Origin of the sequence: Clostridium sp. CMCC3677 (assembly GCF_023845585.1) — a bacterium.
Classification (GTDB): Bacteria; Bacillota; Clostridia; order Clostridiales; family Clostridiaceae; genus Clostridium; species Clostridium aquiflavi.
In genome coordinates, this window is sequence record NZ_JAMQHS010000009.1 from 114,480 (window position 1) to 216,045 (window position 101,566).

Consider the following 101,566-nt stretch of genomic DNA (forward strand, 5'->3'; position numbering starts at 1 on the left):
GTGGTGGAAAAACTGTTAGGTTAGATAAGATCTGTGATGTTGATTATGGATTTGCTGAGAAACAAGCTATATATAGGTATAATGGTCAAAATAGTTTAGTAATAGATATACAGAAACAGCAAGATGCAAATACTGTACAAGTTATGAAGGATGTTCATAAAACAGTAGAAAAACTTAATTCAGAAAATCCTGAATATAAAATTGAAGTAGTTAATGACTCTAGTGAATATATAAATGATTCAATTAAAAGTGTAATGCAAAATCTTGCTATAAGTGCTGTTATTGCGTTTTTAGTAATTTTTCTTTTCTTAAAAAATATGAGGGCATCATTAGTTGTTGCTATTGCAATTCCTACATCAATAATAGGTGCTATTGCATTACTTTATTTTACAGGTGAAACTCTTAATATGGTAACACTAGGTTCACTTGTAATAGCCGTAGGTATGGTTGTTGATAATGCAACGGTTATTATAGAAAATATATTTCAATATAGGAGAGACACTGTATTGGATATTGATGATTGTTCTATAAAAGGTGCTCAAACTGTAACAAATGCAATTGTAGCATCAACATTAACAACAGTAGCTATATTTTTACCAATTTTATTTACTGAAGGATTTACTAAGATAATGTTTGGTGCTTTAGCGAAGACACTTATATATGCATTGTCATTATCTTTAATAGTAGCAATAACATTGGTTCCTAGTATTTTTGCCAAATTAAGTAAAGGTGAAAATGCTAAAAAACTTGTTGAAAAACAATCACCTATTTTTGATAAAATTAGTAAAAGATATAGAAGTATATTGAAAATCTCTTTAAATCATAAAAAGATAGTTGTATTTATAAGTATTTTATTATTTATTGGGTCTATATTTGGAGCAGCATTTATAGGTGTTGATTTTATGGCATCAACAGATGAAGGAAAATTAAGTATATCTATAAGTTTGCCAGAAGGTCTTGAATTAAATGCTAGTGACTATTATGTATCTATGGCAGAAAATAAAATTGCAGATATTCAGGAAATAAAAACTACTATGACAACTTTGTCTTCAGGATCAAAATCTAGTAGTGGTACAAGTGCTAATATAGCTGTAGAGTTAGTTCCTGAAAAGGAAAGAAAGAAATCTACAGAGGATATAGAAAAAGAAATTGTTGAAAGAATGGCCACTGTGCCTGATTGCGAAGTAAAAGTTAATATGAGTAGTAGTATGGTTGGTGGTTCAGATGGAGTTTCACTTGAACTAAAAGGACCAGATATAGATGTTTTAGAAGAAATAGCAAAACAAGCAGAAGTAAAATTAAATTCATTAAGTGGATTTAGAAATGTAACAACGTCTTTAGCTGATACAACAAAAGAAGCACAATTTAAAATAGATAAGGATAAAGCTCAACAATACGGTATAAATACATCAGGAATAGCTGGTTTGTTACGTACAGCAATAAATGGGGATTCTGTGACAACAGCTACAATAGATGATTATAAAGTTGATGTTAATTTAAAATTTCAAGAATCAAGTATTGATAGTTTAGATGATATAAAACAAATTAAAATTTTATCTCAAAGTGGTCAAGAAGTTCCAATTGGAGTATTTGCAGAGATAACTATGGAAGATAGTTTGAAATCTATTTCTAAAAGTGATGGAGATTATACTATAACTATTTCAGCAACAGTAGATGATTTAGATATAGGTACTGCATCAAAACAAGCTATGAATGCTATAAACGAATTAGATTTACCAAGAGATTATAGTATTTCTTTTGGTGGAGCAACAGAAATGATGAATGAATCAATGAGTGGATTGATATTTGCTATGGTTATAGCAATAATACTTGTTTATATGGTAATGGTTGCTCAATTTGAGTCATTTAGCAAACCATTTATTATAATGTTTTGTATACCATTTGCATTTGTTGGAGTTGTTTTTGCATTAGTAATAACAAGGGCAAATCTTAATGTTGTAGGAATGCTCGGTTCTATATTATTAGTCGGTATAGTTGTTAATAATGGTATAATTTTAATAGATTATATTGAACAACTTAGAAAGGCTAAACCAAATGATAATTTAACAGATGTAGTTGCTATTGGATCGGCAACTAGACTTAGACCAGTTCTTATGACTACAATGACAACTGTTGTAGGAATGATACCAACTGCATTATCTTTTGGTAGTGGTGGAGAAACAATGCAACCTCTTGCAGTAGTAATAATAGGAGGACTTTCAGTATCTACATTAGTAACACTTATATTAATACCTACTATTTATATGATATTTGATAAATTAGAAAAGAAATTCTTTAATAAATTTAATAAATTAAAAGATAAAATAACTAAAAAAGTAAATAATTTATCTTTTAGAAATAAAGAAAAAATAGATACTAATAATGAAGAGGCAAACTATGATATAAATTTAAAACAAATAGAAGAAAAAACTGAAGAAATACTAAATAATAACGATGAAAATAAATAATAAGCTTTTAGAGAGGAGATTATATAATGAATAATAGTTTAAAAAGATTAGTTGCATTAACTATTGCTGGTTTAATAACTTCAGCCTCGCTAATTCAAATGCCAGTAAATGCAAATACCTCTAAGCCAATATTAAGTTTAGAGAAGGCTATAGATTCGGCAATAGATAATAGCTATCAGATAGTATTGAATGAAGAAAAACAGGATATGCTTGAGGAAAAAGATGATTTTTATGAAGATGTTGATATGGATGATAATGGATATAATGATATACAAATGAGTCAAAATGAACAAAAAAGAAAATTTTTAGAAGATCAGATATCTGTAGATGTAACTAGTAAATATAATTCAATAGTAATACTTGAAAAAGAATTAGAAAACATAGGGATAGATATAGACATTAAAACTAAAGAATATGAAAACATGGAGCTAAAGAAAAAAATAGGATTAGTTAGTACAATTGAAATGCAAAATGCTAAAGCTGAATTAGAAAAACTTAAAGCTGATAGAAAATCAAAAAAACAGGAACTAAAGAATAGTAAAAAAGTTTTTGAAATAATAACAGATATAGATGTTGAAGATTATGATTTAGAGGACGATGTTAAATTCAAACAATTAAAATTAGATGAATCTTTAGATTCTTACCTTGATGAGAGAATCGATACTTATTTTAGATATAATAAAAAATTAGCTGATTGGGTTGAAGATAACTATTCAAGTACAGCAGGCTCTAAACCAGTACCTCCAAATGAAAATGATTATAAGGATGAAGAGGGAAATACTAAACCTGAATATAAAGATGCGTTAAAGAATTGGTCAACTAATTATTATAATTGGATATCGGCTTCTTTAAAAGATATAGAAAGTGAATATAATGCAAATACAGCAATGAATTCGGTAAGTGATGCAAAGAGAACAATGAAACAAACATTGCTTACTACTTATACAAAACTTGTGACATTAGAAGGTAATATAGTTTCAATGAAATCACAGCTTGATGTATTGTATAACAAAACTAAGATAACTAAGCTTCAATATGATCTTGGACTAGCTACAAAGCAAGATTATTATAAGCAACTTTTGACTACTGAACAATTAGAAGTTAGTTATAATTCTTTAATTAACAGTTACAATGATTTAAAAGAAAAAATAGATAAGCCTTGGACACTTTCTTCAGGAATGTAACATAAATTTAGCTATGTTTTAGCTTTGTATTTATATATGCATAAGTAAAGTGGACAGAGTAATTGAACTTATAAATACTATACTCTTTTAGTGTTTATAAGTTCAATTTCATATTACCTCCTGTATTGATAAATAGATATGTATAATTTGGAATTTTCATTAAGTTGAAATATATAGTATAATTACTAATAAATTATGAATACATCTTAGTAATACACTCTATTTTAATAATGTTTTGATATTATAGTAAAAATTCGTGGATATAGGAGTGTATTTTAAGAATTTAAAAATACAATATAACAATTAATTAATTTATATTAATTAAGTAAAATATTTAGGGGGAGTAGAATGAACCGATTAAAAAACACATTAAAAGTAATATTAATAGGAATAATTATAATAGCTTCTACAAACATAAATGTTTATGCATCAGAAACGTTTTATGATTCTAATAAATTAAAAAATGAAATTTATGATAATTTAAAAGATTGGGAAACAGAATTTACTCTTAATTATTTTGGTGATAATATTCAATCTGTATTAGATAGTGCAATAGATAGTGAGGATTACTTAGAAAGATCAGTGTCTTCATATAATATTAAAATTAATGGAGCAAAAAATAAATTTACAATACAATATAGAACAACTAAATCTCAAGAAGATTTTATAGATAGCGAATTAAAAAGAATAGTAAATAATTTAATAGATCCTAATATGAGCACAATAGATAAAGTTATAGCTATAAATAATTATTTGGTTAAGATATACAAATATGATTATAGTATAAAGTCTGATAATGTATATTCTGCATTAACAACAAAAGAAACTATTTGCCAAGGTTATGCTATGACAGCATATAAAATGTTTAAGATATTAGGAATAGAATCTAGAATAGTTAGTGGTACTATGAATGGGACAGGACATGCTTGGAATTTAGTTAATATCAATGGAAATTGGTACAATTTAGATATAACTAATAATGATAATATAATTAGAGATAAATATTTACTTGTCAGTGATGATTTTTTGATAAACAATGGATTTTATTGGAATAAGTCTAAGTATCCAACTGCATATTATAACTATTATAATATTCCAAAGACTTTTACAGATTACAATAATGATAATGAGAAGGATGTATCGAGTTATTATAATGGTGGATATTGGTACAGTGAAAAAGGCTATTGGCACTATTTTAGATTTAGTGGAAGAGATGCAAGAGGATGGCTTAAAAACGATGGGAATTGGTATTACTTTGATAATGATGGAAAAATGAAAGTTGGTTGGATATTAGATAATGGAACATGGTATTATTGTTATTCAAATGGACAAATGGCTTATAATACAATGATAGGAAAATATAAATTAGATGGTAGTGGAGCTTTAGTAAATTGATATTTCAGAAAATGAGTCTAATTTGGTGTAATTTGTATTAAATTATCAATAAAAAAATTAAATATATAGTAAAAACTTAATATACATTTAAAAAACACTTATATTTTTATGCAAGAAAAAAATATAAGTGTTTTTTTTGAATAAAAGTATTAAATTTTGTAGAATTTTATGCCAAAAGATATATATTATATTGTAGACAAACTCAAATTATATGATAAAATAAATCCATAGGCATGAAATCAGTTGATTGGAGGGATAATTTAGTTAGTAATATAGATTAAAGCGCCAGGACTTAAAATAATTTTTTGTTATTGTTTATTATTAAGAATAATTAATAGTAAATATCAAATAACTAAAATGAAATTAATTTTAAGTTGACGAGGTTGGGGAGTATCGAAACTTCGGCGGGTGCCCCACGGTATTTGCACTACCGTTAACAACTGGCAAAGCTATAAAGCAATTTATAGTACAAATCCAGTTAGGTGTTAAAACCTTCTTAATTTAGATTTTGTATTTATGAGTATTATTATGCCTATTTTTAAATTTATAATTAGAGGAATCTAAAAGAGGTTGTAATTTTAATATTATGAATTAAGAAAGGAAGATTAATATGTGCGGAATAGTTGGATATTTAGGAAGTGGGAAAGCTACTTCATTTTTAATTAATGGATTATCAAAGTTAGAATACAGAGGTTACGACTCAGCAGGAGTAGCTGTTGTTAATAATGGAGAAATTGAAGTAAGAAAATTCAAAGGAAGATTAGCTAATTTAGCAGATAATATAAAGGAAAATCCTGTTGAAGGAAACATGGGAATAGGACATACAAGATGGGCAACACATGGAGCTCCATCAGATGTTAATTCACATCCACATTTAAATAGTAAAGAAACAATTGCTGTAGTTCAAAATGGAATAATTGAAAATTACTTAACATTAAGAACATGGCTTAAAGGAGAAGGATATACTTTTAAATCAGAAACAGATACAGAAGTAATTCCTAATTTAATTGATTATTATTATGAAGGAAATTTATTTGAAGCTATAATTAAAACACTTAAGAGACTTGAAGGAAGTTATGCTTTAGGTGTTGTTTGTAAAGACGAGCCAGATAAATTAATAGCAGTAAGAAAAGAATGTCCTTTAATTGTAGGATTAGGAAAAGATGAATCATTCATCGCATCAGATATTCCAGCTGTATTAAGCTATACAAGAGATGTATATCTTTTAGAAGATCATGAAATAGCTGTTCTTTCAAATGATGGAGTTAAGCTTTATTCAACAGATGGAAAAGAAATACAAAAGGATATCTACCATGTTACATGGAGTGAAGATGCTGCTGAAAAAGGTGGATTTGAAGATTTCATGTTAAAAGAAATTCATGAACAACCAAGAGCTATAAGAGATACTATGGCTGGAAGAATTTCAATGGAAAAGAGTATGCTTTTAGATGATTTAAAAATAACTAAAGAAGATTTAGAAAATACAGATAGAGTATTTATAGTAGCTTGTGGTACTGCATATCATGCTGGACTTGTAGGTAAAAACTTAATTGAATCATTTGCAAAAATCCCAGTAGAAGTTGATATAGCATCTGAATTCAGATATAGAAATCCATTAGTAACTGATAAATCTTTAGTTATTGTTATAAGTCAATCTGGAGAAACAGCAGATACATTAGCAGCTTTAAGAAATAGTAAAAATATTGGAGCTACTATAATAGCATTAACTAATGTAGTTGGAAGTTCAGTATCAAGAGAAGCTGATCATGTATTATATACATTAGCAGGACCTGAAATTTCAGTTGCATCTACTAAGGCTTATACAACTCAAATAATCGGAATGTATATGATGGCTATGACATTTGCCAAAATATTAGGAAGATTAAAGAGTGATAGATTAGAAAAATTAAAAGAAGAGTTATTAGATTTACCAGAAAAGGTAGAACTAGTTTTAGAAGATAGAGAAAAAATAAAAGCAATAGCTGAAAAAATGTATGAAGAAAAAGATGTATTTTATTTAGGTAGAGGTCTTGATTATGCAGTTGCATTAGAAGGATCACTTAAACTTAAAGAAATATCATATATTCATGCTGAAGCATATGCTGGTGGAGAATTAAAACATGGTCCTATAGCTTTAATTGAAGAGGGAACAAATGTAATTGCTTTATTAACTCAAGAAGCTTTAAAAGAAAAAATGGTAAGTAATATTGTAGAAATTAAAGCAAGAGGAGCAAAAGTCATTGGAGTTTGTTATCAAGGAACTAAAGGATTAGAAGAAGTTCTAGATGAAGTAATTTACATTCCAAGAACTATGGATATGTTTGCACCGGTATTGAGTGTTGCTGCACTTCAATTATTATCATATTATGTAGCTAAAGCTAAAGGTTGCGATATAGATAAACCAAGAAATTTAGCTAAATCTGTTACTGTAGAATAATAATTAAAATTTATAAAAGTTATATAAGGCTAGTCATTTTAATAGAATTAAAATGACTAGTCTTATATTTATGTAAAGGGGGATGAGTTTATGTATACTCCACGATATTATTTCAGTAATAATTTTAAAAAATATGAAGAATTATTTCGTACCAAGGAACATGAAGTAAAATATTACAAAAAGGGAGAATATCTATGTGATATAGATGATAGTATGAATACAATATTTTATATTGTATCTGGCACAGTGAAATTATCTATGTTACATCCAAGTGGTAATGAAAAGAATTTTTCTTTTCATGGTAAGGGAACCATACAACCTTTTTATTATCCATCTGATTGTAGCCTTGAGCATTCAGTATTACTTTTAGCAATATGTGATGTAGAGGTTTTAGCTTTCAAGAAAGATAACTTTGCAAATATTATTAAAGACAATCCTGAGCTATATGAAACTATGTTAGAAGGCTTTGTAAAAATGGTTAATTTATTAATGTATGATACTACAAATATTCTTTTTAATGATGGACTAGTTAAGATATGTAATTTTTTATATTCGTGTTTAATGTCATCAGAATTTAAAGATGGTGTAATTAGAATATCTCAAAAGGATTTATCTGCAATTATTGGTATGAATAGAACTAACACAGCTAAATATTTAAAACTTCTTCGTGAAAAAAATATTATTAAAACATCTATAAATAATATAACTATATTAGATGAAAAAAATCTTTTGAAGCAATGCTCCAATGAATTATATAAAATATAATTCTTGTGTATTTAAAAGTACATAACTTTTATATTAAATGTGTTATCATCAACAGGACGTAAAGTTAAGTATCCTGTATAAATTAAATGATGTTAAAAAATAGTATGTTGGATACATTAGTTTGTACCAAGGTACTTTTTTTATAAAGAAAATTATCTAAGAGGGTGTTTTATGGTTAGTTAGCTAAAGGATAAAACTCAAAAAGATATTTGAGGTCTTAAGTAATATTATTAAAAAGTTAGGATGGTAAAAATGGCAAGAAGTTTTAATTTAGTAAAGGATAGCGAAAGTAAATTATACTTAAAGTACTTAGCACCAAGTATATTTGGTATGATTATGCTATCAGGATATGTATTTGTAGATGCATTGTGTGTTGGTAGAGCATTAGGTGGCATTGGACTAGCTGCTTTGAATGTAAGTACTCCAACGATATCATTGATGTATGCAACAGGATTTCTTTTTGCAACAGGTTCTGCAACTATATATTCTATTTTTAAGGGTAAAAACGAAGATGAAAATGCTAGGAAGATGTATACTTTTGGATTTATCAGTGCATTAATTATGGGAATTATTTATTGTATTTTAGGTATTGTATTTATTGATAAAATAGCATATTTCCTTGGTGCAACTGACAATACAATTAAAATGACTAAACAGTATATGTTAACAATTTTGAGTTTTGCTCCATTTTTTGTTTTAGATATTTTTATGAATGTTTTTGCAAGAAATGATAAAGCACCTCATATATCAATGTTAGCAACTATTGCTTGTTGTTCACTTAATATTGTATTAGATGTATTATTTGTTTTTGGATTCCACTTAGGTATGTTTGGAGCAGCAATAGCTACAGCTATTTCAACAGTAGTGAGTTTTACAATAACATTTTCTTATTCATTAAGTAAAAAATCAGGACTTAAGTTAAAAAGATTTATACCAAGATTAAATGATTTTTTAAGAATAGTAACCAATGGAGTAAGCAGTTTTATTAGCGAAATGTCAGTAGGGGTAGTTACTATTGCTTTTAACAGAGTAATTTTAAGCCAGATAGGTGAAATTGGAGTATCAGCTTATGGAATTATAGCTAATATAAATCTAATATTTTTCTCAATTTTTATGGGAAATGCTCAAGCAATGCAACCTTTAGTTAGTATTAACTATGGAGCTAATGAATATAAAAGAACTTTTAACTTTTTCAAACTAGGAGTTACGTTTGCTATGGGAGTTGGAGTAATATTTACTTTTGCATCGATATTTTTCTCTTATCAATTAAGCTCTTTATTTGTAACTGATCCAAAAATTATAAAAGTGACTGCATCAGCAATTAAAATATATGGACTAGCATATCTTATAATGGGAATAAATTTATTATTTGATGCATTCTTTTATTCAGTTGAAAAACCTAAATTCGCAGTTAGTATATCTTTATCAAGAGCATTAATTATTGTTTTAAGCATGTTATTTATTCTTTCACATGTTTTTGGAAGCGTAGGAATATGGATGACAGTTCCAGTTACAGAAGTTTGTACGTTATTCATTGGAATTACTTTATTTATAAAATATAAACACAATCAGTTATCATTAAGTATAGAAAGTTAATAATTTTTATTTTAAAATTTTGTTTAATATTTGGCTATGTTTTAGTAGTGTGTTGATATATACATAAGTAAAATGGACTGAGTAATTGAACTTAGGAATGCTAAAATGAGTATAGTCCCATTTTAGCTTGCTCCCAATGTAAAATTGAGACAAGCAGTAAATGTGACAATACTCATTAAGAATTCTCAAAGTCCAATTACAATGCCATTTCACCTATTTTATATATCAACACATATTTAAAACAGAGCCTAAAATTTATATTAATTAATATATAGTCTTTATTTTTTTATGTAAAAATGATATAATTTACAAATTGAATATATTTACATAAGTTTGATAGAAGATAAATTTAATGATTACTTTAGTGATTGAGAGAAAGTATGAAATAATTTAAGTATTATTTTGTGCTTTTTTTTTATACATAGAACTAATTATTACTTAATAAAAACGCTATAATATTCAAACAAATAAAAGTAAAATAAGTATAAAAATGGTTTTATTATGATATTATATTATCATAATAGAATAAGAAATTACTCAACATGATAATTAGTTTATTTAAATTATAATAAATTATTAAATAGGGGGATGGGTATGAACAATAACTGTTTGCATGACTTACAAAATGGAAGTGACATTAGAGGAATTGTATTAACTAATGAAGATCAAGTTATAAATTTAACTAATAAAGAAATTAAAATTATAACAATAGCATTTCATGAATGGTTAAAAAATAAAAATAAGCTTAATAATTTAAAAATTTCAGTGGGGATAGATTCTAGAATAACGGGAAATGAATTTAAACACACTATAATCAACACATTAGTCGCGTGTAAAGTCACAGTATATGATTGCAAATTATCAACTACACCATCAATGTATATGACAACTATTATGGATGATTATAAATGTGATGGAGCTATAATGATAACTGCAAGTCATCTTCCTTATTATTATAATGGCATAAAACTATTTACTAAAAATGGATGTTTAGATAAAGAAGAAATTAAAGAGGTATTAAATATAGCATCAAAATATGAAGACAATAAAGAAAATGTTTTTGTAAGTGAAATGGAAGCTAGAAGAATGACTATTTTTAAGCCACTTATTAATGATTATTCTAAACTCTTAGTAGAAAAAATAAGAAAAGAAATTAATTCTTCAGAAAATTACAATAAGCCTTTAACAGGAATGAAAATTATATTAGATGCAGGAAATGGTTCAGGAGGATTTTTCAAAGAAAAAGTATTAGAAGAATTAGGTGCTGACACAACAGGAAGTCAATTTATAGAGCCTGATGGTACATTTCCTAATCACATTCCAAATCCAGAAACAGATATTTCTATGAATTTAATAAGTAATGCAGTTATAGATAACAATGCTGATTTAGGAATTATTTTTGATACAGATGTAGACAGAGCTGCTTTGGTTGGAAGAGAAGGTAGATTTATAAATAGAAACTCTTTAATTGCACTTATTTCTGCAATTGTATTAAAAGAACACAAAGGATCTACTATAGTTACTGATTCAGTGACATCCGATGGAGTAAGCAAATTTATAAAAAAATTAGGTGGTAAACATCATAAGGTTAAAAAGGGATATAAAAATATTATAAATGAGGCTATGAAACTAAATAATAAAAGGGAAGAATGTTATGTAGCTATTGAAACATCAGGTCATGTTGTATTAAAAGAAAATTATTTTTTAGATGATGCAGCTTATTTTGCATCAAAAATACTTATTGTTATGGCTAAATTAAAAAATGAAAATAAATTTATTGAGGATTTAATAAGTGATTTAGAATTACCAAATGAGGAAAGAGAAATAAAATTAGCAATTAATGAAAAGGATTTTAATAATTATGCTAATAAAATATTATATGATTTTGTTAAAGTGATTGCTGATAATGATAATATGCAAATTGATGAAGATAATTGTGATGGAATAAAAGTTATATTCAATGAAAAATTTGGAGAAGGTTGGTTTACATTAAGACTTTCTTTACATGAGCCTAAAATAGTAATTAACGCTGAATCTAATAAAACATCAGGATGTGAAAAAATACTAGAATTTATTAAAAACTTTATTAATAATTATAACGTAAGTTATTTAAACTAATTTAAAAATATAGAATTACATTTAAAGCTATATATCATTTTTAATCATGATATATGGCTTTATTTTATTGTAATCTTAAAAATATTTATATATAATTTTGCATAAATATAGCTATTAAAGGATAATTCTAATATTAAATATAAATCTTATTATACATTAATAATGTTTTAATAATATTTTAGATTGTACCTATTAGTACATAAATGCTATACTATATATAATGAGATTGTTTATATAAAATAGAAAATAAAGTATATTTAATCAATTATATAATAATTTTATCCTTATATAATTGATTGATTTTTAAAATATTATATATTTTATTAAAAAATTTGTAAAATTAATATAACAATCATTTATATTAAATTGAAAGGAAGTGGTGTAAGTATATGACAATACCATTAATTTTAGCCTCTTTAGTATTAATAATTTGTGTATTTTCTAGTAAAGTTTTATATCGATTTGGAGTACCCTCATTATTAATATTTCTGGTGTTAGGAATGATATTTGGAAGCGAAGGAATTGTTGGAATAAGATTTGATAATTATAAAATAGCTGAAGAAATTGGATCATTTGGATTAGTTTTTATAATGTTTTATGGAGGTTTTTGTACTAATTGGAAATTAGCAAAACCAGTTGTTACTAAAGCCACATTAATGTCAACAATAGGAGTTATTATAACAGCAGGTCTTACTGGAATATTTTGTACGTGGGTTCTTAAATCCTCTTTATTAGAAGGTTTTCTACTTGGAGCAGTAGTAGCATCAACAGATGCAGCATCTGTATTTTCAATTTTAAGATCTCAAAATTTAAATTTAAAAGATGGCTTAGCATCTTTGTTAGAAATTGAAAGTGGTAGTAATGATCCAGTAGCATATATGCTTACTGTAATAATATTAAGCTTTATGTCTGGAGCACAACAATCAATTTTTAAACTTTTATTATTTCAAGTATTATTTGGAATAATAATTGGAGTTGTTTTAGCTAAAATAAGTACATGGATTTTAAAAAATGTTGTTTTTGAAATAGAAGGACTTTATCCTGTTTTTGTAATGGCCATTGCTATTTTGGCATATTCTTTAAGTATATGGCTTGGTGGAAATGGTTATTTAAGTGTTTACATAGCAGGAATAATAATTGGTAATAGTAAAATACAAAATAAAAAAAGTTTGGTTAAATTTTTTGATGGAATATCTTGGTTAATGCAGATAATGTTATTCTTTATATTAGGATTATTATCTTTTCCATCACAAATACATTTAGCGTTTTTACCAGGATTTTTAATTTCTATATTTTTAATTTTTATAGCAAGACCAATATCAACTTTTGCAATATTAAGCTGGTTTAAAGTGCCTATAAAACAACAAATTTTTGTTTCATGGGTAGGACTTAGAGGGGCAGCGTCAATAGTTTTTGCTATATTAGCAGTAACGAATGATGCATTGATAAATTTTGATATATTTCATATAGTATTTTTCATAGCATTATTTTCTGTATCATTACAAGGAACTTTAATATCTCCTATAGCTAAAAAACTAGATCTTGTTGATAATGATGCTGTAGTATTAAAGACTTTTAATGATTATCAAGAAGAAATGAACACTAAATTGGTAGAACTTGAAATAAAACCAGAAAGTAAATTAGTTAATAAAAATATTATAGATGCTAATATACCAGAAGATATATTAGTTGTTATGATAAAACGTAATGGAAAAATACTACATCCGAAAGGAAAAACTATTATTTATAGTGGTGATATTTTAGTCTTAACAGGAGAAAATTTTGATAATATAGACTTTTAAAAATAACTTTTCTTATGTATATAGTAATGCTTTAGCAAAGTATATTAAAAATAAATAGATATGTTGTAGGATTATATTAAGGATAAAACTTAATATAATCCTTAATTTTTATGTCTAAAGTATATTTAAGGGATATTTAGAATACAAAGTTTGATTATATATTAACAAATTACCAGGTCTATGGTTATTATTATCATAAAAACATAAAAAATACAAATTATAAGCAATATATGAATTTAATAGATGATTTGATTTTAAGTAAAAAAGTATGACTTAAATAATAATATAACAAAAAATATATGGAAAAATAAATAAACTAATAAAATATAATTTTATGCATTGAAGAAATAAAATAATTAACATATAATTAAGTTGTTAATAATTTAACAAATATTTAAAGTTATTGACTACACCTATTAATATATACCAATCCTCTTAATAAGAAGTTTAGATATTTAATATAGTAGATACAATATTTGAACTTTTTATTAGAAAACGTTTAGTAAATTTCATAAGATTAATAATTTTTTATTTTAGCTATGATATAGATATGAAAATAATAATTAATTTATATAAATAAAATACATTAAATTGTAAAGGGGAAAAAGATATGTATATTAGTGATGTTGAAATTATCTCAAAGTCGGCAAGAAATAAATACGAATTATCTAAAAATGCACCGACAAAATATATAACTAGAGCAATTGTAGCAGGATTTTATTTAGTAGTAGCAATAATTTTATCATATACAATAGGTGCTATTTTGAATCCTAATTACCCAGAACTAGCTAGAATAATGGTAGCAGCTACATTCTCAATAGCGTTAGCACTCATTGTTTTTTTAGGTGGTGAGTTATTTACAGGTAATAATATGGTTATGGCAGTAGGGGCTTATACTAAAACATGTACTTTAAAGATGGCATTAAAAGTATGGTGTTTAAGCTACTTAGGAAATCTTTTAGGAGCAATAGTTATATCATTTTTATTTGTCAAAAGTGGAGCATCACTTTCTTTAATACAAGAGTATATAAGAGGTATAGTAACTACGAAATTTACTCTTTCAGCATTTGAATTGCTCATAAGAGGAATTCTATGCAACTTTATTGTGTGTCTAGGTGTATTATCTACTATTAGATTAAAATCTGAAAGTGGTAAATCTATAATGATGTTTTGGTGTGTATTTGCATTTGTTATTGCTGGATTTGAGCATAGCATAGCTAATATGGGTATTTTTTCAGTTGGGTATTTTGCATTAGGTGGATTATCAATGACCTTAATAATAAAAAATTTATTTTGGGTAACATTAGGTAATATAATTGGTGGTGGAGTATTATTAGCATTGCCATTAACATATATGAGTGTTGAAGAATAAAATTATAAAAAGGTGTTTTAGCTAATTTAAGATTATCTAAAACACTTTTTTTATTTTGAATTAGTTTAAATAAATGTTAAATTCTTAGACAGTAGATATTCTCCGTGATAAAATAAAGTTATAGAATAATATTTTTCTTAAATTAAGGCTATGTTTTAAGTAAATTCATCTGTCCATGAGTTTTATACTACAATATCAACACTGTTTTAAAATATAGCCAAATAATTAAGTTTTATACATTATAGATAGATGGTGATTAAGTGGTTATAGTAAAGTTAGAAAAGAATAAGAAAAGACAAATTATTTTTAAAATTAAATTTACAGATGGTGAAGAAAATAAATTATTTTTTAAAAGAGCTATTATAGAGGGTAAAAAAATAAAAGGAAACTTTGATTATCAAGTACCTTTAAGATTTTTTATTCCAATAGTAAAAAATATAAATAAAAAAGATATATTGTTAGATAAAGATAGTTTGTTATGTTATTTAGAATTTTCGGATATGTATGATCAAAATTATTATAATGAAACACAAGCTACTCCTAACTATATGAAAAGATGGAGAGAAGAGGGATGTCCTGAAATTTATAAAGTAACTATTGATAAGGATAATTGCAATATAGAAAAGGAAATTATTTTTAATAAACCTAAAGTTTATTTTGAATAACTAGTGGTTTAATATAAAAATAAAAAATTAGAAATAACTTTTTATATAGATATTTCTAATTTTGTAGTATTAAAATTAAAATAAGAATATATTTATTTAAATATCGCCATTTACAATAATATCGATCTTTCCTGTATCTGGGCTGATAATTAATCCATGAACTCTTATGTTCTTAGGAATTAAAGGATGATTTTTTATCATTTTTACGCTTTCTTTTATAGAATTTTCAACAGATTCAAATCCATGAAGCCATGATTCAATATTTATTCCAGAATTATTTAGAATAGATAAAGTATCATTACTTATTCCTCTATCAACCATCTTACTTATAAGAGTTTTGGTATTTAAATTACTCATACCGCAACCGTGATGCCCTACTACAAATATATCTTCAGCTCCAAATTCATATATTGCAACTAATATACTTCTTATTACGCTACCAAATGGATGAATTACAGTTGCACCAGCGTCTTTTATTATTTTTGCATCTCCATTCTTTATATTCATAGCCTTAGGTAATAATTCTGTTAATCTAGTGTCCATACATGATAATATAACCATTTTCTTTTTAGGAGTTTTGGTTGTAATAAACTCTTCAAATTTTTTACTTTCTACAAAGTCGTTATTATATTTCATTATTTCTTCTAATTTACTCATTTGTTGCCCCACCTTTATTATTTTATATTAAATAGATTATACAATTAAAGTTTTATTTATTAAATACTATTTTAATAAATGATTTATATTAAAAATTAACATAAACTATTAATTTTATAAAAATAGTTAAAGTTTAAGTTGTTTATAAATTAAATTTTAGCTATACTTGTTCATAATAAAATATAGTATTAATATTATGGGGAAGTTTTATTCATAATAATTAAAAATGTTGTAAGGGGCGAAATAGTAATGAATATCTCAGAGGAAAAGAAAGAATTAAGAAAAAAAATACTAAAAATAAGAAAAGAAATGGATATTAATAAGAAAAGAAATTTTGATAATATAATTCACAATAAATTTTTAAAAAGTAAGTTTTATTCACAGTGTAGAAATATTTTTGTGTATATTTCTTATGATTCTGAAATTGACACTAAAACTATAATAAGAAAAGCATTAGAAGATGGAAAAAATATTTATGTTCCTAGAACAAACTATAATACAAAATTGATGGAGGCTGTTAAAATATCATCATTAGAAAATCTTATAAAAGACAAACATGGAATTTTACAACCTACTGAAAGTGGATTAGCAGTTGAATTAGAAGAAATTGATTTGATAATTATGCCAGGTGTAGCTTTTGATAATAATGGGGGCAGAATGGGATATGGCGGAGGATTTTATGATAGATATATGAGTAAATGCTCAAAAAATATACAGAAGATTTCTTTAGCATATGATTTTCAAATATTAGATAATGTTCCAATGGACAGCCATGATACAAGGGTTAATTCTATTATTACAGAGAATAAAGAAATTGTATGTAATATTTAAAATAATAACAATATAATAAAATATTTTTAAATTATGGTTGCAAATGTTAAAAAATGATATATAATATAAACATATTAAAAATAAATCTGTTATTAAGAATGGTGGAGGGACTGGCCCTATGAAGCCTAGCAACAGCTAACTTTAATGCGAAAGTTAGAATTGTGCTAAATCCTGCAGGAAATTTCCTGAAAGATAAGAGATGCATAGAAGTTATATATAAATTTGTTTTTATTAACTATTTCTCTATCTTTAAACAGGAGAAATAGTTTTTTTTAATGTATTAAAATATGTTTTAATAAATAAGCAATAAATTTTAGGGGGTAATAAAATATGAAAATTGAAACAAAATGTCTACATGAAGGATATAAACCAAAGAATGGAGAACCAGTAGCATTACCGATTTATCAAAGTACTACATATAGATATGATAGTACAGAAGCAATAGGAAAATTATTTGATTTAACAGCTGAAGGTCATATGTATTCACGTATATCAAATCCAACAGTTGGAGCTGTAGAAGATAAAATAGCTTCATTAGAAGGTGGAATAGGAGCTCTTTGTACTAGTTCAGGTCAAGCAGCATCTTTAATAAGTATATTAAACATTTTAAAAGCTGGGGATCATATCATTAGTGCTGCAACAATTTATGGGGGAACAATTAATTTGTTTGCAGTAACACTTAAAAGATTTGGAATAGATTGTACATTTGTTGATCCTGATGCTTCAGAGGAAGAAATACAAAAAGAATTTAGAGAAAATACTAAAGTTGTTTTTGGAGAAACTATTGCAAATCCAGCTATAGCTGTATTTGATATAGAAAAGTTTGCTAAAATAGCACATAAGAATAATGTACCTCTTATAATAGATAATACTTTTGCAACACCTATACTTTGTAGACCGATAGAATTTGGAGCAGATATAGTTATTCATTCTACTACTAAATATATGGATGGACATGCAGTTCAAGTTGGAGGAGTTATTGTTGATAGCGGTAATTTTGATTGGACAAATGGTAAATTCTCAGAATTTACAGAGCCAGATGAATCATATCATGGTGTAATTTATTCAAAAGATTTTGGAAAGTCAGCATATATAACAAAAGCTAGAGTACAACTTATGAGAGATTTAGGAGCATATATACCAGCTAATGCTGCATTTCTTCTGAATTTAGGTCTTGAAACACTTTCAGTTAGAATAGAAAAACATTGTAGAAATGCTGAAAAAGTTGCAGAGTTTTTAAGTAATAACGAAAAAGTTGAATTTGTAAATTACCCAACAGTAAAAGGAAATAAGTATGAAGATTTAGCAAGAAAATACTTACCTAATGGATGTAGTGGAGTAGTATCATTTTCAATTAAGGGAAGTAGAGAAAATGCAATTAGATTTATGGATAATTTAAAACTTGCAGAAAATGTAGTTCATGTAGCAGATATTCGTACATGCGTACTTCATCCAGCAAGTTCAACACATCGTCAACTTACAGATGATCAACTTGTAGCAGCTGGAATAACACCAGGACTTGTTAGATTATCAGTTGGACTAGAAAACATAGATGATATATTAGAAGATGTTAAACAAGCATTAGATCAAGTTTAACAAGAATTTTCTTTAAGAAAATGTTGATATATGCATAAATAAAGGTGGACTAAGCAATTAAACTTAGGAATACTAAAATGAGTATAGTCCAATTTTAGCTTGTTCCCAATATGAAATTGTGACAAGCAGTAAATTTGACAATATTCATTAAGAATTCTCAAAGTCCAATTACAATGCCACTTTACCTATTGCATATATCAACATATTTTAAAAATAAAAATTAAGATAAAGAAATAGGAAGTTAATTAAAATGTATCTAGATAGATATTTTAATTAATTTCCTATTTTAATATTATTATTTAAATTTACAAGTTTGATTTATGAATGTTTATGATTTAGTATAGGAGCGTAATGGCATTGGAATTTACTTTTTAGAATTCTTAATAAAGATTTGTTGAATTAATTGCTTGTCACAATGTTTCATTGGGAGCATGCATTAATTAGACTAAGCTTTATTTTAGTATTCTTAAAGCAAATTCCTCAGTCCATAAGCTTTATACTAAATCATAAACTATTTCAATGAATCAAAAGAAATTATCTTTCTTTTGTAGCTATTTCATTTAATAGTCTTTCAGTAAAGGCATCTAATTTTATAGCACCTTCATCATCATTCTTTCTGCTTCTTACAGAAACTTCGTTGTTAGCAGCTTCTTTTTCTCCAACAACTAAGATATAAGGAGTTCTTTCAAGTCTAGCTTCTCTGATTTTATAACCGATTTTTTCAGCTCTATAATCAGCTTCAATTCTAACACCTTTATTTCTTAATGATTTAACTACTGATTCAGCATAATCATTGTATTTATCTGATATTGGTAACACTTTTACTTGAACTGGAGAAAGCCAAGTAGGGAATGCACCAGCATATTTTTCTATAAGCATTGCTAAAGTTCTTTCATAACATCCAATTGATGATCTATGAATTATATATGGACGTTTCTTTTCTCCATTTTTATCAATATAGCTCATATCAAATCTTTCAGCTAAAGCAAAGTCGATTTGAACTGTGAATAATGTATCTTCTTTACCATGAACATTTCTACATTGTAAGTCAAGTTTTGGACCATAGAATGCAGCTTCATCATCAGCTTCAACATAATTAATTTTTAAATGATCTAAGATAGTTCTCATTGTATCTTGAGTTTTATTCCAAGCTTCAGGATCATTTATATATTTTTCAGTATTATTTGGATCCCATTTAGAGAATCTATAGCTTATATCTTCGTCAATTCCTAAAGTTTTCATTAGATATTGAATTAATTCAAGTACACCTTTAAATTCTTCTTCTAATTGTTCTGGAGTTACAATTAAGTGACCATCAGCTAAAGTGAATTGTCTAACTCTTATAAGTCCATGCATTTCTCCTGAAGATTCATTTCTAAATAGAGTAGAAGTTTCACCGTATCTTATAGGAAGATCTCTATAACTGTGTTGTTCTGCATTATATATAGTATATTGGAACGGACAAGTCATAGGTCTTAAAGCAAACACTTCTTCATCCTTTTCTTCATCTCCTAATACAAACATTCCATCTTTATAGTGATCCCAGTGACCAGAGATTTTATAAAGGTCGCTCTTAGCCATAAGTGGAGTTTTAGTTAATACATAACCTCTTTTTTCTTCTTCATCCTCAACCCATCTTTGAAGAGTTTGAACAATCTTAGCTCCTTTTGGCATTAATAAAGGAAGACCTTGACCTACATTTTCATCAGTAGTAAATAATTTAAGTTCTCTACCTAATTTATTATGATCTCTCTTTTTAGCTTCTTCAACAGCTTCTAAATATTCGTCAAGTTCTGATTTCTTTAAGAAAGCAGTACCGTATATTCTAGTAAGCATTTTATTTTTTTCGTCACCTTTCCAATAAGCACCAGCACTTCTAATAAGTTTAATTGCTTTAATTGGTTTTAAAGACATAACGTGAGGTCCAGCACATAAATCAGTAAATTCACCAATTTTATAGAATGAGATTATTTCATCTTCACCTAAATCGTTGATTAATTCTACTTTATATGGTTCATCCTTCATTAATTCTAAAGCTTCATTTCTTGGAAGTTCAAATTTTTCAATTGAAGGATTTTCTTTGATTATTTTTTTCATTTCTGCTTCAAGTTTTTCCAAATCTTGAGCTGAAAATGCAACATCCTTATCAAAATCGTAGTAGAAACCAGTAGCAATAGAAGGTCCTATAGCTAATTTTGTTTCAGGAAATAATCTTTTAACAGCATAAGCTAAAACATGAGATATACTATGTCTTACAGCATCTTTACCCTCTTGAGAATCAAAAGTGCATATGCTTAAAGAAATATCTTCATTAATTTCTTTTCTAAGGTCACAAATTTTATTATTAACAACACCACAACAAGCGTTTCTAGCTAAACCTTCACTAATTGATTTCGCTATTTCGTATATAGATAATCCAGCTTCAAATTCCTTAACTGAACCATCTTTTAAAGTTACTTTTATCATTATAAAAAACTCCTTTCAAAACTGTAAAATAAAATTTAGTACAAAATAAAAAAACTCCGTCTCTAGATATATAGAGACGAAGTAATATCCGTGGTTCCACTCTAATTATCTAATACATCTATTTAAATTAAAAATATACTTATTTTAATTTAAAAAGTAGAGTACTAGATCACTTGAAATTACCGTAACGTGGCAATAAACGGACTGTATTAAGGTCACTCAGAGGTGGTTTTCAACTAAAGATATTTAAGAATAATTCCACCAACATATTCTCTCTCTGAAAATAAGGTTTTAGTTTACTGTCCTCATCAACGTATTATCATATATTATTTTTTATTATAATCATTGCATTTTTTTATGTCAATAAAATAAGAAAAATATTTGTTATAAAATTAAGGTTCTTTATCTATATTGTCGATTAATTTATTTAGAGTTAAATTTTCAATCATTTCTTCAGCATATAGTTTTCCACCCATAATTTTAACTATTATATCTAATTTTTTAAATCCTTCTTTATATACTTTTAAATCTTTAACGATTCTTTTTAGTTGATTTTTAGATACTTCAAGTATTAACATTAATTCTTTAAATTTATAATAATCATTTTGAAGTAGATAAAATAAATTATTTTGAAGTTCTAACTTGTACAAAATATCGGTTTCTTCACAATGATGAGGACCTGGTTTACCTCTATGATGATATGGACACAAATACTTGTAATTTAATTTTATATCCAATCCACCTTCACTTCTGTGAACAATATGATGAATATCAGCCTGTTTTTGGCATATTTCACACAAATACAACTGCATTCCTCCTTAAAAGCTTGTATATATATTATAAAATAATCAGAATAAAATATCAATTTACTTAGCTTCTATTATAGGTAAGTATTAGAAGCTTTTATGATATAAATCCTAAATATATACATATTTACCTATAATAAATAGTATTTAAAAAAAATCACAAGTGTTACATTTTTGAAACAATTAAGATTAAGTTTTGAAAAGATTAATTGTTATTATATAAACATAGTAAACGTTTCAAAGAGGGGGAAGCTTAATGAGTACAGTAGAGTTATTAGAACAGAACCCTATTATAGCATCTGTAAAAAATGAAGATGAATTAGCATTAGCGCTAGAATCTTCAGTACAGATTATATTTGTGTTATTTGGCAGTATTATGAATATAAAAGAGATAGGCGATTTAATAGAGGAAAAAGGGAAGATAGGAATAATTCATTTAGATTTAGTTGATGGTTTTGTTTCAACTAAAGAAGTAGTAATTAGTTATTTAAAAGAAAATACTAGTTTCAAAGGAATTATAAGCACAAAACCACACATCCTTAAAATTGCTAAAAATTATGGGTTACTAGCAATTCAAAGATTTTTTATATTTGATACATTGTCATTTACCAATTCTAAGAATCATTTAGTATCAGGAGCCGATGCAATAGAAATATTACCTGGAATTTTACCTAAGGTTATAGAAAATATGTCTAAAAATACATTAAAACCAATAATTACAGGTGGATTAATTGAGAATAAACAAGAAATTATTTCAGCATTACAATCTGGTGCAACATGTATATCTACAACTAAGCAAGAACTTTGGAGTGTTTAGTTATTAATTTAAGCATATTTTAAATATTTCTTTTAATTTATTACAGGAATTATTTATAGTATAAAACAAATAAAGTTTTACAGACTAAAAGATTAATTTTGTGGAGGGATTTTTATGTTTAACTTTTTAAAACCGGCACCTCATATTGAGAGAATGCCAGCAGAAAAGATACCATCAAGCTACAAGAGATATCGTATACAAGTATTTCTAAGTATATACATGGGATATCTTATTTATTACTTTGTAAGAAGTAATTTCTCATTAGCTAAGGTATATCTTATAGACCAAGGATTTACAAAAACTCAAGTAGGTTTTGTTGCCTCAGCTTTAGGATTAGCTTATGGTGTAAGTAAGTTCGTAATGGGTAATATGTCCGATAGGTCAAATCCAAGATTTTTCCTAGCAATAGGTCTTATATTATCAGGTGCAACAAACTTATTCTTACCTAATGCAACTAATATAGGTATGATGTTTATATTAATGTTACTTAATGGATGGTTCCAAGGTATGGGATGGCCTCCATGTGGTAGAATAATGACACATTGGTTCTCAGATAGTGAACGTGGAGTTAAAATGTCAATATGGAATACAGCACATAATGTAGGTGGCGGATTTATCGCTACAGTTGTATTACTTGGTGTATCTATATTTGGAAGTTGGAAAGGTTCATTCTATTTACCAGCAATAATTGCTATCGTTGGTGGTATCGTTTATATGATCTTTGCAAAGGATACTCCTCAATCAGTTGGTTTACCACCAATAGAAGAATATATGGATGATTATCCAGAAGTTGCAGAACAAGTTGAAGATGCAGAAGCAGAACTTACTGCAAAAGAAATATTATTTAAATATGTATTTAATAACAAATTATTATGGTGTATTGCTATAGCCAATGTATTTGTTTACATGGTTAGATATGGTGTTATAAACTGGGTTCCAACATACTTACAAGAAGTAAGACATTTTAACCCAAAAGATTCTTCAGTAGCATTTGCTTTATTTGAATATGCAGCTATTCCAGGAACTATCATAGTTGGATGGATTAGTGACCACATATTCCATGGAAGACGTGCTCCGATAGGAATAATTTGTATGGTTGGTGTTGCAGTTGCAACATATGTTTATTGGAAGAGTACAAGCCCAATGGCAATTAATTGTGCTTTAGCATCAATCGGTGCTTTAATCTACGGACCTGTTATGCTTATAGGTGTTAGTGCATTAGACCTTGTACCTAAGAAAGCTGCAGGAACAGCTGCTGGTTTCACTGGACTATTTGGATATATGGGTGGACAAGTTGCAGCAGAAGTTGCAATGGGTGCTGTTGTTGATAAGTTTAGCTGGGACGGTGGATTCATATTATTAATGATTTCATGTGTTTTAGCAATATTCTTCTTATCATTCACATGGAATTCTCATAATATTGCAGCGAAAAAAGCTAACTAAAAAAGCTAAATAAATAAATTAAATAAATAAATAAAAATTAAAAAACAATTTACCAATCCCCAATTTTATAAATTATTATATTAATGAAAAAGTGTACTTTCAGACTAAAAGTTTGAAAGTACACTTTTTTATTTTTCTTTAATTTAATGACTATAATCATATAAAAACTAATAGAATATTTATAGAAATAAATAACAATAATAGTAATATAATTTAAAAAATCTATATTAATGATAAAAACACAAAAAAATATGGTATAAATAATTTGTTAAGACAGTATTATATACTATATAATATAGGTATATAGATGAAATATAAAATAAAATGGTTTAAATAAATGAAAGAATGGTGGTTAAATTGAAAGAAAAATATAATTCATTTAGATATTGGGACGATATAACTAGCAAAAATAAAACAATTAGAGGACATATGTTTATGGAAGAACTTCCGACAGAAAAAAGTCTTTATTTTCATACAATTATTTTTAATAAGAATGCAGGGGTGAGCAGTATTTGGGGATATATGCCTAATCCAAAAACTTTACTCGGGTATTTTCAGCATTCATTTTTACAAGAAGCTTTTTATAAATGGATATATGGAAAAGAAAAATTAGTTACTAAAATTCCACCCTTACCTGTTGAAGTTATTATTAAAGAAGGGGAGAAATTAAAAAAAATTAATAAAGAGATAGCGAATAAGATGAAGCATGACTATGATAAATTGAATAGTATTTGGGATGCGCCTATAAGTAAACTTGATTTAGAAGTAAGAAAATTTATAAAAGATTTCAATGCTAAGTGGAGTGTAGATAATAATCAATTTATATATTTAAAAATATTTAAAGATGCTAAAGAATTAGGTGATTTTGTAATATCATCTAGTTTAATAACTAACACAGAAAAAGAGTTGGAAAAAAAGATAGGTGTATCTTTAGAAGAATGGAAAGATATTTGTGATAATGTAGCTAAAGATAAAGGAAAGGGAGAAAAATTTAGAAAAATATTATTAAAGAAGTTGACAGAAGTATTTTAAAATAAGGTAATGTTTTATCAAAGTGCTTATATATGCATAAGCAAAGTGGATGGAGTAATTCAATTTAGGAATACTAAAAAAGAATATAATTTCATTTTAGCTTGCTCCAAATATAAAATTGAGACAAGCAGTAAATATGAATTAAAAAAAGTAAAATTAATTAGGGTTACCAGAAAAGATTTTTAAATAATTTCTAGTAACCCTTAAAATATTATTTTTTAATAACAGATGATATACTTTGTGATGATATTCCAAGCATACTTCCTGTAAATCCTAGACCTTCTTCTGTAGTAGCTTTAACATTAATTTGATTAATATCTATATTAAGTGCATTAGCTATATTTTTTCTCATATTTTCTATATAAGGGAATAATTTAGGTTTTTGAGCAATAACAACAGAATCAATATTATTTATAATATATCCATTTTTTATGATTAATTTATTTACTTCTTCTAAAAGTTTTATACTAGAGATCCCTTTGAATTTACTATCAGTGTCAGGAAAGTGACTACCAATGTCTCCTAAAGCACAAGCTCCTAATAATGAATCCATTATTGCATGTAATAAAACATCAGCATCAGAATGACCTAATAATCCTTTTTCATAAGGAATTTCAACTCCACCTAAAATTAATTTTCTATTTTCAACTAGCTTATGAACATCATATCCAAGTCCCACTCTCATATAACAAAGTTCCTTTCAAGTTAAAATAAATTTTAATAATTATATTTTAATTTTATCATTTAAATCTATAGTAATCAATTTTAGTATTATTATCAATTAGATAATTATTATTAAGGTACTTTGAAGAGAATTTGACATGTATATAAGAAATTAGCCGATTGAAAATAAAAGTAAGAAAATTTATTTTACGCTTTTTTATAAAATCTACATATATAACTTTTTTTCTCATATTAATCTCCATAAATATATTAATTTTTTAAGTACTATATTCATATTTTTAGAATTATGATAATTGGAGATTAGAAAAAATTGTTTAGGCTGGAGTTGAATGTGGATAGCAGTAAAATAAATTTCTATGATATAATAACATCATATGAAACATTAGTTAATTTTGATATTTATAATATTAATTAAATGAAATATTATAATTTGGGGGAAAATTAAAATGGACAAGCTAAGAATTAAATATGTCTTTTCATCAACACCAAACATGTTATTAATAGGTGGAAAAACAGATATAAATAGAAACAAACAAATAGAATTATTTTTAAAAAAATTGTCTTTATACAATATTTTACTTAAGGACTTAATTAATTATCCTCCTAAAGAAAAACAGCGTAATATAATTTTAAATATTTCTTATTATATACTGGAAGATGATAATTTAAGAGATTCTGTTGAAAGAAAAAAAGATTTACCTATACGAAATGTTTGCAAAAAGCTTGATATTAGTGATGAATTTTTAAGAAAATGGAAAGAATATATTTTATTTTATTATATTATTTTTTCCAATGTAGATTATAAGCTTATTCAAGAATATTTAAAAATAGAAGAAAAATCAAATAATGTGGTAAATTTAAATAATGTAAAGAAAACAGAATTTTTTAGAGGAATAGTATTAAAAAGTTTAAATAGTAGTGCATATATTTTAACATCAAGTGGTGAAATAATTAAAATAAAGTGTGATAAAAATACTAAAATTGGACAAGAAATTAGTGGACAACAGAAAAAATCTTTTAGGAATTATAAAATATATTTTTGTATATTAATAGTTTTAATAATTATAATAGGAATGTCTTTATATTCACATTATTATAATTCTCAAAGTACAATAATAGTAAATACAACCTCTGCTATAAAATTAGAATGTAATTTCCTAGACAAGGTTATATATTCATATTCTGAAACTGAAAAGGGAAATAAGCTTATAATTTCAACTGATGTTTTACATAAGGACATCGATGAGTCTATAAAAGAGATTTTAGATTATGCAATTAACAATGAAATGATACCCACTGATAATAAAATATTAATAACTGTAAATGGAGAAGCTTTAAAATACGGTGCACTAAAAGAGACTAGTAAATTTTTAAATGAAATAAATGAAAAGAATAAAAGTGAGAACAAGAGTCAAATTTCTGTGTTAATAAATAATGGTGGAAATCAACATAAATTAACAACGAGTTTATATGAATAGATAAAAAGATAGATATGTTTAAGCAGTATATTGATATATTTTAAAAATAATCTTTTATTTTTAGCTCTGTTTTAAATGTGTGTTGATATATGCAATAGGTAAAGTGGCATTCCTAAGTTCAATTACTCCGCCAACTTTGCTTATGCATATATCAAAACTCTGCTAAAACAGAGCCTTATTTTTTTGTGTTTTCTAATAACTGTTTGAATGTATCCATATCATAATTAGAACTTATATAAATTCTGTTAAGCAATAGAGGATTGTCATCCCTATCAGAAAGACCCAAATCTGTAGTAAATCCTAATTTAAAACCAGCATCTTTAGCAGCTTTTACACTGTTATCATCATAATTTCCATAAGGATAAGCAATACTAGTGACTGGCTTCTCAGTAATTGCTTCTAATGTTTCTTTAGATTCTAAAAATTCTTTTAATTGTTCATCATATGTCATTTTAGTAAGATCAGGATGTCCAGCAGTATGGCTTTGAATATCTATTCCGTAATCAGACATTTTCTTTATAGCTGATTCTGAAAGATAATATTCTCCATCTAACTCAAAAGTAATACAAAATATAGTAGCTTTCATATCTAAATCTTTTAATATAGGAAATGCATTAGTATAGTTATCCATATATCCATCATCAAAAGTGATTACAATACTTTTTTCTGGAATAGGAGTATTGTTTAATAGATAATCTTCTAACTCTTTAAGAGTTAGAGTAGTATATCCAGAATCTTTTATATATCTAAGTTGATTTCTAAGTTTTTGAGGAGCTATAATAACCTCGTTATTTTCAGAATTTTTAACTGAATGATAGTATAAAACTGGAACCCCAATATTCTCATTAGTTAATTTTAAATCATTATTTGTGTTAATTTCCTTTTCATCTTCAACATCAGAGATTTCTTTATCCGTATCATTAAATTCTGGATTATTATCATCAATAGCCTCAGTAGTAGTAGAATTATTTGAATTTTTATCAACAGTATCTTTTAAGAATAAGTTATTATACATAAAATATGAAATAATTACACAAATTAAAACACAAGTCAATATAATGATATTTTTTTTTGTAAAAAAATTATTTAAATTTTTCAATGATAGTATCCTCCTAGTTATTTTAAGTCTTTATTTATAATATAAACACAATAAGCATATTTTAACATAATATTTTTTTTATAACAAAAAACAAAAAAGAAAAAAATTACAACTTATCAACATTATCCACAATTGCCTGTGGATAACCTGTTATAAAATCAATTTAATATAAAAAAACTATCTGTGTATTTTGTTAATATTTTTTAAAAGGTATGTTTTTATGGAAGGAGAAAAAATAAGATAATGCATTTAATTTCAAATATTGTATCGGTATTTTTGATTCCCTTAATGTTATCACAAAGTTATCCACAGTACATGTTTATAAATAATAGAATAAAAAACGACAATAATCTAAAAATTGTGGAAAAGTCTATAAATAAAAATTTAAGTTATTTAATAGAAGATGTTAGAATTTTGCAAATAGAAGGTGGAAAAGATAAAAACAAAATTAATAATATAAATTCAAAGATAAATGGTGATGTTATGAATCCTATAATGGAAGCAGAAAAAACTTCAGCAGAGTATTTTAAGGATAATAATATTATTCCTAATTTTCCTTATCAAATAGTATCTAAATATTTTGTTAGTAGAAATGATAATAATATTTTAAGTTTTTATAATGATTATTATGAATTTTTAGGTGGAGCACATGGAATGACTATTAGAACTTCATATACAATAGATAAAAATAAAGAAGAAATTTTAAAACTAAATGATTTATTTAAATTAGGATATGATTATTCAAATATAATAAATAAAGAAATTGAAAAGCAAATAGGAAATAATCCTGATAATTATTTTGATTCAGGAAAAATATTTAAAGGTATAAATGAAAATCAGGATTTCTATTTAGATAAAGATAATATTATTATATATTATCAATTATATGAGATAGCACCATATGTATACGGTATTCCAGAATTCAAAATTCCAATAGAATTGTTTGGAGATAATTTTATTTATAGTTAGGGTTTTAATATACGTTAGTTACATGGTAATATTTATTTTAGATATAAACGATTTAAAGGAGATTAAAATGAAGAAGTTATTAAAAGAATATACTATAATAACTATAGGAATTATAATAGTTGCCATTGGTCTTGAAATGTTTTTCTATTCTAATAATATAGCATCTGGAGGAGTTTCTGGATTAGCATTAGTTTTAAATAAAGTTTTAGGAATTGAACCTGGAATAGTAATGATTGTATGTAATATTGTATTATTTATTGCAGCTTTTATATTTATTGGTGGTAGTTTTGGAGTAAAAAGTATGTATGCTGCATTTGGTTTATCTTTCATATTATCAGCTGTTGAAAAATTTCATAAGCCAATAGCAATAACTAATAATTTAGTTTTAGCAACTATATTTGGAAGTACATTAGTAGCTATGGGAACAGCAATTATGTATACTAAAAATGCTACTACAGGAGGTACTAGTATTACAGCTAAAATATTAAGTAAGTATTGTCATATGGACTTTGGAAAGGGATTGTTAATATCAGATTCGGTAGTAATATTATTAGCAATTTATACATTTGGCGTAGAACTGGGATTGTTTGGATTATTAAGTGTGTATTTAACTGGTATTTTAATAGATAAATTTATAGATGGATTTAACTTATCTAAACAAGTTATGATTTTTACTGATAAAGAAGAGCTTGTGGCAAATTACATAATGAAAGATGTTGAGAGAGGATGTACTGTTTTTTATGGCAAAGGTGGATATACTAAAAAACAAAACTGTGTTATCTTAACCATATTAAGTAGAACTCAATTTATTAAGTTAAAGCAATTTATTATGAAGAATGATCCTAAGGCATTTATAACAGTAAATGAAATAACAGAAGTATTAGGTCAAGGATTTAAAAATATATTAGATAATTAAAAATTGATATTTTAGTATAAAACTCATGGACAGAGAAATTTACTTTAAGAGTTCTAAAAAGTAAATTCCAATGCCACTTTGCTTTTATACTAAAACATCAACATTGTCTTAAAACAGAAAACTTTATAAAGTTAATCAATTATTTAGTGTGAGAATTTTTATTTTGATTTCCTCTAAAGCCATATCCATCAGAAACCTCTCTGTTAATTGAGGTTATTTTTCCTGTTATACATCCTCTACAATGAGATGGTGTATCTCCTGTACAAATCTTACCAGGATATAATGCATATAGCTTTCTATATTCACCTTCAGTTACATTTGGCATAACTACATTAGCACCGCTTTGAAGTGCTAAGATACGTCCATTTTTATGTAATGATTCCATTGCAGTAGTAGCAGGAATATTTATATCAGGAAGTAGTAATCTAGTTATAGCCATTACTTTTAAAGCTAAATTTAAATTCCCACCTTCAGAGTTTTTTAGTGGGGTATCTTCATTAGGAATAAAAGGACCAATACCAATCATATCAGCATTTAATTTTTTGAAAAATAAAATGTCATCTGCTAAAGAATCTAATGTTTGATTTGGTAATCCAACTAATACACCTGTTCCAACTTCATAATCTAGATCACCCAAATTTTCTAGACAGTTTAATCTTTCATCATAACTCATCATAGGATCCATTTCTTCATAAAGTTTTTTGTCAGTTGTTTCAATACGAAGTAAATATCTATCAGCACCAGCTTCTTTAAAAGCTTTATATTCTTCATAAGTTTTTTCACCTAAACTTAATGTTAATGCCACATTTAAACTTTTAATTTCTTTTATTATTTCCACCATTTTTTCTTTAGTAAAAAAGTCATCTTCTCCGCCTTGAAGAACTATAGTTTTATAACCATAAGATACAGCTTTCTTTGCAAAATCTATAATTTCATCTTTACTTAATCTATATCTTTTTATATTTTTATTATCTCTTCTTAATCCACAATATAAGCAATTTCTTTTGCATATGTTAGTAAATTCTATGAGTCCTCTTAAATGAACAATATTACCTAAAGATTTTTCTCTTACTTTGTCAGCAGCTTTAAATAAATCATCATTTATATCATCAGATGATAATAATTGTAATATTTCATCTTTACTTAATTCATGTGTAACACTTGCTTTTTCAATTAAATTTTTCATTTATCCTCCATAAGTTTAATTTATCGTAATACTTTAAACTTAGTATACTATATAAAAAATAAGAGTTAAAGGACAAGACTTTGCCATTTAACTCTTAGTATTTTTACTTTAAGCTATATTTTAGATATATATAAACATATATTAAAAATACAGTAAATTTATAATTTTATTTTAAGCTACTTGCTTTTTTTCTTTAACTTTACCACCCTTATTTTCAGAACTTATATAATCATCTTTTTCTGAATCATATCTAATCATTTTATATATTTGAATTATTAATGTTGGAAGGAATGCAAATAAATATATAAATCCTAAATTTGATCCACTTAATGGTATAACTTCAAACAATGATTGTAATGGAGGAACTAATAATACTGCATTTAGTAGTACTAAGCCAATTCCAAAAGCCATCCAGCTAAATTTATTATCAAATAAACCTAATGCAAATATAGATTTTCTCCCTCTACAATTAAAACCATGGAACAATCTACCTAAACATAAAGTGGCAAATGCCATTGTACTAGAAGTTCCTACAGGGCCACTAGATAATCCAATATGGTAAGCTGAAACAGTAGCAATTGCAATTAATAATCCTTCAACAAGTATACTTTTTACAAAACTTTTATTTAATATAGATTCTTTACTATCTCTAGGTTTTTCATTTAAAACATCTCTTGTTGATTTTTCCATACCTATTGCAATAGCAGGTAAACTATCAGTAAGTAAATTTATAAATAATAAATGAACTGCAGCAAATGGTACTGGCAAAGCTCTTAATGATGCATATAATACAGCTAATATTCCAGAAGTGTTTCCAGAAAGTAAAAATCTAATTGAATTTTTTATGTTAGCATAAATATTTCTACCATTACCTATAGATTTAACTATTGTTGCAAAGTTATCATCAGTTAATATCATAGAAGCAGCATCTTTTGAAACTTCTGTACCTGTTATACCCATCGCAATACCAATATCAGCTTGTTTTAAGGCAGGAGCATCATTTACACCATCACCAGTCATAGCAACTATCTTATCTTTACTTTGCCATGCCTTAACTATTCTAATTTTGTGTTCAGGAGATACTCTAGCATAAACAGAAATATGTTCTAATTTATCTAATAAATCTTTATCAGACATCTTATCTAATTCAATACCATCAACTGATATATCAGTATCTTGTAATATACCTATTTCTTTAGCAATAGCAGAAGCCGTAATCTTATGATCACCTGTAATCATTACTGGTTTAATTGATGCTTTAATACAATCTCTAACAGCTGCTTTTGATTCTTCTCTAGGTGGATCTATCATTGAAATTAATCCAACAAATATAAAATCTTTTTCATCATCTAATACAAGATCTTTTTTAGTATCTAATTTTTTATAACCAAATGATAAAACTCTTAATCCATTAGAAGATAATTGATGGTTAATTTTATTTATGTCATTAATATCTTTTTCAGTAATTTTTCTTATACCATCAGATGTTTTTATTAAGGTTGTTCTCTTTAACAATACATCAATAGCACCTTTTGTAATCATTAAATACTTATCATCTATATTATGAAGAGTACTCATTAATTTTCTATCAGAATCAAAAGGAATTTCACTCAATCTAGGATGCTGTTTTCTATAATCAATCTCATTTATATCAAAGTTATGACCTAAATTAATTAAAGCCACTTCAGTTGGATCACCAAGTTCTTTACCATCAACAGATGTAGAATCATTGCAAAGTATAGAGCTATCTACTAAGAATTTGGCAAGTGGATTATTTAAATTAATTTCTTCAGAAGTTATTAACTTATCATCTACAAAGATACTTTTAACAGTCATTTTATTTTGAGTTAAAGTACCTGTTTTATCTGAACAAATTACAGATACACAACCTAAACCTTCAACAGCTCTAAGATTTTTAATGATTGCATGTTCCTTAGACATCTTTTGAGTACCTATAGAAAGAACTATAGTAACTATTGAACTAAGAGCTTCTGGAATAGCAGCAACAGCAAGAGCTACAGCAAACATTAATGAATCTAAAATTGTATTTCCTCTATAGACATTTAAAGCAAGAACTATTGCACAAATAATAATTACACCAATAGCTAATTTTTTAGAAAAATCATCTAAAGATACTTGAAGAGGAGTCTTTTTTTCTTGAGTTTCTTCCATCAAAGTTGCTATTTTACCTAATTCAGTATTCATACCAGTACTTGTAACAAGTACTGTACCTCTTCCGTAAGTTACAAGTGAGCTTGAAAATACCATGTTTTTTTGATCCCCTAAAGCTACTTCAGTTTTATCGATTTTTTCGGAAATTTTATCTACACTTTCTGATTCACCAGTTAGAGAGCTTTCATTAACTTGTAATGAAAAACTTTCAATTATTCTTCCATCTGCGACTACTAAATCACCAGCTTCTAATATTAATATATCACCTGGTACTACATCTTTAGACGGAATTTCAATTTTATTGGAATTTCTAATAACTTTAGCAGTAGGAGAGGAGAGTGCCTTTAAACTGCTTAATGATTGCTCCGCTTTAACATATTGAACTGTACCTAAAATAGCGTTTATAGTTATAACTACTAAAATAACGATAGTACTTTCAATATTACCAGTTGCTATTGATATAATAGCGGCAGCTATTAAAATAATAACTAGCAGGTCTTTAAATTGTTCTAAGAATATAGAAACAATACTCTTTTTCTTTTTTTCGGTTAATGCATTTTCTCCATATTTGTTTAACTGTTCTTTAATTTGTTCTTCGGTAAGACCGTTTAAGGTTACATTAAAATCTTTTAAAGTATCCTCAGAACTTTTACAAAAATATTTTTCCATATCATTCAATCTCCTTCTTATATTAGTTATCATATATATAAAATAATAAGCAATATTATTATATAGTTTGCTCATTATTTTATTTGAAATGCTCAATGAACAAAAAAAGACTTTTAATATAATTTCAGAATTCTGAAATCATATTAAAAGTCTCGTCACCACAAAGGTCATAACACCAGGTAAATAAATAACCGAGCATGTTGATGTTATATTATAACTACTCCCTCTTAATTCAATATTAAATTTAATCTTCTTTAGACTAATATATTCTAATTTTAAAATTTTGTCAATTAAATTTTACTATAACTAGTAATTAATATTAATTTTTAGTTATAATATAATTAACAATGTTATTGAAGAGGAGATTAATTATTATGTTCACGCCTATTAAGACACCAAAAGTATACGATCAAGTCATAGAACAGATAAAATTTAAAATAAAAAGTGGTGAACTCAAAAAAGGTGATAAGCTTCCATCTGAAAGAGAGATGGCAGAATCTCTTTGTGTTTCCCGTACTTCAGTAAGGGAAGCTATAAAGGCTTTAGAAGTTATAGGACTTATAGAGAGCAGGCAAGGCGCAGGAAATTATATAAAAACTAATTTTGACAATTCACTTTTTGAACCATTGTCAGTTATGTTTATGCTTCAAGAAAGTTCTCTTAAAGAAATGTATGATTTAAGAAAAACATTAGAGCTAGAGTGTGGAAGATTAGCATCAAAGAATATAACAGATAATGAGTTAGATCATTTAAGCGCTATATTAGATAGAATGTATGAAGCAGGAACAGAAGAGGAGAGTTTAGAATTAGATATTAAATTTCATTATGTTCTTGCAAAAGCAGCAAGAAATGTTTTGCTCATTAATATACTTGAAGTAATATCTCAGCTTATGGATGAATTTATAAAATCATCTAGAATGCAAATTTTACATACTGGTAATAGTAGAGAAATATTATTATCAATACATGAAAATTTAGTGAGAGCATTAAAATTTAGAAATGAAAAAGAAGTATTTAATGCAATGCTAGAACATTTTGATTTAATATGGAAGGCATATGGATACGAAGAATAGTAAATTATTCTTAAGTAAAGTATTGTTAATAAAATATCAAACAAGAAGTTTCTATAAAAATAAAAGCAAAATTTTTATTTTTATAGAAACTTTTTTTTATAGAAAATTATAAATTTTATTATGTTAAAGAGGAGAAAAAATACAACTCTAGCTATAAAAAGTTGTAAGCGTTGTTATAAATTCTATGTAAATGTTTTCTGTTAATTTAATAACAATTATTTACATGGCAAAGTTTTAAATATATAATAATAATTGTAAGTGGTAGTACCAATCGTAAATTGGTATGATATGTTACCAAAATGGAGGGATAACCGTGTACATTTTATTTGTTTTAGCTTGTATTCCTATTATTTGGCTTATGATTTCATTAGGAAAGCTTAAGATTGCAGGCCATAAGGCATGCCCTATAGCTCTCTTAATAACAGGAAGCGATACTTCAGCAAATGTTTTATTTGGAGAATTACAAGTACAAGCTGCAAATTCCATTGGAGCAAATCCATATTGGATTGCAGGAGGAAATGTAATGGGAGCAACAGCAGGAAAAATGATTTCACCACAAAGTATAGCAGTTGCAACAGCAGCTACCAATCTTGTTGGTAGTGAAGGTAAAATATTAAATTCAACATTAAAAGTTTGTTCATTCTATATTGTGTTTTCAGGATTATTAATATATTTCTGTGGACCACTATTTGGATTTTAAAATATAGTTTTTTAGGAGGTATTTACATGAATATTTTAGTTTGTATTAAACAAGTACCAGGAACTTCAAAAGTAGAGGTTGATCCAGTTACTGGAGTATTAAAAAGAGATGGTATAGATTCAAAAATGAATCCATATGATTTATATGCATTAGAAACTGCATTAAGAATAAAAGAAAATGAAGGTGGAAATGTAAAAGTTTTAAGTATGGGACCTAATCAAGCGCTTAGCGTAATTAGAGAAGCGTATAGTATGGGTGCTGATGAGGGAGCATTATTATCAGATAGAAAATTTGGTGGTGCTGATGTTTTAGCTACATCATATACAATATCTCAAGGCGTAAGAAAAATGGGAGATTTTGAGTTAATAATTTGCGGAAAGCAAACTACTGATGGAGATACAGCTCAAGTAGGACCAGAAATGGCAGAATACTTAGACATACCTCATGTAGCAAATGTTGAGAGAATCATAGAGATTAAGGAAAAATCAATTATAGTTGAAATGGATATGCCTGAAACTTTAGAAGTAGTTGAAATTTCATATCCTTGCTTAATAACTGTAGATAAAGGAATTTTTGAACCAAGACTTCCATCTTACAGAAAGAAAATTGCAACTAAAGACAAAGAAATTTCAATTATGAGTTTAAATGATTTTGAAGATAGAAATGAAAAGAAATATGGACTAAATGGTTCACCAACTCAAGTTGAAAGAATATTCCCACCAGAAGTTAATGATGATAGAGAAATGTGGACAGGCAATTCAAATGAGTTATCTGAAAAAATGGAACATAAATTAAAAGAGTTTAAGTTTATTTAATTATAAATTAGTTTTTAGTGAGTTTAAGGATTTTAATAAATAATATTAAAAAGGATTATTAAGGATATATAAATAAAAACATTAATCAAGGAGGAATGATTTATGGCAAAATTAGTTGTTAATCAAGAAAAAATAACTAATAAGGAAGAGTTAATAAAAATATGTCCATTTGGTGCTCTTGAAATAAATGATGGAAAAGTTGAGATAAATGGAGCTTGTAAAATGTGTAAGCTTTGTGTAAAGAAAGGACCAAAGGGAGCAATTGAATATATTGAAGAAGAAGTTAAGTCAATAGATAAGGATTTGTGGAAAGGAATATCTGTTTACGTAGATCATGTTAATGGGAAAATTCATCCAGTAACTTATGAATTGATTGGTAAAGCTAGAGAATTAGCAGCTAAAATAAATCACCCTGTTTACTGTGTATTCATTGGTCATAAAGTTTCAGAGGAAGCAAAAGAGTTATTGCATTACGGAGTAAATAAAGTATTTGTATATGATGATGAAGAACTAAAAGATTTTAGAATAGAACCTTATGCAGCAGCATTTGAAGATTTTATTAAAAATGTAAAACCATCATCAATATTAGTTGGAGCTACAACAATAGGAAGATCATTAGCACCTAGAATGGCTGCTAGATTTAGAACAGGTCTTACAGCTGATTGTACTATCCTTGATATAAAAGAAGATACGGACTTAGTACAAATTAGACCAGCATTTGGTGGTAATATAATGGCACAAATAGTTACACCTAATTCAAGACCACAACTTGCAACAGTAAGATATAAAGTAATGACAGCACCAGAAAGAACAGATGATATTAATGGTGAAATAATTAAATGTGACATTAAAAAGGATAAGCTTAAATCTGGTATTAATGTTCTTGAAATTAAAGAAAAAAATACAGAGGTAGGAATAAGTGATGCTGAAGTAATAGTAGCAGCTGGTAGAGGTGTTAAGTCAGAAAAAGATTTAAATATGATAAAAGAATTTGCAGAGTTATTAGGTGCAGAATTTGCATGTACTAGACCTTTAATTGAAGCAGGATGGGTTGATGCTAAAAGACAAATTGGATTAAGTGGTAGAACAGTAAGACCAAGACTTATAATAACTTGTGGAATTTCAGGTGCAGTTCAATTCTCAGCTGGAATGAATAATTCAGAACATATATTTGCTATAAATAATGACGATAAAGCTCCTATATTTAAAGTTGCTCATTATGGAGTAGTAGGTAATATATATGAAATTATTCCACAACTTATAGAAAAAATAAAAATGAGCAAGGAGGCATAAGGCTATGACTTATAAAAATATTGATGTTAAAGACTATGAATATATACTATCTATTGCTGAAAATGATAAAGAGAGAGTTTTCTTTGGAGATGAAATAAACGAAGATTATAGCCATGATGAATTAGGTGGAATAAAGAAAATGCCTGATATAGTAGTACAAGCTATAAGTACAGAAGAAGTATCAAAGATAATGAAATATGCTTATGAAAATTCTATTCCAGTAACTCCAAGAGGCTCAGGTACAGGTCTTGTAGGTGCAGCTGTTCCGATTAAAGGTGGAATAGTTATAGATCTTTGTAGAATGAATAAGATATTAGAAATAGATGAAGAAAATCTTACTCTTACATTAGAACCAGGGGTATTACTTATGGAAATAGGCAAATATGTTGAAGAATTTGATTTGTTTTATCCACCAGATCCAGGTGAAAAATCAGCAACTATTGGCGGTAACATAAGTACAAATGCAGGTGGAATGAGAGCAGTAAAATATGGTGTTACTAGAGATTATGTAAGAGGACTAGAAGTAGTGATGCCAAATGGAGAAGTAGTACAGTTAGGCGGAAAGGTAGTTAAAAATAGTTCTGGTTACTCATTAAAAGATCTATTAATAGGATCAGAAGGAACTTTAGGTATAGTAACTAAAGCTATACTAAAATTATTACCACTTCCTAAAAAATCATTAAGTTTACTTATACCATTCCCAACATTAGAGAATGCTATAGATACAGTACCTAAAATAATTAAATCAAAAACAATACCAACAGCTATTGAGTTTATGCAAAGAGAAGCTATATTAGCAGCTGAAGAATTTTTAGGAAAGAGTTTCCCAGATAAATCATCAGATGCATATCTTCTATTAACTTTTGATGGAAATTCAACAGAAGAAATTGAAAAAGCATATGAAAATGTAGCTAATATATGTTTAGATGCAGATGCAATAGATGTATTTATATCTGATACAGAAGAAAGACAAGAATCAATTTGGTCAGCTAGAGGATGTTTCCTTGAAGCGATAAAGGCATTAACTACAGAAATGGATGAAGTTGACGTAGTTGTTCCAAGAAATAAAATAGGTGAATTTGTTAAATTTACTCATGAACTTGAAAGTAAATTTAATATTAGAATAAAGAGCTTTGGACATGCTGGAGATGGAAACTTGCATATTTATATTTTAAAAGATCAATTAGACGAAAATACATGGCATGAAAAACTTGAATTAGTTATGAAAGATATGTATGATAAGTCAAAAGAATTAAAAGGACAAGTTTCAGGAGAGCATGGAATAGGTTTTGCTAAGAAACCATATTTAAAGGAATCACTTTCAAATGATGTACTTTCAGTAATGGAAGGAATTAAATTAGCATTTGATCCTAAAAATATATTAAATCCAGGAAAAATATTTAAATAAATTACCTCTCAATTTAAATAAATTTTCTTCTAAAGAGTGTATCAAATTTTGATACACTCTTGTTTTTTCTGGTGCAGAAATTAAACTCTTTTTAAATTACCAAAAGTTTATTAAAAATAGGGAAAAGCAAATATTGTTTAAAAGTTAGAAGTAAGAGAAGAAATTATATAAATATTAAATAATTGATAAAATTTAAGTTTAAGAGGTTTAGATTATAGAAAAAAAATGAAAATTGTCTTATAATTTCTATATTGGTAGTAACATAATATAGAATAATAAGGCTCTGTTTTAAATGTGTGTTGATATATGCAATAGGTAAAGTCCAATTACTCCGCCCACTTTGCTTATGCATATATCAAAACCCTGCTAAAACAGAGCCAATAATAAAAAGGAGACAAATAGTTTATGATAGGTCTTGTTTTAGAAGGTGGAGCATTTAGAGGGCTTTTTACTGCAGGGGTTTTAGATGCTTTGATAGATATAAATATTGATATGAAATATATAGTAGGTGTATCAGCGGGGATTACTAATGGTTACTCATTTGTTTCAAAACAAAGAGGAAGAAATTTAGAAGTTATGGAAAGATTCATAAATCATAAAAGATATGTTGGGTATAATAATTTATTAAAATGTAGATCAATAATGGACATGGATTTTGTTTTTGATGAAATTCCTAATGAATATTGTCCTTTTGATTATGAAGCTTTTAATAAATTTGAGGGGAAAGTTTTAGCAGGAAGTGTTAATGTAAATACTGGTGAAGTAGAGTACTTTGATAAAGATTATTTAGAAAAAAAGAATACAATACTTAGAGCTACATGTTCAATTCCACTTTTATTTCAATTTGTAAAAATAAAAGATCAGCTTTATGCTGATGGAGGATTAGTAGATGCTATACCTATAAAAAAATCTATTTCTGATGGTAATAATAAAAATATAATAGTTTTGACAAGAAACGAAGGTTATAGAAAGTATGAATCAAGGGGAAATAAGTTTGCATATAAGTTATATAAGAAAAAGTATCCTAAGCTAGCCAATGCTTTAAGAAACAGACATATTTCATATAATGCTCAATTAGATTATTGTAAAGAATTGGAGAATAAAAATGAAGCTATAGTTATTAGACCAACAATAAGGATGGATGTAGGAAGGTTTGAACGAAATAAGGATAAACTAAAAGCAATTTATAATAATGGATATAATGAAACTATGAAGATTAAAGATGAGTTAATAAAATTTATTGATTAAAAATAATATGGTATTGAATTTATTTAAAACCATATTCAATTAGGTAGTTGCAATAAAAGTATAAGTAAATAAGTAAATGGATTTTTATTTATTTACATATAATGTTTAGATAAAATTTAATTTATATAATAAAATGTATACTTAACAGATAAAAACTAGATAAAAAGGAGAAATAGTTACTTGGTTAATAAAGAATGTTCTAATAAAGATACAAATAACGAATTTATTGAAAATAAAGAAACTGATGAATCAGCAGAATTATATGATAATATGATGGATGATTTATTTGAGAAATATGAAAATAAAATGAATAAAATGTTTGTAAAAGGAGTATATTCTTTTGAAGTATCGGATCAATTAAAATCATTATCTAAGGAAGCTGTATATAATATAGCTAGAAATTTAGGTATGAGTAAAATTTCAACATTAAATAAAGATGCTTTAATTGAAAAAGTTCTTAATGAATATACTCAAATAATTGCAAAACAATTTATATATTTTGAAGAAGAAAGATTTAATATTCTAAAGAGTTATCTTAATAATGATGGAGTAAAAATCTTTGATGATATTGATGCTTATGAACTTAGTAGAACAGCATATTTTATGCAACAAGGAATTATATTTCCGTCAACAAAAGAAGAAAAAGCAGTATTTTTAATGCCAAAAATAGTTCAAGATATAATAATGGAAAAAGATACTACTGAATATATAGAGAGATTAAAAAGAAATAAAGAAGTGCTAGATGTATATAGAGGATTAAATAAAACATATGGTATCGTAAATACTAAGGATGTTATAGCGCTATTACAAAGATATGATATAGAAGATTCAAATGAATGTAATATTAATGAAATAATAAAAGAAGCTCAATATTATTACAGAGAATATAGAGAAGAAAAAGGAATTTTTATAAATAATAATATAGAAAATTGGTCAGATTTATTAAAGGATATAGAAAAAGATAATAAAAATTTAGAATATTATAATATAGATAAAAATGAATTATTGGATATGCTTGATTCAAAATTCATATATAAGAGTAAATTTGGAAAGTCATTCTTTAAAGAGTTTACTAGTATATTTGAAATAGAAAAAGAAATGGTATATCAAATAATGGATGATTTATCATTTGATATTCAAGATAATGATATAGATGATACAATAAATAGTTTGCTAGAATTAATAAATGCAAATAACTTAGAACTTAGAACTTATGTAAAAGGTGTAGCAACTAAATTTTTAAGTAATATAAGACTTTGGAAATATAAAGGTGCTACAATTAATGAAATAAGTGGGAAAGTTATAGAAGTAAAATCGAAAGTAACTATTGGTAGAAATGATCCATGCATTTGTGGTAGTGGAAAAAAATATAAAAAATGTTGTGGAAAAAATTAAATAATAATTTATTAATAAATTATTTTTAAAGTCATAGAAAGTAATATTTTTATGGCTTTTATTTGTAAATAAATTGTTTTTCACAAATGTTAATATTTAAACATATATTAAATTAGTATCATTACATGGAGTTGAAAATTCGTGATATACGGGCTGATATTAGCTGGCGGTAAAGGAAGTAGATTATATCCATTATCAAGAAATAATCAACCAAAACAATTTTTGAAAATTATTAACGAAAAGAGCTTTTTAGTTAATACAGTAGAAAGAATAAAGCCATTAATAAATAGAGAAAATATTTATGTTGTAACTAATAAAGATTATGAAGATAAAATAAAAGAAGAGGTTAAAGATATTAAAGAAGAAAATATTTTTATAGAACCTGCAAATAAAGAAACTGCTACATGCATAGGGCTCTCTGCAGTTAAGCTTTTAAAACAAGATGCAGATGCAGTTATGGTAGTGTTACCATCAGATCACTATATCCAAGGTGAGAAAGAATATTTAGATACCCTATCACAAGCAGTAGAAATGGCTAATAGAAGAAGGTGCATAGTAACTTTAGGTATAGAGCCTACACGCCCAGAAACAGGATATGGATATATAGAAATGGGAGATAGATCAACAGGTAATATATCTACTTATAGAATTGCTAGATTTACAGAAAAGCCAAATTTAGAAGTTGCTAAGGACTTTTTATTAAAGGGAACTTATTTATGGAACTCCGGTATGTTTGTTTTTAGAGCAGATGTTATTTTAAGAGAAATAGAAAAATATATTCCTAAAATGCACAGATCATTAATGGAAATATATAAGCATATAGGAGAAGAGGATGAAGAACAAATAATTAAAGAAGAATACGATATTATTGATGGAATATCAATAGATTTTGGAGTTATGCAAAAAACACGAAAAGCCTTTGTAATAAAGTGCGATTTTAATTGGGATGATATAGGAAGTTTTAATGCTCTGAGTAGATTCTTAGGTAAATATAGAAGTAATAGCATATCTAAAAATGTTTATATGGAAGACTGTGAAAGTTGCTCCGTATTTGGAGAAAAAAATTTAATAATAGGTTTTGGAATAAAAGATTTGGTAATAGTGGATGCTGGAGATGTTATTTTAGTTATGGATAAAAACAAAGATCAAGAGATAAAGCATCTGCTAAATAAATTGAGTGATGAAAATAAATATAATGAATTTTTATAATTTTAAAAAATAAAGAATTTGAAGAAGAAAATATAAAAAGGAGAATTCATTAATTTGAATTCTCCTTTTTGATCATAATATTAATATGAAAAAACTATATTATAATAGAAAATAATTCAATATCAATATTTGTAATATAATGTTAATAAATAAAATTTAAAAAAATAATATAAAAGTTTCAAATTATTAATAAAATTACAATTAAACAAAAAATTGAACCTCTTGTATTTACATGATAAAATGGGAATATAATAGGAAAAATAGAAGATTTAATAATTATAAGAAATATTTACTTATTAAAATAAGGAGGAAAATAAATGAATAAAAATGCTAAAAAATAATTAGTTTATTAATTTTTTATGATAAATTCTGTAAAGAAGTAAATGATTAAAAGCTTCGTTTAGTAAATGAACATATAAAAAATAATTCCTTTAGAATGAGAGAAGTTTTCTAATATATTATTAAAATTATAGAAGGAGAGTGTTATGAGTAAATTAAAATTGATAGGTTTGTTAACTGCAGTAGTTATTTCTGTATCATTATATGGTTGTGGAGATACTCATGTTGTAGTAAACAATGAACAGCCTAACAATCAGAAAACTAATACTAATATAGAAGAGTTTATAATATCTGATGGTTGGCATGTTATAGACAGTAAAACTTATTATTATAGAAATAATAATAAACTAATAGGATGGTTTAAGGATGATAATGGTGCTGAACATTATACAGATAGTAATGGAGTTCTAGTTACGGATACAGCAGTTGATGGAAAACATTTGGATAAAAACGGTTTTGTAAAGAAATTGTCATCTAGTTTCAATACACAAAGTAATAATGATTTTACATATAAAACGTACAGAAATAAAAAGTATGGATTTTCTATAGATTATCCTTCTTTCTATAAAATTTGTACATCAAATGATGCTGAAGATGGAGTTATGCTAAGTTCAGATGAAGGGAATAGCACAGAATTTACTGTTTATGGAATAGATAATACACGATTTAAAACAGTTGAAGAAAGTTATAACAATAGTTGTTCATGGATAGGATCTAATATGCAAAATGTTTATAAACAACTATTTTCTGATGGTTTTGTTATATCGTATGATTATTACGATGATTTTACTGATAGAAAACTTGTTTATTATCAATGTACCATGTTCAATAATGGTAAGGAAAATATTTTTACTATCATTTATCCTAAAGCTGAAGAAAATTTCTATGATAATATTGTTACTCATATTTATCATTCATTTAATACACCTGGATTAGGGGTTAGTCATCCATAGAATCAAAAAAATTTAGATAGACTTTAAAGTACTTTTTTTATATATCTATAATAGTGAATTTTTACTTTAATAATTTTATAGTTAAAAAATTATTGAAGCACTTTTGCATTACTATAATATTATAATTAATGTGGTATATAATTCTAAAAATAACATAAAAAATACTTATAAAAGCATTGTAAATTGAATTATATAATATTATTATAAGAATAGATTAACTATTTATTATTAATAAAAAATGTTTTTAATAATAATAATAAGTGAGAGGGTGTGTATAGAATTGATGATCAATACTCATAAAGTTATTGCAGAGAGTATTTTAAATTACACAAATAGTAAGAGTATTTATTTAATCAATGATTATAGATTTATATGGGGTAATATAAAACCAGATTGTGTGCTTAAATATAAAATGATAAAACATTATTTTATTGAGAGTATAGATATTATTATTAAAAAAATTGAAAAGTTATGTTCTCTATCTTTACAAGATGTTTATTATAAAATGTCTGTTAATAAATTTAGTGAAGAACTTGGTGTTATTTGTCACTTTATGTGCGATTTTTTTTGTGCTCCTCATTATTATAGATGGGAATTTAAGAGTACAAGTCAAGTTAAAAATCATGTTATCTATGAAAAAGATTTAGCTAAAATTGCCAAAGAATTCAATTCAAAGGGAATTATAACTTCCAATGTAGATGTAGATAATATTAAAAAATTTATTTACGATTTACAAAATCAATATGACGGCTCTTTAGATTTTAAGAATGATTTAACATATGCCTATTATGTTTGTAATAGTATAGTGAATATGGTTTTAAATAAAGTATTTTTAAATGAGTGCAATTTATCAAAAGTAGTATAATTAGATTGTGATTAAGAAACTTATTTTTATAAGTTTCTTTTTTTAGTTGCATAAATGGAAATATAGGAATATAATATAAAAAAACATATGAATGATTAAACATATGAACAAGTGAACGGAGGAATCGATTATGAATAACGAAAGTAATTTTGTAGAAAGCTGTAAATGTAATATTATACATGAAGATACAGTAATGAAGGTAAAAGACTCATTACCACAAGAAGAAACATTATATGATTTAGCGGAATTCTTTAAGGTTTTTGGAGATTCTACAAGAATTAAAATAATATGTGCATTATTTGAATCGGAATTGTGTGTTTGTGATATGGCAGCTCTTTTAGGAATGACTCAATCAGCCATATCTCATCAATTAAGAACATTAAAATCAGCTAGATTAGTTAAATTTAGAAGAGAAGGAAAAGTAATTTATTATTCATTAGATGATGAACATATAAAACATATATTTGACGAAGGATTTAAACATATTACTGAATAAGGGGGATTAGATTAATTATGGAAAATGAACTTAAACTTTTACTTAAAGGTTTGGATTGTGCTAATTGTGCTAACAAAATTGAAAGAAAAGTCAATGATATAGAAGAGGTTATTGAAGCTAATATGAATTTTTCTTTAGGAAAATTAACTGTTAAATTGCATGAAAATAAGGATAAAGATAAAGTTTTTAATGTTATTAAAGATATAATTAATAAATTAGAACCAGATGTAATTGTAATTCATCAAAAAAATAATTTTAATAATAATTTAAATATAAAAAAATTAGATTATGGTAAAAAATGTAATAAATCTTGTTGTAGTCATGATCATTATTCAGCTCATAATCATATTGCTAAGCAAATACATTCTCATGATAATGAGCATAATCATATTGAAAATATCTCACATAGTCACGAATTAAATGAGAAGACAGGCTTCTTTAATAAAAAGAATTTTTTTTATGAAAATCAAATATTTATAATAGGATTAATTTTATATTTAATTGCTATTTTGTTTAAAGAAAATAGTTATTTAGACATTTCTATATTTGTTCTTAGTTATATTTTAATTGGTGGTGATGTATTAAAAACTGCTTTTAAAAATATTTTAAGAGGTGAAATTTTTGATGAAAATTTCTTGATGACTATAGCAACAGTAGGGGCATTAGCAATAGGTGAATATCCAGAAGCTGTTGGAGTTATGATGTTTTATAAGATAGGGGAATTATTTCAAGGATATGCAGTCAATAAATCAAGAAAATCTATAACATCACTTATGAATATACGTCCAGAGTATGCAAATATAATTACTGAACATGGAGAAAAAAGGGTATCTCCAGAGGAAGTTAAAATTAATGATTTTATAGTTATAAAACCTGGAGAAAGGATACCTCTTGATGGTATAGTAACAGACGGAAAAGGAAGTATAGATACATCAGCATTAACAGGGGAATCACTTCCTAGAGAAGTCAATATAGGTGATGAATTATTATCAGGAAGCATAAACTTAAGTTCAGTTATAAAATTAAAAGTCACTAAAATTTTTAGTGAATCAACAGTGTCTAAAATATTAAACTTAGTAGAAAATTCAAGTAGTAAAAAAGCTAAGACAGAGAAGTTTATTACTAAATTTTCAAGACTATATACTCCAATAGTAGTGTTTTTAGCAATAGCTGTTGCGATAATTCCTCCAATTATAATTCCAGGGCAAGTATTTTCAGATTGGATATATAGAGCATTAATCTTTTTAGTAATATCATGTCCATGTGCACTAGTAATTTCTGTTCCATTAGGACTTTTTGCAGGAATTGGAGGGGCATCTAAAAAGGGGATTTTAATAAAGGGTGGAAACTATATTGAAGTTTTAAAAAATGTTGAAACTATTGTATTTGATAAAACAGGAACTTTAACAAAAGGAGTATTTAAAGTTACAGAAATTAATTCAATAGACATGAATAAAGAAGACTTTTTAAGAATTGTGGCTTTAGGTGAAAGTTTTTCTAATCATCCAATTGCTCAATCAATAGTAAAAGAATTTAAAGGTAAATTAGAAAAGAAACAGGTAGAAAATTATCAAGAATTATCTGGACACGGAGTAAAAGCTACAATTGAAGGGAAAAATGTTATATTAGGTAATTATAAGTTACTTGAAGATAATCATATTAATATAGAAAAAGTAGAAAAAACAGGAACTGTAGTATATGTTGTAATAAATAATAAATATAGTGGGAATATAGTAATAGCAGATCAAATAAAGGAAGATTCAATTGAAGCAATCAAAAAATTAAAAATGATTGGAATAAAGAAAACGGTAATGCTTACAGGTGATAATAAGAGTGTAGCAAACAGTGTTGCAAAAAATATAGGTGTAGATCAAGTGAAGAGTGAGCTTTTACCAGGGGATAAAGTATTAGAGATTGAAAAGTTAATATCTAGTAGCACTTCAAAAGGTAAAGTAATGTTTGTTGGTGATGGAATAAATGATGCACCGGTTCTTGCAAGAGCCGATATAGGTATCGCAATGGGGGGTATAGGATCTGATGCAGCAATAGAAGCAGCAGATGTTGTTCTTATGAAAGATAACCCCTTAGCATTAGTTGATGCAATAAAAATAGCAAAGAAAACTAATTCTATATTATGGCAAAATATAATTTTTGCTCTTGGGGTAAAGATATTTGTATTACTATTAGGTGCATTAGGAATTGCAAATATGTGGGAAGCAGTATTTGCGGATGTAGGTGTTACTTTAATTGCTATATTAAATTCTATGAGGAGTTTAAAAAACTAATTAAATTAAAGGCTCTGTTTTAAATGTGACAATACTCATTTTAGCATTCCTAAGTTCAATTACTCCGCTTACTTTGCTTATGCATATATCAACACTCTGATAAAACAGAGACAAATTAAAAAAAGAGTTATATTTTATAATAAATCATAAAATAATAATAAGAGCAGCTTTTAATGTAGCTGCTCTTAAATTTTTTGAATTTTAATTTAATACTACTATGTAAACATTTTTAATTTTTATAAAAAATAATTATTAAAGATAAGCCTAGAAAAAAATAAAATTTTATATTATGATAAAATATAGGTGATTTTTATATCAACTTATAATTTTGTTTAGATGATAATGATTTACAGGTGTTTTAAGTATGTTGTATATGTGTTTTTAGTAAGTTATTAAAATAACATTTGTGTTATTAACTAGTATGTTAAAATAATATTTTTCTAATACTTTAAAGTTTAGATTTTAAGATTTATTAGAATAAATAGCAATAAATTGGACTTTTAGAGAAAAGATTAAGTATAAATAAAAAATAAGGAGTAATGATATGGATAAAAATAAGAATATATCTATGGCAGTTATAAAGAGATTGCCTAAATATCATAGGTATCTTAATGAACTTATGAAAAATGATGTAGATAGAATATCGTCAAAGGAACTTGGAGAAAAAATAGGGTTTACAGCATCTCAAATCAGACAAGATTTGAATTGTTTTGGCGATTTTGGTCAGCAAGGATATGGGTATAACGTTAAGGAATTATATACGCAAATTAACTCAATATTAGGATTAGATAAGGAATATAATGCTGTTTTAATTGGGGCAGGTAATATAGGGCAGGCAATAGCTAATTATACTAGATTTGATAAATTAGGAATTATGATAACAGCTATTTTTGATGCAAATCCTAAACTTATAGGCATAAAAATTAGAGATATTGAAATTAGGGATATTGATGAATTAGGAAGCTTTCTTAAGTCAGATTCAATAGATATTGGAGTTATATGTGTGCCTAAAAAAAGTGCACAAAAGGTTAGTGATGAATTGATAAATGGAGGAATAAGAGGTATTTGGAATTTTGCACCTATAGATTTGGTTGTGCCAGAAGATGTAAAAGTTGAAAATGTTCATTTAAGTGAGAGTGTATCGACATTGATTTATCAATTACATCAGCAAAGATAGAGTGAGAATTTGAGGGGTTATATAAAAAATATGCTAATAATACAATATTTTATTGCAAATAATAATTATAAGTATTATAATTTAAGAAAAGAAAGATATTGGTTGCATATTTTTTTGCAAGCAATTGTTAATATTATAACAATTGGCGACAATTGTTGACATTATAAGACTATTACAAGCCTTTTATTTTTAAATTTAATTGTTAATATTATAACAATTTTAATTTAAAAATAAATTGTTAAGAATTGTTTAGAATTAATTTTTACCATATCTAAAACCTAAAAATACAAATTTATTTAAGTAAAAAACATAAATTTAAATATATAAGTTTAAGGGAGGATTATAAAGATGGAATTAAAAAATGTAATTCTTGAAAAAGAGGATCATTTAGCAATTGTTACAATTAATAGACCAAAAGCTTTAAATGCATTAAACTCAGAAACATTAAAAGATTTAGACTCAGTTTTAGAAAATTTAGAAAACGATAGCAATATATATGCAGTTATTTTAACTGGTGCAGGAGAAAAATCTTTTGTTGCTGGAGCAGATATATCAGAAATGAAAGACCTTAATGAAGAACAAGGTAGAGAATTTGGAGAATTGGGAAATAAAGTATTCCTAAGATTAGAAAATTTAGACAAACCTGTAATTGCAGCTATTTCAGGATTTGCTTTAGGTGGCGGATGTGAATTATCTATGTCATGTGATATAAGAATAGCTTCAGAAAAAGCAAAATTTGGTCAACCAGAAGCAGGTCTTGGAATAACACCTGGATTTGGTGGAACTCAAAGATTAGCTAGAATAGTAGGACTAGGAAAAGCTAAGGAAATGATTTATACATGCGATATAATCAAAGCAGAAGAAGCTTATAGAATAGGATTAGTTAATAAAGTAGTTTCATTAGAAAGTTTAATGGATGAAGCAAAAGCTATGGCTAATAAAATAATAGCAAACGCTCCAATAGCTGTTAAACTTTGTAAAGATGCAATCAATAGAGGCATGCAAGTTTCTATAGATAAAGCAGTCTTAATTGAAGCTGAAGATTTTGGAAAATGTTTTGCTTCTGAAGATCAAACAGAAGGAATGACTGCATTCTTAGAAAGAAGAGAAAAGAACTTCAAAAATAAATAATATTTATAAAATAAGTTAAAAATCTATTGCAGATTTATATATATTCATCATCAATAGAGTGTAATCAATAAGGAGGGTAATTTAATGAATTTCCAATTAACTAGAGAACAAGAATTAGTACAACAAATGGTTAGAGAATTCGCTGAAAACGAAGTAAAACCAATTGCTGCTGAAGTGGATGAAACTGAAAGATTCCCAATGGAAAACGTTGAAAAAATGGGTAAAATAGGCATGATGGGTATACCATTTGCTAAAGAATTTGGAGGAGCAGGTGGAGATGTTCTTTCATATATAATGACAGTTGAAGAATTGTCAAAAGTGTGTGCAACAACAGGAGTTATAGTTTCAGCTCATACTTCATTATGTGCATCAGTAATAAACGAACATGGTACTCCAGACCAAAAAGCAAAATACTTACCAGATCTTTGTCAAGGTAAGAAAATAGGTGCTTTCGGTTTAACTGAACCAGGTGCTGGAACAGATGCTGCTGGACAACAAACAACAGCTGTATTAGATGGAGATCACTATGTATTAAATGGATCAAAAATCTTCATAACTAATGGTGGAGTTGCTGAAACTTTCATAATCTTCGCTATGACTGATAAGAGCCAAGGAACTAAAGGAATTTCAGCTTTCATAGTTGAAAAATCTTTCCCAGGATTCTCAATCGGTAAATTAGAAGATAAAATGGGAATCAGAGGATCTTCTACTACTGAACTTGTAATGGAAGATTGTATAGTACCAAAAGAAAACTTAATCGGTAAAGAAGGTAAAGGTTTTGGTATAGCAATGAAGACTCTTGATGGAGGAAGAATTGGTATAGCTGCTCAAGCTTTAGGTATCGCAGAAGGTGCTTTTGAAGAAGCTGTTAACTACATGAAAGAAAGAAAACAATTCAGAAGACCATTATCAGCTCAACAAGGTTTACAATGGTATATTGCTGAAATGGACGTTAAGATAGAAGCTGCAAGACATTTAGTATATAAAGCTGCTTGCAAGAAACAAAATGGACAACCATACTCAGTAGATGCTGCAAGAGCTAAGTTATTTGCTGCAGAAGTTGCAATGGATGTTACAACTAAAGCAGTTCAAATCTTTGGTGGATATGGTTACACTAAAGATTATCCAGTAGAAAGAATGATGAGAGATGCTAAGATAACTGAAATTTATGAAGGAACTTCAGAAGTTCAAAAAATGGTTATCGCAGGAAGCATTTTAAGATAATAGAGGGAGGACTTTTATAATGAATATAGTAGTTTGTGTAAAACAAGTTCCAGATACTACAGCTGTAAAGATTGATCCTAAGACTGGTACATTAATAAGAGATGGTGTTCCATCAATTATGAATCCAGAAGATAAGCACGCATTAGAAGGTGCATTACAATTAAAAGAGACTTTAGGTGCAAAGGTAACTGTTATAAGCATGGGTCTTCCAATGGCTAAGGCTACATTAAGAGAAGCACTATGCATGGGAGCTGACGAAGCTATCCTATTAACAGACAGAGCATTAGGAGGAGCAGATACTTTAGCTACTTCAAAAGCATTAGCAGGAGTTATAGCTAAATTAGATTATGATCTAGTATTTGCAGGAAGACAAGCTATCGATGGAGATACTGCTCAAGTTGGACCAGAAATAGCTGAACATTTAAACATACCTCAAGTTACTTATGTTCAAGGCGTTGAAGCTAAGAATGAAGGAACTTTATTAGTAAACAGAGCATTAGAAGATGGATATGAAAAAATTGAAATAAAGACTCCATGTCTATTAACTGCAATTGAAGAATTAAATGAAGCAAGATATATGAATGTTGCAAACATATTCTCAACTAACGATGATCAAATCAAAGTTATGAGTGCAGATGATATAGATGTAGATAAGGCTGAATTAGGACTTAAGGGTTCACCTACAAAGGTTAAAAAGTCAATGACTAAAGAAGTTAAGGGAGCAGGCGAAGTTGTTAACAAGCCAGCTAAAGAAGCAGTAACTTACGTTTTAGGCAAATTACAAGAAAAACACTACATCTAGGATAATAGGAGGGTAATTTATTATGAATATAGCAGATTACAGAGGCGTTTGGGTCTTTGCAGAACAAAGAGAAGGCGAATTACAAAAAGTATCTTTAGAATTACTTGGCGAAGGTAGAAAAATTGCTGATAAGCTAGGAGTTAAGTTAACAGCATTATTATTAGGTAATAATATTGAAAACTTATCTAAAACATTAGCAGAACATGGTGCAGATGAAGTTTTAGTTGCAGATGACAAAAACTTAGAACACTACACTACTGATGCTTATACAAAAGTTATTTGTGATTTAGCAAATGAAAGAAAACCAGGAATATTATTTATAGGAGCTACTTTCATCGGAAGAGATTTAGGTCCTAGAGTTGCAGCTAGATTATCAACTGGATTAACTGCTGACTGTACATCATTAGATGTTGAAGTTGAAGATGGAGCTTTATTAGCTACTAGACCAGCATTCGGTGGTAACTTAATGGCTACAATCGCTTGTCCAGAACATAGACCACAAATGGCTACAGTAAGACCAGGAGTTTTCGGTAAAGTAAATACTGATGGAAGCAAATGTACTGTAGAAAAAGTAGAAGTTAAACTTGCTGATAGTGATGTTAGAACTAAAGTTGTAGAAATCATTAAAGCACACAAAGATGTTGTAGATATATCAGAAGCTAAAATACTTGTTGCTGGTGGTAGAGGAATGGGTTCAAAAGAAAACTTTACTTTATTACAAGAATTAGCAGAAGTTTTAGACGGAACTGTAGCTGGATCAAGAGCTGCTGTTGATAATGGTTGGTTAGAAAGAGATTACCAAGTTGGACAAACTGGTAAGACTGTAAGACCATCAATCTACATTGCTTGTGGTATTTCAGGAGCAATTCAACACGTTGCTGGTATGCAAGAATCAGATATGATTATAGCTATCAACAAAGATGAAACTGCACCAATAATGCAAGTTGCAGATTATGCTATAGTTGGAGATGTTAAGAAGGTTTTACCTGAATTAATAGCTCAAGCTAAAGCTGTAAAGAGTGCTGAATAATTAAAATATTATAGTGTAAAATTATTATAGATTTTAATCCTTCATTAAAAGATATTTCTTTTAATGAAGGATATTTATAAAACATTTAAGGGGGATTTATCAATGAAAAAAGTTTTTGTACTTGGTGCTGGAACAATGGGTGCTGGAATAGTTCAAGCATTCGCACAACATGGTTATGAAGTAATCGTAAGAGATATAAAAGATGAATTTGTTGAAAGAGGAATAGCTGGAATCAACAAAGGTTTAACTAAGCAAGTTGCTAAAGGAAGAATGACTGAAGAAGTTAAAGAAGAAATTCTTTCAAGAATTTCAGGAACTACTGATATGAAATTAGCTGCTGACTGCGATTTAGTAGTAGAAGCTGCTATTGAAAACATGAAAATAAAGAAAGAAATATTTGCTGAATTAGATGGAATCTGTAAGCCAGAAACAATCTTAGCATCTAACACTTCTTCTTTATCAATAACTGAAGTTGCTTCAGCAACTAAGAGAGCTGATAAAGTTATCGGAATGCATTTCTTCAACCCAGCTCCAGTAATGAAGCTTGTTGAAATTATCAGAGGAATGGCTACTTCACAAGAAACTTTCGATGCTATAAAAGAATTAACAGTAGCAATTGAAAAGAATCCAGTAGAAGTTGCAGAAGCTCCAGGATTTGTTGTAAATAGAATATTAATTCCAATGATCAACGAAGGAATTGGAATATTAGCAGAAGGTATAGCTTCAGTTGAAGATATAGATACAGCTATGAAATATGGCGCAAATCATCCAATGGGACCTTTAGCATTAGGAGATCTTATCGGATTAGACGTATGTTTAGCTATCATGGATGTTTTATATAATGAAACAGGAGATACTAAATACAGAGCTCATAGCTTATTAAGAAAATATGTAAGAGCTGGATGGTTAGGAAGAAAGACTGGAAAAGGTTTCTACGACTATTCAAGATAATATTACATTTTTGGACTCAAGCATTATGCTTGGGTCTTTTTTTATTGTTTAGGAATTTATATTTAATTTTACTTTTGTGTGAATTTTTGTCTTTAAGTAATATATTAAAGTGATATAATGTATTAAGAAAGAATTATTTTCTACAAGGAGCGTTTTAAATGTTAAAAGAAACAGCAATAAAATATTGGGATGATAAATACGATTTAAATTGTGCAGAGTGCTTAATATATGCATCAAATGAAGAATATGATTTGAATTTATCTGACGATGCACTGAAGACAATGGCGGCTTTTGGTGGAGGAATGGCTATAGGGGATGTATGTGGAGTTATTTCTGGAGCTATAGCTGTAATTGGAATTATGTTTACAGATGTAAGTGGACATAGGAGTCCAGTTGTTAAAGAGATGACTACAGACTTTATAAATAAATTTAAAAATAAGCTTGGAAGTAATAATTGTATTGAATTAAGGAAAGAATATAGAAAGTCTAAAAAAGAAGGAACTTGTATAGTTATGGTTGAAACTGCAGCAGATATTCTTGAAGGTATTGTAAATATATATGCTGATTTTAGATTAAATTCTAAGAGGCGCTAATTTAAAAATAAGACTCTGTTTTAGAAAAATGTTGATATATGCAATAGGTAAAGTGGCATTGTAATTGTACTTTTAGAACTCTTAATGAGTATTATCATATTTACTGCTTGTCTCAATTCTATATTGAGAGCAAGCTAAAATTGGACTATATTCATTTTAGTCTTCTTAAGTTCAATTACTCCGTCCATTTTACTTATGCATATATCAACACATATTAAAAACAGAGTTGTACTGTAAATAGAGAGGAGAATCTTATTTAATGGATTATAAAAGTATAGAGACTAGCAAAAATGGTGTAATTATAAGAGGGGTTAAAAATTTTAAGCTAAAACATATTTTTGAATGTGGTCAAGTTTTTAGATTTGAAGAAATTGAAGAGGATAATTTTATAGTCATTGCATTTGGTAAATTAATTGAATTAGTTCAAAAAAATGATAATGTATTTATATATAATACAACGGAAGAAGAGTTTAAAGAAATATGGTTAAATTATTTTGATTTAGATAGGGATTATTCTCTTATAAAAGAAGAATTATCTAAAGATGAATTATTAAAACAAAGCATAGAATTTGGAAGTGGTGTTAGAGTTTTAAATCAAGATCCATTTGAAATGCTTATTAGCTTTATAATTTCAGCTAGGAATAGTATTCCATCTATAAGAAAGACAGTAAATAAAATATCAGAACAATGGGGAAGCAAAATTGAATACAAAGGAAAAGTATATTATGCATTTCCTACAATAGAACAAATAAAAGATGCTAAATTAGATGAGATAAAAGAAACAGGGGCATCATTTAGAAGTAAGTATTTATTAGATACAATTGAAAATATATATAAGTCTATTAATAATGACCCAAAATCATCAGATGATGAAAGAAATATATTAAATAAATATGATTTAAATTATATAAGAAGTTTAAGTGATGATGACTGCCATACAGCTCTTCAAGAATTTAAAGGAGTTGGTGCAAAGGTAGCTGATTGTATAATGTTGTTTTCAATGGGAAAAACATCAGCTTTTCCAGTAGATGTTTGGGTTAAACGTGCAATGATGCATTTTTATAATGCAGAAGAAGGCTCATTAAATAAAATTAGAGTATTTGCAAGAAATAAATTTGGAAAGTTATCAGGATTTGCCCAACAATACTTATTTTATTATGCAAGAGAAAATAATATAAAGGTATAGAAATTAATAGTTAAGGGTTATTTATATAATAACTTTAATTTGGTAAGTTTTATAGCAAATTCAGAAAAATTTGAATAATATGATTATGACATGAATCTAATTAGTACTATGGTATAATTATCCTATCATTACATTAATATAATAATTTGCTGGGAGAGTGTGTGCGTAATATGTTCAAATTTGAAAATCAACTTATAAAGTTAAAACATGAAGTATTAAGTAATATTGTAAGATTAGCTAAAGAAGATAAAATAACTAAAGAAAATCTAGATAGAATACCTTACGATATGTTACCAGGGGATGAACCTCAATACAGAGAAAGTGTAATACATGAAAGAGAAGTATTATTAGAAAGATTGAAACTAGCAGCTGGATTTATTCCAAATGGAAAAGGTACAGATGAATTAATTAACATAGAAGATGAAAAACAAATATTATATGTTATAAAGAATGCATGTGATATGTGTCCAACTAAAAAGTTTGAAGTAACTGATGCGTGTAGAAATTGTATAGCACATAAATGTCAAAGTGTTTGTAATTTTGGAGCTATTACTTATGTAGATGGTAAAGCTTATATAGATCCTGATAAATGTAAAGAATGCGGAATGTGTAAAAAAGCATGTCCTTATGATGCTATTGCAGAAGATATGAGACCTTGTAAAAGATCTTGCCCAACTGGAGCATTAGATATTAATAGTGATAAGAGAGCCATGATAAAACAAGAAAAATGTGTTAATTGTGGTGCTTGTATGGCTGCATGTCCTTTTGGTGCATTAGAAGATAAAAGTCTTTTAGTTAAAGTTGTTAAAGAATTAACTAACACTGGAAATTTATATGCTGTTGTGGCTCCAGCAATAACTGGGCAATTAGGTCCAAAAACAACTTATGGACAAGTTAAAAATGCAATAAAGAAATTAGGATTTACAGATATGGTAGAGGCAGCGTGTGGTGCTGATGCAGTAACTGTACATGAAAGTAATGAATTTGTTCACAGAATGGAGAATGGAGACCCATACATGACTAATTCATGTTGTCCAGGATTTTTAAGTTATATAGAAAAAATGATGCCAGATCAAGTAGAGAGAATATCAGAAACAGTTTCTCCAATGGTTGCAGCAGGAAGGTTTATAAAGGCTAATGATAAAGACGCAAAAGTAGTATTCATTGGACCATGTACTGCAAAAAAATCAGAAATTTTAAGAGACTCGATAAAGGATGCTGTTGATTATGTATTAACATTTGAGGAATTATTAGCATTATTCGAAGGATTTGATATAGATCCAATTAACTTTGATGACATTGTTGTTGATGAAGCTTCAATCTTTGGTAGAGGATTTGGAGTTGGTGGTGGTTTAACTGCTGCTATTGAAAATTATATAAAAGATAAAGGGATAGAGTGTGATTTTAAACCAGTTAAAGTTTCTGGTGGAGCTGATATAAAGAAAACTATGATGATGGCCAAAATGGGGAGATTATCTGGAAACTTCATAGAAGGAATGATGTGTGAAGGTGGATGTATTAATGGGTCAGGAAAAATATTATCACCAATGAAAGCTAAAGCATCATTTAACAAAATTAATCAGCAAGCAAGCATGAAAAATGTATTGGAAAATTCTAAAATAGATGATTATAAAGATATAAATTTAGAAAGATAGAGTTTAATTCAAAAAAGAAGCCCTTTTAGGACTTCTTTTTTTGTGAATAAATTGGTAATTATATGTAAAGAAAAAACGTAATTATATATTTTTTAAACTAAAATATTAAAAAATATTCATTAAGTAAAAAAAAAGTTACTATATAATTATTAAAAGGTGTATTATATAAATTATAGGTATGTTTAGGGGGTAGATTTATGAAAATTTTGTTGGTTGATGATGAAGAATCAATATTAAATTTAATAAAAATGAATCTTATATTTGAAAATTATGAAGTAATAACTGCGGAGTGTGGAATAGATGCCATAAACCTATTTAAAAGTGAATCTCCTGATTTAATTGTATTAGATCTAATGCTTCCTGACAAAGATGGGTTTGAAGTTATACATGAATTTCAAGGTATAAATAGTGAAGTTCCAATTATTATACTTAGTGCAAGAGATCAATTAAATAATAAGCTTTTAGGTCTTCAGCTTGGAGCTGATGATTATATAACAAAACCATTTGACAGTAGAGAACTTATATTAAGGATTAGAGCTATATCTAGAAGAATAAATAAAGCTAAGGCCATTGGAAAAAATGAAGTTAAAAATAAAACAAATGATATTATAGAAAAAGGGTTTATAAAAATAATTGTTCCGGAAAGAAGAGTTTTTATTGAGGAAAAAGAGGTTATATTTACACATATAGAATTTGAAATAATTTTATTAATGGTGCAAAATCCATATAAAGTTTTTACAAGAGAAGAATTATTGGACAAGATATGGGGGTATAGTTTTGTAGGAAATACTAGAGCTGTGGACATTCATATAAAGAGAATTAGACAAAAGCTCGCAGGAAATGAAGACGTTATAAAAACAATATATGGAGTAGGATATAGGTTAGAGGTATAATAGATGAATTTGGGTATTAAAGGAAAAATAGTAATAATGAATATAGTTGTACTGATAATAGCTATATTAAGTATATATGCAGTAACAATTTATACTCTGTATAGTAGAGTAATAAATAATTCAATAGATATGCTAAAAAAAGAAAGTTATACAAGTCAATCATTTATTATGAAATATTTAGAGACGGAAGATGATTTTCATGTAGAAAACGTTTTGAATGAGATGAGCCCTTTTATTGCAACATACTTATCTAATGGTTGTAAATTTAGGGTTCAAATTTATAATAATTCATCTTTAATTGGAGATTCAGACAATTATCCTAATATAAGCAAAGATGATGATGTGGTAACAGCATTAAAAGGAAATAAATCATATATTATAAGAAGAATTGAAGAATCTTCTTACATACTCTTTTCAAGCCCGATTTATTATTCAGATGGTACTATAGGGTGTATAAGATATGTATATGATCTTGATAATGAAAATACAATTATAACTAATACGATTCTTAGTATGGTTTTATTTGCTATAGTAGCAATAATATTTTCTAGTATAATGAGTAATTCATTTTCTAATAGAATAGTTAGACCAATAGTTAGTCTGAAAAATATTGCAAGGAAAGTATCATTTGGAGACTTTTCTAAGAAAATTAGTATAAATAGTAAAGACGAGATAGAAGATTTGTCTAATTCTTTTAATATAATGTCTAATAATATAGAAATAATGATTGAAAATTTAAAAGAAGAAAAAGACACTCAAAAGAGGTTTTTGGATAATGTCACTCATGAATTTAAAACTCCATTAGCAGCAATTCTAGGATATTCAGATTTGTTACTAAGAGTAAAAGAAAAAAAAGATATTGAACAATGTGTAAAATATATAGTGCAAAGTAGTAATAGATTATTAAAACTTGTTGAACAACTTCTTGATTTATCAAGACTTAATAAAAATGAAATAGAAATAAAAAATGAAAATGTTGATATAAAATCTGTGGTTGAAAGTGCTGCAATAATGTTAAATCCTAGAATGAGTAAATTTGGGATTAAACTTAATATGAATTTAGTTAGCAAAAATGTTTATGCAGATAAAGAAAAAACAGAACAAGTTATACTTAATTTATTAGATAATGCAATTAAATATAGTGAATGTACTGAGATAAATATATATATGGAATATAATGAATCTTATGTAATAATATATATTATTGACAATGGACAAGGTATACCAAAAGAAGATTTAAAAAATGTATTTGAAAATTTTTATACAGCACATAAAGCATTACAAAAAAAATATGGTGGAAGTGGACTAGGATTATCAATATGTAAAGAATTTATGGAAAAGCAATCTGGAAAAATTGAAATAAGTAGCTTAAATGGAACTACTGTAAAATTAAGTTTCAAACATGCAATTTAAAATTATACAAAGTAGGGTGAAACAAATTTATGATAAACTTTAACTACAAGATAGTTATAAATCTATTTGTTATACTAGTTATATTGTTAGCTAGTATATATGTATATTTAAAAAGTAGCATTTATAACAATTTAATTATTTTAGATGATAAAGAACAGGTTATGCAGCATTCAAGTCATTCAATACCTGTTAAAGTAGAACTATATAGTAAAAGATGGGGTAAGCTAGTTATAAATTCTAATGATGAAATAAAAGAGTTTTGGAACATAGTTGAATCTATGCCTAAAAGTAATAATTTTTATAATTCAAAAATAGAAAATTCTTTTAATGAAATAACAGGTACTATATATTATTTGGATGGTGAAAAAGGTACATTATATTTAAATAATACTCTTAGAATAGATGATATTTATTATGGTGGTAATGAAAGTTCTGCATATATAAATAGAATTAAAAATTACATTAATGATATTTTCTGTACACCATCAGTATTATCAGAACTTATAAATGATAAGAATAAAATAACCATTGTAGATATTTATAATAATACTAAAAAGTGTGGTAGTAATGATAAAATTTTAATAAAAGATGAAGTTATGAATTTAAAAAGAATTACAGATAATAAAAAATTAGAATGGGCTGTAGCTAATAAGGGCGATTTGAATTATCATATTAGAATTTACAGAGAAGAATCTGAGGAATTTTATGATAATAAAATAGAAGATGATATAAATAGTTATGATGTAATAAGTCTTGATATTTATGAGAATGATTATGTAATTGTTAGAGATTATGGTGATGAAATAGTAAATTCCTTCTATATGGAGGGAGATTTGAATAATATATGTAACAACTTGTTTAATCAGTAATATTTATTGGAGGTAAAAATATGTTAAATAAAAGAAGGGGTATTTTATTAATATTTATTTTACTTATGCTTTGTATTCTTAATGGATGCTCTAATAATATGTCTAGTAGTAAGGAACTACCAAATCTTAAAAATGATAATTTGGTAGTTTATGTTGCGTTTAATGAAGATGAAGCTAAAGTTTTACTTGATGGATTTAAAGAAAAAACTGGGTGCAATTATACATTTTTAAGATATCCAACAGAAGAACTAGCTGATAAGATTAATAATAAAGAAATTTTAGGAGAAGCAGATATATTTTTAGGGGGAACAGCTGATGCTGTTGAACTATTAAAAATGAATGATTGTCTAGAAAAATATACTATAAACAGTTCAAGTGAAATCCCTATAGAGTATATGGATAGTGATGGGTATTGGATAGGATTATACGTTGAGGCTTTATCTATAGCTATAAATGAAGAAAGATGGAATGAAGAATTTAAAGATGTTGAGAAACCTAAAACAATAGAGGAACTAATAAATCCTAAATTTAAAGGTGAGATAGTACTTGCTGATCCAAGGACATCAGGAACAGGATATACTTTTTTATCTTACTTAGTACAAACTATGGGAAAAGATAATGCATTGGAATTTTTTAAGAAGTTGAAAAATAATGTAGGGAAATTTACTGATAGTGGATTTACGCCAGCTAAAAAAGTTGGAGTGGGGGAATATTTAATAACGGTAAACTTTATAAATCAACAACTTATAGTTAGAAATTCAGGATTTAATGTAGAATCTATTGTTCCAGAAAATACAGGATGGACAATATGTCCTATAGCTAAAATAAAGGATGGAAAGAATAAGAAGGCTTCTGAAGCGTTTATGAATTACTGTGTAACTAAAGAAGCAGGGATATCGCTTAAAGATTTTTCTATGGGATTTTCAACAATACCAGGTGTTAATTATCCTAACATAGAAAAAGATTTTACTTCATACAAATTGAGTAAAGAATATGATTTTAAAAAAGCAGCTAAAGATAGAAAAGAATTATTAGAAGATTTAGAAGAAATAATGTGATAAGAAAATTAGGATATTAAATAAAATCATTGATATATTTAATATCCTAATTTATCGTTAAGCTAATGATGCCTTAAATATTAATGTATATATTAATTGTTAGAAGTAAAAACTAATTAATAGGCTAGTTTTATTAATAAAAATACAATGAAACAATAAAATACATAAATAGAAATAATACACAAAAACATATTATTGAAATTAAAAAAGAAAATAAGAGAAAATATAAGTAAATAGGAGCAATATATATATAATTACAAATTTTAAACTTATAAAGCTATATAATATTATAAAAAATATTTGAATTATATGGTCATAAAGGATATTATAATAATTGTATTAGCACTCAATGCTATCGAGTGCTAATAGTTAATTAAAAAATATTTAATATTTAAAATATAGGAGGGACTTATATGAGAATAAAACCACTTGGAAATAGAGTAGTAATCAAGAGATTAGAAGCAGAAGAAAAGACAAAGAGCGGTATAGTTTTAACTGGAACTGCTAAAGAAGTACCACAAGAAGCAGAAGTTGTAGCAGTAGGTCCAGGAAGTATTGTTGATGGTACAAAAATAGAAATGGAAGTTAAAGTAGGAGATAAGGTTTTATATTCTAAATATTCTGGTACTGAAGTAAAATTAGACGGTGAAGAATATATGATATTAAAACAAGATGATATATTAGCAATAGTTGAATAGGAGAGTGGTATAAATGGCAAAGATGTTGAAATTTGGAGAAGATGCAAGAAGATCTATGCAAGTTGGAGTTGATAAACTTGCTGATACAGTTAAGGTAACATTAGGACCAAAAGGGAGAAACGTTGTTTTAGACAAGAAATTTGGTTCACCATTAATAACTAATGATGGTGTTTCTATTGCAAGAGAAATAGAATTGGAAGATCCATATGAAAATATGGGAGCTCAACTAGTTAAAGAAGTAGCAACAAAGACCAATGATGTTGCAGGAGATGGTACAACAACAGCAACTTTATTAGCTCAAGCTATTATTAGAGAAGGTTTAAAGAATGTTACTGCAGGGGCTAATCCTATGTTAATTAGAAATGGTATAAGAATGGCTGTTGAAAAAGCAGTAGAAGAAATTAAGAAAATTTCTAAGCCAGTAGAAGGAAAAGAAGATATAGCAAGAGTTGCAGCTATTTCAGCAGCAGATGAAGAAATTGGTAAGTTAATAGCTGATGCTATGGAAAAAGTAGGTAATGAGGGTGTTATTACAATAGAAGAATCTAAATCTATGGGAACAGAATTAGATGTAGTTGAAGGTATGCAATTTGATAGAGGATATGTATCACCTTATATGTCTACAGATACAGAAAAGATGGAAGCTATATTAGATAATCCATATATTTTAATAACTGATAAGAAGATTTCAAATATTCAAGAAATATTACCTATATTAGAACAAATAGTTCAATGTGGTAAGAAATTATTGATTATAGCTGAAGACATTGAAGGCGAAGCTATGGCAACATTAGTTGTAAATAAATTAAGAGGAACATTTACTTGTGTAGCTGTAAAAGCACCGGGCTTTGGTGATAGAAGAAAAGAAATGCTTCAAGATATAGCTATATTAACAGGTGGAACAGTAATTGCTGAAGAATTAGGAAGAGATTTAAAAGAAGTTACTCTTGACATGCTTGGTCAAGCAGAGAGTGTTAAAGTAAGTAAAGACAATACTGTTGTTGTTAATGGTAAAGGTAATCCTGAAAACATAAAAGATAGAATATCACAAATAAAAGCTCAAATAGAAGAAACTTCTTCTGAATTTGATAAAGAAAAATTACAAGAAAGATTAGCTAAGCTTGCTGGTGGAGTTGCTGTAATCAAAGTCGGTGCTGCAACTGAAACAGAATTAAAAGAAAGAAAGCTTAGAATAGAAGATGCTTTAGCTGCTACAAAAGCTGCAGTTGAAGAAGGAATAGTACCAGGTGGCGGAACTGCATATATTAATGTAATAAAAGAAGTTGAAAAATTAACATCTGATGTTCAAGATACAGAACTTGGTATAAAAATAATTGTAAAATCATTAGAAGAACCATTAAGACAAATAGCTAGTAATGCTGGAGTTGAAGGATCTGTTATTATAGAAAAAGTTAAAAATAGTGAAGTAGGAACTGGATATGATGCTCTATATGGAAAATATGTAAATATGATAAAGACTGGTATTGTTGACCCAACTAAGGTTACAAGATCAGCTTTACAAAATGCAGCATCAGTATCAGCAACATTCTTAACAACAGAAGCTGCAGTTGCTGATATTCCTCAAAAAGAACCAGCAATGCCAGCACCAGGAATGGGAATGGACGGCATGTATTAATGTAATAAAAAGAGACTACCTAACTTTGGTAGTCTCTTTTGTGTATAGAAAATTATATAACTTTTTAAGATTGAAAAGCTGATGAAATCTAGTTTTAGGTAAGTATTTATTTGAAAATAGCTTTATTTAGAGATATATTAACAAAATTTGTATATTAACTAACTTAGATAGCAATAATTAAAATAATTATATTTTAATTATTGGAGGATAATATTATGAAAAACAAATTTTGTTTAAATGATAAGTATAAGAAGAATAAGGGATTTACTTTATTGGAACTTATAGCAGTAATGGCTATTATAACAATCTTAGCAACTGCTATTTTACCTAAAGTAACTGGATATATAAATGAAGCTAAAAAAACTAAGGTCTTAGATCAATGTAGAAAAGTTGTAATGGCAGTAGAATCATATAATTTAACACATTCGTCCAATTATGAAAAAACTAAAAATATATCTAATATTAAAGAAGATAAAAGTGTAAATAAATATTTAGAAGGTGTTGAATTTAATAATTTGGATTTAACTACAACAATTCAAAATTGTTATGATGTGTTAAATGGAAAAGAATTTAAATTAAAAACGGATAGTGAAATATTAGATTTATCTACAATTAATTAATGAAATCGGTTAAATAAAATAATTTTTCTATTTTTGCAATTTTAATTTCAATTTCATTGACTTTGGGCATAGCATACATTATAATATTTTTAATCAAACAAAGAAAATATTTTAAAACTCGTATATACCTTGGATATGGCAAGGAGTATCTACCGGAAACCTTAAATTTCTGACTATGAGTGATATTAATATATTAGTATATTTAAAATATATTAACGTATTAACTTCACTTACGGGGTTGATGCGTTTTTTTTTATACATAAAAATATGAAAAAAATGCAAGAAAAAATTCATAAAACAAAAAATATGAAATATAAAAATCAAGGGGGCATAATTATGGCTACAATAATAAAAACAGCTTATACATTTGATGATGTATTATTAGTACCTAATAAATCAGAAATATTACCTAGAGAGGTAAGTGTAAAGACAAAATTAACTAAGAAAATATCTTTAAATATACCTTTAATGAGTGCTGCAATGGATACAGTAACAGAATCTAAAATGGCTATTGCCATGGCAAGAGAAGGTGGAATCGGAATTATCCATAAAAACATGAGCATAGATGAGCAAGCAAAAGAAGTAGATAAGGTAAAAAGACAAGAAAATGGAATCATAACTGATCCAATATTTTTATCAAAAGAAAATACACTTCAAGATGCTGAAAACTTAATGGCTCAATATAGGATATCTGGAGTACCTATAACTGAAAATGGTAAATTAGTGGGTATACTTACAAATAGAGATGTGACTTTTGAAACTGATTTTACTAAAAAAATATCTGAAGTTATGACAAAAGAAAACTTAATTACAGCTCCAGAGAATACTTCTATTAATGAGGCAAAGGAAATTTTAAAGAAACATAAAATAGAGAAATTACCTTTAGTTGATTCAGAAGGAAATTTAAAGGGATTAATAACAATTAAAGATATTGATAAAGCTAAACAATTCCCTAATGCTGCAAAAGATGAAAATGGTAGATTATTATGTGGAGCTACTGTTGGTGTTACAGCAGACATGATGGATAGAGTAGATGCATTAGTAAAAGCTAAAGTAGATGTTATTACAGTAGATACTGCTCATGGTCATTCAAGAGGAGTTATGGAAGCTGTTAAACAAATAAAAAATAAGCATCCAGAATTACAAGTTATAGCTGGAAATGTTGCTACAGCAGAAGCAACAGAAGATTTAATAAAAGCTGGAGCAGATTGTGTTAAAGTAGGTATAGGTCCTGGATCTATATGTACTACAAGAGTAGTTGCGGGCGTTGGAGTACCTCAATTAACTGCTGTTATGGACTGTGCAGAAGTTGGTAAAAAATATGGAATTCCAGTAATTGCTGATGGTGGATTAAAGTACTCTGGGGATATAGTAAAAGCTTTATCAGCAGGTGCATCTGTAGCAATGATGGGATCATTGTTTGCAGGTTGTGAAGAAGCACCAGGCGAAATGGAAATATATCAAGGAAGAAGTTATAAAGTATATAGAGGAATGGGTTCATTAGCAGCTATGGCTTGTGGATCAAAAGATAGATATTTCCAAGATGGAAACAAAAAGTTAGTACCAGAAGGTGTTGAAGGTAGAGTAGCGTATAAAGGATATGTTTCAGATACAATATTCCAATTAATAGGTGGAATAAAATCAGGAATGGGATATTTAGGTTCAAAGGATTTAGATACTTTATATGAAACTGCTAGATTTGTTGTTCAAACAGCATCAGGATATAGAGAAAGTCATCCACATGATATAAATATAACTAAGGAAGCTCCAAATTATAGTGTAGGACAATAAAAAATATATATAATTATTAATTTTTATTGAGTAATGTTCTTAGTTGTTAGATAATTAAATTTATAAAGAACAATTTAGGAGGAAATGATGAAGAGAGATTTAGTTTTAGTTATAGATTTTGGAGGACAATATAATCAATTAATTGCTAGAAGAGTGAGAGAGTGTAATGTATATTGTGAAGTTCATCCTTATAATTTAAGTGTTGATAAGATAAAAGAAATGAATCCTAAGGGAATCATTTTTACAGGTGGACCAAACAGCGTATATGGTGAAAATTCTCCTTTATGTGATAAAGCTATATTTGAAATAGGAGTACCTATTTTTGGTATATGTTATGGTTCTCAACTTATGTCTCATATGCTTGGAGGAAAAGTGGCAACTGCACCTGTAAGTGAATATGGAAAAACAAAAGTTGATGTAAAGGTAGAATCTAAGCTTTTTGAAGGAGTATCACCTTCAACAATTTGTTGGATGAGTCATACTGATTACATAGAAAAAGCACCAGAAGGATTTAAAGTAATAGGTAATACCCCTGTTTGTCCTGTTGCTGCTATGGAATGTGAAGATAAGAATTTATATGCAGTTCAATTCCATCCAGAAGTTATGCATACAAAAGAAGGTACAAAGATGCTTTCAAATTTTGTATATAATATTTGTGGATGCACTGGAGATTGGAAAATGGATTCATTTGTTGAGAAGACAATTGAAGAAATTCGCGAAAAAGTTGGAAATGGTAAAGTATTATGTGCATTATCAGGTGGAGTTGATTCATCAGTAGCAGCAGTAATGCTTTCAAAGGCTGTTGGAAAGCAATTAACATGTGTATTTGTTGATCATGGGTTACTTCGTAAAAATGAAGGCGATGAAGTTGAAGAAATATTTGGACCTAATGGTCAGTATGATTTAAACTTCATTCGTGTAAATGCACAAGAAAGATTTTATGAAAAGTTAGCTGGCGTAGAAGAACCAGAACAAAAGAGAAAAATTATTGGTGAAGAATTTATAAGAGTATTTGAAGAAGAAGCTAAAAAAATAGGGGTAGTTGATTATCTTGTTCAAGGAACTATTTATCCAGATGTAATTGAAAGTGGTCTTGGAAAATCAGCAGTTATAAAATCTCACCATAATGTTGGAGGACTTCCTGATTATGTTGACTTTAAAGAAATAATAGAACCTCTTAGATTATTATTTAAAGATGAAGTTCGTAAGGCTGGATTAGAACTTGGAATACCTAAAAAATTGGTGTTTAGACAACCTTTCCCAGGTCCAGGTCTTGGAATACGTATTATTGGAGAGGTAACAGCTGAAAAAGTTAAAATAGTTCAAGATGCAGATGCAATCTATCGTGAAGAAATTGCAAAGGCAGGTATTGATAAAGAAATTGGTCAATATTTTGCAGCTCTTACTAATATGCGTTCAGTAGGCGTTATGGGAGATGAAAGAACTTATGATTATGCAATTGCACTTCGTGCTGTAACTACAAGTGATTTCATGACAGCTGAAAGCGCAGATCTTCCATGGGAAGTACTTGGAAAAGTAACAACTAGAATTGTAAATGAAGTAAAAGGTGTTAACCGTGTAATGTATGATTGTACAGGAAAACCACCTGCAACTATAGAATTTGAATAATATTAAATAAGTTAATATGCATTTCAACAAAATCTAAATTAAGTAGGTTTGTTGAAATGTTTTTTATTCTTTAGGAAATTATATAGACTTAAAAATCTGTGGATAACTTATAGAATACTGTATTTTAGAGGTATGATGAGTACATCTAAAGAATAAAAAATAATTATACAACACACTATTATTCCTAGTTTGAGCTTGTAAAGTATTGTAATTAAAAAGAGATGGTTTTATAATTTTTTTATTTTGGGAATTTTGTGAAGTTATGATAGAATTATATAGTAAATTTTATTAATATAAAAACAAGAGGTAGAAAAATGAGGATAAGAGTACCAGATTATTATAAGGATTTTGAATGTATTGCATCAGAGTGTGAAGATACATGTTGTGCAGGATGGGAAATTGTGATAGATGATGAAACATATGATTATTATAAAACTGTAAATGATGAATTTGGAGATAGGTTGAAAAATGAAATAGTTACAGATGAAGACGGAGAAAATATTTTTGTATTAAAAGGAGATAATTGCTCTTTCTTAAATAAATATAAGAAATGTGATATATATATTAATCTTGGAAAAGAGAGATTATGCAATACATGCAAACAATATCCAAGATTTATTGAAGAGTATGGAAGTACACGAGAAATAGGGATTTCGTTATCATGTCCAGAAGCAGCTAGAATAATCTTAAATAATTCTAAAAAAGTTGAATTTGAATTAGAAGAAAATGATGAAATGGTATGTACATATAATGATATTAGTTATGATATGTTTATTCAAATAATTAGCTCAAGAAAAATGTTCATAGATATTTTACAGGATAGATCTATTGAATTAAATAAAAGAATGGCAATAATTCTTAATTTTGCAAAAGAAATTCAAGATAAAATAGATGCAAATAAAATATCTGAAATAACAAGTATTAGACATAAGTATTCAGATAATACATTTATAAAAAAATTAATAGATCAATTAGATAATTACAAAGCAAAAAATATAGAAAAATATAAAAACATTTTTGAGTGTTTAAAAGTATATCAAGATATTGATCATATAAATGAAGAATGGCCTAACGTTTTAAAATATACTACAGAATATTTTTATGATGAAGAACATAATGTTACGTTTTATATGGATAAACATAATAAATTTGATAAATATTATGTAAATAAAATGTATGAATATGAACATTTAATGGTATATTTTATATTTAGATATTTTATGAAATCTATCTATGACTACGATGTAATTGCGAAAGTAAAACTTGCACTTATTAGCTATCTAATTATTAAAGAATTAGATGTTGTACGATGGTGTGAGAATGGATATAGATTTAATAAAGATAATCAGATAGATATAATGCATATGTACTCTAAAGATATTGAACATTCAGAAGAGAATTTAGAAACATTAGCAGAAATATTTGAAACAAATAAAATTTTTAACTTAAATAATCTAATGACTATGTTGATGAATTAAAAAATCTAGTATCTTAGGGCTTATTTAGAGAAGTTAATATAAAAAATATATTTTAATTACCAAAAGGTATAGTTTAACTTTATATTTTTAGGAGGTAAGTTTTGAAGAATAAAAAAAATAAAATTTTGAAAGGATTATTAGTAATAATATTATTATTAATTGTTTCTTTATTTACATTTCAAATTAAAAACAATACTAAAGGAAAAATTGTTCCAGCATTAGAAACTGAAAATTCAGATGTATTAGAAAGTAAAGATATTAAAAATCCATTTGAAGGTATAGATGTTACAAGTGAGGATATGGGGGTTACTGTTTTAGGATATCATTCTATTGGAGATGAATTTAAGAAAGATCCATTAGTTGTATCTAAAGATTTATTTAGAACGCATCTTCAAGCAATAAAAGATGCAGGTTATACAACTATAACATTACATGAGTTATATGATTACCTATATAATGGAGCGGAAATTCCTAAGAAAAGTGTAGTTATAACATTAGATGATGGATATAAAGATAATTATACAAATGCATTTCCTATTCTTAAAGAATTCTCAATGAATGCAACTATGTTTATAATAGGTAATTATTTAGATGGTGATGTATATTTGTTACCTTCACAGGTAAAAGAGATGAGTGATTATGGGATTGATATTGAAGGTCATACACTTACTCATAGAGAGCTTTCAACTTTAAATTATGATGAACAATTAAAAGAAGTTAAAGAATCTAAAATTAAGCTTGAAAATATAACAGGTAAAAATATTAACTTTATTGCATATCCTTCTGGTAGTTATAACGATGAGACTTTAAAAGCTGTTAAAGAAGCAGGATATAGTATGGCATTTACCGTTAAAAAGGGACAAGCACATAAAGGTGACAATCAATATGAAATAAACAGAGTATTAGTTGATTATACTTATAAACCAAGACATATAAAAAGAGATTTAAAGTAAAATAGTAGATTATAAATAATATTAATTTAACTTATAATTAATATTATTTATAAAATCTAGAATACAAGTATTAAAAAATAGTTAGATTTTTGTGTATTTAATTATACAAAATGATAACTATTTTTTTCTTTAGGAAATTATAAAAATCTTAAATTTAAGAATAACTTCTAGAATACCGTGTTTTAAGGGTATGATGAGTACTATTAAAGAATACAAAATTATATTTAAATTTTGTCTGATTAAAATTAACCAATACACTAATTTTAACATACTATATATTATAATTATTTACCAAAGGAGATAAACAGATGAACGATTATTATTGTAATGAAGATGAATTAGTTTGTAAATTTGATGAAGTTAGTGATTGTGAAGAAGCAGATTATAATGAAATGAATTGCTCAGACACAGCAGGAACTGATAATAATTCAGTATGTGCAAAATGTTATAAAAAAGGATTTAAAGCAGGTTGTGAAAAAGGATATAAAGATGGATTCAAAGATGGCTGCGAAAAAGGATATAAGAAAGGGTTTAAAGAGGGCCGTGAAAAAGGATATGAAGAAGGATATGAAGATGGCCGTGAAAAAGGATATGAAGAAGGATTCAGAGACGGCTGTAAAAAAGGATATGAAGAAGGATTCAGAGATGGCTGTAAAAAAGGATATAAGAAAGGATTTAAAGATGGCCGTGAAAAAGGTTTCCAAGAAGGATGCAAAGCTGGTTTTAGAGAAGGATATGAAAAAGCTATACAAGATATTATGAAATGCTTAAATAGAAATAATTCACGCTGTTAAATTTTTAAAGCGTAATTGAGCTATAATATTAAATTTAATAGAATAATCTAAAATCTTACCACAGGAGAATTTATACTCTGTATAAATTCTTCTTTTTTAATTTAAGTAAAAAAAGGACTATTTAATGTGAGAAAAATTATGAAACGTGTATAAATGTGTATAAATAAGTATAAATGTATACAAACATGTTATAATAAAAATGAAATGGTTTGCAAAATTAGTTTTATAACACATTTATCTAAGTTTTTTTATTAGTATACATTTTTTCCAAACTGTAATGAAAAAGTGAATATTAAATAAATTACATTAATGTACTATTATATAATTGTAAGATGGAATGAGGGGTTGAAAATGATTACACAATCATTAGAAAGAAAGTTATTTACCATACTTGAAATGTTAGCTGATAGCAAAGAAAAAGCTTTAAAAGATTTTTCGGATGAACTTGGTGTTAGTACTAGAAGTATTAGAACTTACTTAAAGCAATTACAGGAAGAAATACCTAAGGATGTTGTAGAAATAGTAAAGACTAATAATTCTCAGTATAAGCTAAATGTGAAAGATGATGAAAAATTTAAGCAATTGCTAGAGTTAAATAGAAGACAAAAACAAAAATTTTGTCAATTAAATAATCCAGAAGAAAGAATTGATTATTTAATAAACAGGTTAGTAGGACTTAATGAGATTGTGACAATTGATGATTTAGCAGAAGAAATGAATGTAGGAAGGACTACTTTAGTTAAAGATTTAAAAAAAGTAGATCAGAAGTTAGATGAGTATGGATTAATATTAAAGAGAAAAACAAATTCAGGAATAAAAATTGAAGGCGATGAAATTAATTTAAGATTAATCATACTTGAACATTTATGTAAAACATATAATGATTCAATAATTTTATTAGAAAGCAATAATATTCTTACTAAAAAAGAGATTATTAAACTTCAAGAACAAATAGTAATAAATCTAAAAGAAAATAGATTTAGTGTAACTGAAGCCTTAATAAATAACTTAATAAGATATATAGCAGTAATGCTAATGAGATTGAAGAATAATAAAAATATAATTTCACTACAATCACAATATAAAATAATAAAGGAATCAGAAGAGTATGAAATAGGAAAAACTATAAAAAATACAATTGAAACATTAAAAGATGAAAAGATTGATGATTTAGAAATAATTTTTATAGTAATGCCTTTACTTGGAAGAAATGCACCTTTGTATCATGAAGTATTAAGAAATTTAACAATAGGTGAAAATGTAACTTTATTAAGAAAACAAATCTTTGACAAGGTTTTTGAATTTACTGGATTAAGCTTAGAAGAAGATGAACAATTAATACAAGGATTAGAATATCATTTATATTATGCACTAAATAGAATAGTACTAAATATAAAATATAAAAATCCTATGTTAAAAGAAATAAAAGAAAAGTACAAATTGCCTTATGAAGTTGCTAAAATAGCTGCTTCAGTAATTGAAGATAAGTATGAGGTACAAGTAGAAGATGATGAAATTGGATACTTAGCATTACATTTTGGAACTTATGTTGAAAAAGCAGGCAAATCTTTTATTCAAATAGAAAAAGCAGCAATTGTTTGCGGGACAGGCTTAGGAACAGCAAAGTTACTAATTATAAAGTTAAAGAAAATACTTGGAGAAGAAATTAATTTTAAATCATTTTCAGATTTAGATTTTACAGAAGAAATAGCAAGTAATTATGATATGATATTTACCCTTGTAGATTTAGATATAAATACTGAAACACAAATAGTAAAAATCACTTCGATTTTTGATGAATGTCAATTAAAAGGAGAAATAGAAAGTCAAATATTTTTAAATAAGACTAATGAGAAAAGAAATGATACAGAACAATATATTTTAAATGGAATGTTGGATAAAAAATTAGTATTTTATTTAAACAAAAACAATTTCATGGACAATTTAGAAGATATGTTGGATAGCTTAATAAAATCAAATATTGTATCAAATGAATATAAGAAAAGAGTTATAGCAAGAGAAAAGAAAGCAGGAACAGCATTTGGTGGAAATATAGCATTACCACATGCAGTAGATGAAAAGGTAAATAGTGTAATAGTTTCATATGGAATACTAGATAAATTACTTGTGGTTGATGGTAAGGAAGTAGGACTCATAATATTACTTGTAATACCTTCAGAAAGCCAAAATAGTCAAGATATTATAGTAAAAACATATCAAGAAATTATAGACTTATCAAGTGATAAGAAGATAGTTCAAAAGCTAATAAAAAGTAAAAATTATAAAGAGTTTAAAGAAGTTTTAGGAAGGAGATAAATTATGAATTCGGTTGTATTTTTAATAATTATAGGAATTGCTGTTTGGATACTTAATTTTATCTTTGGATTAATACAGATCAAGGATTTCAATAAAAATTATATAGAATTAAGAAGATTAGGAAAAGTAGCAATAGGAAGAAAAAAAGGAATGATTAACTCAGGCACTATAGTTCTTATAAGAATTCAAGATGATGGATTAATTTTAGAATCTAGAAAAATGCAGGGAGTAACAGTAGCAGCAAGAGTTAAACAATTTAAAGGTCTTGAAAATATGTATATAGATAGTATTGAGGAAAACGATTTAAAAGAATTTAACAAACCACTTAAAAGAGCAATCTTAGATGCTGTTAAAAACTATAAAAAGTTTAGACATGAGGAGGGAAGTAAAAAAGAAGCAGACTTAGAAGTGGTTGTTTAAGAATTGTAATATATAATGAGGAGGTTTTCTTATGACACAAATGTTAGAATTATTAGCTAGAGGTGCAGATTCATTCATGAATCTATTTAGAGCAGGTGGTAATCAATTTATGGGCTTTGTAACAGGCATAATACCATTACTAATAGCACTACTAGTTACAATGAATGCAATTATAAAATTTATTGGGGATGAGAAAGTAGAAAAATTAGCTATGAAATGTGCTAAAAACCCAATAACTAGATACTTATTATTACCGGTTATAGGAACATTCGTATTTGCGAATCCAATGACATTATCATTAGGTAAGTTTATGCCAGAAAAGTATAAACCAAGTTACTATGCAGCAGCAAGTTTCTCTTGCCACACAATGAATGGATTATTTCCACATATAAATCCAGGTGAATTATTTGTATTCTTAGGAATAGCAGCAGGTATTACTACATTAGGTTTTTCAACTACAGATCTAGCAGTTAGATATTTATTAGTAGGTATAATAACAAACTTCTTTAGAGGTTGGATAACAGATTTCACAACTTCATATGTAGAAAAACAACAAGGTGTTAAATTAAACACAGAAGTTAAATTAGGATAATTATTAAATAAAAAAATTAATTGAATAAAAATTAAAGTTAAATAAGATAAATAAAAAAATAAAAAATTAAGGAGTTGGCAATTATGGGATATAAAAAAGTTAAGATAAACAAAGGATCAGGCGGATGGGGTGGCCCATTATTAATAGAACCTACAGAAAAAAGAAACAAGGTAGTATATATTACTGGAGGAGCTCAACCAGAAACAGCAGTTACAATAGCAGAATTAACAGGATGTGAATTAATAGATGGATTTACAACAGGAGTTAAAGATGATGAAATTGCTTGTGTAATAATAAATTGTGGTGGAACATTAAGATGTGGAATCTATCCTCAAAAGAAGATACCAACAGTTAATATTATGAAAACAGGTAGAAGTGGACCTTTAGCAATGTTTATAAAAGAAGATATTTATGTTTCAGCAGTAAAACCAGCAAATGTAGAAGTAATAGAATAGGTTTATTTTCTAAGATATAAAGAATACGATTTAAAGGAGGAAGACTTAATGAGTTACGATACTAGTAAAAAGATTAGTCAACAAACAGGGGGACTTGTTGGAAAGATTGGTATAGCAATAGGAAACTTTAGTAGTACATTATTCCAAGCAGGAAGAGATACTATTGACACAGTAATTCACACAATATTACCATTCATGGCTTTCGTTGCAGTAATGATAGGTATTATAAATGAATCAGGAGTAGGGAGCTTTATTGCAAATTTACTTACACCATTAATAGGAAATGTAGGCGGATTAGTTGTATTAGCACTTATATGCTCATTCCCATTACTTTCACCATTCTTAGGACCTGGTGCAGTTATAGCACAAATAGTTGGTGTTTTAATAGGTACTGAAATTGGTAAAGGAACTATACCACCACACTTAGCATTACCAGCATTATTTGCTATCAATGCACAAGCAGCAGCAGACTTTATACCAGTAGGTTTAGGATTAGCTGAAGCAGAACCAGACACTGTACAAGTCGGTGTCCCATCAGTTTTATACTCAAGATTCTTAACAGGAGCTCCAACAGTTGTAGTAGCTTGGCTTGTAAGTTTTGGACTATACAGCTAAATTGTATTAATTAAAGAATCTAATTGTTAAAGAAGGGAACAATTTTATGAAGACGATTTATAGCACTAAAATAGAAAAAATTGGTGAAAATGCTGAAGAATTTTTTGCAGCAAATATGTTCATAACTTTTAAGGACAATGCTCCTCAAGAATTAATTGATTATTGCTTTATTCACAATGAAAATAATTTATTAGAAGAGATAATGCCTAATGATATACTTTGCATAAATGATGTAAATTATGAAATAAAAGCAGTAGGTGAATTAGTAAATAAAAATTTAAAAGAATTGGGACATATAACATATAATTTTCTAGGAGAAGAAGAAGCACAAGTAGGTGGAACTTTATATCTAGAAAAAAAAGAAATTGCACCAATTGCCGTTGGTACAATTTTAAAAATAATAAGAAATTAATTTTAAATAGTTAAAAAATAATATTTAAGAAAATTATAAGTCAATTTATACAATAAGTCAATTTGATGAAGAGTTTTAAAGTATTTTCAAACTTATATATAAATAATTAAATAATTTATGGAATTAATTGTTCTTTGAATTTGAAATAGGTTTGATTATGAATGTGCTTATATCGGAAATAAGTAAAAACAATCAAACCTATTTTATTTATCAGATGTAGAGAAACGATGTTCATATAAATTAATGAGTTAATTTAATGATGGAGGGATAAAAAATGACAAAGTCATGGTTAAATTTAGAAGGAAAAACAGTAATAGTTACAGGTGGAGCATCAGGAATAGGAAAGGCAGTAGCACAAGAATTTTTAAATAATGGTTCAAATGTTGTTGTATGTGATATGAATCCTAATGCACCACAATTAGATATGAATGAAACAAGTGGAAAAATGGTATATGTAAATACAGATGTAACAAATTATGATAGCGTTAAAGAAATGGTTTCAAAAACTAAAGAAGCATTCGGTAAAATAGATATTTTAGTAAATAATGCAGGTATAAATATACCTAGATTATTAGTAGATCCAAAAGAAGAAAATAGTAAGTACGAATTAGATGAAGCTGTTTTTGATAAAATAGTTAATGTTAATATAAAAGGTGTATTTTTCTGTGCACAAGCAGTTGCTAGAGAAATGGTAAAGACAGGTTCTGGAGTAATAGTAAATATGTCTTCGGAAAGTGGATTAGAAGGATCAGAAGGCCAAAGTATTTATGCAGCAACTAAAAATGCAGTAAATTCATTTACAAGATCTTGGTCTAAAGAATTAGGAAAGCAAGGCGTTAGAGTTGTAGGTGTAGCACCAGGAATATTAGAAGCTACAGGATTAAGAACTATAGAATATGAAACAGCATTATCTTATACTAGAGGAATTACAGTTGAAGATTTAAGAGCTGGATATAGCAAAACATCAACTACTCCACTTGGAAGATCAGGAAAATTATCAGAAGTCGCTGACTTAGTTTGTTACTTAGGATCAGAAAGAGGAAGTTACATCCATGGAGTAACTTATAATGTAGCTGGCGGAAAAACTAGAGGTTAATTTTATTTAGTAAAAATCAAAAAAAGTATTTTAAATCAATTTAGTACTCTCTCATAAATTTTAAATAAATATAAACATTAAAAGTTCCTAATATTATCAGGGACTTTTAATGCTATAAAAATAAATTTTAAGAATATTAATAGGGATGTGAGGAAAAAATGATATATATATTAGATACTGCAAACTTACAAGAAATAAAAAGGGCATATGAATTTTATCCTATGGAAGGTGTTACAACAAATCCATCTATAATAAGTAAAGAAAAAGAAGATTTTATAAAAATATTAAAAAACATAAGAGAAATAATAGGTAATGATAGCATGTTACATGCACAAGTTTTATCATTAAAAGCTGAAGACATGATTGAAGAAGCTAAGTATATAGCAGAGCAAGTTGGAGGAAATATATATATTAAAATACCTGTAACTCCAGATGGAATAAAGGCTATAAAAATATTAAATAAAGCTGGATATAAGATAACAGCTACTGCAATATTTACACCACAACAAGCTTTGATAGCAGCAAAAGCAGGAGCTCACTTTGTTGCACCATATGTTAATAGAATAGATAATATTAGCGGAAATGGAGTAGAAGTTGTTGGAGAAATAATTAAATTGTTAGAATTTAATAGTTTAAATACTAAAGTTTTAGCAGCATCTTTTAAAAATGTTCAACAAGTTAATGAAGTTGCTTTAAGAGGATGTCAATCAGTAACAGTGGGAAGCGACATAATGGATAAACTTATAGAACATCCATTAACAGAATTAAGTGTAAAACAATTCATTAATGATTGGGAAAATGCATATAATAAGATTACAGTATTATAATAAGGTAAAAGAATAAAGACATTTTTAATTATAAAGTAGATAGATTTGTATAGATCTGTCTACTTTAATAATTAAGAATTATTATCTTTAGTATAAAATTCCAAAGTTTGAATAATATCATAAATGTTTAAGAAATGTTTAATTAAAGTGTGATATAATTGAAAAGTGAAATTTACGTAATTAAGATATGGAGGTATGGTTGTGAAAAAAGGATTAACATTAGATTTAAGTAAAACACAAGGATTCGTAAAAAACTATGAACTAGATTACATGGAAGGAATGGTAAAAGATTCACATGATAGACTTCATAGTAAAACAGGTCAAGGAAGTGATTTTTTAGGTTGGATAGACCTGCCAGTAGATTATGATAAAGAAGAATTTGCTAGAATTAAGAAATCAGCAGAAAAAATACAATCTGATTCAGATGTATTAATAGTTATAGGAATAGGTGGATCTTATCTTGGAGCTAGAGCTGCAATAGAAATGTTAACAAGTAATTTCCATAACGTTTTAGATGACAATAAGAGAAAAGTGCCAAAGATATTTTATGCAGGTAATAACATAAGTTCAACTTATATGGCAGAACTATTAGAAGCTATAGAAGGAAAAGATGTTAGTGTAAATGTAATTTCAAAATCAGGTACTACTACAGAACCAGCTATTGCATTTAGAATATTTAAATCATACTTAGAAAAGAAATATGGTGTAGAAGAAGCAAGAAAGAGAATATATGCAACTACAGATAAAGCTAGAGGTGCATTAAAAAGCTTAGCTGATGCAGAAGGATATGAAACATTTGTAATTCCTGATGATGTTGGTGGAAGATTTACAGTGTTAACACCAGTAGGCTTATTACCAATAGCTGTAGCTGGAATAAATATAGATGAAATGATGCAAGGTGCAGCAGATGCAAGAGAAACATATTCAAATCCTTCACTTAAGGAAAATGATTGTTATAAATATGCTGTCACAAGAAATGCTTTATATAATAAAGGTAAAGAAATAGAAGTATTAGTTAATTATGAACCATGTATTCATTATTTCAATGAATGGTGGAAACAATTATATGGAGAATCTGAAGGAAAAGATAAAAAAGGATTATTCCCAGCAGCAGTTGACTTTAGCACTGATCTTCACTCTATGGGACAATATATTCAAGATGGTAGAAGAAATCTTTTTGAAACAGTTATTAATGTCGAAAAAGCTAGAAAAGAAATTACAATAGAATTTAGCGAAGGCGACTTAGATGGATTAAACTTCTTAGCTGGAAAAACTATGGATTTTGTAAATAATAAAGCATTCCAAGGAACTTTATTAGCTCATAATGATGGTGAAGTACCTAATATGGTATTAAATGTACCAGAACTTTCACCTTACTATTTTGGTCACATGGTATATTTCTTTGAAAAAGCTTGTGGATTAAGTGGATATCTTTTAGGAATAAATCCATTCGATCAACCAGGAGTTGAAGCATACAAGAAGAATATGTTTGCACTTCTTGGAAAACCAGGATATGAAGATATGAAAGATGAATTAGAGAAGAGACTTTAATTTATGAAAGTTATAATTGATGGAGATGCCTGTCCAGGTATCTCCATTATTGAAAAAGTGGCTAAAGATAGAGATATACCAGTAATAATTTATTGCGATATAAATCATTGTATACAAAGTAATTACTCAGAAGTTAAAATTGTGGATAGTGGTTTTCAAAGTGTGGATATGTTTGTAATTAATGAAACTAAAGCTAATGACATAGTAGTATCTCAAGATTATGGGGTAGCAGCTATATGTTTGCCTAAGAAAGCAAGAGTAATAAATCCAAAAGGTTTTATTTATGATGAAAGCAATATAGATCGATTATTAGAAGAAAGACATTTATCCCAAAAAATTAGGAGAGGTGGAGGTAAAACTTCCAATCCTAAAAAAAGGACTAATGAGGATAATTTAAGATTAGAAAAAAACTTAATAAAACTAATTGAATTAGTTAATAAAAATATATAGAGGAGAATACCTCTATTTTTTTTTCAGTATATGATAAGAATTATATAAATATGATATAATTTAAATAAAAATTAACTGAAGTTATTTACAAAAAATGGAATAATTGTATAATATAATTAAGGAGTAATATAGAGAGGGGTTTTGAGAAGGATGCAAGAGCTTCAGTTAAAGAATATAGAACTCATATTTAATAAAGAAAAACCGCAAACAAGAGGAACGGAAATAAATATAAAAAGTCAGGTTAATAATCCTAAGGATGACATAGAATATAAATTTATTATTGGTTTAAATGGTATATGGACAACTATACAAGATTATTCAGAAAAAGATAATTGCTGTTGGAAGCCAGTTTATGAAGGGGAATATACGGTTATGGTTCAAGCAAGAGATAAGGAAGGAAAAAAATCATTCGATTATGTAGCTAAAGAAGATTATTTAATTAGTAACAAAGATTTAGTAAGACTTATAGATGAGGTAAAGGTTGATAAAACTAGTTTAAATGTTGGAGAAAAGTGTTCTATAGAGGTAAAAGCAGCGGAAGAAGAGTTACTTTACAGATTTTATGTAAAGGGAGAGCAAGGATGGGAACCTATTATAGACTATACAACAGATAATACATTATTATATACTGCAAATAATGCAGGCAAAAAAGAATTTTTAATAGAATGTAAAAGAGCTACTTCTGATGAAAATTTTGATGATTATACTACTATCAAAATAAATGTGGATGATATTGAAGATGTTGAAATAACTAATTTTATATGTCATAATACTGAATTAATAGTTGGACAAGATCTTAAATTTACATTAGAAACCAAAAATGAAAGTAACAGAACAATTTTATATAAATTTTATAAGATTTCAAAAGATGGAAAGGCAATCTGCATGCAAGATTATTCTACTAAAAATTATTTGAATTACAAAGAACATGCTCATGGTAGTTATAGACTTTTAGCATGTGCAAAAGATATATTTTCAAATAAAGAATATGATGATAGGGCAGTTCTTTTATATAATATAAAACCATATAAGGATATATTAATTAAAGGGTTTGCAGCAGATTTAAGTTCACCTCAAATTATAGAAACTGATATAAAATTCAAAGCAGAAGTAGAGGGTGGAATTAATATTCTATATAGATATAAAGTAAAAGGTTCATATGAAGAGGATACTGGATTTATAAGGAATTCTGAATATATATGGCAACCTAGAGAATCAGGAAGATATAGTATATCAGTTTTTGCCAAAGATGCATCGTCTGAATGTGAATATGAAGCTTGCGAAGAAATTGAATTTGAAATAGAAAAAAGAGGCAATAAGCCAGTAAAAATAGTTGATGTTGTTATAGATAAAGAAAAAAGTGTTTTGATTAAACAACCTGTTAATATAATGGTTAATGCAGAAGGTGGAACTAGATTAAATTATTCATTTGTAGTGTATAGAAATAAAATAAAGGTGGAAAAAATAAATAATAATAATAAAAATTGGATTAATTTTACTCCTGAAGAAAAAGGAGATTATGAGATAGAGATTATTATTAAGGACAGATATTCTGATAAAGAATTTGATGCACATACTTTTGTTTACTTAAAAGCAAATGAGTATATACCAGGAGAAATCGATTATATAATGTTACCTTTAAAAAATAATTATGTAGTTGGAGATACCATAGAATTTGAATCAATAATTCAAAATACAAAAAGTGTCTTGGTTAAATATGTAACTAAAATTAATGGACATTTAGTTGAAGAAACTGAATTTATTAAAAATAAAAAATTAAGATTTGTTCCTAAAACTTCAGGAAAATATACAATAGAAGTGTATGCTAAAAATATAAAATGTATAGATGAATATGATTCTAAAAAAGAAGTTAGTTTATATATAAATGAAGCATCACCTGTTATAAATACAGAAATAATTATAAATAAAAAGAAGGTTAAAATTAATCATGAATTATCATTTGAAGTAAAGAGTACAGGTGGAAAAGATGTCTGCTATGAATTTTATTTAATGGAACATGGTAACTGGAATAAAGTTCAATCATATAGTAAGAAAAATTACTATAGCTTTATACCTTTTATTAAAGGAAAGTATAAGATTTTAGTATTATCTAAAAGTTATTATAAAAATACTAACTATGAAGATTATGCAGAAATATCTTTTAAGGTATTAGATTAAGATTTATAAACTTGTTACGAAAATAAATATAGTAGATTAATTTAAGTTTGTGATTTTAATAAAAGATTCTATTTAAACAAATCATTGATATATGAATAAGCAAAGTGGACTGAGTAATTGAACTTAGGAATATAGTACTATTTGTATATATCAACAATTATTTAAAATATAGCATAATAAAATTGGAGGGCAGTTATGAGTATAGACAATTTAAATTCATTTTCAAATGAATTAATGGCATTAACAGCAATTAATAATAGTGGTAATAGTAGTGATGATAAAAGTAATAGTGGAACTAATGGACTAGAATTTGCCTTAGTTATGCAAGCTTTAACAGATAAATCTAATGAATCAGCTAATGAATCAACTAAGGATTCTAGTGCATTAGAAGCAATGAAATCATTGGAAAATACAAATACAACACCTGGACAAAGATTAGATTATATGAAAATGGTTTTAAATGAGAATGTAACATCTAAATTAAATGGGTCTAGTACTACATCAACTGTCGATATAGATACTGATGATGAAAGTAAACAAAGAATATATAGAGCAGTAGAAGAAGCATCAAGAAAATATGGTGTAGATTCTAATTTGATTTTAGGAATAATAAAACAGGAATCTGATTTTAATCCTAAAGTAGTTTCAGGTGCGGGTGCTATGGGACTTATGCAACTTATGCCGGAAAATTGTGAAGAAGATGGAGTAAGTGATCCTTTTAATATAGAACAAAACATTAATGGTGGAGTTAAGCAATTAAAGGGATATATTGATAGGTATGATGGAAATGTAGAAATGGCTCTTATGGCATATAATGCAGGACCTGGAACAATGCAAAAAAGAGGAGTTAGCTCTGTTGAACATTTATATAAAATGCCTAAAGAAACTCAAAACTATATTCCAAAAGTAATGGGATATTATAAAAGTGGAATTTAGCATGAATCAATAAAAAATGAAGTTGTTTAGTAATAACTTCATTTTTTTATTGGCTCTATTTTAGTAAGAATTTTATATATGCCACTTTGCCTATTGCATATATAAATATATATTTAAAACATAATTTTTTATTTATATGAATATTTATTTTGACATATGTGATAATATACTATTGTGTAGAGAGACATATAAAATGATAGAGTGGAGTGAAGTAAATGGAGAGATTGGATAAAATAATTTCTAATTTAGGATATGGAAGCAGAAAAGAAGCTAAATTGTTAGCAAAAAAAGGATTAATTGAAGTAGATGGAAAGATAATTAAAGATAGCAGTGTAAATATAGATCCTGAAAAATCTATAGTTAAGATAAATGGAGAAGAGATATTTTATCGTAAATACATATATTTAATGATGAATAAACCAACAGGAGTAATATCAGCAACTCATGATTCAAAAGATGAAACTGTTATTGATTTGTTAGAATTAGATCATCAAATTTTTAATCCATTTCCAGTAGGAAGATTAGATAAAGATACTGTTGGATTATTGTTATTAACTAATGATGGGGACTTTAATCATAGAATGATATCACCTAAATGGCATGTTGATAAAGTTTATTATGCTAAAATAGATAAAGAAGTAAATGAAAAAGATCAAGAGGCATTTAAAAAAGGTGTAGTATTAGATGATGGGTATAAATGCTTAGAAGCAAAATTAGATATTATATCTGCATCACCAGAAGGTTCAGAAGTTAGAATTACTATACAAGAAGGAAAATATCATCAAGTAAAAAGAATGTTTGAAGCACGTGATAAAAAAGTAGTATATCTAAAAAGAGAAGAATTTGGTAATTTGATTCTAGATGAAAGCTTAGAAGAAGGCGAATATAGAGAATTATCAGATGAAGAATTAGCTATTTTAAATAAAAATTAACGAACGTTAAAAGATTATGCAATAAAATAATTCATTTTAGACGCATGAGTAAATATTTTTCGTAAAATTACTTGCATTTTAATATAGAATGTCCTATAATAATTTTGCAAGGATAAATAAAAGGAATTATATAGCCCCCTTTTTATTTATTGCTTATTGCTTATTGCTAAAGCGCAACCTAGCCCCAAGGGTTGCGTTTTTTTTGTCTTAATTATGAAAATGTTTACTTTGAAGAAAAGTTGATTTAATATATAAAAAAACATAAAAATAGTACATTTTAATAGAGATTAATAAAAAAATAAATAGAAAAAAATAAGTGAAGGAATTAAGTCATATTTATTTAAATATGACTTAATTCCTTCATTTTTATTTGTTTTTATATTTTAAAATAGGAGATAATAAAGAAGTATATAATTTTAAAGGAAATAATTAGATATAATTAATGTATATAAAGATTAAATCAACATATAAAGAGAAATATTATTAATACTTTCACTATGTTATAATATTTAGAGATTAAGAAAGGAGCAGATTAACTAAATGGAGTTAAAATCATTGCTTAATAAAGAACAATATGAAGGTGCAATTACCATAGATGGCCAATTGTTAATATTAGCTGGAGCTGGATCAGGAAAGACGAGAGTATTAACTTATAGAATGGCACATATGATAGAAAATATGGGCATAGCACCATATAATATATTAGCTATTACATTTACAAATAAGGCAGCAAAGGAAATGAAAGATAGAGTTATATCACTAATTGGTAGTAAAGCTGAAAATATGTGGATATCTACATTCCATTCAACTTGCGTTAGAATTTTAAGACGAGAAATAGATAAGATTGGTTACAATAGTAACTTTACAATATACGATACATCTGATCAAAAAGTATTAATAAAAGAATGTATGAAGCTTTTAAATATTAATGATAAAGATATATCTGATCAAGAGATACTAAGTAAAATTGGAAAAGCAAAAGATACTATGCAAACTGCTCAAAGTTTTATGAGACAAAATGAATCTAACTTTAGAGAAAAGAAAATTGCGGAAGCATATGAGATGTATCAAAGAAGACTAAAGGAAAATAATGCATTAGACTTTGATGACTTAATATTTAAAGCTGTTGAGCTTTTTAAATCTAATCCTGAAGTACTAGAATTTTATCAAAATAAATTTAAGTATATAATGGTAGACGAATATCAAGATACTAATGGTGCTCAATATGAATTAATTAAATTATTAGCATCAAAATATAAGAATATATGCGTTGTAGGGGATGATGATCAATGTTTAGTTGAAGGAACTTTAATATCTACCGAAGATAAAAAAGTTGAAATAGAAAAATTAACTTGCGAAGATAAAGTTAAAGTTGCATGTGGTAATGGAGAAATAGGATTATTATCAGTAAGTGACATAAGTAAAAAGAAGTATTGTGGAGAAGTTATAAAAATTATTACAAAGAGTAATAAGGTAATAAAAGCTACACCTAACCATATTTCATTTGGAAAAGTACTATTAGAAGAAGAGAATTACTATGTTTATTTAATGTATAAAAACGGTTTTGGATATAGAATAGGTCAAACATCTTCTGTAAGATCTAGAGATGAAAGAGAAGCTAGTGGTTTAGCAGTTAGATTAAATGGAGAGCAAGCAGATAAAATATGGATAATAAAAGTTTGTAACTCAAAGGGTGATGCAACTTATTATGAACAATATTATTCTGTAAAATATGGAATACCAACTATTGTATTTAATTCAAGAGGAAGAAATATAACAGTATCACAAGAACAAATAGAAAATATGTTTAATGACATTGATACAGTAAGTGCTGCTGAAAAACTAATGGATGATGAACATTTATATAAGGAATATCCACATCATTTGAGCAATGCAGTAATAAGAGGAAATTCAGTAAGAAAAAGAGTTAATGTGACTTTCTTTGGAGGAAAAAAATCGTTACAAAGAGGATTATATTCTCACAGAATAGGACTTAATTCCTCTGGTGATGAAACAAAGAATAAATTTATAGAAGCGGGTTTCAATGTTAGAAATGGTGAAAGAAATACATATAGAGTTGAGACTGAAAGAGCTTTATATGATGAAGCAGAAGAATTTGCAAGAAGTTTAAGTGAAGTTGAAGAAAATTTTGATATATTAAAAAAAGCTAAATTAACTGGAGAAAAAAGTTTTCTATTTATGCCACTTGGAAGTTTTAGAGAAGGTATGGCAATTGCAATAGAAAGTGATGGAGTAATAAAAGAAGATATTATAGTATCTGTTGAAAGCGAAGAATATGATGGATTTGTATATGATTTAAATATTGATAATGCTAGAAATTATATAGCAAATGATGTTGTAGTGCATAATTGTATCTATCAATGGAGAGGCGCAGATATTCAAAATATATTGGATTTTGAAAAAGATTATCCTAATGCTAAAGTAATTAAATTAGAACAAAATTATAGGTCTAAGAGTAATATATTAGATGCAGCAAATGTAGTGATTGTGAATAATGCAAATAGAAAAAGTAAAGTACTTAGAACAGAACAAGAAGCTGGAGATAAAATAAAGATATATAGGGCATTTTCGGATGGTGATGAAGGGGATTTTGTTAGTAAGCAAATTACAGAGATTAAATCTAAGGAAAATAAAGAGTATAAAGATTTTGCTATACTATACAGAACTAATGCTCAGTCACGTATATTTGAAGAGAGTTTAAGAAGAAGAGGAATCCCATATAAGATAATAGGGGGAACGAGATTCTACGATAGAAAAGAAATAAAGGATATTTTAGCATACCTTAAGGCTATAGTTAATCCAAGAGATGATGTTAGTTTAAAGAGAATAATAAATGTTCCTAAAAGAAGTATAGGTGATGCTACAGTATCAAAAATTCAAGAATTTGCAAATAATTTCGAATTAGACATGTGGGATGCTTTAATGGAGGTTAGAACAATACCAACACTAACACCTAGAAATGCTAATAATATAGAAGCTTTTACAAATTTAATGGAAGAATTTATGTCACTGAGTGAAACAGCACCTATATCTGTATTAATTGAGTCAATACTTAAAGATACAGGATATTTAAAACAATTAGAGTCATCTAAGGAAATAGAAGATAAAAGTAGAATTGAAAATTTAAAAGAGCTTGTTTCAGATGCAGTTGATTTTGAAAAGAATAATGAAGATAAATCATTAGCTGCATATTTAGAAAAAGTATCATTAGTTCAAGATACAGATAAGATTGAAGAACAAGAGGATACAATAGTATTAATGACAGTTCATAGTGCAAAGGGTCTTGAATTTCCAGTTGTATTTATGGTTGGAATGGAAAATGGTATTTTCCCGGGAAATATGTCGTTTGAAAAAGAATCTGAGATGGAAGAATCAAGAAGGTTATGTTATGTAGGGATAACAAGAGCAAAAGAAACATTATTTATGACCTCGGCTGAAGTTAGAAGAGTATTTGGTAGAACAGTAGCATATTCTCAGTCTGATTTTATTAATGAAATAAAACCAGAACTTAAGGAATATGTAAGTGGAAATAGAATAGGATCTGGAAATACCTCTAATGTTAAGGCTCAAAAAAACAATTCATATAATAATCCTCATAGTTTAAGAAGCACTATAATAAGAGATGTTTGCAAATCTACTGATACAATTAATAACAAAAATAGTGATTCAGAATATTTAAATGCTAACGAAATTACATTAGGTAGAAAAGTACAACATGAAAAATTTGGCGTTGGTACAATAGTTAGTGTTCAGAATTCTGGAGATGATAAAAAGTTAACTATTGCATTTGATAAACAAGGAGTTAAAAATTTAATGTTATCATTTGCTAAGTTAAAAGGAATTTAAAGTTAGATTAGCTTCATATAGAGTTTAAAATTTTATATGAAGCTAATATATAGATTAATTATAAAATTTCTTAATTTAGGAGATGGAGATAATAGTGGATAAAATAGAGAGAATAAAAGAACTTGTTGAAAATTTAAATAGGAATTCATATGATTATTATGTACTTGATAATCCATCTGTAAGTGATAAGGATTATGATAAACAATATGACGAACTTAGGGCGTTAGAGCAAGAAACAGACTTTGTACTACCATATTCACCTACATTAAGAATTGGTGATGTTGTTTTAGAAGGTTTTAATAAATATACACATAAAGGAAAGCTTTGGAGTTTAGATAAAGCTCAAAACTTAGATGAAATAAAAGATTGGCATAATAGAAATGTGAAATTTGTTAATGAAATGAGAGCTAAAGGTGAAGAATTACCAGATTTAAAATATATAGCTACTAAAAAGTTTGATGGCTTAACAGTTAACTTAACTTATAATAAGGAAGGTTTGCTTGAAGTAAGTGCTACAAGAGGTAATGGTGAAATAGGAGAAAATGTAACATCTCAAGTAAAAACTATTAAATCTATACCACTAAAGCTTCAAGAAAATGATGAGTTATTTGAAGTACATGGTGAAGCCATTATGACACAAGAAGCTTTTGAAAGATATAATGATAGTGCAAATGTTCCATTAAAAAACTTGAGAAATGGTGCGGCTGGAGCATTAAGAAATCTTAATGTAAAAGAAACTGCTAGAAGAGATTTGTCAGCATTTTTCTATGATGTTGGATATAAAGAAGGATATCAATTTAAAACTTATTTAGAAATGATGGAATTTATTAAAGAAAAAGGATTGCCTATTGATGATTATTTAAAAGTATGTACATCTATTGATGATATAAAGAAAGAAATAGAGTATATAGAAAAAATAAGATTTGATTTAAATTATGATATTGATGGTTTAGTATTAGCTATAGACGATATTAGAACAAGAGAATTATTAGGGTATACAGTTAAATTCCCTAAATGGGCCATAGCTTATAAATTTGAAGCTCAAGAAGCTACAACAAAACTTTTGGATGTTGAATGGAATGTTGGAAGAAGTGGAAGAATAGGTCCAACAGCAATATTAGATCCAGTAGAATTAGCAGGAGTAACTGTTAAAAGAGCAACTCTCAATAATATGGATGATATAAAAAGAAAAGGTGTAAGAATTGGAGCGGATGTATTTGTTAGAAGATCTAATGATGTTATACCAGAAATTATGGGAACAGTAGAGAATACATTAGAAAAATCTGAGGAAATAGTACCGCCAACTGAATGTCCAGCATGTGGTAGTCATGTAGTTTTAAATGGAGCGCATTATTTCTGTGAAAATACACTTTCTTGTAAACCACAATTGGTTAAAACTATAGTTCATTATGCTTCAAGAGATGCTATGAATATAGCAGGATTTTCAGAAAAAACAGCAGAACAATTATTTGAAAAATTAAATATTAAATCTATTTCAGATTTATATAAATTAAAAAAAGAAGATTTAATAGGCTTAGAAAAGTTTGGAGAAAAGAAAGCGGAAAACTTATTAAATGCAATTGAAAAAAGCAAAGACTGTAAGTTATATTCATTTATATATGCTTTAGGTATTCCTAATGTAGGAGTAAAAACAGCTAAGGATATTGTAAATAAATTTAAATCAATTGATGGATTGAAAAATGCTATGTTTGAAGACTTAGTATCAGTGCAAGATGTTGGTGATATAGTTGCACAGGATATAATTGAATTCTTTAAAGAAGAAAAAGTAATAAATACTATTGATGAATTATTAAATTTAGGAGTGAATCCTATATTTGATGAAGTTAAAATAGTGGAAAGTATTTTTAAAGATAAAACTGTAGTTGCTACTGGTACATTACAAAATTATTCTAGAACTGAGATAAAAACTAAGCTAGAAGGTTTAGGTGCTAAAGTTTCAGGTAGTGTAAGTAAAAAAACTGATTATGTAATTGCTGGAGAATCAGCAGGATCAAAATTAACTAAAGCAGAAGAATTAGGTGTTAAGGTTATTTCAGAAGAGGAATTTGAAAGAATGTTAGGAAGTGAAAGTTAATGAAGACACTAGTAAATTGGTTAACACTAATATGTGGCTTTATAACTAGTATTTTAATAGTATGCACTTTTTTAACTAGTTATCAATTTTGTTATATAGACCAAATTTTTAATTCATATTTACCTGTTCAACTGGGAATATGTATAACTATGTTAGTACTTACAGTAAGATTTTTACTTAATGAAACTGGAAGAAAAAGAATAGTGTATTCTGCTTTTAGTTTTACAATATCTGTTTCTTTAATATTTTTTATAGTTAATTTAGTAAAATAGAAGATTTTATGATAAAATTTAATGTATTGAATAAGATACTTATAATATATAAGACATTTTAATTTTAAATTGTCTTTACTTTGAAAGGGAGGTTAACTATGTCTGTTACTAAAAAAGATGTTGAATATGTTGCAGAACTTGCAAGATTAAGTTTTAATGAAGATGAAAAAGAAAGCTTAGCATCTGATTTAAATCAAATTTTAAATTATGTTGAAAAGCTTCAAGAGTTAGATACTGAAAAGGAAGATATAATAGTAAACCCTTATTATATTGAAAACAAATTTAGAGAAGATGAAATTACCCCTTCAATTAAATTAGAAGAGGTTTTAGAAAATGCGCCTGAAACATTAGAAGAATATGTTTTAGTTCCAACAATTATAAGAGAACAATAGAAGATTGGAGGGTGAAATATGGATTTTACAAATTATAAAGCTCATGAATTAAAGAACTTAATTTCTAAAAAAGAAGCTTCAGTGGAAGAAGTTACTAAAGCTCATTTAGAAAAAGTAAAAAATATAGATGATAAAGTAAATGCATTTTTATATGTTGCAGAAGAAGAAGCATTAAATGATGCGAAAGTATTGGATGAAAAGTTAAGTAAGGGTGAAGATATTGGAGTACTAGGGGGAGCACCTTTAGGAATTAAAGATAATATAAGCGTTAAGAATATGCAAAATACTTGTGCTTCTAAGATATTAGAAGGATATATATCACCATACGATGCTACAGTTTCTGAAAATGTAAAGTCACAAGGTGGAGTTATATTAGGTAAGTTAAATATGGATGAATTTGCAATGGGTTCATCAACTGAAAATTCTGCTTACAAGATAACTAGAAATCCATGGGATTTAGATAGAGTACCAGGTGGATCATCAGGTGGTTCCGCTGCTGCTGTTGCTGCAAAAGAAATTCCTTTAGCATTAGGAACTGATACTGGTGGATCAGTAAGACAACCAGCATCTTTTTGTGGAATAGTTGGATTAAAACCTACATATGGAAGAGTTTCAAGAAGTGGAGTTGTAGCTTATGGTTCTACTTTAGATCAAGTTGGTACATTAGGAAGAGATGTTAAAGATTGCGCTTTATTAACTCAAGTAATATCAGGAGTTGATCATAGAGATTTTACTACAGCTAATATAAATGTACCTAATTATGAAGACTCTTTATCAGAAAATATTAAAGGAAAGAAAATAGCATTACCAAAGGAATTTTTCAAAGATGGATTAGATCCTAAGGTTCAAAAAGCTATATATGATGCATTAGAAGTATTCAAAGCTAATGGTGCAGAAATTACAGAAGTATCACTTCCATTAGCAGATTATGCTATATCAGCTTATTATTTATTAGCATGTGCAGAGGCATCATCAAATTTAGCTAGATTTGATGGAGTAAGATATGGACATAGAAGTGAAAGTGTTGAAGATGCAGTTGATGTATACTTTAAATCAAGAAGTGAAGCATTTGGAAAAGAAGTTAAAAAGAGAATAATGCTTGGTACTTATGCATTATCAGCAGGATATTATGATGCATATTATAAGAAAGCATTAAAAGTTAGAAATCTTATAAAAGGTGAATTTGAAAATATATTCAAAGATTTTGATGCTATAATATCACCAACAGCACCAACGCCAGCTTATAAAATTGGAGAAAAAACAGAAAATGCATTAGAGATGTATTTAGGGGATATTTATACTGTTCCTGTAAATATAGCAGGTATTCCAGCAATATCACTTCCATGTGGAGTTACTGATGGTCTTCCAGTAGGACTTCAAATAATGGGTAATTATTTTAAAGAAGATACATTATTTAACCTTGCATATAGCTATGAGCAATCAACTAAATGGCATGAAATGCATCCAAATCTATAGGGGTAAGGAGTGAAGAAACAATGGAATTTGAATCAGTCATAGGATTAGAAGTTCATGCTGAACTTTTAACTAATACTAAAATATACTGTGGTTGTACAACAGAATTCGGAGGAAAACCTAATACTCATGTTTGTCCTGTATGTTTAGGTCTTCCAGGATCATTACCACAATTAAATAAAAGAGTTTTAGAGCTAGGAATAAAAGCAGGATTAGCTTTAAATTGTGAAATAACTAAAGTTGGGAGAATGGATAGAAAGAATTATTTCTACCCAGATTGTCCTAAGAATTATCAAATAACACAAGATGAATTACCAATATGTAGAAATGGATATATTGATATTGAACTTGAAAGTGGAGAAGTTAAGAGAATCGGAATAGAAAGAATTCATATAGAAGAAGATGCAGGTAAGTTACTACATACTAAAAGAGGTACACTAGTTGATTTTAATAGAGCAGGCGTTCCATTAATAGAAGTAGTATCTAAACCTGATATTAGAACTCCAGAAGAAGCTACACTATATCTTACAAAGCTTAGAAGCATATTAAGTTCTGCTGAAATATCAGATTGTAAGATGGAAGAAGGTTCTTTAAGGTGTGATGGAAATATTTCTATTAGAGAAAAGGGAACAGAACCATTTGGTATAAGATCAGAAATTAAGAATATGAATTCATTTAAAGCATTAGAAAAGGCATTAAATTACGAATTTGACAGGCAAGTTGAAGCTGTAACTAATGGAGAAGCTTTAAGTGTTGAAACTAGAAGATGGGATGAAACAAACAATAAAACTATAGTTATGAGAAGTAAGGAAGAAGCAAATGACTATAGATACTTCCCAGAAGGAGATCTAGTAACTTTAAATGTTTCTGATGAATGGATTGAAGAAATAAGAGCTACTATTCCAGAACTTCCATATCAAAAGGCAGATAGATTTGTAAAAGAATATGGTTTACCTAAATATGATGCACATGTATTAACGCTTACAGATTCAATGGCAGATTATTTTGATGAATGTGCTAAATTATCTGGAGATCCTAAAGCAGCATCAAATTGGATCATGGGAGATATCTCAAGACTTATGAAAGAAGAAAGTACTTGGGTAGAAGATTTAAAATTCTCTCCTAAAGATTTAGCAGAATTAATAGAAGTAATAAAAGACGGAACTATATCAAGTGCTATAGGTAAAAAAGTACTTGATGATATGTTTGCAGAAGGAAAATCACCAAAGACTATAATTGATGAAAAAGGCTTAAAACAAAATAATGATGAAGATGCTATTCGTCAATTAGTTAATAAAGTTCTTGATGAAAATCCTCAAGTTATTGAACAATACAAGAGTGGAAGAACTAGAATACTTGGATTTGCAGTTGGTCAAGTAATGAAAGAAACTAAAGGTCAAGCAAACCCAGGAATTGTTAACAAATTAGTTACTGAAGAAGTAGAGAAAAGATAGAAAAAACTATTAGAGGTAAAAAACCTACTATGAAATAAGATGTTTCATAGTAGGTTTTTCTTATTTTAATTCTTCGGATTTATCAAAACTAGATATATCATCATAGTCACTGTCTTCAGTAGTTTGATTTAAATCAAAATCATCTGTTGAATAATTTGGATTATCTTTTATGGATTCATTAAAATACATTTTATTAGATAATGCATTAAGCTTTTGACAGATCTTTTCTAATATATAGTTTTGATATCGTAATTGTTTATGTGATTTTATTGCTACTATAAATAACCATATTCCTATAAACATAAAAACGAACATGAATAGTATTGCAACTATTAGAAATGTAGCCGTTAAAAATTTCATTTTAAAAACCTCCAATAAAATATGGTAATATTATACCATAATAGAATATTTATTTTAAATATATATTTATGGTATAGTAGAACAAAAATGATAAAATATGTATTTTAAATATAATGCCCTATTTTAGCATAATATATGATATATGCATAAGTAAAGATGGATAGTGCAATAAAATTAATTATAAATATTAATGATTATAAATTAAATAAAATGTTAATAATTTAATTATGTATATTATAAGAGTAAGGAGGTTATTAACATTGAAAAAATACTTGTTACCTATATCCTTAATTTTTATCATAGGTGCTTTTTTATTAGGATTTATTCAGATTGATAATGTTTCATCAGATAAAAAAGGTGATGATATTATCAATTATGGAGTAGAAGATATACCGGATAATTTAAAGACTGTTACTAACTTATCTAAGCGAAATGAAGATATAATTTGTGCTGTTAGTAAAGGTTTAGTTTCAAAGGATATAGATAATAATATATTGCCCTCTTTAGCTAAAGAAATAATTAAAAGTGAAGATGAAATAGAATATGAATTTAAGATAGATGATAATATATATTGGAGTGATGGAAGCAAAATAACTTCAGGTGATGTAATTGTGTTTTTTAGAGAACTACTAAAAGAGGATGATGAAGAAAATATACATGCATTATTAGATGTTTATGGTGCTAGAGAATTTAAAGATGGGAAAACTACTTTTGAAAAAGGAGTTGCAATAAAATCTAAAGATAACAGTGTCATTATAAGACTTAATGCTAAAAATGATAAATTTTTAAGCGAATTAACTAAGCCACAATATAGATTAAGAAAGTACTTAGTTATGTGGGAAAATATTAAAAAGAATTATAATGAAGTGATTTATAGTGGAGATTATAAAATAACATCATTTATGGATGATAAAATAACATTAGAATCAAATAGCAATGATGGAAATAGAAGAGTTATAAATTTAATAAATGATAGTAATGTAGAATTGTCTATGGCATCATTTGAAATTGGAGAAAGAGATATTGTTATAAATCCACCGCAAAGCCAATTAAATAAGTTAAGTAATGATGGAAGTTTAATAACAATGCCCAAAGATACAGGTGTGTATTTATACATAAATGATAAAAATAATATTTCTTTACAAGGCAGAAGAGAAATATATAAGTATATATCAGAATCTATGGAAGATTATTCTTCTTCAAATGAAAAATCATTTGAGTTGGCTGAAGGTAGTTATTTTAGAGAAAATAAAGAAGACTTAACTAAATTACAAACAAGAAAAGTAATAAGTAATAAGGAAGAGGAGTGGTCTCCCCCAAAAGTACTTACTATATTATGTAGAGACAATAGCATTAACAGAGAGTTATGTAGGGTTATAGAAAAGTGGTTTGACGAAAACACAGATATATCCATAAAGTATAGTTTATTAAAAGAAGATGAATTTAATGATGAGGAATTACAAAAAAGATATGATATGATACTAATTAATAATGAAGCAAATATTTTAGATAAAGATAAATTTTATAAAAAATTTGTTAATTACATGAGTGATAGTGAAAAAGAAATTTTATTATCTAATAATTGCAATGATGATGTATATCTAAATTTAGAGAATAAGATTTTTGAAGAATATAAAATAGTGCCATTGATATTTTATAATGAAAACATAGCGTATTCTAAAAAAATATCAAATATTAAAATGGATGGTAATGGAAATATGGATTTTTCATCTATAAAATAGTTTATTATAGATTAAGGCTATATCACTGGTAATACATCAATGATATAGCCTTATATATTTTACAATACTGTATTAACTTTTTTTATTATTAGATTTGTCTTTAGAAGATTTTTTTGATTTAGCATCTGAATCAGATGTTGTTTTATTTAGATTAGTTGTTAATTTTGGAGAATCAGGAACTTTTAAATTTAAGTTTGTACTAACATCAACATCTTCTATTTCAATATTATTTAATTCTGATGAATTAATGACTTCATTATTCACTACATCATTAATATCTGTTGTAGTTCTGCAGTCAGTTATATTTGTTTTAGTTTTACTAAATCCCATTTCTTTTTCAATATCGTCTTTAAGAAAATATATAAATAGTAGAAAAGAAAACATGTTTTTATTTGAATCAAAAGATACTTTAGGTACTGTAAAACAATCTTTTTTTCTAGAATAACTTAAGTTTTTAACAAATATAGGGGCTAAGCCATTACTTTCTGGAGTAGGTAAGTTAGGCATTCTAAAATAAGTTTCATCTAGCATATCATCAGATTTTAAGCTTAAATTTTTATAGCGTTCTACTTCATCTAAAGTTGGAGCTTCAGGCCAACTTGTTAACAGATTATTATTCACATAAAGTTTTCTATATATGTTAGATATAATAGGTTTTAATTCTGATATTTTATCTTCTTCTTTTGAATAGATCATTAAAGATAACAAATAAAGATTAATTTCTAAGCAAGAATACTTAGTTTCTTTTTTATCTGTAAGCTTAATAAACATATTTTTATCATTATCATATAGACTTAATAATTTATCATTAATTTCTTTGCTAGTTTCTTTAAAAGAAATTATATTTGTATGTTTGTAAGATTCCATTAAGCATATAGCTAATAAACAACAATTTTCTAATGAATTTACATAATAGTCCTTTATCATAAACCTATTTATCAAGAAATCACTTAAGTCTAATATTAGATCTTTAGCTGTAGAACTTTTTGAATACTTGTAAAAAATATTTAAGCATAATAAAATATTTAAGTTTTCTTCAAATGATAAGTCGTAAAGAGATTCTTTATAATCTCTTAATACACATAAAATTTCATTAGAAAATCTTTCATAATCATTACTGTCGACATCAGATTTATTATAAAAAGAATATAAGTAATAAGCTGCCATCATAAAAGCTTGGTCACAGAATTTGAACTTATCATTTTTATCTATTAGATTAAAACCTTTAGAATTTCCATCAGACGTATTTTTTTTATCAACAAAAACGCCCTCATTATTTCGAAGGTTTTTTGAATAGAATTTTAGCTGTTGTTTTGCTATATATTTAAATGGCTTTTCGAAAGATATAATATTTCTATTATCTTTATCGTAATTAGAATAATAATCACTTAACTCCAATAGACACAAGGTCATTAAAGCATTTGTTGAAGGGTTTATTTCCTTTTTAAAAGTGGATTCGTCAAACCCATGTGAAGTTTTATTGTGTATAAACATAGGTGATGATTTCCTATATATACATATTAGTGGAGAAAAGTCATTTAATATGCTAATATCATTTGTAGAAGAAGATTTTTTTGAAACTCTAATAGGAATTAGAAGACCAGATTTTGAATTAAGAACAATAGTTTTTACTGATTCTTTTGATAAATAAAAAAGCTGACTACTAATTTCCTTTTGAGAAAGACTATTCATTCTAAAAAATGGCCCTATATATCTCAATTATATTCACCTCTCTAAAAATTCTCATACTATTAATTAATATGAGTTAAATTCAAAAATAGTGCATAAAATCTAAATAAAAGGTGAAATTTTTTAATAAAGGTATTAAAGAGGTCTTTAAATCAATCTATTATTTATATATGTTAATATTAATAAATTAAGTAAAAATATATACAATATAATAATATAATAAATTTTGAAATATATGTGTTTGGAGTGTGATTTCGTTGAGAATTGATGGAAGAAAAAATGATCAAATAAGACATGTTAAAGTGACAAGACATTATACAAAGTATGCAGAAGGTTCAGTGTATATAGAAGTAGGCGATACAAAAGTTTTATGTAATGTTTCTATTGAAGACAAAGTTCCACCATTTATGAAGGGAACAGGATCAGGATGGATTACAGCAGAATATAATATGCTTCCAAGATCAACAGAAACGAGAAAGATAAGAGATATCGCAAGATTAAAAATAGATGGAAGAACAATGGAGATACAAAGGCTTATAGGAAGAGCATTAAGATCTGTTGTAGATTTAAAAGCTTTAGGAGAAAAGACATTATGGATCGATTGTGATGTTATTCAAGCTGATGGTGGTACAAGAACTACAGCTATCTCAGGAGCATTTATAGCATTAGTTGATGCTGTCAATAAATTGCATAAAATAAAACCTTTTAAGGTATATCCTATTAGAAGTTTTGTTGCAGCAGTAAGTGTTGGTATAGTTAATGATGAGAAAATATTAGATTTATGTTATCAAGAAGATTCAAAAGCAAAAGTAGATATGAATATAATTATGACTGATGAAGGTAGCTTTGTTGAAGTTCAAGGTACTGGAGAAGAGAGTCCATATACTAGAAATGAGTTAAATGAGTTATTGGATTTAGGAGAAAAGGGAATAAAACAAATGATTAATGTTCAAAAAGAATCATTAAAGATGGAATCTCTTTGGATTGGTACTGGAGGAAATAATTAGATTATGAAAAAACTTATTTTAGCTAGTAATAATGTAAAAAAAATAAAAGAAATGAAAGAATTATTAAAAGATCTAAATATTGAAATAAAATCTTTAAATGAAGAAAATATAGATATAGATGTAGAAGAAGATGGTAGTACATTTGAAGAAAATGCAAAGAAAAAGGCTAAAGAAATATATAATTTATTAAAATCAAGATATGAAAAGGACTTTTTAATTTTAAGCGATGATTCTGGATTGCAGGTTGATTACTTAAAGGGTGCACCAGGAATATACTCAGCTAGGTATGCAGGAGAGCATGGTAATGATAAAAAGAATAATGAAAAATTATTATTAGAATTATCAAATGTTCCTACTAATAAAAGGACCGCCAAATTTGTGTGTCAAATAGCTATGTTTGATGAATACGGAAAGTATTATTCAATAACTGGAGATGTAAATGGATATATTTTAGAAAAGCTACAGGGAGATGATGGCTTTGGATATGATCCTTTATTTTTCTATGGTCCATTAAATAAAACTTTTGCAGAGTTAACTCTAGAAGAAAAGAATGATATAAGTCATAGAGGAATAGCTTTAAAAAAATTAAAAGGCACAATATTAAATCTGATAAGCGAATAGGGGAGCAAATCATGTTAATTGCAGTAATAAGTGATACTCATAGAATGAGCAATTATATAAAAATAGCTAGTGAATATATAAAAGATGCTGATATTGCTATACATTTAGGAGATAATGTTGAAGATGCAGAAGAAATATCAAAAGAATTTAATGGTGAGATTTATATTGTAAGTGGAAATTGTGATTATAAAGATAAATATCCTAAAGAAGGAATTATAGACATAGAGGGTATTAGAATATTTTTTACTCATGGTGATTTATATGGCGTTAAATATGGTTTAAATAATATTTATTATAAATCAAAAGAGCTAAAAGCAGATATAGCTCTTTTTGGACATACACATATTTCAATGATAGAAAAGTATGATGATGTAATATTGATGAATCCAGGTAGTTTATCATTACCAAGAAATAGGGGGAGACATATAGGGTTTATAGAAATAAAAAAAGGACTAGAACCCAGTGTTTATCTAAAAGAAATTGATATATAGAATAAAATGTAAGAGATGATTTTAGGTATAGATATAAAAAAATATAATAATTTTTCAAAAAAAGTATTGACGAATTAATTTGTATATTGTAGAATAGTCATTGTCGTCAGGAGATAACAACAATGACTCCGGGGTGTGGCGCAGATGGGAGCGCGCGTGGTTTGGGACCATGAGGTCGCAGGTTCGATCCCTGTCACCCCGACCAATTAAAATGTAATATTGCGGGTGTAGCTCAATGGTAGAGCCCTAGCCTTCCAAGCTAGTTACGTGAGTTCGATTCTCATCACCCGCTCCATTAACATTAATAACTAATAATCCTTGATAAATGTTAAAAGTAATTTAAACATGAGAATGAAAAAGTTACTTGACATAACTTAGAGAATAATTTATAATGATAAAGGTTCTTGGGTTAAAAGTTTAAAGCGATTTTTGAAAATTCAAAAAAGAGTTTTTAAAAAACTTGACAGAATAAACCTTATGAATTAAAATGATAAACGTTGTAACAAGAGATACAAAAAACAAAATATGCGTCTTTAGCTCAGCTGGATAGAGCAACGCCCTTCTAAGGCGTGGGCCAGGGGTTCGAATCCCTTAAGACGCACCATTATCTCGGGGTGTGGCGCAGATGGGAGCGCGCGTGGTTTGGGACCATGAGGTCGCAGGTTCGATCCCTGTCACCCCGACCAATTACAACAAAAAAATAAATATGCGGGTGTAGCTCAATGGTAGAGCCCTAGCCTTCCAAGCTAGTTACGTGAGTTCGATTCTCATCACCCGCTCCATTAAAACAAAATATGCGTCTTTAGCTCAGCTGGATAGAGCAACGCCCTTCTAAGGCGTGGGCCAGGGGTTCGAATCCCTTAAGACGCACCATTATGGTGGACGTAGTTCAGTTGGTAGAGCGCCAGTTTGTGGCACTGGTTGTCGTGGGTTCGAATCCCATCGTTCACCCCATATTGGGATGTCGCCAAGCGGTAAGGCAATGGACTTTGACTCCATTATGCGTAGGTTCGAATCCTGCCATCCCAGCCAATTACTTT

80 protein-coding genes, 8 tRNA genes, 2 pseudogenes, 2 riboswitches and 1 other annotated feature (1 of these 93 running past the window's edge) are annotated in these 101,566 nt (G+C 27.2%); of the genes and pseudogenes, 81 read left to right on the top strand and 9 right to left on the bottom strand.

Annotated elements, in window-relative coordinates; genetic code table 11:
- From NG901_RS12570 to NG901_RS12615, 10 genes are all read left to right on the top strand, one after another.
- Nucleotides 1-2,468 carry the 3' portion of an efflux RND transporter permease subunit gene (locus NG901_RS12570; RefSeq protein WP_252215152.1) on the top strand. Its footprint begins 739 nt before the window's first position, so only the last 2,468 of its 3,207 coding nucleotides appear in the window; the start codon falls outside the window, past its left edge; the stop codon is at nt 2,466-2,468.
- Nucleotides 2,469-2,494: 26 nt separating this feature from the next.
- Nucleotides 2,495-3,652, top strand: coding sequence for a TolC family protein (locus NG901_RS12575; protein WP_252215154.1), 1,158 nt, complete (start codon nt 2,495-2,497; stop codon nt 3,650-3,652).
- Between the two features lie 348 nt (nt 3,653-4,000).
- Nucleotides 4,001-5,047 carry a transglutaminase domain-containing protein gene (locus NG901_RS12580; RefSeq protein ID WP_252215156.1) on the top strand — a complete coding sequence of 349 codons (1,047 nt, stop codon included), beginning with the start codon at nt 4,001-4,003 and terminating at the stop codon, nt 5,045-5,047.
- A 610-nt stretch (nt 5,048-5,657) separates the two neighbouring features.
- The gene (gene glmS / locus NG901_RS12585; protein WP_252215158.1) at nt 5,658-7,484 is read left to right on the top strand and encodes a glutamine--fructose-6-phosphate transaminase (isomerizing); all 1,827 of its coding nucleotides are present in this window, start codon (nt 5,658-5,660) and stop codon (nt 7,482-7,484) included.
- 90 nt (nt 7,485-7,574) lie between these two features.
- On the top strand, nt 7,575-8,249 hold the full coding sequence (locus tag NG901_RS12590) for a Crp/Fnr family transcriptional regulator (RefSeq protein WP_252215161.1): 675 nt from the start codon (nt 7,575-7,577) through the stop codon (nt 8,247-8,249).
- Between the two features lie 252 nt (nt 8,250-8,501).
- The gene (locus NG901_RS12595) at nt 8,502-9,845 is read left to right on the top strand and encodes an MATE family efflux transporter (RefSeq protein WP_252215164.1); all 1,344 of its coding nucleotides are present in this window, start codon (nt 8,502-8,504) and stop codon (nt 9,843-9,845) included.
- Between the two features lie 594 nt (nt 9,846-10,439).
- Nucleotides 10,440-11,963 carry a phosphohexomutase domain-containing protein gene (locus NG901_RS12600; protein WP_252215167.1) on the top strand — a complete coding sequence of 508 codons (1,524 nt, stop codon included), beginning with the start codon at nt 10,440-10,442 and terminating at the stop codon, nt 11,961-11,963.
- 389 nt (nt 11,964-12,352) lie between these two features.
- Nucleotides 12,353-13,765, top strand: a complete 1,413-nt coding sequence (locus tag NG901_RS12605) for a potassium/proton antiporter (protein ID WP_252215170.1) — start codon at nt 12,353-12,355, stop codon at nt 13,763-13,765.
- Nucleotides 13,766-14,375: 610 nt separating this feature from the next.
- Entirely contained in the window at nt 14,376-15,137 is a 762-nt protein-coding gene (locus NG901_RS12610) for a formate/nitrite transporter family protein (protein WP_252215172.1), read from the top strand.
- A gap of 260 nt (nt 15,138-15,397) precedes the next feature.
- Nucleotides 15,398-15,802 carry a hypothetical protein gene (locus NG901_RS12615; RefSeq protein ID WP_252215174.1) on the top strand — a complete coding sequence of 135 codons (405 nt, stop codon included), beginning with the start codon at nt 15,398-15,400 and terminating at the stop codon, nt 15,800-15,802.
- A 96-nt stretch (nt 15,803-15,898) separates the two neighbouring features.
- On the opposite strand, the gene NG901_RS12620 is transcribed toward NG901_RS12615, so the two are convergent.
- Nucleotides 15,899-16,459 (bottom strand): beta-class carbonic anhydrase, encoded by a 561-nt coding sequence (locus NG901_RS12620; RefSeq protein WP_252215175.1) that lies wholly within the window; start codon nt 16,457-16,459, stop codon nt 15,899-15,901.
- Nucleotides 16,460-16,708: 249 nt separating this feature from the next.
- Between NG901_RS12620 and NG901_RS12625 the strand changes: the two genes are divergently transcribed.
- Entirely contained in the window at nt 16,709-17,290 is a 582-nt protein-coding gene (locus tag NG901_RS12625; RefSeq protein ID WP_252215177.1) for a 5-formyltetrahydrofolate cyclo-ligase, read from the top strand.
- A gap of 86 nt (nt 17,291-17,376) precedes the next feature.
- Nucleotides 17,377-17,489: riboswitch (SAM riboswitch) on the top strand.
- 131 nt (nt 17,490-17,620) lie between these two features.
- Nucleotides 17,621-18,886 (top strand): O-acetylhomoserine aminocarboxypropyltransferase/cysteine synthase family protein, encoded by a 1,266-nt coding sequence (locus NG901_RS12630; protein WP_252215181.1) that lies wholly within the window; start codon nt 17,621-17,623, stop codon nt 18,884-18,886.
- A gap of 534 nt (nt 18,887-19,420) precedes the next feature.
- Here the strand turns inward: NG901_RS12630 and thrS are convergent.
- Together thrS and NG901_RS12640 are read right to left on the bottom strand one after the other, a co-directional pair.
- Nucleotides 19,421-21,352 carry a threonine--tRNA ligase gene (gene thrS, locus NG901_RS12635; protein ID WP_252215184.1) on the bottom strand — a complete coding sequence of 644 codons (1,932 nt, stop codon included), beginning with the start codon at nt 21,350-21,352 and terminating at the stop codon, nt 19,421-19,423.
- 69 nt (nt 21,353-21,421) lie between these two features.
- Nucleotides 21,422-21,673: a binding site (T-box leader), on the bottom strand.
- Between the two features lie 71 nt (nt 21,674-21,744).
- Nucleotides 21,745-22,158 (bottom strand): HNH endonuclease, encoded by a 414-nt coding sequence (locus NG901_RS12640; protein WP_252215187.1) that lies wholly within the window; start codon nt 22,156-22,158, stop codon nt 21,745-21,747.
- Between the two features lie 256 nt (nt 22,159-22,414).
- Between NG901_RS12640 and NG901_RS12645 the strand changes: the two genes are divergently transcribed.
- From NG901_RS12645 to NG901_RS12655, 3 genes are all read left to right on the top strand, one after another.
- A complete protein-coding gene (locus tag NG901_RS12645; protein WP_252215190.1) occupies nt 22,415-22,975 on the top strand; it encodes a glycerol-3-phosphate responsive antiterminator in 561 nt (186 codons plus the stop codon).
- A 114-nt stretch (nt 22,976-23,089) separates the two neighbouring features.
- Nucleotides 23,090-24,418, top strand: a complete 1,329-nt coding sequence (gene pgtP / locus NG901_RS12650; protein ID WP_252215192.1) for a phosphoglycerate transporter protein PgtP — start codon at nt 23,090-23,092, stop codon at nt 24,416-24,418.
- A 435-nt stretch (nt 24,419-24,853) separates the two neighbouring features.
- A complete protein-coding gene (locus NG901_RS12655) occupies nt 24,854-25,450 on the top strand; it encodes a hypothetical protein (protein WP_252215350.1) in 597 nt (198 codons plus the stop codon).
- Nucleotides 25,451-25,661: 211 nt separating this feature from the next.
- Here the strand turns inward: NG901_RS12655 and ispF are convergent, their stop codons facing one another.
- Complete coding sequence (gene ispF / locus NG901_RS12660) at nt 25,662-26,135, bottom strand: 2-C-methyl-D-erythritol 2,4-cyclodiphosphate synthase (protein ID WP_252215195.1); 474 nt, start codon at nt 26,133-26,135, stop codon at nt 25,662-25,664.
- 445 nt (nt 26,136-26,580) lie between these two features.
- On the opposite strand from ispF, the gene NG901_RS12665 reads away from it, so the two are divergent.
- A complete protein-coding gene (locus NG901_RS12665) occupies nt 26,581-27,612 on the top strand; it encodes an anti-sigma factor domain-containing protein (RefSeq protein WP_252215198.1) in 1,032 nt (343 codons plus the stop codon).
- Nucleotides 27,613-27,787: 175 nt separating this feature from the next.
- Here NG901_RS12665 and NG901_RS12670 read toward each other — a convergent pair whose 3' ends face one another.
- Nucleotides 27,788-28,711: a polysaccharide deacetylase family protein gene (locus NG901_RS12670; protein ID WP_252215200.1), complete on the bottom strand. Its 924-nt coding sequence runs from the start codon at nt 28,709-28,711 to the stop codon at nt 27,788-27,790.
- Between the two features lie 243 nt (nt 28,712-28,954).
- Between NG901_RS12670 and NG901_RS12675 the strand changes: the two genes are divergently transcribed.
- Entirely contained in the window at nt 28,955-29,680 is a 726-nt protein-coding gene (locus NG901_RS12675; RefSeq protein ID WP_252215203.1) for a DUF3298 and DUF4163 domain-containing protein, read from the top strand.
- Nucleotides 29,681-29,747: 67 nt separating this feature from the next.
- The gene (locus NG901_RS12680; protein WP_252215205.1) at nt 29,748-30,596 is read left to right on the top strand and encodes a YitT family protein; all 849 of its coding nucleotides are present in this window, start codon (nt 29,748-29,750) and stop codon (nt 30,594-30,596) included.
- A gap of 139 nt (nt 30,597-30,735) precedes the next feature.
- Here the strand turns inward: NG901_RS12680 and hydE are convergent, their stop codons facing one another.
- Nucleotides 30,736-31,782, bottom strand: coding sequence for a [FeFe] hydrogenase H-cluster radical SAM maturase HydE (hydE, locus tag NG901_RS12685; protein WP_252215207.1), 1,047 nt, complete (start codon nt 31,780-31,782; stop codon nt 30,736-30,738).
- A 171-nt stretch (nt 31,783-31,953) separates the two neighbouring features.
- Nucleotides 31,954-34,623 (bottom strand): cation-translocating P-type ATPase, encoded by a 2,670-nt coding sequence (locus tag NG901_RS12690; protein WP_252215210.1) that lies wholly within the window; start codon nt 34,621-34,623, stop codon nt 31,954-31,956.
- 374 nt (nt 34,624-34,997) lie between these two features.
- Here NG901_RS12690 and NG901_RS12695 point away from each other — a divergent pair, with 374 nt between their 5' ends.
- From NG901_RS12695 to gatB, 51 genes and pseudogenes are all read left to right on the top strand, one after another.
- Nucleotides 34,998-35,696: a FadR/GntR family transcriptional regulator gene (locus tag NG901_RS12695; protein WP_252215213.1), complete on the top strand. Its 699-nt coding sequence runs from the start codon at nt 34,998-35,000 to the stop codon at nt 35,694-35,696.
- 406 nt (nt 35,697-36,102) lie between these two features.
- Nucleotides 36,103-36,396, top strand: a pseudogene (locus NG901_RS12700) (L-lactate permease); the annotation flags it as partial.
- A gap of 26 nt (nt 36,397-36,422) precedes the next feature.
- Nucleotides 36,423-37,211, top strand: a complete 789-nt coding sequence (locus NG901_RS12705) for an electron transfer flavoprotein subunit beta/FixA family protein (protein ID WP_252215215.1) — start codon at nt 36,423-36,425, stop codon at nt 37,209-37,211.
- A gap of 102 nt (nt 37,212-37,313) precedes the next feature.
- On the top strand, nt 37,314-38,504 hold the full coding sequence (locus NG901_RS12710; protein ID WP_252215218.1) for an electron transfer flavoprotein subunit alpha: 1,191 nt from the start codon (nt 37,314-37,316) through the stop codon (nt 38,502-38,504).
- Between the two features lie 4 nt (nt 38,505-38,508).
- Complete coding sequence (locus NG901_RS12715; RefSeq protein WP_252215221.1) at nt 38,509-39,912, top strand: FAD-binding oxidoreductase; 1,404 nt, start codon at nt 38,509-38,511, stop codon at nt 39,910-39,912.
- 405 nt (nt 39,913-40,317) lie between these two features.
- Nucleotides 40,318-41,160: a patatin-like phospholipase family protein gene (locus NG901_RS12720; RefSeq protein ID WP_252215224.1), complete on the top strand. Its 843-nt coding sequence runs from the start codon at nt 40,318-40,320 to the stop codon at nt 41,158-41,160.
- Nucleotides 41,161-41,340: 180 nt separating this feature from the next.
- Entirely contained in the window at nt 41,341-42,555 is a 1,215-nt protein-coding gene (locus NG901_RS12725) for an SEC-C metal-binding domain-containing protein (protein WP_252215227.1), read from the top strand.
- Between the two features lie 141 nt (nt 42,556-42,696).
- Nucleotides 42,697-43,764 (top strand): mannose-1-phosphate guanylyltransferase, encoded by a 1,068-nt coding sequence (locus NG901_RS12730; protein ID WP_252215230.1) that lies wholly within the window; start codon nt 42,697-42,699, stop codon nt 43,762-43,764.
- Nucleotides 43,765-44,249: 485 nt separating this feature from the next.
- A complete protein-coding gene (locus tag NG901_RS12735; protein WP_252215233.1) occupies nt 44,250-45,056 on the top strand; it encodes a hypothetical protein in 807 nt (268 codons plus the stop codon).
- Nucleotides 45,057-45,339: 283 nt separating this feature from the next.
- Nucleotides 45,340-45,921: a zinc dependent phospholipase C family protein gene (locus NG901_RS12740; RefSeq protein WP_252215353.1), complete on the top strand. Its 582-nt coding sequence runs from the start codon at nt 45,340-45,342 to the stop codon at nt 45,919-45,921.
- A 130-nt stretch (nt 45,922-46,051) separates the two neighbouring features.
- Complete coding sequence (locus tag NG901_RS12745) at nt 46,052-46,417, top strand: ArsR/SmtB family transcription factor (RefSeq protein WP_252215234.1); 366 nt, start codon at nt 46,052-46,054, stop codon at nt 46,415-46,417.
- 17 nt (nt 46,418-46,434) lie between these two features.
- On the top strand, nt 46,435-48,702 hold the full coding sequence (locus tag NG901_RS12750) for a heavy metal translocating P-type ATPase (RefSeq protein ID WP_252215236.1): 2,268 nt from the start codon (nt 46,435-46,437) through the stop codon (nt 48,700-48,702).
- Between the two features lie 544 nt (nt 48,703-49,246).
- Nucleotides 49,247-49,879: a redox-sensing transcriptional repressor Rex gene (locus tag NG901_RS12755; protein ID WP_252215239.1), complete on the top strand. Its 633-nt coding sequence runs from the start codon at nt 49,247-49,249 to the stop codon at nt 49,877-49,879.
- A gap of 348 nt (nt 49,880-50,227) precedes the next feature.
- Nucleotides 50,228-51,010: a short-chain-enoyl-CoA hydratase gene (locus NG901_RS12760; RefSeq protein WP_252215242.1), complete on the top strand. Its 783-nt coding sequence runs from the start codon at nt 50,228-50,230 to the stop codon at nt 51,008-51,010.
- 84 nt (nt 51,011-51,094) lie between these two features.
- A complete protein-coding gene (locus tag NG901_RS12765; protein WP_252215245.1) occupies nt 51,095-52,234 on the top strand; it encodes an acyl-CoA dehydrogenase in 1,140 nt (379 codons plus the stop codon).
- A gap of 19 nt (nt 52,235-52,253) precedes the next feature.
- Nucleotides 52,254-53,036, top strand: a complete 783-nt coding sequence (locus NG901_RS12770; RefSeq protein WP_252215248.1) for an electron transfer flavoprotein subunit beta/FixA family protein — start codon at nt 52,254-52,256, stop codon at nt 53,034-53,036.
- 22 nt (nt 53,037-53,058) lie between these two features.
- On the top strand, nt 53,059-54,066 hold the full coding sequence (locus NG901_RS12775) for an electron transfer flavoprotein subunit alpha/FixB family protein (protein WP_252215251.1): 1,008 nt from the start codon (nt 53,059-53,061) through the stop codon (nt 54,064-54,066).
- 102 nt (nt 54,067-54,168) lie between these two features.
- Nucleotides 54,169-55,017, top strand: a complete 849-nt coding sequence (locus NG901_RS12780; RefSeq protein WP_252215254.1) for a 3-hydroxybutyryl-CoA dehydrogenase — start codon at nt 54,169-54,171, stop codon at nt 55,015-55,017.
- 158 nt (nt 55,018-55,175) lie between these two features.
- Nucleotides 55,176-55,610, top strand: coding sequence for a C-GCAxxG-C-C family (seleno)protein (locus NG901_RS12785; RefSeq protein ID WP_252215257.1), 435 nt, complete (start codon nt 55,176-55,178; stop codon nt 55,608-55,610).
- A 259-nt stretch (nt 55,611-55,869) separates the two neighbouring features.
- Nucleotides 55,870-56,796 (top strand): DNA-3-methyladenine glycosylase family protein, encoded by a 927-nt coding sequence (locus NG901_RS12790; protein WP_252215260.1) that lies wholly within the window; start codon nt 55,870-55,872, stop codon nt 56,794-56,796.
- Between the two features lie 170 nt (nt 56,797-56,966).
- Nucleotides 56,967-58,451 (top strand): 4Fe-4S dicluster domain-containing protein, encoded by a 1,485-nt coding sequence (locus NG901_RS12795; RefSeq protein WP_252215261.1) that lies wholly within the window; start codon nt 56,967-56,969, stop codon nt 58,449-58,451.
- A gap of 197 nt (nt 58,452-58,648) precedes the next feature.
- A complete protein-coding gene (locus NG901_RS12800) occupies nt 58,649-59,344 on the top strand; it encodes a response regulator transcription factor (protein WP_252215263.1) in 696 nt (231 codons plus the stop codon).
- Between the two features lie 3 nt (nt 59,345-59,347).
- Complete coding sequence (locus NG901_RS12805; RefSeq protein WP_252215265.1) at nt 59,348-60,757, top strand: sensor histidine kinase; 1,410 nt, start codon at nt 59,348-59,350, stop codon at nt 60,755-60,757.
- Nucleotides 60,758-60,786: 29 nt separating this feature from the next.
- A complete protein-coding gene (locus tag NG901_RS12810; protein ID WP_252215267.1) occupies nt 60,787-61,626 on the top strand; it encodes a DUF3919 family protein in 840 nt (279 codons plus the stop codon).
- A 20-nt stretch (nt 61,627-61,646) separates the two neighbouring features.
- Nucleotides 61,647-62,684, top strand: coding sequence for an ABC transporter substrate-binding protein (locus tag NG901_RS12815; RefSeq protein WP_252215269.1), 1,038 nt, complete (start codon nt 61,647-61,649; stop codon nt 62,682-62,684).
- A gap of 413 nt (nt 62,685-63,097) precedes the next feature.
- Nucleotides 63,098-63,382, top strand: coding sequence for a co-chaperone GroES (gene groES, locus NG901_RS12820; protein WP_252215270.1), 285 nt, complete (start codon nt 63,098-63,100; stop codon nt 63,380-63,382).
- A 13-nt stretch (nt 63,383-63,395) separates the two neighbouring features.
- The gene (gene groL, locus NG901_RS12825; RefSeq protein WP_252215272.1) at nt 63,396-65,018 is read left to right on the top strand and encodes a chaperonin GroEL; all 1,623 of its coding nucleotides are present in this window, start codon (nt 63,396-63,398) and stop codon (nt 65,016-65,018) included.
- A 215-nt stretch (nt 65,019-65,233) separates the two neighbouring features.
- Entirely contained in the window at nt 65,234-65,638 is a 405-nt protein-coding gene (locus tag NG901_RS12830) for a type II secretion system protein (RefSeq protein ID WP_252215274.1), read from the top strand.
- A gap of 98 nt (nt 65,639-65,736) precedes the next feature.
- Nucleotides 65,737-65,834: riboswitch (purine riboswitch) on the top strand.
- A 140-nt stretch (nt 65,835-65,974) separates the two neighbouring features.
- Nucleotides 65,975-67,429 (top strand): IMP dehydrogenase, encoded by a 1,455-nt coding sequence (gene guaB, locus NG901_RS12835; protein WP_252215276.1) that lies wholly within the window; start codon nt 65,975-65,977, stop codon nt 67,427-67,429.
- Nucleotides 67,430-67,516: 87 nt separating this feature from the next.
- Nucleotides 67,517-69,058, top strand: coding sequence for a glutamine-hydrolyzing GMP synthase (gene guaA / locus NG901_RS12840; RefSeq protein ID WP_252215278.1), 1,542 nt, complete (start codon nt 67,517-67,519; stop codon nt 69,056-69,058).
- Between the two features lie 314 nt (nt 69,059-69,372).
- Nucleotides 69,373-70,536 carry a flagellin lysine-N-methylase gene (gene fliB, locus NG901_RS12845; RefSeq protein ID WP_252215280.1) on the top strand — a complete coding sequence of 388 codons (1,164 nt, stop codon included), beginning with the start codon at nt 69,373-69,375 and terminating at the stop codon, nt 70,534-70,536.
- A gap of 101 nt (nt 70,537-70,637) precedes the next feature.
- Nucleotides 70,638-71,489: a polysaccharide deacetylase family protein gene (locus tag NG901_RS12850; RefSeq protein WP_252215282.1), complete on the top strand. Its 852-nt coding sequence runs from the start codon at nt 70,638-70,640 to the stop codon at nt 71,487-71,489.
- Between the two features lie 308 nt (nt 71,490-71,797).
- The gene (locus NG901_RS12855) at nt 71,798-72,283 is read left to right on the top strand and encodes a Yae1 family protein (RefSeq protein WP_252215284.1); all 486 of its coding nucleotides are present in this window, start codon (nt 71,798-71,800) and stop codon (nt 72,281-72,283) included.
- A 351-nt stretch (nt 72,284-72,634) separates the two neighbouring features.
- Nucleotides 72,635-74,599, top strand: a complete 1,965-nt coding sequence (locus NG901_RS12860) for a BglG family transcription antiterminator (RefSeq protein WP_252215286.1) — start codon at nt 72,635-72,637, stop codon at nt 74,597-74,599.
- Between the two features lie 3 nt (nt 74,600-74,602).
- Complete coding sequence (locus NG901_RS12865) at nt 74,603-75,019, top strand: transcriptional regulator GutM (RefSeq protein ID WP_252215288.1); 417 nt, start codon at nt 74,603-74,605, stop codon at nt 75,017-75,019.
- A gap of 31 nt (nt 75,020-75,050) precedes the next feature.
- Nucleotides 75,051-75,611, top strand: a complete 561-nt coding sequence (gene srlA / locus NG901_RS12870; RefSeq protein WP_286673952.1) for a PTS glucitol/sorbitol transporter subunit IIC — start codon at nt 75,051-75,053, stop codon at nt 75,609-75,611.
- Nucleotides 75,612-75,691: 80 nt separating this feature from the next.
- A pseudogene (gene srlE, locus NG901_RS12875) lies at nt 75,692-76,681 on the top strand (PTS glucitol/sorbitol transporter subunit IIB).
- A gap of 46 nt (nt 76,682-76,727) precedes the next feature.
- The gene (locus NG901_RS12880; RefSeq protein WP_252215290.1) at nt 76,728-77,093 is read left to right on the top strand and encodes a PTS glucitol/sorbitol transporter subunit IIA; all 366 of its coding nucleotides are present in this window, start codon (nt 76,728-76,730) and stop codon (nt 77,091-77,093) included.
- Between the two features lie 274 nt (nt 77,094-77,367).
- The gene (locus NG901_RS12885) at nt 77,368-78,189 is read left to right on the top strand and encodes an SDR family oxidoreductase (RefSeq protein ID WP_252215292.1); all 822 of its coding nucleotides are present in this window, start codon (nt 77,368-77,370) and stop codon (nt 78,187-78,189) included.
- Between the two features lie 158 nt (nt 78,190-78,347).
- On the top strand, nt 78,348-79,016 hold the full coding sequence (gene fsa, locus NG901_RS12890; RefSeq protein WP_252215293.1) for a fructose-6-phosphate aldolase: 669 nt from the start codon (nt 78,348-78,350) through the stop codon (nt 79,014-79,016).
- A gap of 201 nt (nt 79,017-79,217) precedes the next feature.
- On the top strand, nt 79,218-80,567 hold the full coding sequence (locus tag NG901_RS12895; protein WP_252215296.1) for a glucose-6-phosphate isomerase: 1,350 nt from the start codon (nt 79,218-79,220) through the stop codon (nt 80,565-80,567).
- Nucleotides 80,568-80,570: 3 nt separating this feature from the next.
- Nucleotides 80,571-81,017: a YaiI/YqxD family protein gene (locus NG901_RS12900; RefSeq protein ID WP_252215299.1), complete on the top strand. Its 447-nt coding sequence runs from the start codon at nt 80,571-80,573 to the stop codon at nt 81,015-81,017.
- A 150-nt stretch (nt 81,018-81,167) separates the two neighbouring features.
- Nucleotides 81,168-83,195, top strand: a complete 2,028-nt coding sequence (locus NG901_RS12905; protein ID WP_252215302.1) for a triple tyrosine motif-containing protein — start codon at nt 81,168-81,170, stop codon at nt 83,193-83,195.
- Between the two features lie 195 nt (nt 83,196-83,390).
- Nucleotides 83,391-84,131, top strand: a complete 741-nt coding sequence (locus NG901_RS12910; RefSeq protein WP_252215305.1) for a lytic transglycosylase domain-containing protein — start codon at nt 83,391-83,393, stop codon at nt 84,129-84,131.
- Between the two features lie 215 nt (nt 84,132-84,346).
- Nucleotides 84,347-85,063, top strand: a complete 717-nt coding sequence (locus NG901_RS12915; protein ID WP_252215308.1) for a pseudouridine synthase — start codon at nt 84,347-84,349, stop codon at nt 85,061-85,063.
- A 540-nt stretch (nt 85,064-85,603) separates the two neighbouring features.
- The gene (locus NG901_RS12920; protein WP_252215311.1) at nt 85,604-88,930 is read left to right on the top strand and encodes a UvrD-helicase domain-containing protein; all 3,327 of its coding nucleotides are present in this window, start codon (nt 85,604-85,606) and stop codon (nt 88,928-88,930) included.
- A 91-nt stretch (nt 88,931-89,021) separates the two neighbouring features.
- The gene (ligA, locus tag NG901_RS12925; protein WP_252215358.1) at nt 89,022-91,025 is read left to right on the top strand and encodes an NAD-dependent DNA ligase LigA; all 2,004 of its coding nucleotides are present in this window, start codon (nt 89,022-89,024) and stop codon (nt 91,023-91,025) included.
- Nucleotides 91,025-91,297, top strand: a complete 273-nt coding sequence (locus tag NG901_RS12930) for a hypothetical protein (protein ID WP_252215314.1) — start codon at nt 91,025-91,027, stop codon at nt 91,295-91,297. Before ligA ends, NG901_RS12930 begins: the two co-directional genes overlap by 1 nt.
- Before the next feature lie 98 nt (nt 91,298-91,395).
- A complete protein-coding gene (gene gatC / locus NG901_RS12935; RefSeq protein WP_252215317.1) occupies nt 91,396-91,689 on the top strand; it encodes an Asp-tRNA(Asn)/Glu-tRNA(Gln) amidotransferase subunit GatC in 294 nt (97 codons plus the stop codon).
- 18 nt (nt 91,690-91,707) lie between these two features.
- Nucleotides 91,708-93,165, top strand: a complete 1,458-nt coding sequence (gene gatA, locus NG901_RS12940; protein ID WP_252215320.1) for an Asp-tRNA(Asn)/Glu-tRNA(Gln) amidotransferase subunit GatA — start codon at nt 91,708-91,710, stop codon at nt 93,163-93,165.
- A gap of 20 nt (nt 93,166-93,185) precedes the next feature.
- Complete coding sequence (gene gatB, locus NG901_RS12945) at nt 93,186-94,616, top strand: Asp-tRNA(Asn)/Glu-tRNA(Gln) amidotransferase subunit GatB (RefSeq protein WP_252215323.1); 1,431 nt, start codon at nt 93,186-93,188, stop codon at nt 94,614-94,616.
- Between the two features lie 60 nt (nt 94,617-94,676).
- Here gatB and NG901_RS12950 read toward each other — a convergent pair whose 3' ends face one another.
- Entirely contained in the window at nt 94,677-94,976 is a 300-nt protein-coding gene (locus NG901_RS12950; RefSeq protein ID WP_252215326.1) for a hypothetical protein, read from the bottom strand.
- 260 nt (nt 94,977-95,236) lie between these two features.
- Here NG901_RS12950 and NG901_RS12955 point away from each other — a divergent pair, with 260 nt between their 5' ends.
- Entirely contained in the window at nt 95,237-96,718 is a 1,482-nt protein-coding gene (locus tag NG901_RS12955; RefSeq protein ID WP_252215330.1) for an ABC transporter substrate-binding protein, read from the top strand.
- A gap of 72 nt (nt 96,719-96,790) precedes the next feature.
- On the opposite strand, the gene NG901_RS12960 is transcribed toward NG901_RS12955, so the two are convergent.
- On the bottom strand, nt 96,791-98,437 hold the full coding sequence (locus NG901_RS12960; RefSeq protein WP_252215332.1) for a hypothetical protein: 1,647 nt from the start codon (nt 98,435-98,437) through the stop codon (nt 96,791-96,793).
- Nucleotides 98,438-98,664: 227 nt separating this feature from the next.
- On the opposite strand from NG901_RS12960, the gene rph reads away from it, so the two are divergent.
- The 11 genes from rph (at nt 98,665) to NG901_RS13015 (ending at nt 101,558) form a co-directional block, all read left to right on the top strand.
- Complete coding sequence (gene rph / locus NG901_RS12965) at nt 98,665-99,414, top strand: ribonuclease PH (RefSeq protein WP_252215335.1); 750 nt, start codon at nt 98,665-98,667, stop codon at nt 99,412-99,414.
- Nucleotides 99,415-99,417: 3 nt separating this feature from the next.
- Nucleotides 99,418-100,035 (top strand): XTP/dITP diphosphatase, encoded by a 618-nt coding sequence (locus NG901_RS12970; protein ID WP_252215338.1) that lies wholly within the window; start codon nt 99,418-99,420, stop codon nt 100,033-100,035.
- Nucleotides 100,036-100,046: 11 nt separating this feature from the next.
- Nucleotides 100,047-100,526, top strand: coding sequence for a YfcE family phosphodiesterase (locus NG901_RS12975; RefSeq protein ID WP_252215341.1), 480 nt, complete (start codon nt 100,047-100,049; stop codon nt 100,524-100,526).
- A gap of 129 nt (nt 100,527-100,655) precedes the next feature.
- A tRNA-Pro gene (locus NG901_RS12980) sits at nt 100,656-100,731 on the top strand.
- A 16-nt stretch (nt 100,732-100,747) separates the two neighbouring features.
- A tRNA-Gly gene (locus tag NG901_RS12985) sits at nt 100,748-100,821 on the top strand.
- Between the two features lie 232 nt (nt 100,822-101,053).
- Nucleotides 101,054-101,130 (top strand) — tRNA-Arg (locus NG901_RS12990).
- A gap of 6 nt (nt 101,131-101,136) precedes the next feature.
- Nucleotides 101,137-101,212, top strand: a tRNA-Pro gene (locus NG901_RS12995).
- Between the two features lie 22 nt (nt 101,213-101,234).
- A tRNA-Gly gene (locus tag NG901_RS13000) sits at nt 101,235-101,308 on the top strand.
- A 14-nt stretch (nt 101,309-101,322) separates the two neighbouring features.
- Nucleotides 101,323-101,399: transfer RNA gene (locus NG901_RS13005), tRNA-Arg, on the top strand.
- Between the two features lie 5 nt (nt 101,400-101,404).
- Nucleotides 101,405-101,480 (top strand) — tRNA-His (locus tag NG901_RS13010).
- A 3-nt stretch (nt 101,481-101,483) separates the two neighbouring features.
- A tRNA-Gln gene (locus tag NG901_RS13015) sits at nt 101,484-101,558 on the top strand.
- The last annotated feature ends 8 nt before the right edge of the window (nt 101,559-101,566 follow it).

What these genes read in the sequence shown, in the direction of transcription:
- NG901_RS12575 (WP_252215154.1), top strand. Translation starts at nt 2,495, where the DNA reads ATGAATAATAGTTTAAAAAGATTAGTTGCATTAACTATTGCTGGTTTA.
- NG901_RS12580 (WP_252215156.1), top strand. Translation starts at nt 4,001, where the DNA reads ATGAACCGATTAAAAAACACATTAAAAGTAATATTAATAGGAATAATT.
- glmS (WP_252215158.1), top strand. Translation starts at nt 5,658, where the DNA reads ATGTGCGGAATAGTTGGATATTTAGGAAGTGGGAAAGCTACTTCATTT.
- NG901_RS12590 (WP_252215161.1), top strand. Translation starts at nt 7,575, where the DNA reads ATGTATACTCCACGATATTATTTCAGTAATAATTTTAAAAAATATGAA.
- NG901_RS12595 (WP_252215164.1), top strand. Translation starts at nt 8,502, where the DNA reads ATGGCAAGAAGTTTTAATTTAGTAAAGGATAGCGAAAGTAAATTATAC.
- NG901_RS12600 (WP_252215167.1), top strand. Translation starts at nt 10,440, where the DNA reads ATGAACAATAACTGTTTGCATGACTTACAAAATGGAAGTGACATTAGA.
- NG901_RS12605 (WP_252215170.1), top strand. Translation starts at nt 12,353, where the DNA reads ATGACAATACCATTAATTTTAGCCTCTTTAGTATTAATAATTTGTGTA.
- NG901_RS12610 (WP_252215172.1), top strand. Translation starts at nt 14,376, where the DNA reads ATGTATATTAGTGATGTTGAAATTATCTCAAAGTCGGCAAGAAATAAA.
- NG901_RS12620 (WP_252215175.1), bottom strand. Translation starts at nt 16,459, where the DNA reads ATGAGTAAATTAGAAGAAATAATGAAATATAATAACGACTTTGTAGAA.
- NG901_RS12625 (WP_252215177.1), top strand. Translation starts at nt 16,709, where the DNA reads ATGAATATCTCAGAGGAAAAGAAAGAATTAAGAAAAAAAATACTAAAA.
- NG901_RS12630 (WP_252215181.1), top strand. Translation starts at nt 17,621, where the DNA reads ATGAAAATTGAAACAAAATGTCTACATGAAGGATATAAACCAAAGAAT.
- thrS (WP_252215184.1), bottom strand. Translation starts at nt 21,352, where the DNA reads ATGATAAAAGTAACTTTAAAAGATGGTTCAGTTAAGGAATTTGAAGCT.
- NG901_RS12645 (WP_252215190.1), top strand. Translation starts at nt 22,415, where the DNA reads ATGAGTACAGTAGAGTTATTAGAACAGAACCCTATTATAGCATCTGTA.
- pgtP (WP_252215192.1), top strand. Translation starts at nt 23,090, where the DNA reads ATGTTTAACTTTTTAAAACCGGCACCTCATATTGAGAGAATGCCAGCA.
- NG901_RS12655 (WP_252215350.1), top strand. Translation starts at nt 24,854, where the DNA reads ATGGAAGAACTTCCGACAGAAAAAAGTCTTTATTTTCATACAATTATT.
- ispF (WP_252215195.1), bottom strand. Translation starts at nt 26,135, where the DNA reads ATGAGAGTGGGACTTGGATATGATGTTCATAAGCTAGTTGAAAATAGA.
- NG901_RS12665 (WP_252215198.1), top strand. Translation starts at nt 26,581, where the DNA reads ATGGACAAGCTAAGAATTAAATATGTCTTTTCATCAACACCAAACATG.
- NG901_RS12675 (WP_252215203.1), top strand. Translation starts at nt 28,955, where the DNA reads ATGCATTTAATTTCAAATATTGTATCGGTATTTTTGATTCCCTTAATG.
- NG901_RS12680 (WP_252215205.1), top strand. Translation starts at nt 29,748, where the DNA reads ATGAAGAAGTTATTAAAAGAATATACTATAATAACTATAGGAATTATA.
- hydE (WP_252215207.1), bottom strand. Translation starts at nt 31,782, where the DNA reads ATGAAAAATTTAATTGAAAAAGCAAGTGTTACACATGAATTAAGTAAA.
- NG901_RS12690 (WP_252215210.1), bottom strand. Translation starts at nt 34,623, where the DNA reads ATGGAAAAATATTTTTGTAAAAGTTCTGAGGATACTTTAAAAGATTTT.
- NG901_RS12695 (WP_252215213.1), top strand. Translation starts at nt 34,998, where the DNA reads ATGTTCACGCCTATTAAGACACCAAAAGTATACGATCAAGTCATAGAA.
- NG901_RS12705 (WP_252215215.1), top strand. Translation starts at nt 36,423, where the DNA reads ATGAATATTTTAGTTTGTATTAAACAAGTACCAGGAACTTCAAAAGTA.
- NG901_RS12710 (WP_252215218.1), top strand. Translation starts at nt 37,314, where the DNA reads ATGGCAAAATTAGTTGTTAATCAAGAAAAAATAACTAATAAGGAAGAG.
- NG901_RS12715 (WP_252215221.1), top strand. Translation starts at nt 38,509, where the DNA reads ATGACTTATAAAAATATTGATGTTAAAGACTATGAATATATACTATCT.
- NG901_RS12720 (WP_252215224.1), top strand. Translation starts at nt 40,318, where the DNA reads ATGATAGGTCTTGTTTTAGAAGGTGGAGCATTTAGAGGGCTTTTTACT.
- NG901_RS12735 (WP_252215233.1), top strand. Translation starts at nt 44,250, where the DNA reads ATGAGTAAATTAAAATTGATAGGTTTGTTAACTGCAGTAGTTATTTCT.
- NG901_RS12740 (WP_252215353.1), top strand. Translation starts at nt 45,340, where the DNA reads ATGATCAATACTCATAAAGTTATTGCAGAGAGTATTTTAAATTACACA.
- NG901_RS12745 (WP_252215234.1), top strand. Translation starts at nt 46,052, where the DNA reads ATGAATAACGAAAGTAATTTTGTAGAAAGCTGTAAATGTAATATTATA.
- NG901_RS12750 (WP_252215236.1), top strand. Translation starts at nt 46,435, where the DNA reads ATGGAAAATGAACTTAAACTTTTACTTAAAGGTTTGGATTGTGCTAAT.
- NG901_RS12755 (WP_252215239.1), top strand. Translation starts at nt 49,247, where the DNA reads ATGGATAAAAATAAGAATATATCTATGGCAGTTATAAAGAGATTGCCT.
- NG901_RS12760 (WP_252215242.1), top strand. Translation starts at nt 50,228, where the DNA reads ATGGAATTAAAAAATGTAATTCTTGAAAAAGAGGATCATTTAGCAATT.
- NG901_RS12765 (WP_252215245.1), top strand. Translation starts at nt 51,095, where the DNA reads ATGAATTTCCAATTAACTAGAGAACAAGAATTAGTACAACAAATGGTT.
- NG901_RS12770 (WP_252215248.1), top strand. Translation starts at nt 52,254, where the DNA reads ATGAATATAGTAGTTTGTGTAAAACAAGTTCCAGATACTACAGCTGTA.
- NG901_RS12775 (WP_252215251.1), top strand. Translation starts at nt 53,059, where the DNA reads ATGAATATAGCAGATTACAGAGGCGTTTGGGTCTTTGCAGAACAAAGA.
- NG901_RS12780 (WP_252215254.1), top strand. Translation starts at nt 54,169, where the DNA reads ATGAAAAAAGTTTTTGTACTTGGTGCTGGAACAATGGGTGCTGGAATA.
- NG901_RS12785 (WP_252215257.1), top strand. Translation starts at nt 55,176, where the DNA reads ATGTTAAAAGAAACAGCAATAAAATATTGGGATGATAAATACGATTTA.
- NG901_RS12790 (WP_252215260.1), top strand. Translation starts at nt 55,870, where the DNA reads ATGGATTATAAAAGTATAGAGACTAGCAAAAATGGTGTAATTATAAGA.
- NG901_RS12795 (WP_252215261.1), top strand. Translation starts at nt 56,967, where the DNA reads ATGTTCAAATTTGAAAATCAACTTATAAAGTTAAAACATGAAGTATTA.
- NG901_RS12800 (WP_252215263.1), top strand. Translation starts at nt 58,649, where the DNA reads ATGAAAATTTTGTTGGTTGATGATGAAGAATCAATATTAAATTTAATA.
- NG901_RS12805 (WP_252215265.1), top strand. Translation starts at nt 59,348, where the DNA reads ATGAATTTGGGTATTAAAGGAAAAATAGTAATAATGAATATAGTTGTA.
- NG901_RS12810 (WP_252215267.1), top strand. Translation starts at nt 60,787, where the DNA reads ATGATAAACTTTAACTACAAGATAGTTATAAATCTATTTGTTATACTA.
- NG901_RS12815 (WP_252215269.1), top strand. Translation starts at nt 61,647, where the DNA reads ATGTTAAATAAAAGAAGGGGTATTTTATTAATATTTATTTTACTTATG.
- groES (WP_252215270.1), top strand. Translation starts at nt 63,098, where the DNA reads ATGAGAATAAAACCACTTGGAAATAGAGTAGTAATCAAGAGATTAGAA.
- groL (WP_252215272.1), top strand. Translation starts at nt 63,396, where the DNA reads ATGGCAAAGATGTTGAAATTTGGAGAAGATGCAAGAAGATCTATGCAA.
- NG901_RS12830 (WP_252215274.1), top strand. Translation starts at nt 65,234, where the DNA reads ATGAAAAACAAATTTTGTTTAAATGATAAGTATAAGAAGAATAAGGGA.
- guaB (WP_252215276.1), top strand. Translation starts at nt 65,975, where the DNA reads ATGGCTACAATAATAAAAACAGCTTATACATTTGATGATGTATTATTA.
- guaA (WP_252215278.1), top strand. Translation starts at nt 67,517, where the DNA reads ATGAAGAGAGATTTAGTTTTAGTTATAGATTTTGGAGGACAATATAAT.
- fliB (WP_252215280.1), top strand. Translation starts at nt 69,373, where the DNA reads ATGAGGATAAGAGTACCAGATTATTATAAGGATTTTGAATGTATTGCA.
- NG901_RS12855 (WP_252215284.1), top strand. Translation starts at nt 71,798, where the DNA reads ATGAACGATTATTATTGTAATGAAGATGAATTAGTTTGTAAATTTGAT.
- NG901_RS12860 (WP_252215286.1), top strand. Translation starts at nt 72,635, where the DNA reads ATGATTACACAATCATTAGAAAGAAAGTTATTTACCATACTTGAAATG.
- NG901_RS12865 (WP_252215288.1), top strand. Translation starts at nt 74,603, where the DNA reads ATGAATTCGGTTGTATTTTTAATAATTATAGGAATTGCTGTTTGGATA.
- srlA (WP_286673952.1), top strand. Translation starts at nt 75,051, where the DNA reads ATGACACAAATGTTAGAATTATTAGCTAGAGGTGCAGATTCATTCATG.
- NG901_RS12880 (WP_252215290.1), top strand. Translation starts at nt 76,728, where the DNA reads ATGAAGACGATTTATAGCACTAAAATAGAAAAAATTGGTGAAAATGCT.
- NG901_RS12885 (WP_252215292.1), top strand. Translation starts at nt 77,368, where the DNA reads ATGACAAAGTCATGGTTAAATTTAGAAGGAAAAACAGTAATAGTTACA.
- fsa (WP_252215293.1), top strand. Translation starts at nt 78,348, where the DNA reads ATGATATATATATTAGATACTGCAAACTTACAAGAAATAAAAAGGGCA.
- NG901_RS12900 (WP_252215299.1), top strand. Translation starts at nt 80,571, where the DNA reads ATGAAAGTTATAATTGATGGAGATGCCTGTCCAGGTATCTCCATTATT.
- NG901_RS12905 (WP_252215302.1), top strand. Translation starts at nt 81,168, where the DNA reads ATGCAAGAGCTTCAGTTAAAGAATATAGAACTCATATTTAATAAAGAA.
- NG901_RS12910 (WP_252215305.1), top strand. Translation starts at nt 83,391, where the DNA reads ATGAGTATAGACAATTTAAATTCATTTTCAAATGAATTAATGGCATTA.
- NG901_RS12915 (WP_252215308.1), top strand. Translation starts at nt 84,347, where the DNA reads ATGGAGAGATTGGATAAAATAATTTCTAATTTAGGATATGGAAGCAGA.
- NG901_RS12920 (WP_252215311.1), top strand. Translation starts at nt 85,604, where the DNA reads ATGGAGTTAAAATCATTGCTTAATAAAGAACAATATGAAGGTGCAATT.
- NG901_RS12930 (WP_252215314.1), top strand. Translation starts at nt 91,025, where the DNA reads ATGAAGACACTAGTAAATTGGTTAACACTAATATGTGGCTTTATAACT.
- gatC (WP_252215317.1), top strand. Translation starts at nt 91,396, where the DNA reads ATGTCTGTTACTAAAAAAGATGTTGAATATGTTGCAGAACTTGCAAGA.
- gatA (WP_252215320.1), top strand. Translation starts at nt 91,708, where the DNA reads ATGGATTTTACAAATTATAAAGCTCATGAATTAAAGAACTTAATTTCT.
- gatB (WP_252215323.1), top strand. Translation starts at nt 93,186, where the DNA reads ATGGAATTTGAATCAGTCATAGGATTAGAAGTTCATGCTGAACTTTTA.
- NG901_RS12950 (WP_252215326.1), bottom strand. Translation starts at nt 94,976, where the DNA reads ATGAAATTTTTAACGGCTACATTTCTAATAGTTGCAATACTATTCATG.
- NG901_RS12970 (WP_252215338.1), top strand. Translation starts at nt 99,418, where the DNA reads ATGAAAAAACTTATTTTAGCTAGTAATAATGTAAAAAAAATAAAAGAA.
- NG901_RS12975 (WP_252215341.1), top strand. Translation starts at nt 100,047, where the DNA reads ATGTTAATTGCAGTAATAAGTGATACTCATAGAATGAGCAATTATATA.